This is a genomic window from Ideonella livida (genome assembly GCF_010499455.1).
Lineage (GTDB): Bacteria > Pseudomonadota > Gammaproteobacteria > Burkholderiales > Burkholderiaceae_C > Ideonella > Ideonella livida.
Genome location: NZ_JAAGOH010000020.1, coordinates 1 through 89,904, shown reverse-complemented (window position 1 = coordinate 89,904; position 89,904 = coordinate 1). Strand labels below are relative to the sequence as shown.

General features: G+C 71.0%; 85 protein-coding genes, 1 pseudogene and 1 riboswitch. Of the genes and pseudogenes, 41 read left to right on the top strand and 45 right to left on the bottom strand.

Annotation, left to right across the window (positions count from 1 at the left end; genetic code table 11):
• Nucleotides 1–346 precede the first annotated feature (346 nt).
• The 4 genes from G3A44_RS15975 to G3A44_RS15960 all read left to right on the top strand — a co-directional run bounded on the left by G3A44_RS15975 (nucleotide 347) and on the right by G3A44_RS15960 (nucleotide 2,399).
• Nucleotides 347–514, top strand: coding sequence for a hypothetical protein (locus G3A44_RS15975; protein WP_163458737.1), 168 nt, complete (start codon nucleotides 347–349; stop codon nucleotides 512–514).
• A 60-nt stretch (nucleotides 515–574) separates the two neighbouring features.
• Nucleotides 575–829, top strand: a complete 255-nt coding sequence (locus tag G3A44_RS15970; protein ID WP_239061916.1) for a hypothetical protein — start codon at nucleotides 575–577, stop codon at nucleotides 827–829.
• Between the two features lie 85 nt (nucleotides 830–914).
• Nucleotides 915–1,841, top strand: a complete 927-nt coding sequence (locus G3A44_RS15965; RefSeq protein ID WP_163458736.1) for an HDOD domain-containing protein — start codon at nucleotides 915–917, stop codon at nucleotides 1,839–1,841.
• 102 nt (nucleotides 1,842–1,943) lie between these two features.
• On the top strand, nucleotides 1,944–2,399 hold the full coding sequence (locus tag G3A44_RS15960; RefSeq protein WP_163458735.1) for a hypothetical protein: 456 nt from the start codon (nucleotides 1,944–1,946) through the stop codon (nucleotides 2,397–2,399).
• Here G3A44_RS15960 and G3A44_RS15955 read toward each other — a convergent pair.
• The 8 genes from G3A44_RS15955 to G3A44_RS15920 all read right to left on the bottom strand — a co-directional run bounded on the left by G3A44_RS15955 (nucleotide 2,357) and on the right by G3A44_RS15920 (nucleotide 11,613).
• The gene (locus G3A44_RS15955) at nucleotides 2,357–3,370 is read right to left on the bottom strand and encodes a sulfotransferase family protein (RefSeq protein ID WP_163458734.1); all 1,014 of its coding nucleotides are present in this window, start codon (nucleotides 3,368–3,370) and stop codon (nucleotides 2,357–2,359) included. The two genes, G3A44_RS15960 and G3A44_RS15955, sit on opposite strands and share 43 nt — an antisense overlap.
• Before the next feature lie 64 nt (nucleotides 3,371–3,434).
• Nucleotides 3,435–4,568, bottom strand: a complete 1,134-nt coding sequence (locus G3A44_RS15950; protein WP_163458733.1) for an acyl-CoA dehydrogenase family protein — start codon at nucleotides 4,566–4,568, stop codon at nucleotides 3,435–3,437.
• 36 nt (nucleotides 4,569–4,604) lie between these two features.
• On the bottom strand, nucleotides 4,605–5,318 hold the full coding sequence (locus G3A44_RS15945; protein WP_163458732.1) for an SDR family oxidoreductase: 714 nt from the start codon (nucleotides 5,316–5,318) through the stop codon (nucleotides 4,605–4,607).
• Between the two features lie 19 nt (nucleotides 5,319–5,337).
• Nucleotides 5,338–6,516 carry an acetyl-CoA C-acyltransferase gene (locus tag G3A44_RS15940; RefSeq protein WP_163458731.1) on the bottom strand — a complete coding sequence of 393 codons (1,179 nt, stop codon included), beginning with the start codon at nucleotides 6,514–6,516 and terminating at the stop codon, nucleotides 5,338–5,340.
• An 11-nt stretch (nucleotides 6,517–6,527) separates the two neighbouring features.
• Nucleotides 6,528–8,345, bottom strand: a complete 1,818-nt coding sequence (gene aceK / locus G3A44_RS15935; protein ID WP_163458730.1) for a bifunctional isocitrate dehydrogenase kinase/phosphatase — start codon at nucleotides 8,343–8,345, stop codon at nucleotides 6,528–6,530.
• 130 nt (nucleotides 8,346–8,475) lie between these two features.
• Nucleotides 8,476–9,195 (bottom strand): carbonate dehydratase, encoded by a 720-nt coding sequence (gene can / locus G3A44_RS15930; RefSeq protein WP_163458729.1) that lies wholly within the window; start codon nucleotides 9,193–9,195, stop codon nucleotides 8,476–8,478.
• Between the two features lie 148 nt (nucleotides 9,196–9,343).
• Complete coding sequence (locus G3A44_RS15925) at nucleotides 9,344–10,939, bottom strand: FAD-dependent oxidoreductase (RefSeq protein WP_163458728.1); 1,596 nt, start codon at nucleotides 10,937–10,939, stop codon at nucleotides 9,344–9,346.
• A gap of 65 nt (nucleotides 10,940–11,004) precedes the next feature.
• Nucleotides 11,005–11,613, bottom strand: coding sequence for a hypothetical protein (locus tag G3A44_RS15920; protein ID WP_163458727.1), 609 nt, complete (start codon nucleotides 11,611–11,613; stop codon nucleotides 11,005–11,007).
• Nucleotides 11,614–11,898: 285 nt separating this feature from the next.
• On the opposite strand from G3A44_RS15920, the gene G3A44_RS15915 reads away from it, so the two are divergent.
• Entirely contained in the window at nucleotides 11,899–13,851 is a 1,953-nt protein-coding gene (locus tag G3A44_RS15915) for a sigma-54-dependent Fis family transcriptional regulator (RefSeq protein ID WP_163458726.1), read from the top strand.
• A 41-nt stretch (nucleotides 13,852–13,892) separates the two neighbouring features.
• Here the strand turns inward: G3A44_RS15915 and G3A44_RS15910 are convergent, their stop codons facing one another.
• The 5 genes from G3A44_RS15910 to G3A44_RS15890 form a co-directional block, all read right to left on the bottom strand.
• Nucleotides 13,893–15,383, bottom strand: coding sequence for an aldehyde dehydrogenase family protein (locus G3A44_RS15910; protein WP_163458725.1), 1,491 nt, complete (start codon nucleotides 15,381–15,383; stop codon nucleotides 13,893–13,895).
• Nucleotides 15,384–15,629: 246 nt separating this feature from the next.
• On the bottom strand, nucleotides 15,630–16,079 hold the full coding sequence (locus G3A44_RS15905; protein ID WP_163458724.1) for a MerR family transcriptional regulator: 450 nt from the start codon (nucleotides 16,077–16,079) through the stop codon (nucleotides 15,630–15,632).
• Nucleotides 16,080–16,146: 67 nt separating this feature from the next.
• Complete coding sequence (locus tag G3A44_RS15900; RefSeq protein WP_163458723.1) at nucleotides 16,147–16,674, bottom strand: c-type cytochrome; 528 nt, start codon at nucleotides 16,672–16,674, stop codon at nucleotides 16,147–16,149.
• 1 nt (nucleotide 16,675) lies between these two features.
• The gene (locus G3A44_RS15895; protein WP_310734395.1) at nucleotides 16,676–17,341 is read right to left on the bottom strand and encodes a pentapeptide repeat-containing protein; all 666 of its coding nucleotides are present in this window, start codon (nucleotides 17,339–17,341) and stop codon (nucleotides 16,676–16,678) included.
• Nucleotides 17,338–19,224, bottom strand: a complete 1,887-nt coding sequence (locus G3A44_RS15890; protein WP_163458722.1) for a methanol/ethanol family PQQ-dependent dehydrogenase — start codon at nucleotides 19,222–19,224, stop codon at nucleotides 17,338–17,340. Before G3A44_RS15890 ends, G3A44_RS15895 begins: the two co-directional genes overlap by 4 nt.
• A 247-nt stretch (nucleotides 19,225–19,471) precedes the next feature.
• Here G3A44_RS15890 and G3A44_RS15885 point away from each other — a divergent pair, with 247 nt between their 5' ends.
• The 10 genes from G3A44_RS15885 (at nucleotide 19,472) to G3A44_RS15840 (ending at nucleotide 31,433) form a co-directional block, all read left to right on the top strand.
• Complete coding sequence (locus G3A44_RS15885) at nucleotides 19,472–20,101, top strand: response regulator (protein WP_163458721.1); 630 nt, start codon at nucleotides 19,472–19,474, stop codon at nucleotides 20,099–20,101.
• On the top strand, nucleotides 20,098–21,522 hold the full coding sequence (locus tag G3A44_RS24120; protein WP_163458720.1) for an ATP-binding protein: 1,425 nt from the start codon (nucleotides 20,098–20,100) through the stop codon (nucleotides 21,520–21,522). The genes G3A44_RS15885 and G3A44_RS24120 overlap by 4 nt, the downstream gene beginning before the upstream one ends.
• A gap of 158 nt (nucleotides 21,523–21,680) precedes the next feature.
• The gene (locus G3A44_RS15875; protein WP_163458719.1) at nucleotides 21,681–22,793 is read left to right on the top strand and encodes an MBL fold metallo-hydrolase; all 1,113 of its coding nucleotides are present in this window, start codon (nucleotides 21,681–21,683) and stop codon (nucleotides 22,791–22,793) included.
• A 230-nt stretch (nucleotides 22,794–23,023) separates the two neighbouring features.
• Complete coding sequence (locus tag G3A44_RS15870; RefSeq protein WP_310734394.1) at nucleotides 23,024–24,757, top strand: long-chain-fatty-acid--CoA ligase; 1,734 nt, start codon at nucleotides 23,024–23,026, stop codon at nucleotides 24,755–24,757.
• A gap of 6 nt (nucleotides 24,758–24,763) precedes the next feature.
• Complete coding sequence (locus G3A44_RS15865) at nucleotides 24,764–25,723, top strand: MBL fold metallo-hydrolase (protein WP_163458718.1); 960 nt, start codon at nucleotides 24,764–24,766, stop codon at nucleotides 25,721–25,723.
• Between the two features lie 65 nt (nucleotides 25,724–25,788).
• The gene (locus tag G3A44_RS15860) at nucleotides 25,789–26,997 is read left to right on the top strand and encodes a hypothetical protein (protein ID WP_163458717.1); all 1,209 of its coding nucleotides are present in this window, start codon (nucleotides 25,789–25,791) and stop codon (nucleotides 26,995–26,997) included.
• A complete protein-coding gene (locus G3A44_RS15855) occupies nucleotides 26,994–28,442 on the top strand; it encodes a cytochrome P450 (protein WP_163458716.1) in 1,449 nt (482 codons plus the stop codon). The genes G3A44_RS15860 and G3A44_RS15855 overlap by 4 nt, the downstream gene beginning before the upstream one ends.
• A gap of 48 nt (nucleotides 28,443–28,490) precedes the next feature.
• Nucleotides 28,491–28,838, top strand: coding sequence for a hypothetical protein (locus G3A44_RS15850; RefSeq protein ID WP_163458715.1), 348 nt, complete (start codon nucleotides 28,491–28,493; stop codon nucleotides 28,836–28,838).
• A gap of 4 nt (nucleotides 28,839–28,842) precedes the next feature.
• On the top strand, nucleotides 28,843–30,117 hold the full coding sequence (locus G3A44_RS15845) for a hypothetical protein (RefSeq protein WP_163458714.1): 1,275 nt from the start codon (nucleotides 28,843–28,845) through the stop codon (nucleotides 30,115–30,117).
• A 5-nt stretch (nucleotides 30,118–30,122) separates the two neighbouring features.
• On the top strand, nucleotides 30,123–31,433 hold the full coding sequence (locus tag G3A44_RS15840) for a nucleotide disphospho-sugar-binding domain-containing protein (RefSeq protein WP_163458713.1): 1,311 nt from the start codon (nucleotides 30,123–30,125) through the stop codon (nucleotides 31,431–31,433).
• Between the two features lie 20 nt (nucleotides 31,434–31,453).
• Here G3A44_RS15840 and ptsP read toward each other — a convergent pair whose 3' ends face one another.
• A complete protein-coding gene (gene ptsP, locus G3A44_RS15835) occupies nucleotides 31,454–33,196 on the bottom strand; it encodes a phosphoenolpyruvate--protein phosphotransferase (protein WP_163458712.1) in 1,743 nt (580 codons plus the stop codon).
• Between the two features lie 139 nt (nucleotides 33,197–33,335).
• On the opposite strand from ptsP, the gene G3A44_RS15830 reads away from it, so the two are divergent.
• Nucleotides 33,336–34,181 carry a GNAT family N-acetyltransferase gene (locus G3A44_RS15830; RefSeq protein ID WP_239061915.1) on the top strand — a complete coding sequence of 282 codons (846 nt, stop codon included), beginning with the start codon at nucleotides 33,336–33,338 and terminating at the stop codon, nucleotides 34,179–34,181.
• Nucleotides 34,182–34,202: 21 nt separating this feature from the next.
• On the opposite strand, the gene G3A44_RS15825 is transcribed toward G3A44_RS15830, so the two are convergent.
• Nucleotides 34,203–34,472 (bottom strand): HPr family phosphocarrier protein, encoded by a 270-nt coding sequence (locus tag G3A44_RS15825; protein WP_163458710.1) that lies wholly within the window; start codon nucleotides 34,470–34,472, stop codon nucleotides 34,203–34,205.
• The gene (locus G3A44_RS15820) at nucleotides 34,441–34,881 is read right to left on the bottom strand and encodes a PTS sugar transporter subunit IIA (protein ID WP_163458709.1); all 441 of its coding nucleotides are present in this window, start codon (nucleotides 34,879–34,881) and stop codon (nucleotides 34,441–34,443) included. Before G3A44_RS15820 ends, G3A44_RS15825 begins: the two co-directional genes overlap by 32 nt.
• 207 nt (nucleotides 34,882–35,088) lie before the next feature.
• Here G3A44_RS15820 and G3A44_RS15815 point away from each other — a divergent pair, with 207 nt between their 5' ends.
• The gene (locus tag G3A44_RS15815; protein ID WP_163458708.1) at nucleotides 35,089–35,586 is read left to right on the top strand and encodes a peroxiredoxin family protein; all 498 of its coding nucleotides are present in this window, start codon (nucleotides 35,089–35,091) and stop codon (nucleotides 35,584–35,586) included.
• A gap of 40 nt (nucleotides 35,587–35,626) precedes the next feature.
• Here G3A44_RS15815 and lipA read toward each other — a convergent pair whose 3' ends face one another.
• The 8 genes from lipA to G3A44_RS15775 form a co-directional block, all read right to left on the bottom strand.
• Complete coding sequence (gene lipA, locus G3A44_RS15810; protein WP_163458707.1) at nucleotides 35,627–36,610, bottom strand: lipoyl synthase; 984 nt, start codon at nucleotides 36,608–36,610, stop codon at nucleotides 35,627–35,629.
• A 76-nt stretch (nucleotides 36,611–36,686) separates the two neighbouring features.
• A complete protein-coding gene (gene lipB / locus G3A44_RS15805) occupies nucleotides 36,687–37,421 on the bottom strand; it encodes a lipoyl(octanoyl) transferase LipB (protein ID WP_163458706.1) in 735 nt (244 codons plus the stop codon).
• Nucleotides 37,422–37,429: 8 nt separating this feature from the next.
• Nucleotides 37,430–37,705, bottom strand: a complete 276-nt coding sequence (locus G3A44_RS15800; RefSeq protein WP_163458705.1) for a DUF493 family protein — start codon at nucleotides 37,703–37,705, stop codon at nucleotides 37,430–37,432.
• A 239-nt stretch (nucleotides 37,706–37,944) separates the two neighbouring features.
• Nucleotides 37,945–39,102 carry a D-alanyl-D-alanine carboxypeptidase family protein gene (locus G3A44_RS15795; protein WP_163458704.1) on the bottom strand — a complete coding sequence of 386 codons (1,158 nt, stop codon included), beginning with the start codon at nucleotides 39,100–39,102 and terminating at the stop codon, nucleotides 37,945–37,947.
• A gap of 107 nt (nucleotides 39,103–39,209) precedes the next feature.
• A complete protein-coding gene (locus tag G3A44_RS15790; protein ID WP_163458703.1) occupies nucleotides 39,210–39,839 on the bottom strand; it encodes an alpha/beta hydrolase in 630 nt (209 codons plus the stop codon).
• Nucleotides 39,836–40,162 (bottom strand): (2Fe-2S) ferredoxin domain-containing protein, encoded by a 327-nt coding sequence (locus G3A44_RS15785; RefSeq protein WP_163458702.1) that lies wholly within the window; start codon nucleotides 40,160–40,162, stop codon nucleotides 39,836–39,838. Before G3A44_RS15785 ends, G3A44_RS15790 begins: the two co-directional genes overlap by 4 nt.
• Nucleotides 40,163–40,236: 74 nt before the next feature.
• Nucleotides 40,237–41,484 (bottom strand): VanZ family protein, encoded by a 1,248-nt coding sequence (locus G3A44_RS15780; RefSeq protein ID WP_163458701.1) that lies wholly within the window; start codon nucleotides 41,482–41,484, stop codon nucleotides 40,237–40,239.
• Between the two features lie 22 nt (nucleotides 41,485–41,506).
• Nucleotides 41,507–41,947, bottom strand: a complete 441-nt coding sequence (locus G3A44_RS15775) for a CopD family protein (RefSeq protein ID WP_163458700.1) — start codon at nucleotides 41,945–41,947, stop codon at nucleotides 41,507–41,509.
• A 257-nt stretch (nucleotides 41,948–42,204) separates the two neighbouring features.
• Between G3A44_RS15775 and hemB the strand changes: the two genes are divergently transcribed.
• Both hemB and G3A44_RS15765 read left to right on the top strand, forming a co-directional pair.
• A complete protein-coding gene (gene hemB, locus G3A44_RS15770) occupies nucleotides 42,205–43,215 on the top strand; it encodes a porphobilinogen synthase (RefSeq protein ID WP_310734393.1) in 1,011 nt (336 codons plus the stop codon).
• A 22-nt stretch (nucleotides 43,216–43,237) separates the two neighbouring features.
• The gene (locus tag G3A44_RS15765) at nucleotides 43,238–44,341 is read left to right on the top strand and encodes a magnesium transporter CorA family protein (RefSeq protein ID WP_163458699.1); all 1,104 of its coding nucleotides are present in this window, start codon (nucleotides 43,238–43,240) and stop codon (nucleotides 44,339–44,341) included.
• Between the two features lie 17 nt (nucleotides 44,342–44,358).
• Here the strand turns inward: G3A44_RS15765 and G3A44_RS15760 are convergent, their stop codons facing one another.
• The 3 genes from G3A44_RS15760 to G3A44_RS15750 form a co-directional block, all read right to left on the bottom strand.
• Entirely contained in the window at nucleotides 44,359–45,366 is a 1,008-nt protein-coding gene (locus G3A44_RS15760) for an SLAC1 family transporter (RefSeq protein WP_163458698.1), read from the bottom strand.
• Nucleotides 45,367–45,462: 96 nt separating this feature from the next.
• Nucleotides 45,463–46,827 (bottom strand): DUF3422 family protein, encoded by a 1,365-nt coding sequence (locus G3A44_RS15755; RefSeq protein WP_163458697.1) that lies wholly within the window; start codon nucleotides 46,825–46,827, stop codon nucleotides 45,463–45,465.
• Nucleotides 46,828–46,947: 120 nt separating this feature from the next.
• On the bottom strand, nucleotides 46,948–47,364 hold the full coding sequence (locus G3A44_RS15750) for a cupin domain-containing protein (RefSeq protein WP_310734392.1): 417 nt from the start codon (nucleotides 47,362–47,364) through the stop codon (nucleotides 46,948–46,950).
• Between the two features lie 154 nt (nucleotides 47,365–47,518).
• Here G3A44_RS15750 and G3A44_RS15745 point away from each other — a divergent pair, with 154 nt between their 5' ends.
• Nucleotides 47,519–48,502 carry a tripartite tricarboxylate transporter substrate-binding protein gene (locus G3A44_RS15745; RefSeq protein ID WP_163458696.1) on the top strand — a complete coding sequence of 328 codons (984 nt, stop codon included), beginning with the start codon at nucleotides 47,519–47,521 and terminating at the stop codon, nucleotides 48,500–48,502.
• A gap of 100 nt (nucleotides 48,503–48,602) precedes the next feature.
• On the opposite strand, the gene dtd is transcribed toward G3A44_RS15745, so the two are convergent.
• Nucleotides 48,603–49,061, bottom strand: a complete 459-nt coding sequence (gene dtd / locus G3A44_RS15740; protein ID WP_163458695.1) for a D-aminoacyl-tRNA deacylase — start codon at nucleotides 49,059–49,061, stop codon at nucleotides 48,603–48,605.
• Nucleotides 49,058–49,957 carry a cation diffusion facilitator family transporter gene (locus G3A44_RS15735; RefSeq protein WP_163458694.1) on the bottom strand — a complete coding sequence of 300 codons (900 nt, stop codon included), beginning with the start codon at nucleotides 49,955–49,957 and terminating at the stop codon, nucleotides 49,058–49,060. Before G3A44_RS15735 ends, dtd begins: the two co-directional genes overlap by 4 nt.
• 135 nt (nucleotides 49,958–50,092) lie before the next feature.
• Here G3A44_RS15735 and G3A44_RS15730 point away from each other — a divergent pair, with 135 nt between their 5' ends.
• Together G3A44_RS15730 and G3A44_RS15725 are read left to right on the top strand one after the other, a co-directional pair.
• Entirely contained in the window at nucleotides 50,093–50,488 is a 396-nt protein-coding gene (locus G3A44_RS15730) for a PA2779 family protein (protein ID WP_163458693.1), read from the top strand.
• 14 nt (nucleotides 50,489–50,502) lie between these two features.
• Nucleotides 50,503–51,582 (top strand): PA2778 family cysteine peptidase, encoded by a 1,080-nt coding sequence (locus G3A44_RS15725; protein ID WP_163458692.1) that lies wholly within the window; start codon nucleotides 50,503–50,505, stop codon nucleotides 51,580–51,582.
• A gap of 10 nt (nucleotides 51,583–51,592) precedes the next feature.
• Here the strand turns inward: G3A44_RS15725 and G3A44_RS15720 are convergent, their stop codons facing one another.
• Together G3A44_RS15720 and tyrS are read right to left on the bottom strand one after the other, a co-directional pair.
• On the bottom strand, nucleotides 51,593–52,009 hold the full coding sequence (locus G3A44_RS15720) for an FKBP-type peptidyl-prolyl cis-trans isomerase (RefSeq protein ID WP_375138667.1): 417 nt from the start codon (nucleotides 52,007–52,009) through the stop codon (nucleotides 51,593–51,595).
• Between the two features lie 106 nt (nucleotides 52,010–52,115).
• Entirely contained in the window at nucleotides 52,116–53,372 is a 1,257-nt protein-coding gene (tyrS, locus tag G3A44_RS15715; RefSeq protein ID WP_163458691.1) for a tyrosine--tRNA ligase, read from the bottom strand.
• A 262-nt stretch (nucleotides 53,373–53,634) separates the two neighbouring features.
• Between tyrS and G3A44_RS15710 the strand changes: the two genes are divergently transcribed.
• Nucleotides 53,635–55,020 carry a M23 family metallopeptidase gene (locus G3A44_RS15710; protein ID WP_163458690.1) on the top strand — a complete coding sequence of 462 codons (1,386 nt, stop codon included), beginning with the start codon at nucleotides 53,635–53,637 and terminating at the stop codon, nucleotides 55,018–55,020.
• Nucleotides 55,017–56,165 carry an anhydro-N-acetylmuramic acid kinase gene (locus G3A44_RS15705; RefSeq protein ID WP_310734391.1) on the top strand — a complete coding sequence of 383 codons (1,149 nt, stop codon included), beginning with the start codon at nucleotides 55,017–55,019 and terminating at the stop codon, nucleotides 56,163–56,165. Before G3A44_RS15710 ends, G3A44_RS15705 begins: the two co-directional genes overlap by 4 nt.
• Before the next feature lie 115 nt (nucleotides 56,166–56,280).
• On the opposite strand, the gene erpA is transcribed toward G3A44_RS15705, so the two are convergent.
• The 5 genes from erpA to rplM all read right to left on the bottom strand — a co-directional run bounded on the left by erpA (nucleotide 56,281) and on the right by rplM (nucleotide 58,905).
• Nucleotides 56,281–56,661 carry an iron-sulfur cluster insertion protein ErpA gene (gene erpA, locus G3A44_RS15700; protein ID WP_163458689.1) on the bottom strand — a complete coding sequence of 127 codons (381 nt, stop codon included), beginning with the start codon at nucleotides 56,659–56,661 and terminating at the stop codon, nucleotides 56,281–56,283.
• A gap of 37 nt (nucleotides 56,662–56,698) precedes the next feature.
• Nucleotides 56,699–57,127 carry a bactofilin family protein gene (locus G3A44_RS15695; RefSeq protein ID WP_163458688.1) on the bottom strand — a complete coding sequence of 143 codons (429 nt, stop codon included), beginning with the start codon at nucleotides 57,125–57,127 and terminating at the stop codon, nucleotides 56,699–56,701.
• 95 nt (nucleotides 57,128–57,222) lie between these two features.
• Nucleotides 57,223–57,930 (bottom strand): DUF6776 family protein, encoded by a 708-nt coding sequence (locus G3A44_RS15690; protein WP_163458687.1) that lies wholly within the window; start codon nucleotides 57,928–57,930, stop codon nucleotides 57,223–57,225.
• 143 nt (nucleotides 57,931–58,073) lie between these two features.
• Complete coding sequence (gene rpsI, locus G3A44_RS15685) at nucleotides 58,074–58,466, bottom strand: 30S ribosomal protein S9 (RefSeq protein WP_163458686.1); 393 nt, start codon at nucleotides 58,464–58,466, stop codon at nucleotides 58,074–58,076.
• 10 nt (nucleotides 58,467–58,476) lie between these two features.
• Nucleotides 58,477–58,905: a 50S ribosomal protein L13 gene (rplM, locus tag G3A44_RS15680; protein ID WP_163458685.1), complete on the bottom strand. Its 429-nt coding sequence runs from the start codon at nucleotides 58,903–58,905 to the stop codon at nucleotides 58,477–58,479.
• A 337-nt stretch (nucleotides 58,906–59,242) separates the two neighbouring features.
• Here rplM and G3A44_RS15675 point away from each other — a divergent pair, with 337 nt between their 5' ends.
• A complete protein-coding gene (locus G3A44_RS15675; RefSeq protein ID WP_163458683.1) occupies nucleotides 59,243–59,914 on the top strand; it encodes a GNAT family N-acetyltransferase in 672 nt (223 codons plus the stop codon).
• 52 nt (nucleotides 59,915–59,966) lie between these two features.
• Entirely contained in the window at nucleotides 59,967–61,052 is a 1,086-nt protein-coding gene (locus G3A44_RS15670) for a serine/threonine protein kinase (protein WP_163458681.1), read from the top strand.
• 43 nt (nucleotides 61,053–61,095) lie between these two features.
• Here G3A44_RS15670 and G3A44_RS15665 read toward each other — a convergent pair whose 3' ends face one another.
• The 3 genes from G3A44_RS15665 to G3A44_RS15655 form a co-directional block, all read right to left on the bottom strand.
• Complete coding sequence (locus G3A44_RS15665) at nucleotides 61,096–62,550, bottom strand: cell envelope integrity TolA family protein (RefSeq protein WP_163458679.1); 1,455 nt, start codon at nucleotides 62,548–62,550, stop codon at nucleotides 61,096–61,098.
• A gap of 284 nt (nucleotides 62,551–62,834) precedes the next feature.
• Entirely contained in the window at nucleotides 62,835–64,715 is a 1,881-nt protein-coding gene (gene htpG, locus G3A44_RS15660; RefSeq protein WP_163458677.1) for a molecular chaperone HtpG, read from the bottom strand.
• 143 nt (nucleotides 64,716–64,858) lie between these two features.
• A complete protein-coding gene (locus G3A44_RS15655; RefSeq protein WP_203561437.1) occupies nucleotides 64,859–66,556 on the bottom strand; it encodes an MBL fold metallo-hydrolase in 1,698 nt (565 codons plus the stop codon).
• 85 nt (nucleotides 66,557–66,641) lie between these two features.
• Between G3A44_RS15655 and G3A44_RS15650 the strand changes: the two genes are divergently transcribed.
• Both G3A44_RS15650 and G3A44_RS15645 read left to right on the top strand, forming a co-directional pair.
• Complete coding sequence (locus tag G3A44_RS15650; protein ID WP_163458675.1) at nucleotides 66,642–66,986, top strand: 2Fe-2S iron-sulfur cluster-binding protein; 345 nt, start codon at nucleotides 66,642–66,644, stop codon at nucleotides 66,984–66,986.
• On the top strand, nucleotides 66,983–67,864 hold the full coding sequence (locus tag G3A44_RS15645; protein WP_163458673.1) for a beta-1,6-N-acetylglucosaminyltransferase: 882 nt from the start codon (nucleotides 66,983–66,985) through the stop codon (nucleotides 67,862–67,864). The genes G3A44_RS15650 and G3A44_RS15645 overlap by 4 nt, the downstream gene beginning before the upstream one ends.
• Nucleotides 67,865–67,909: 45 nt before the next feature.
• Here G3A44_RS15645 and G3A44_RS15640 read toward each other — a convergent pair whose 3' ends face one another.
• A complete protein-coding gene (locus G3A44_RS15640; protein ID WP_163458671.1) occupies nucleotides 67,910–68,539 on the bottom strand; it encodes a UPF0149 family protein in 630 nt (209 codons plus the stop codon).
• Nucleotides 68,540–68,694: 155 nt separating this feature from the next.
• Entirely contained in the window at nucleotides 68,695–68,928 is a 234-nt protein-coding gene (locus G3A44_RS15635) for a cold-shock protein (protein ID WP_163458669.1), read from the bottom strand.
• A gap of 200 nt (nucleotides 68,929–69,128) precedes the next feature.
• Between G3A44_RS15635 and clpS the strand changes: the two genes are divergently transcribed.
• Together clpS and clpA are read left to right on the top strand one after the other, a co-directional pair.
• Complete coding sequence (gene clpS / locus G3A44_RS15630) at nucleotides 69,129–69,485, top strand: ATP-dependent Clp protease adapter ClpS (protein ID WP_163458667.1); 357 nt, start codon at nucleotides 69,129–69,131, stop codon at nucleotides 69,483–69,485.
• Nucleotides 69,482–71,791, top strand: coding sequence for an ATP-dependent Clp protease ATP-binding subunit ClpA (clpA, locus tag G3A44_RS15625; protein ID WP_163458665.1), 2,310 nt, complete (start codon nucleotides 69,482–69,484; stop codon nucleotides 71,789–71,791). The genes clpS and clpA overlap by 4 nt, the downstream gene beginning before the upstream one ends.
• 91 nt (nucleotides 71,792–71,882) lie before the next feature.
• Here clpA and purT read toward each other — a convergent pair whose 3' ends face one another.
• Nucleotides 71,883–73,088 carry a formate-dependent phosphoribosylglycinamide formyltransferase gene (gene purT / locus G3A44_RS15620; RefSeq protein ID WP_163458663.1) on the bottom strand — a complete coding sequence of 402 codons (1,206 nt, stop codon included), beginning with the start codon at nucleotides 73,086–73,088 and terminating at the stop codon, nucleotides 71,883–71,885.
• An 85-nt stretch (nucleotides 73,089–73,173) separates the two neighbouring features.
• The gene (locus G3A44_RS15615) at nucleotides 73,174–75,165 is read right to left on the bottom strand and encodes a putative bifunctional diguanylate cyclase/phosphodiesterase (protein ID WP_163458662.1); all 1,992 of its coding nucleotides are present in this window, start codon (nucleotides 75,163–75,165) and stop codon (nucleotides 73,174–73,176) included.
• Nucleotides 75,166–75,704: 539 nt separating this feature from the next.
• Between G3A44_RS15615 and ppk2 the strand changes: the two genes are divergently transcribed.
• The 5 genes from ppk2 to metF all read left to right on the top strand — a co-directional run bounded on the left by ppk2 (nucleotide 75,705) and on the right by metF (nucleotide 81,649).
• Nucleotides 75,705–76,730, top strand: a complete 1,026-nt coding sequence (gene ppk2, locus G3A44_RS15610; protein ID WP_445666924.1) for a polyphosphate kinase 2 — start codon at nucleotides 75,705–75,707, stop codon at nucleotides 76,728–76,730.
• 148 nt (nucleotides 76,731–76,878) lie between these two features.
• The gene (locus G3A44_RS15605; RefSeq protein WP_163458658.1) at nucleotides 76,879–77,991 is read left to right on the top strand and encodes a choice-of-anchor A family protein; all 1,113 of its coding nucleotides are present in this window, start codon (nucleotides 76,879–76,881) and stop codon (nucleotides 77,989–77,991) included.
• Between the two features lie 32 nt (nucleotides 77,992–78,023).
• Nucleotides 78,024–78,137, top strand: a riboswitch (S-adenosyl-L-homocysteine riboswitch).
• A 109-nt stretch (nucleotides 78,138–78,246) separates the two neighbouring features.
• Entirely contained in the window at nucleotides 78,247–79,692 is a 1,446-nt protein-coding gene (gene ahcY / locus G3A44_RS15600) for an adenosylhomocysteinase (protein WP_163458656.1), read from the top strand.
• A 110-nt stretch (nucleotides 79,693–79,802) separates the two neighbouring features.
• Nucleotides 79,803–80,801: a TlyA family RNA methyltransferase gene (locus tag G3A44_RS15595; RefSeq protein ID WP_163458654.1), complete on the top strand. Its 999-nt coding sequence runs from the start codon at nucleotides 79,803–79,805 to the stop codon at nucleotides 80,799–80,801.
• Nucleotides 80,798–81,649, top strand: coding sequence for a methylenetetrahydrofolate reductase [NAD(P)H] (gene metF, locus G3A44_RS15590; RefSeq protein ID WP_163458652.1), 852 nt, complete (start codon nucleotides 80,798–80,800; stop codon nucleotides 81,647–81,649). The genes G3A44_RS15595 and metF overlap by 4 nt, the downstream gene beginning before the upstream one ends.
• Nucleotides 81,650–81,921: 272 nt before the next feature.
• Here the strand turns inward: metF and G3A44_RS15585 are convergent, their stop codons facing one another.
• Entirely contained in the window at nucleotides 81,922–82,518 is a 597-nt protein-coding gene (locus tag G3A44_RS15585; RefSeq protein WP_163458650.1) for a 5-formyltetrahydrofolate cyclo-ligase, read from the bottom strand.
• 161 nt (nucleotides 82,519–82,679) lie between these two features.
• On the opposite strand from G3A44_RS15585, the gene G3A44_RS15580 reads away from it, so the two are divergent.
• Nucleotides 82,680–83,093, top strand: coding sequence for a TfoX/Sxy family protein (locus tag G3A44_RS15580; protein ID WP_163458648.1), 414 nt, complete (start codon nucleotides 82,680–82,682; stop codon nucleotides 83,091–83,093).
• 65 nt (nucleotides 83,094–83,158) lie between these two features.
• Here G3A44_RS15580 and G3A44_RS24255 read toward each other — a convergent pair.
• Nucleotides 83,159–83,353, bottom strand: a pseudogene (locus G3A44_RS24255) (DUF2917 domain-containing protein); the annotation flags it as partial.
• Between the two features lie 166 nt (nucleotides 83,354–83,519).
• Here G3A44_RS24255 and G3A44_RS15570 point away from each other — a divergent pair.
• From G3A44_RS15570 to G3A44_RS15550, 5 genes are all read left to right on the top strand, one after another.
• On the top strand, nucleotides 83,520–84,524 hold the full coding sequence (locus G3A44_RS15570; RefSeq protein ID WP_163458645.1) for a LysR family transcriptional regulator: 1,005 nt from the start codon (nucleotides 83,520–83,522) through the stop codon (nucleotides 84,522–84,524).
• Nucleotides 84,525–84,671: 147 nt separating this feature from the next.
• Nucleotides 84,672–85,358, top strand: a complete 687-nt coding sequence (locus G3A44_RS15565) for a glutathione S-transferase family protein (RefSeq protein WP_163458643.1) — start codon at nucleotides 84,672–84,674, stop codon at nucleotides 85,356–85,358.
• Between the two features lie 79 nt (nucleotides 85,359–85,437).
• The gene (locus G3A44_RS15560) at nucleotides 85,438–87,543 is read left to right on the top strand and encodes a lytic transglycosylase domain-containing protein (RefSeq protein ID WP_163458641.1); all 2,106 of its coding nucleotides are present in this window, start codon (nucleotides 85,438–85,440) and stop codon (nucleotides 87,541–87,543) included.
• A 110-nt stretch (nucleotides 87,544–87,653) separates the two neighbouring features.
• On the top strand, nucleotides 87,654–88,625 hold the full coding sequence (locus tag G3A44_RS15555; RefSeq protein ID WP_163458640.1) for a complex I NDUFA9 subunit family protein: 972 nt from the start codon (nucleotides 87,654–87,656) through the stop codon (nucleotides 88,623–88,625).
• A gap of 91 nt (nucleotides 88,626–88,716) precedes the next feature.
• Nucleotides 88,717–89,904: multifunctional CCA addition/repair protein (locus G3A44_RS15550; RefSeq protein ID WP_163458638.1), on the top strand; the 1,188-nt coding region annotated here is incomplete at its 3' end.

Genomic DNA, 89,904 nt, shown 5'->3' with positions numbered 1-89,904 from the left:
GCCGCCCGCGGCCCCCGAGGTCGACGCCTGGGCCAGCCTGCAGCGCCACACCACGCCGCTCAAGCCCCGCCGCTGACGGCGACTGGGGCGTCGCCCCCGGGGCCCGCCACGGCCGTCCCCGCCGCCCGCGGCGCCACCGGACAGACCCGTCCGGCGGCGCCGCCGTGCCGGCCCCGCAAATCTTGATCATTTTGTAAATGACACTTGCGCAAGATAATCGAATGTTTATCATTGCGCCCGTCTGACGTCACGGCCTGCCCCGCCGGCCACACCGCCGCAGACGCTCCCCCGCCCCTCCTCCCCGCCTTCGGGTCCGGCCGCCGGCCGCCCGGGAAACGGAGTCTCCATGCCCTGCACCCTGCCCCCCTCCCGGCCGCGCAATCCGCTGGCCTTGCCGGCGCGCCAGCGCGCCGCCGGCCCGCACCGCACCGCCAGCCGACGCCGTCAGCAGCAGGCGCAGCGTGAGCTGCACAGCCAGCTGCGCGAGCGGCGGCACCCCCCCGATACCGCCTGACTGCCCCGTCGCCCCGACGCCCTGCCGGACCGCAGGCCCGGGCGACCCCTGGAGACCGACATGCCTGAACTCCTGCCCGCCGGCCTGGCCGCCCCCTGGCCCGCCCCCCGCCCCTGGCGCCACCGCACCGCCCGCGCCCTGCGTGCCCTGGCCCGTCACCTGCTGCGCATCGCCCACCGCCTGGGCGCTGCACCGGCCCGCACCGCGCCCCTGGCGCCGCCGCAAGTGGAATTCCACGCCGAAGCCGGCGCACCGGAAGGCGCGCTCTACGTGGACGGCCGCCTGGTCGGGTATCTGGACACGCGACGCCTGTAAGCCCCCCCCCACGGGCCGGACCCGAGACCCCCTCAAGTCCGGCCCGCCACGGGCCGATAAGGCGAGGACACCGCCCGCCGCCACCATGCCCGACACCCCCAAGCCCTTCCGCGTTCCCGCGCCCCTGGCCGCGGGGCTGGGCTGGTGGGTGCGGCGCCTGGCCCCGGCCGACCTGCCCATCATGGCCAGCACCGCCAGCGCGCTGGAAGGCCTGCGCGCCATCGAGGACGAAGTCGACGCCCGCATGCTCACCGAGGTGATCGGCGTGGACCCGCTGATGACGCTCAAGCTGCTCATCCACACCACCCAGTTGCAACGCGGACGCCGTCTGGGCGAGGCCGAGACGGTGCGCGAGGCGCTGGTGATGACCGGCATCACGCCCTTCTTCCGCGACTTCGGGCCGCAGCCCACGGTAGAGCAGCACCTGGCCGACCTGCCCGAGGCCCTGGACGGCCTGCAGCGGGTGCTGCACCGCGCCTGCCGCGCCAGCCGCTTTGCACTGGGCTTCGCGGTGCACCGCATGGACCAGGACGCCCCCGTCATCCATGAGGCGGCGTTGCTGCACGACTTTGCCGAGATGCTGCTGTGGCTGCACGCCCCGGTCCTGGCACTGCAGATGCAGCAGCGCCAGCAGGCCGACCCCACGCTGCGCAGCGCCGCCATCCAGCGCGAGCTGCTGGGCTGCACCCTGCCCGAGGTGCAGCATGCCCTGATGGTGCAATGGCGCCTGCCACCGCTGCTGGTGCAGATCAGCGACGACCGGCACGCCGAGGCCAGCCAGGTGCGCAACGTGCTGCTGGCGGTGCGTCTGGCCCGGCATTCCGCCGCCAGCTGGGACAACCCGGCACTGCCCGACGATGTGCGTGACATCGCCCGCCTGCTCAACCTGGGCGAGAACCCGACCCTGGCCCTGCTGCAGGACCTGGACGAGGACATGGCGCCAGACCTGCCCCCCGCGCCCTCGCCCGCGGCACTTGGCGGGCCCCCCTCCGCGGGCGCGGCCGCCGGCTGAGCCATGCGGCGTCGTGCGCCGGCCTCTCCCCCATCCGGGCGATGCCCGCGAGGTGGTGACTGGGCACAGTGCGCATCTGCCCCCGCCCCCCCGGAGCCCGCCATGCCCGCCCAACAACTCACCCTGCGCTGCAACCGCCTGCTCTGGCTGGCGTTCATGCTGGCCGTGGCCGCCGGCCTGGCCGTGATGCCTGCCGTGGACCCGCTGGGCCGCGGCCTGCGGGCGCTGGGCCTGCCAGCGGGTGCCGCGTGGGCACTGCAGTCGGCCGGCGCGCTGGCGGGCATGCTGCTGAGCCTGCGCGCCCAGCGCTGGGCGCCCGGCCTGGCCCGCGGCATGCTGGTCGCCGGCGTGCTGGTGGTGGCCGCCGCCGCCCTCTGGCATGCGCTGCACCTGCAGCAGGGCGGCGCCGGTGATGCCCGGCCCCTGCTGCTGTGGTGGAGCGCCCCGCTGTGGTGGCTGGTCTGCGGCGGGCAGGGCGCGGGCCTGCGACCCGAGGGGGCGGCGAGCCCGGTGGTTCAGCCCGCGGTGGGCGAGGCGGAGGCGGCTCCCGCCGCCTGAGGCGCTGCCTCATCGGTGTCCCCGGCCTCCACGGCCGGTGGGGCGGGCACCTCGTAGCCCAGCAGGTCCCAGGCGGCCAGCTTGAGCCGCAAGTTCATGGGCGGAAACTGCTCCAGGTACTTGCCGTTGGAGTTGCGCACCTCGCGGAAGCGGGCGGGCACCTGGTTGTGCTTGCGGCGCAGCGTCAGGCCCAGGAAGTCGCCCAGCCGGGCCAGGGCCAGCGGCGGGTCTTCGCAGAAGGCCTCGTAGGACATGAGCATGCAGTCCGGGCCCAGGTCGGCCAGTGCCAGGCTGTAGGCGGTGTGCCAGTGCATCATCAGCTGTTCCAGCGTGGTGCCTGACCATTTCTGCGTGGCCAGCGACACCGCCCGCGGATCGCGGGTCCAGATCACGAACCGGGCCTGTGGAAACAGGCTGCGCAGGTAGGCGATCTTGGTGATGTTGGGCGGGCTCTTCTCGATGAGCACCGGGGCGGGCTCGGTGGCAAAGCCGTTCCAGCATTCCAGCAGGCGCTCGCGCTGGCGCTGGGCCAGGGCCTCGTCGGCCACCGGGGCCGGCCGCATGCCGGCAGAGAAGGCAAACAGACCGGGCCCGCCGTAGGGGAACTCCACCGGGTAGACGTCCTGGAGGAACTGCCCCTCGTTCTCCGGCACGCCGGGCGCCCGCAGGGCGGCGGCCTCGAACTTGGCGGTGAGGTAGCGCTCGATCATCGAGGTGCCGCTGCGGTGCAGGCCGCAGATGAACACCATGCGCGGCGCCGCCGCCTGCAGCGGAAGGGGCTGAAGCAGGCAGCGGTGGTCGCGCTGCTCCTGCAGGCCCAGCTGGGCCATGCGGGCGGTGAACTCGGCGTGCCGGCCCTCGCGCAGCAGCAGGCGCAGATCGCGCCGAACCTGGCCCATGCCGCCTTTGCGCGCGGCGCGGCGCTCCTGCCTGTCGGCCGCCGTGGGGGCCGGTGCTTGCTGTTTGCTCATGGCGGGCCAGTATAGGGAGCGGTGGGGACGGCACCCGGCCGGCGGGCCGGTGCTGCGGCGCCGCTCAACCCGCCAGGGCGCGCCCGATGAGGATCTTCTGCACCTCCGAGGTGCCCTCGTAGATCTGGCACACGCGCACATCGCGGTAGATGCGCTCCACCGGGAAGTCGCTCAGGTAGCCGTAGCCGCCGTGCACCTGGATGGCGGCCGAGCAGACCTTCTCGGCCATCTCGCTGGCAAAGAGCTTGGCCATGGCGGCCTCTTTCAGGCAGGGCTGGCCGGCGTCCTTCAGGGCGGCGGCATGCCAGACCAGCTGCCGCGCGGCTTCGATCTGGGTGGCCATGTCGGCCAGCTTGTGCTGCACGGCCTGGTGCTCAAAGATCGGCTGGCCAAAGGCCACACGGTCCTTGCTGTACTGCAGCGCCGCCTCAAAGGCCGCACGGGCCATGCCGATGCTCTGGCTGGCAATGCCAATGCGCCCGCCCTCCAGGCCGGAGAGCGCGATCTTCAGGCCCATGCCTTCATCACCGATGCGGTGGGCGGCGGGCACGCGGCAGTTCTCAAAGACGATCTGCGCGGTGTCGGAGCTGTGCTGGCCCATCTTGTCCTCCACGCGCGCCACCACGTAGCCGGGCGTGGCGGTGGGCACCAGAAAGGCGCTGATGCCCTTCTTGCCGGCGGCAGGGTCGGTCACGGCCATGACGATGGCGACGTCACCGTGCTTGCCGCTGGTGATGAACTGCTTGACGCCGTTGAGCACGTAGTCGTCGCCCTCGCGCACGGCGCGGGTCTTCAGCCCGCCGGCCTCGGAGCCCACATGCGGCTCGGTCAGGCAGAAGGCGCCGAGCAGGTCGCCCCGGGCCAGGGGCTTCAAGAAGCGCTGCTTCTGGTCCTCGTTGCCGAAGGCCATGAGGATGGAGCAGACGGGGCAGTTGTTGACGCTGACCGGGGTGGAGGTGCCACCATCGCCGGCGGCGATCTCTTCTAGGATCAGGCTCAGGGCCAGGTAGTCCAGGCCGGCGCCGTCGTACTCGGTGGGCACGGCCACGCCGTAGCAGCCCAGGGCGGCCAGGCCCTTGAGCTGCTCGGCCGGGAAGTGGTGCTCCTTGTCCCAGCGGGCGGCGTGCGGGGCGATCTGCTCCTGCACATAGGCGCGCACGGCGTCCTGCACAGCGCGGTGGTCTTCAGACAGCAGCATCGGGGTCTCCAGCGAATGGGAATGGGGCAGCGGGGCTCACCAAGGCAGGCGCGCGCCGCTGTGGTCAAAAAAGCCGCCATGCGCGTCGGGCACCAGGCCGGCCAGCAGGGCGCGCAGGTCGGCGGCGCTGTGGTCCACCTCCAGATCGGCCTCGGGGCCACCCATGTCGGTGCGCACCCAGCCCGGGTGCACGGCCACGCACAGCGCGCGGCCTTGCCAGGCCAGGGCCAGATCGGCCAGCACCGAATTGAGCGCCGCCTTGGAGGCGCGGTAGAGCCAGCCGCCACTGTGCGTGCGCGCGCCGATGCTGCCCATGCGCGAAGACAGCAGCGCCACCCGGGCGCCGGGGGCCAGCGCGTCCACCAGTTGCGGCATCACCAGCATGGCGCCCAGCACATTGGTGCGCATGACGGCGTCGAAATCGGCCGCGGTGGGGGCCTGCAGGCCACGGGTGTTGGGGCCATACACGCCGGCAGCGAACCACACGGCGTCAAAGGCCTCGCCATCGAGCTGCCAGGCCAGGCCGGCGGCGCTGGTGGTCTGGGTCACGTCCAGCTTCAGGGCCCGCGCGCCCAGGGCCTGCAGGCGGGCCAGCCCGGCCTCATCCCGCGCGGTGGCGGTGACGGCCAGGCCGGCCTCCCGGTACTGGCGCACCAGTGCCAAGCCAATGCCGCGCGAGGCGCCCAGCACCAGCGCGCTGCGCGGGGCCCAGGGGGCGGTGGCCGTGGCCGGGTTCAGGTGTTCATCCATGGTGGCAGCGCCCAGCGGGTCAATACAGCTCCACGGCCAGGGCCGTGGCTTCGCCGCCGCCAATGCACAGCGAGGCCATGCCGCGCTTCTTGCCCTGGTGCCGCAGGGCCCCCAGCAGGGTGACCAGGATGCGCGCGCCTGAGGCGCCGATGGGGTGGCCCAGGGCGCAGGCGCCACCGTGGACGTTGACGATCTCGTGCGGCAGCTGGAACTCGGCCATGGCGGCCATGGTGACGGCGGCGAAGGCCTCGTTGACCTCCCACAGGTCCACCTGGCCGGCGGTCCAGCCGGCCTTGGCCAAGGCTTTGGTGATGGCGCCGGCCGGGGCGGTGGAGAACCAGGCCGGCTCTTGCGCGTGCACGGCGTGGCTGACGATGCGCGCCAGCGGCGTGACGTTCAGGGCCCGGGCGGTGGATTCGCGCATCAGCACCAGGGCGGCGGCGCCGTCAGAAATGCTGCTGGCGTTGGCGGCGGTGATGGTGCCGTCCTTCTTGAAGGCGGGCTTGAGCCCGGCGATCTTGTCGAGCTTGGCCTTGAAGGGCTGCTCGTCAAACTTCACCAGCGTCTCGCCGCCCTTGCCCGGCAGGGTCACGGGGGCCATCTCCCAGTCGAAGCGGCCGTCCTCGTTGGCGGCCTTGGCGCGGGTGGTGGAGGTGATGGCGTAGGCGTCCTGCGCCTCACGGCTGAAGCCGTACTTGTCCACGCAGGCCTCGGCGAACACGCCCATGGCCTTGCCCTTTTCGTAGGCGTCTTCCAGGCCGTCCATGGCCATGTGGTCAAACATCTGCGCCGCGCCGTACTTGACGCCCTTGCGGGCGAACATCAGGTGCGGGGCGTTGGTCATGCTCTCCATGCCACCGGCCACCATGACCTCGGCCGTGCCGGCACGCAGCATGTCGTGCGCCAGCATGGCCGCGCGCATGCCGGAGCCGCACATCTTGCTCAGGGTGACGGCGCCGGCGGTCAGCGGCAAGCCGGCCTTGAGCGCGGCCTGGCGCGCCGGGGCCTGACCCTGGCCGGCCATCAGGCAGTTGCCCATCAGCACCTCGGCCACGGCGTCACCCGGCACACCGGCACGTTCCACGGCGGCCCGGATGGCCACCGCGCCCAGGTCCGAGGCGCTGAGGCTGGCGAAGTCGCCCAGCAGGCCGCCGATGGGCGTGCGGGCGGCGGAGGCGATGACGACGGGATCGGACATGGCGGGTCTCCTCAGGGGGTTCGAAGGGAAGGCTCAGGGGGCGGCGGGGGCGGCAGGGCCTCGTCAGCCCGCGGCGGGCCGAAGCGGCGCGCCGGGTCGTAGGGAAAGATGTCGTGCACATGGCCAGCGCGGATGCGCGCCTGGTGGGCCTGCCAGAAGGCCGGGTCCAGCAGGTCAGCGTGGTGGGCCATGAAGGCCTCGCGCACGCCGGGGTGGCCCAGCAAGAAGGGCTCAAAAGTCTCCGGGAACACGTCGCCCGGTCGCACGGCGTACCAGACCTCGCCCGACATCTCTTCCTCCTCGTTGCGCGGTGCGGGCACGTGGCGGAAGGTGCAGTCGGTCAGGTACTCGATCTCGTCGTAGTCGTAGAACACCACCTTGCCGTGGCGGGCCACGCCAAAGTTCTTCCACAGCATGTCGCCGGGAAAGATGTTGGCCGCCACCAGGTCCTTGATGGCGTTGCCGTACTCGATCACGGCGGCCTCCAGCTGCACGGGCGTGGCCTCCTGCAGGTAGAGGTTGAGCGGAACCAGCCGCCGCTCGATGTAGACGTGGCGCAGCAGCACCAGGGGCTGGCCGTCGCGCTCGGTCAAGACCACCTGGCTGGGCGCCTCGCGCTGCAGCTCGGCCAGCAGCTCGGGCGAGAAGCGCCCGCGCGGCAGCACCACGTTGGAGAACTCCAGCGTGTCGGCCATACGGCCCACGCGGTCGTGCTGCTTGACCAGCTGGTACTTGGCCTTGACGCCTTCACGGGTGGTGGGCTTCTGCGGCGGGAAGCGGTCCTTGATCAGCTTGAAGACGAAGGGGTAGCTGGGCAGGTCGAACACCAGCATGACCAGGCCCTTGATGCCCGGGGCGATGCGGAAGGCGTCGCTGCTGTGGCGCAGGTGGTGCTGGAAGTCGCGGAAGAACAGCGTCTTGCCCTGCTTGTGCAGGCCCAGGGCGCTATAGAGCTCGCTGCGCGGCTTGCGTGGCATGAGGGCGCGCAGGAACTGCACCACCGCCGCCGGCACCGCCATGGCCACCTGGAAATAGGCGCGGGCAAAGCTGAACAGGCGCTGCAGCTCGTCCTCGCCAAAGAGCGCGGCATCCAGCCGGATGCGGTGGTGCCGGCCGTACACAATGGCCAGCGCAAACGGCGTCTCCACATGGCCGTTGACCAGCTTGCCCACCACATAGGCGCCCTTGTTGCGGAAGAACAGCGCCGACAGGGCCTGGATCTGGCAGTTGGCGCGCCAGGGGCCCGCGCCCAGCTGCTCGGCCACCACACGCTGCAGGCGCTCTAGGTCGCGGGGCAGGTCTTCCCAATCGCAGCGCAGCTGGTAGTGGGCCAACAGCTCGTCCAGGGTGTGGCGCAGCCCCTCGGGCGTGGGGTAGTAAGCCCGGTAGGTCGGACGGGCCTCGGGCTCGTCGTTCTCGATGTACTCGGTGGAGACGGCCGGCCGCATGAACAGCACGTCCTTGTGGAAGCGGCGGTGGTCCAGCACCTGGGTGGTGACGGAGTTGAAGAAGGTCTCGGCCAGCTCCGGCTGCAGGTGATGCGTCAGCAGGCCCATGAAGTGCAGCTTGACCTGCGCCCACAGGGCCAGGTCCTGATCGCCCACCCCGAACTCCCCCTGCAGCCGTGCGGCCGCCTCGTCCACCCGCAGGTCATAGAACTCGATGCGCTCACGCTGCGCCGCCTGCTGCCCCGCCCAGTCCTCCGCCTCAAACCGCCCCTGCGCCGCCGCACTGGTGGCCAGGAACAGGCGGTAGTGCCGGTCAAAGCCGGCCAGCAGCACCTGGGCGATCTCGGCGGCACGGCGGTCGGTCAGCGGAGCGGTGAACATGGCGCCGCGCATGGTAGCGCAGGACTGGCAAAGTTGACGTTAACGTAAACGTCAACCACACATGGCGGAGCCGCCGCCAGGTGACCGCCGGCCGGGCCCCGACCTGCCGGACCGGCACCCGGCTTCCGGCTCAGGGCTGGGCGGACGCGGCCGGGGGGACGGCCTGTGGATCGGCCGCCGCGCCGGCCAGCTGCTCATGGCGGGCGCGCAGCGCGGACAGGGCCGCCGCATAGGCCTCGGGCACATCGCCGGGGCGGGCGCAGGTCAGGCGCAGGTCTTCCAGCAGGCCGTTGTGCAGGCCGTAGACCCAGCCGTGCACCACCACGTCCTGCCCGCGGGCCCAGGCGTCCAGCACCACGGTGGTCTCACAGACGTTGCGGGCCTGCTCCAGCACGTTCAGCTCCACCAAGGCGTTCAGGCGCAGGGGCTCGGGCAGGGTGTCCAGCCAGTCGCGGTGCTGGTTGCGCACATCCTTGACGTGGCGGATCCAGTTGTCCACCAGGCCCAAGCGCAGGTCCTGCAGGGCGGCCTTGACGCCGCCGCAGTTGCTGTGGCCCACCACGATGACGTGGCGCACCCGCAGCGCGTCCACCGCGTACTGGATGACCGACAGGGCGTTCAGGTCAGAGTGGGCCACCACATTGGCCACGTTGCGGTGCACAAACAGGTCCCCGGGCAGCAGGTCCACCAGCTCGTTGGCGGGTACCCGACTGTCGGCACAACCGATCCAGAGGTACTGTGGGGTCTGCTGCTTGAGCAGGCGGCTGAAGAAGCCCGGCTCGCGGGCTTCGGTGTCGTCGGCCCAGCGACGGTTGTTCTCGAACAGCTCGTGGAGGTCGTGGTTGGGCATGGGGCGTTTCCATCAAGGCGGAGGCCCCGTCGGGGCCGATGGGGGCGCAGTGTAGGCAAGCCGCCTTGAAGGCACCTGTCATCCGGCCGCCGCCCCGGGGTCTGTCCCGGGTCCGCCCCGCCGGCCACCCACGGCTGGGCAGGACGGCTCAGCCCTTCAATCCGGCCACGATGCGGTCGCTGATGTAGCTGGCCAGGGCGTACACCGTCTCCGACGGGTTGTAGCCGATGCTGGTGGGCAGCAGGCTGGCGTCGGCCACGTAGAGCTGCTTGACGTCGTGGGTCTCGCCGTAGGGGTTGACCACGGTGGTCTGCGGGTCGCGGCCCATGCGGCAGGTGCCTTGCGGGTGGAACGAGGTGTACTTGTAGCGGGCCGGCTCGTTCTTCAGCGCCGCCACCGCGGCCTCCACCTGGCCCACGCTCTCCACCACGGCGGTGTGGGAGGTGGGCAGGTAGAGCTTTTTGGCGCCGCTGGCAAACAGCACCTTGGCCGTCACCACCAGGCCTTTCTTCATGGCCTCGAAGTCTTCGTCGTCCACCCGGTAGTCGATGCGCTTGGCACCGTTCTCCCACGAGACGCGGCCCACGTTCTTGTCGTGGATGAGGCTGATGAGGCGGATGGTGTTCTCGTAGCCCTGCATGTAGGCCATGTAGGGCGCGCCGGTGCCGGGCTCGGCCTGAAAGCTGGCCTCCACCGGGTCCTGGATGGCGTTGAGCAGCAGAAAGCCCCCTTGCTCGGGCAGGGTGTGGCGGTCCATGTAGAGCGAGTGGGTGGCGCCATGAAAGTCGCGCACCGCCTGGTCGAACACCGCCGTGACCGACAGCGTGGGGTGGCAGGCAAAGTGGCGGCCCACCTGCCCGCTGCCGTTGGCCAGGCCGCTGGCCAGCAGCAGCAGCGGCGTCTGCACCGGGCCGGCGGCCAGCACCACGCGCGGCGCCTTCACGCTCACCGTGGCCTTGCGCTGGCCGGTGGCGGGGTCGATCACCTCGGCCTGCACGCCGGTGGCACGGCCGCCCTCGGCCAGCACGCGGGTCACGCGGGTGTCGGCATGGATGCGGGCACCATAGGCGCTGGCCCAGGGCAGGTAGGTGACCAGCATGGAGCGCTTGCGGTCGGTGGTGCAGCCGCTGAAGCAGGCGCCGGTCAGCGCACAGTCCTTCACGTTGCGGCGGGCCTTGCCCTCGGGGTAGCCCAGTTTGCGCAAGCCCCCCTTGATCAGCTCGGCGCCAGCGCTGCTCTCGTGCGGCTGCACCTGGCGGATGTGGAGGTTCTTCTCCACCTTCTCAAAGTAGGGGCGCATCACCGCGGGCGTCAGGTTGGTCAGGCCGAACTGCCGGCCCCAGAGCTTCAGGTAGTAGTCGGGCGTGCGAAAGCACAGGGCGGCGTTGACCACCGTGGAGCCGCCCACGCAGGCGCCTTGCAGGATGCTGATGTCACCGTCGGCATTGGTCTGGCCGCCGTGGTCGGCGTACATCGTGCCCATGGAGACGGCCAGCATTTCGGTGAACTTCTCTGAGGGCACATAGGGGCCGGCCTCCAGCACCAGCACCTTCTGGCCGGCGCGGGCCAGTTCATACGCGGCGATGGCGCCGCCGGCGCCCGAGCCCACCACCACCACGTCGGCCTCCAGATCCAGGTGGTTGGCGGTGATGTCGGCCGCCTGCACCACGTTCAGGCCGTGGGGGCGGTGGGCTTGGGCGGCGCGGGCGTCGGCCTGGCGCAGGGCAATGGTCTTGTTGGACATGGCGTGTCTCCGGTCTTGTGATGGTGCGGATCAGGGCGGGTTCAAACCTGGGTTCGAACGTGGGTTCAAGCGCGCGGCAGCGGCGCGTTGCCCAGGCGGGTGAGCTGGACCCGTGGCGTCATCGGCCCGTCGTAGCCCAGCGGCGCCCAGCTGGCCGGGTTCGCCCAGTACGACAGCTGCACCAGCTTTTTCAGGCCCATGGCCAGCCCCCGCTGCGGCGGCTCCGCGCTGGCGCCCCAGGCGTCCAGGAACAGGCGGGCGGGGCCGTCCTCCAACGCGGTGAAGGGCTTGCCAAAGCGGCCTCGCGGGCCGTCGTTGAAGTACGCCACGCCACCCTTGAGACCAGCCAGGAGGTGCGGGGCCATGCCGGCCAGCAGCGCCGCGTCCAGCGTGGTGAGGATCTCCTCGGGTGCCCAGGGGCGCAGCCGGGTGCCGACCACCGGCAGCGTGACCTCGGCCACGCGGGCGAAGACGGCGGCCTCGGCCTCGGTCAGGTGCTTGACGCCCGGCGGCAGCGCGGCCCGGGCCGCCGTGGTGCCGAGCGCCCCCACCCCGGCGCCGGCCAGCAATGCACCGGCCGAGCGCAGCAGGCCGCGGCGGCTGAGGGTGTTCAGGTGGTGGATCACCTCGTCCAGCGAGGCGGCGGCGGGCGTGGCGTTGGGGATGGCGGCCATGGTCGGTGTCTCCTGTCTCATCGGGCCGCGCGGGGCGGCTGTGGCTGGAGAAGCTGCAAAGCCCATGCCAAGGCTGCACCACAGTGCATCAAACCTGCAGGCCAGCCCTATCACCACGGGGTTTCACCGTATTTGAGGCGCATCAAAGGCACTAAATTGCATAACTTGCTTGTGCGCCAAGCCTCTGGGCACTGCGCCGCCGCCGCCGCCGTCTCAAGGCCCGCGTCCCAGACTGAGACGCCCGGCCGCAGGCAGCCCGCCACGACCCCGCCATCCGCCAGGCCCATGCCCACCTTGCCCCCACCCACCCGCTACCGGCCCGAACAGATCTGGCAGGCCCGCCACGCCTTTTTTGACGACGGTCATGCCCCCGACGGCCTGGTGGACGCGCCGGTGCTCAGCAGCTGGCAGCGCCTGCGCGAGCTGGGCCGGGCGGCCCATGAATCCGTGGTGTTCGACCCGGTGGAGGCGCCGGCGCTGCGGCGCCTGCTGGCCCAGCAGCAGGCCCTGCTGCGGGTGGCCCAGCCGGAGCTGGCGCGCCTGGCCGCATCGGTGGCAGAGGCCGGCTACGCCGTGCTGTTGACCGACGCGCTGGGCCGTGCCGTGGCGGTGGACGGCGCCATCCAGCGGGCCAGCGCCCCGTTGCGCCAAGCCTTCCGGCCGGGTGTGGACCTGTCCGAGCGGATGATCGGCACCAACGCCATGTCGGCCGCGCTGCTGGAGCGCCGGCCGGTGTGGGTGCAGGGCGGCGAGCACTTCTTTGCCGACAACCAGATCTTCCACTGCTGCGCCGCGCCGGTGTTCGACCCGCAGGGCCGGGTGGTGGGTGCGGTGGACCTCTCCCGCGACACGCCGGGTCTGGCCGCCGGCGCGCTGGGCCTGGTGCAGCGCTGCGCCCGGCGCATCGAGCAGCGCCTGTTCGACGACCAGCCCGCCTGGCTGCAGGTGCAACTCGAAGGGCCGGACGCCGGCCCCGAGGCTTGGCTGGCCTTTGACGCCGACGCCCAGCTGCTGGGCGCCACCTCGGCCGCGCTGCCCTTGCTGGGCCTGCCGCAGTGGCTGCCACAGCTGGCCTGGGCGGACCTGTTCGAGGACCGCTTCGACGCCCTGCACACCGCCGCCCGCCAGGGCCGGCCGCTGCCGCTGCGCCTGCGCGGCGGCGTGCGCCTTCAGGCCCGGGGCCGGCTGGGTGGCACGGCCGCAGCGCATCGTCCCCAGGGCGGCCGCATCGCCGGGCACCCAGCGGCCACCCGTCCGGCGACCGAGGCCCTGGCGTGCGCAGCGCCCCTGGGCCATGCCCGGAGCCAGCAGCGCCTGGCCCAGGCCCTGCGGGCATTGGAGGCCGGCCTGCCCCTGCTCATCACCGGCGAGACCGGCGTGGGCAAGGAGGTGGCCGCCCGCGCCCTGCACACCGCCAGCCGGCGTGCCGGCGCGCCGTTTCTGGCGGTCAACTGCGGCGCCATCACGCCCACGCTGATGGCGGCGGAGCTGTTTGGCCATGTGGAGGGCGCCTTCACCGGCGCACGGCGCGGCGGCCAGGCCGGCCGCATCGAGGCGGCCCACGGCGGCACCTTGCTGCTCGACGAGATCGGCGACATGCCGCTGGAGTTGCAGGTGGGCCTGCTGCGCGTGCTGGACCGTCAGGAGGTGGTGCGCGTGGGCGCCACCCAGGCGGTGACGGTGGACGTGCGTTTTGTCTGCGCCACCCACCGCCACCTGCCCACGCTGGTGGCCCAGGGCCGCTTCCGTGAAGACCTGTACCACCGGCTGGCCGCCTTCACCCTGCACCTGCCGCCACTCCGCGAGCGCGAGGACTTCGATGCCGTACTCGACGGCCTGCTGGCCCCGCTGGGCTGCGCCGCCGAGCGCCTGAACCCTGCCCTGCGCGCCTGGCTGCGCCGCCAGCCCTGGCCCGGCAATGTGCGCCAGCTGGCCCTGGCGCTGCGCACCGCCCTGGCCCTGAGCGAGCCCGACGAGCCGCTGCAGCCGCAGCACTTTGGGCAGGACGACGAGGCGACGGGCGGGCTGCCCCCCAGGGCTTCCAGCGCACAGCCCGCTGTGGCGCCTTCCGACGCGCCGGCCACCGCCCCCACCGACGCCGCCCTGCACCTGCCCAGCGCCCGCGAGCAGGCCATCCAGGCCGCACTGGCGCGCACCGGTGGCAACGTCACCGCCGCCGCCGCCTTGCTGGGCCTGGGCCGGGCCACGCTGTACCGGCACCTGGCGCGGGGGCGGTGAAGGGCACGGCATCCGCCTGCGCCCAGACGACGCCAAGCCCCTCAGAACGGGTACTGGATGCCCTGCTCCATCACGCTGATCCACTGGGTCTGGGTGAACTCCTCCACATTGGCCGGGCCGCCAAAACGCCCGCCGTTGCCGCTGGCGCCCATGCCGCCAAAGGGCACGTGGAACTCGTTGTTCACCGTCTGGTCGTTGAGGTGGACCATGCCGGTGTGCAGGCGCTGCGCAAGAGCCACGCCGCGCGGCGTGTGGCGGGTGTGGATGGCGGCGGCCAGGCCGTAGGGCGACTGGTGGACCAGGGCCACCAGCTCGTCTTCGGTGTCGAACACGGTGATGGGCGCCACCGGGCCGAAGATCTCTTCGGTGAAGGCAGCCATGTCCGGGGTGACGCCGGTGAGCACGGTGGCGGGGAAAAACAGGCCCTCGCGCGGGCCGCCGGCCAAGACGCGGGCGCCGGCGGCCACGGCGGCGTCCACGATCTGGGCCACCTTCTGCGCCTGGCGCTCGTTGACCAGCGGGCCCAGGTGCACCGGGCCGGCGGCCGGGTCGCCCACCACCAGGCGGGCGGCGCGTTCGGCCAGGCGCTGGGCATAGGCGTCGGCCACGCTGCGGTGCACCAGGTGGCGGCCGGCCTGCATGCAGATCTGGCCCTGGTGCAGGAAGGCGCCCCAGGCGCCGCTGGAGGCGGCGGCGTCCAGGTCGGCGTCGTCCAGCACGATCAGGGCGTTGTTGCCGCCCAGCTCCAGCACGCACTTCTTGAGCAGGCCGCCGCAGGTAGCGCCAATGCTGCGGCCCACGGCGGTGGAGCCGGTGAAGCTGATCATGGCCACCTGCGGGTGGCGCACCAGCGCATCGCCGGTGGCCGGGCCGCCGGGCAGCACCTGCAGCACACCGGCGGGCAGGCCGGCGTCCTCGAACAGCTCAGCAATGAGTTGGCCGCCCACCACCGGGGTCTGCAGGTCGGGCTTGAGGATCACCGCATTGCCCAGGGCCAGGGCCGGCGCCACCGAGCGCATGGCCAGCAACAGCGGAAAGTTCCACGGCGCGATCACGCCGACCACGCCCAGCGGCACGCGGCGCCATTCATTGCGCCGGCCGAGCATGGCCGAGGGAAAGACCTGACCCACCGGCAGCATGGGCAGGGCGGCGGCCATGCTGAGCTGCTCGCGCGTGGCCTGCCATTCCCAGGCGGCCTTGGGCGGGATGGAGCCGGCCTCACGCACATTCCAGTGGGCAAAGCGCTCGGCGCGTTCGGCCAGCAGGGCCTCGGCGCGGCGCAGCACGGCGGCGCGCTGGTCAAAGGGCGTGGCGGCCCAGGCGGTTTGCGCGGCGGCGGCACTGCGGGCAGCCAGGTCCACATCCTCCGCGTTGGCCAGGGCCACCTCGGCCAGGGCGCGGCCGGTGGCTTTCTCGGTCACGGCGGCGGTGCCGCCCTGGGCGGGCTGCCAGCCGGCGGCGCCGTAGAGGCGGCCGGACCAGCGGCGGGTGTCGTCAGCGGCCAGCGGGCCGGCGGTGGCGGGGGTGTGCATGGGCGGTGTCTCCGAAAGGTCGTGGTGCATCGACGACGCCGTCGACGTCGATGTCGGGAGACGCGACTGGGTCCCCCGTGACCGCTCCGGGGCAAGGGCCATGCCGGCGGGGCGTGGGCCCTGGGATGCCCGGGCGGCACACCCGGCCATGCCACGGGCGTGGCCCATGCGTCCCCGCGGCGGGCGTCTCAGACCGGGACGCCCATGTCGCAGCGCGAGATGCCGGCGGCGCGACCGTCCAGCGGCTCAGTCCGGTGTGCTGCGGCCCAGCAACTCGCGGCAGCGTGCCTCGTGCTGGGCGATCTCGGCCAGGGTGACGCGGATGTCCTCCAGCTGCTGCTCCAGCTGCTGGCGGTGGTTGGCCAGGATGACCTGGAAGGCCTCGAGCTGGGGCCGCGCATCGGTGCCCGAGTCGTACATGTCCACCAGCTGCTTGATCTCCTGCAGGCTCAGGCCCAGGCGCTTGCCGCGCAGGGTGAGCTTGAGGCGGGTGCGGTCACGCTGGGCATAGACCCGGTTGCGGCCGACACGGCTGGGGGTGAGCAGGCCCACGTCCTCATAGAAGCGGATGGCGCGTGGGGTGATGTCGAACTCCTGGGCGAGTTCGGTGATGGTGAAGGTGCGGCTGTCCTTGCGCGCCGGGGCGGATTCGGCCGGGCGGGCCGTGCGGGCCGAGGCGGTGCGGGTGGCGGACATGGGGCGGGCGATCGGTTGACGTGCACGGAAGTCTAAGCGAGCCCGCCCCCGCCCGGCGCCGGCACGCTCAGGGCCCGGCCGTCGCCCGCTCCACCGTGGTGGTGGTGCGCGGCGGTGGCGGCCGCTGCCCCTCCAGCCAGGTGCGGATGGACCAGACGGTGGCAGCGTCGAGCTGGCCGCGCCAGGGCGGCATGTAGACCACGCCGGCGCGGACCTTGCCCTCCAGCACCGAGTGCAGGAAGTGCCGGTCCACATCCCCCAGGCAGCGCTGGCGCAGGTCGGCGTCGTCCAGGCGCCGACAAAAGCCGTTGAGGCGGCGCAGGTCGGGGGCCTCGGCGGTGGCCTCGGCCTGCACCCCGTGGCAGCGCGCGCAGTGTTGGTGATAGGCCTCGCGGCCCGCGGCCAGCACCGCCGTCTGCCCCCGGTAGGGGTTGGGGGCGGCCCAGGCCGGCGCCGATGCCGCCCCCCCGGGCGGCAGGGCGGCGTCGGCCCAGGCCGCCCCCGGGATGGCCGCGGCCCACAGGGCGGCCAGCAGCCCCCCCCACCGGCACACGGCGGAGGCACGGCGGCGGTGGACCTCGCGCGAGGGCCGCATCTCACCAGCCCTCCGGGCAGCCCAGGCACTGCACCAGGTGCGCCTCGGGAAAGATGGCAAAGCGCAGCAGGCTGCCACGCAGGTCTGCGCCCTTGAGGTTGGAGCCGACAAACTTGGCCTCCTGCAAATTGGCCTGGGTGAGCCTGGCGCCCACGAAGAACACCAGGTTGAGCTTGGCGGCCTCCAGGCTGGCGCCGTCCAGGTCGGCCCCGCTGAAATCCGCACGGAACAGGCGGGCCTGCTCCAGGTGGGCGCCGACCAGACGCGCCCCCAGGAAGCTGGCGCCGGGCGCATTCAGGGCGTAGGCCTGCACGCCGGTCAGGTCGGCGCCGTCCAGGCGCGCACCGGCCAGGTTGGCCGAGCGCAGCTGGGCACGGGCCAGCAGGGCGCCGGTGAAGTCGGCGCCGCGCAGGTCCAGACCCGTCAGGTCGGCATGGCGCAGGTCGACGCCCGGGCACTGGGCATAGGGCCAGAGGGCGCAGCCGTTGACGATGCGCACCGCCGGCACCGCCGGGACAGCAGCCTCGGGCGCGGCCTGCGCCGGCCCGACCCCGACGGCAAGGGCAGCGGCCAGACCGGCCAGCGTCAGCCGCCACCGGGTCGGGCCGGTCCGGGCCGGATCCGGTGGCGCCGACCGCCCCGATGGACGCGGGGCGGCGGGGCTCACTTGGCGGCCACCTTCTGCGCGGCCTTGGGCAGCTTGAACACCCAGTAGCTGCCGCCCTGGGTGACCTGCTTGGTCAAGTCGGCCATGTCACCGCCCCACAGCGGCACGGCACCGCCGTAGCCGCTGGACAGGCCCAGGTACTGCTCGCCATCCACCTCCCAGGTGATGGGCACGCTCACCACACCCGAGCCGGTCTGGAACTTCCAGAGCTCCTTGCCCGTCTTGGCGTTGAAGATCTTGATGAAGCCGTCGGAGGTGCCGGTCACCAGCAGGCCACCGGCGGTGGTCAGGGTGCCCGCCCACAGGGGGAACTTCTCCTTCTGCTCCCAGGCCACCTTGCCGGTCTTGGGGTCGATGGCGCGCAGGATGCCCACGTGGTCGTCGTACAGGCGCTTGATGCGGAAGCCCTGGCCCAGGTAGGCCGAGCCGGCCTTGTAGGTCAGGTTCTCGGTCCAGTAGTCCATGGCCCAGTGGTTGCCGGGGATGTAGAACAGGCCGGTGTCCGGGCTGTAGGACATGGGCATCCAGTTGGTGCCGCCCAGGAAGGGCGGGGAGACGAACACGGCCTTGCCGCGGTCGGCGCCGGCGGCCGGCAGCGGCGGGCGGTTGCCGGTCTCCACCGGCTTGCCGGTCTGGGTGTCGATGCGGCTGGCCCAGGTAATGCCGTCGACAAAGGGCCAGGCGTTGATCAGCGCGGTGGGCTTGTTGGGATAGCCCGCGCCGGTGGCCAGCTTCTCGCGGTCGGTCACGTAGAAGAAGCCGTTGCGGTCGGCATGCGCGCTGGCCTTGACCTGCTTGCCGGTCTTGGGGTCCCGATACTCGAACAGCACCACCGAGTTGTTGCCCGAGAAGTCCCAGGCGTCGTTGGGCGTGTGCTGGTAGAAGCCCTTGAGCTCACCGGTGCTGGCGTCCACATAGGCCTGACCCGAGGTGAACAGGCTGTCCCAGTTACGGGGGTCGTCGCCCTCGGCGGTGCGCTTCCAGGTGTTCCAGGGCGCGGGGTTGCCGGCGCCGATGACGATGGTGTTGGTGTCGGGGTCGAAGCTGGCGGTCTGCCAGGGGGCGCCACCGCCGTGGCGCCAGGCCTCCACCAGCTGGCCGTCCTTGTCGCGCGGCCAGCTCGGGGCCCGGGCGTCGCCGGTGGGGCCGGCATCGCGGCCATTCAGGCGGCCCACATGGCCCTCCACCAGCGGCCGGGCCCAGACCTCCTCGCCGGTATCCGGGTCGCGGGCGAACAGCCAGCCGACCACACCGAACTCATCGCCCGAGGAGCCATGCACCAGCAGCACCCGGCCGCCCTTTTCCTTGACGATGAAGGGCGCGCCGGTCATGGTGTAGCCCACCTTGTGGTCGCCGAACTTCTCGCTCCAGACCACCTTGCCGGTGTGCTTGTCCAGGGCCAGGACGCGGGCATCCAGCGTGCCGAAGAAGACCTTGTCGCCGTAGATGGCCGGGCCGCGGTTGACCACATCACAGCAGGGGCGGATGTCGTCGGGCAGGCGGTGCTCATAGGCCCAAAGCTGCTTGCCGGTCTTGGCGTCCAGCGCATAGAAGCGGCTGTAGGAGGCGGTGACGTAGATCACCCCGTCGTGCACCAGGGCCTGGGCCTCCTGGCCCCGCTGCTTCTCCCCCCCGAAGGAGAAGCTCCAGGCCGGCACCAGCTGGTCGACGTTGCCGGCGTGGATCTGCTTGAGCGGGCTGTGGCGCTGGGCCTTGAGGCCCAGGCCGTAACTCAGCACGTCCTGGCCGGTGCGGTCATCGCGGGCGATGTCGTCCCAGGTGACCGGGCGGGCGGCCAGGCTGGCGCCACTGGCCGCGGTCATGGCGGCGGCCAGCGCCAGCAGGCGAAGCCGGGAAGGACGGGTGTCGGGGGTGGTGGGCATGGTGTCTCCTGTGGAATCGGTGGGGCCGGTGCCGGGCGGCGGCCCGGCGGATGGCGCAGCGGCAGTCTAGGAAGCCCCCCCGAACCGACCTTGGGAATCCCGCCCGGAAAACCAGGGAAACATTCCCGCCAAACCCGACGTGTTCAGGAATGCGAATTGCGGCAAAACCCCTGTGACAGCGTTTGCGCCAAGTTGTCACAAACCCCCGAGATAACCCTTTGTCCTTGGCGAGACAACCCGCTTTCCCATGCTCCAAATCCTGCTGCTGGACGACCACGCCGTGGTGCGCGCCGGCTACCGACAGTTCATCGACAGCCAGGGCGACATGCGCGTGGCCGCCGAGGCCGGCACCTCCGCCCAGGCCTGCGAGCTGCTGCGCACCACCGCCGTGGACATTGCCGTGGTCGACCTGGACCTCAAGGGCGACAGCGGCCTGGAAGCCTTGCGCCGGCTGCGCGAGCGCCGCGCCGGGCTGCGGCAACTGGTGTTCACCATGCACGACCACCCCGGCTATGCGCTGCAAGCCCTGCGCGCCGGCGCCCAGGGCTACCTCACCAAGGACAGCGACCCGCAGGACATGGTGGATGCGCTGCGGGCCCTGGGCCAGGGGCGCACGGTGTTTCCGGCCGGGCTGGCCGCCACCCTGGCCGGTGCGCCCGAGGGCGAAGGCCAGCGCCTGGCGCAGCTCAGCCCGCGGGAATTCGACATATTCCGCCTGGCCACCGCCGGCCAGGATATTGGCGAGATTGCCAAAGCCCTGCACCTGAGCGAGAAGACCGTCTTCAACTACATGTCACTGGTGCGCCAGAAACTCGAGGTGCGCAGCGACTTCAAGCTCATGCGCCTGGCCGCCGAGCAGGGCCTGGTGCGCTGGTGAACCCGCCGCGCCCACTGCAACTGCCCCGGCTGGTGATGCGCCGGGCCACCGTGGTGGCCCTGGCCACCTGCGCCGCCGCCGCCCTGAGCGGCTTGTGGGCCACGCAGGAGGACATCGAGCAGGAGGTGGAGGGCGCACTGGCCCTGGCCAGCCAGATCGCCAGCGTGCAGGCCCTGGCCGGGCTGGACGACGCGGCAGCCCTGCAGCAGCTGGCCGCCCTGCAGGCCGGACATGGCCTGCGCCACCTGCGCCTGCAGCTGCATGACGCCGGGGGCCGGGCCCTGCTGCCCCCGCCGCCGGCCGAACCCGCCCCCTGGCCGCTGGCGCCCCTGGACGCGGCCTACCGCCGCTGGCTGTCACCCGCCGATGAGCGCCATGTGGCCTGGCCCCTGCCCCGGCCCGACGGCCAGGCCTGGACGCTGCAGCTGACCGCCTCGCACGAGGCCGAGCGCCGCGAGGCCCTGGGCAACCTGGCCGGCATGCTGGGCGCCCTGGGCGCCACCGTGGCCGGGTTGCTGGCGGTGATGCACCTGCAGTTGCGGCGCGCCTTCCGGCCCTTGCAGCAGCTGCTGCAGGCCGTGGCCCAGCTGGCCGAACGCGACCAGCGAGCCCAGGTCGCGCGCTTGCCAGCCATGCCGGTGCAGGAGCTGGACGACCTGGCCCAGGCCCTGCGCGCGGTGGCCCAGGAGCTTGACGGGGCCGAGGAGCAGCGCCGCCGCCTGTCGCAGAAGCTGCTGACGCTGCAGGAGGATGAGCGCGCCCACCTGGCGCGCGACCTGCACGACGAGTTCGGCCAGCGCCTGACCGCCCTGCGGGTGGGCCTGACCTGGCTGGCCCGGCAGCTGCCCACCGAGGGCCCGCTGCGCACCCGCGCCGACGCCCTGCGCGAGGAATGCGCGCTGGGCCAGCAGGAGGTCCGCCGCCTGCTGGGGCGGCTGCGGCCGGACAACCCCGCGCTGGACCCCGCCGCCGGTCAGCCCACCCTGGGCAGCCTGCATGACATGCTGCGCGACCTGCTGCAGCGCTGGACCCTGGTGGCCCCCGACCCCCAGGGGCCGCAGCTGCGTCTGGATGTCACCTGGCCCGCGGCCGCGCTGGCCCGGCCGGTGACGCAGGACCTGGCCCTGGCGGTGTACCGCATGAGCCAGGAGGCCCTGACCAATGCCTGCCGGCACGCCGGCGCCAAGCAGGTGTGCCTGCGCCTGTCGCTGACCGGCCCCACGCAGACGCCACACCTGCGCTGGGAGGTGGCCGACGACGGCCGCGGCCTGCCCGACATGCACCAAGCCCTGCGCCAGGGCCGCGGCCTGGCCGGTCTGCAGGAGCGGGCCTGGGCGCACCGCGGCCGGCTGCAGCTGGAGGCCGGCCCCGGCGGACGGGGTCTGGTGCTGCGCGCCGAACTGCCGCTGCCGGCAGCCTGAGGCGCTGCACCGCTGCGCCGCTGCCCATCGCCCCTGCAGGGCTGCACAGGGGCTGCGCCCGCCACCGTCACCGGCGTGACAGACTGTGGCGCGCCACGCCCGCCACCATCGGGCGTCCCACCCGCCACCGGCCTGCCGGGGCCCACCGCTCCCCCACGATGACCCCCACCACGCCTCCCCCGCTGCACCACCCCCTGGACGAGCAGCGCCCCGAACCCGGCCAGGTGCTGGCCGTGGCCCCCGGCGTGGGCTGGGTGCGCATGCGCCTGCCTTTTGCACTGGACCACATCAACCTCTGGCTGCTGGCCGACGTGGCCGAGGACGGCACGCCCGGCTGGGCCGTGGTGGACACCGGCATCGCCAACGACGAGACCCGGGCGGCCTGGGAGCAGGTCTTCGCCACCGGGCTGCAGGGCCGGCCGGTGCTGCGGGTGATCAACACCCACATGCACCCCGACCACCTGGGCCTGGCCGACTGGCTGTGCGAACGCTGGCACCGGCCACAGGCCGAATGCCGGCTGTGGATCAGCGCCACCGACTGGTACGTGGCGCGCAACGCCCGGGTGCAGCCCGGGGGCTTCGGGGGGGAGCGCACCGCGGCCTTCTTCGCCCGCCACGGCGTGGCCGACCCCGCGGTGCTGGAGAGCATCCGCCACAAGCCCAACGACTACGCGGCGATGGTGCCTGCCGTGCCCGGACGCTACCGCCGGCTGCAGGACGACCTGCGGGTGCGCATGGGCGCGCACGACTGGTTCTGCATCGCCGGCTATGGCCATGCCCCCGAGCACATGAGCCTGCACTGCCCGGCGCTGGGTGTGCTCATCAGCGGCGACATGGTGCTGCCACGCATCTCCACCAACGTCAGCGTCATCGACCTAGAGCCCGAGGCCGACCCCCTGGGCCAGTACCTGGACTCGCTGGACGAGATCACCCGTCGCGTGGGCCCCGACGCCGGGGACCGGGCCACCCTGGTGCTGCCCTCGCACGGTCTGCCCTTCACCGGCCTGCAGGCCCGCGTGGACGCCCTGCACGCCCACCATGCCGAGCGCCTGGCCGAGGTGCAGGCCGCCTGCGCCCGTGAGCCCCACAGCGCCGCCGACCTGATGCCCCTGCTGTTCCGCCGCCCGCTGGACCTGCACCAGACCCGCTTTGCCCTGGGCGAGGCCATCGCCCATGCCCACCGCCTGTGGCACCAGGGGCTGCTGACCCCGCTGGAAGGCGCAGACGGCGTGCTGCGCTGGGGCCCGGGCCCGGCGGCCCCCGGCGCCTGAGGCGGACGCGGGCGCCCCGGCCCGGGTGCTGCCCGGCGTCCCTGTCCGCCCGGGGACAGCCCGGCCCCCGGGGAAGCCCGAAGCCCACCGCCAAATGTCACCCGATTGACAGGACAAGCCCGGGGGCGCCGGCAGGCTGCGAGGCCTCACCATCCGGGTCTGCCCCGCCACGCCGGCCACCGCCGGCGCCGCGGGCCACAGCCCGCCGACCGACCCCGCCGGACCCCGCCGTGAACGCCCCTGTCGAACGCCCTGCCCTCCCTGCTGACCAACCCTGGCTGGCGCACTACCCCGCGCATGTGCCCGCCACCATCGACCCCGACGCCAGCCCCCACCTGGTGGCGCTGCTGGAGGACGCCTGGCGCCGCCACGGCAGCCGCCCGGCCGGCGAGTGCATGGGGGCGCGGCTGAGCTTTCGCGACGTCGACGAACAGAGCCTGGCCCTGGCCGCCTGGCTGCAGGCCAAGGGCCTGGGCAAGGGCGACCGCGTGGCGGTGATGATGCCCAACCTGCCGCAGTACCTGGTGGCCATCCCGGCCGTGCTGCGCGCCGGCTGCGTGGTGGTCAACGTCAACCCGCTCTACACCCCGCGTGAACTGGAGCACCAGCTCAAGGACTCCGGCGCCAGCGCCATCATCGTGCTGGAGAACTTTGCCGCCACGCTGGAGGAGGTCATCGACCGGGTGCCCGCCCTGCGCCATGTGGTGCTGGCGGCCATGGGCGACCAGCTCGGCTTCTGGAAGGGCTCCTTCATCAACTTCGCGGTGCGCCACCTCAAGAAGATGGTGCCCGAGTTCCGCCTGCCGCTGGACCAGGGCCGCACCGTCACCCGCTTCAACCAGGCCGTGGCCGAAGGCGGCAGCCTACGGCTGAAGGCCCCGGCGCTCACCGGCGAGGACCTGGCCTTCCTGCAGTACACCGGCGGCACCACCGGTGTGAGCAAGGGTGCCATGCTCACCCACCGCAACGTGGTGGCCAACATCCTGCAGACCGAGGCCTGGTTCAAGCCCGTGCTGGAGAAGGTGGGCAACAAGCAGCTCACCGTGGTCTGCGCCCTGCCGCTCTATCACATCTTCGCGCTGACCATCTGCTACATGATGGGCGCGCGCCTGGGCATGCTGAACCTGCTCATCCCCAACCCGCGCGACATCCCGGGCCTGGTCAAGACCCTGGGCCGCCACAAGATCAACATGTTCCCGGCGGTCAACACCCTGTTCAACGCCCTGGCCCACGACGCCGACTTCGCCCGCCTGGACTTCTCCGAGCTGGTGGTCTCCAACGGCGGCGGCATGGCGGTGCAGCAGGCCACGGCCGAGAAATGGCTCCAGGTCACCGGCTGCCCGGTGGTGGAAGGCTACGGCCTGTCCGAAACGTCACCCGTGGCCACCAGCAACCGGCTGGACCACATGGGCTTCACCGGCACCATCGGCCTGCCCATCCCGTCGACGTCCATCAGCATCCGCGACGACGACGGCGCCGAGGTGCCGCTGGGCCAGCCCGGCGAAATCTGCATCCGCGGCCCGCAGGTGATGAAGGGCTACTGGCAGCGCCCCGACGAGACCGCCCGGGTCACCACCGCCGACGGCTACTTCAAGAGCGGCGACGTGGGCATCATGGACGAGAAGGGCCAGGTGCGCATCGTCGACCGCAAGAAGGACATGATCCTGGTCTCGGGCTTCAACGTGTACCCCACCGAGATCGAGCAGGTCATCAACCTGCTGCCCGGCGTGTTGGAGAGTGCGGCCATCGGCGTGCCCGACGCCCGCTCCGGCGAGGCGGTCAAGCTCTACATCGTGCGCCAGGACCCCAGCCTGGACGAAGAGCAGGTCAAGGCCTACTGCCACGACAACTTCACCGCCTACAAGCGGCCCAAGTACATCGAGTTCCGCGACGAGCTGCCCAAGTCCAACGTGGGCAAGATCCTGCGGCGCGAGCTGCGCCAGGGTCCGGCGGCCAAGGGCTGAGCATCCATGTCGGCAAGCGCCGTCCTGGCCGACCTGGGCCTGCAGGTCCTGGAGCGCGACTGGCTCTCGGCCAACCACATCGTGGCGCCCGCCTGCGGGCCGGCGCCTGCCACCGTGGTGGACACCGGCCACGTGCGCCATGCCGACATGAGCCTGGCCCTCATCCGCCACGCCCTGGGCGGCGGGCTGCCCGCACGCCTGGTCAACACCCACCTGCATTCCGACCACTGCGGGGGCAATGCCGTCCTGCAGCAGGCGGCCCAGGCCGAGGGCCAGCCCGCGCCGCAGACCTGGGTGCCCGCCGGCCACCATGCCGCGGCCACGACCTGGGATGAGGCCCGGCTGAGCTACCGGGCCACCGGCCAGGCCTGCGCCCGCTTTACGGTGCAGGGCGCGCTGGCCGCGGGCGACGTGCTGCCCCTGGGCACAGCACGCTGGCAGGTGTGGGCGGCGCCGGGCCACGACCCCGACGCGCTCATGCTCTTCGAGCCCCAGACCCGCACGCTGATCGCCGGCGACGCACTGTGGCAGGACCGGTTGGCCATCATCTTTCCCGAGCTGGAGGACCGACCGGGCTTCGCCGCCACCCGGGCCACCCTGGACCTCATCGCCACCCTCTCGCCCCGCCTGGTCATCCCGGGTCACGGCCCGGTCTTTGAAGACGCGGGCGCTGCCCTGGCCGCCAGCCGGGCCCGGCTGGACGCCTTCAGCCGCGACCCCGCCCGCCACACCCAGCACGCGGCCCGGGCCCTGGCCATGTACCACCTGATGGAGGTACGGGCCGAACCCCGTGCCGAACTGCTGGCCTACCTGGACCGCACCCCGCTGTTCATCGCCATGGCCGCCCAGCTGGGCCATGCCGGCTCCGCCGCCCGCCAGGCCTGGGCCCGGGGCCTGGTGCAGGCGCTGGGGGACCAGGGACTGCTGCGGACTGACGGCGGGGACTGGGTGCGGCTGCCCGATTGAAGGCCGCACCGGCGACGCCACGACCTCCCCAAGTCGGCGGTGCGGCCCCGGCCACAATGCGTGCCATGTCCGCTGCGTTCCGGCACGTCTACTTCATCGGCGGTTTCGATCCCAAGAGCGCCGCCCACTACCACCGCCTCTACCGCCAGGCGGTGCAGGGCCGCACGGCCAGCCCGGCCGGGGAGACGGTGACCGTCGGCACCCAGCGCCAGCAAATCGGCCACCTGCACCGCTGGGAGGTGGCCTGGCAGGCCCCGGGCCAGGCCTCTTGCCGCACCCGTTACGGCGTCTTCAGCTGGCACGACGTGGTGCAGGCCCACTGGCCGGGCCCGCTGGGCCGCGCCCTGCGCGACTACCTGCAGGTCTACGGCCGCGCCGGCACCGACGGCACCTTCGCCCGGGTGCGGCGCGCTGCCCCGGCCGCCTTCTGGCTGGCGGTCTTTCCCTTTGGCGTGGCCTGCGCCGCGTTGGGCGCCGGTGCCGGCCTGGGGGCCTGGGCGGCCACGGCCAGCGGGGCGGCCTCGGCCAGCCTGGGTGCCCTGGCCGGCCTGGCCACGGCCCTGCTGCCGTGGCGCGGCCTGGTGCGCCTGCTGGACGCCGAATGGCTGCTGCGCCTGTATGGCTTCACCTTCGCCCAGGCCCGCGGCCGGCTACCCGACCTGGAAGCCCGCCTGGACGCCTTCGCCCGTGAGCTGGTGGCCGATGCCGAACAGGCCCGCGAGGCCGGTGTGCGCGAGCTGCTGGTGGTGGCCCACAGCACCGGCGCCATACTGGCCACCGACATGCTGGACCGCGCTCTGCGCCTGGCCCCCTGGCTGGGCCGCGAAGGCCCGCAGTTGGGCCTGCTGACCCTGGCCCACTGCACCCCCATCCTGGCCTACCAGCCGGCCGCCGGCGCCTACCGCGCCGCCCTGGACCGGCTGGCCGCCCACCCCGGCCTGCACTGGCTGGACGTGAGCGCCCCTTCAGACTGGGCCGCCTTTGCCCGGGTCACGCCCTGGGGTGGACCCGCCACCCCGCGCCTGCAGCAACGCTCGCCGCGCTTTCACCAGGCCATGGACGCGGCCCAGTACCAGCGCCTGCTGCGCCGCCGCCATGAGCTGCACATGCAATACCTCAAATCCACACCTCGGGTGGGTTTCTACGATGCCGTGGCCCTGACCGCCGGCCCCGACACGCTGGCCACCCAGATGGCACGGCCCTGGACGGCCACCGCCTCCGGCGACGCCCGGCCCAGCCCCCACCCCGCCCCGGATTCGTCCGCCCCCGCATGACCGCCAAGCAGCCCCCGGCCCAGCACTTCTGCCCCCACTACCCCCAGCCCGCGGCCAAACGGCCCAGCCTGCTGGCCATGTTCCTGCGCAAGCGCCGCTCTTGGCTGGACAGCCTCTACGAGCGCAGCTACCGCATGAAGATGGGTGAAGTCCACCTGCCCGGGGTGGACGTCTACATGGTCAACGAGCCGCCCCTGGTGCGCCAGGTGATGGAGCAGGCCGACGCCTTTCCCAAGCACGCCATGCTGGGCGAGGCCCTGCGCCCGCTGCTGGGCGACAGCATCTTCACCACCAACGGCGAGACCTGGCGGCGCCAGCGCGAGCTGATGAACCCCTCCTTCGAGGCGGCGCGGGTCAAGTTGGTGTTCGGCCGCATGCGCGACGCGGCCGACGCCATGGTCGCCCGCCTGAAGGCCGTGCCCGAGGGCGGGGTGCACGACATGGAGGTCGAGATGACCCATGTGGCGGCCGACATCATCCTGCGCACCATCCTCTCGCGCCCGCTGGAAAGCGCCGAGGCCCTGCAGGTCTTCCGCGCCTTCGAGCGCTACCAGGAGACCGCCCCGCGGGTGATGATGCCGGCGTTCTTCGGCCTGCGCTGGCTGCGGCCCTGGGGCCAGATCCGCCGCAGCCGGCAGGCCGCCGCCGAGATCCGGGCCCTCATCGAAGGCCTGATCCGCCCGCGCCACGACGCCTACCAGGCCGCGCTCCACCAGGCCACCGCCGCGGGCACACCGGCGCCCACGGAGGAAGGCGGGGACATCCTGGCCACCCTCCTGATGGTGCGCGACGCGAAGACCGGCCAAGGCTTCAGCTTCGAGGAGCTGGTGGACCAGGTGGCCATGCTCTTCCTGGCCGGCCACGAAACCTCGGCCAGCGCCATGTCCTGGGCCCTGCACCTCATCGCCAACGCCCCGGACGTGCAAGAGCGTCTGCACGCCGAGGCCGCGCGGCACCTGCCCGGCCTGGGTGACGACCCCGGCCAGCTCAAGGAGCTGGCGCTCTCGCGCAACGTCTTCCGGGAGACCCTGCGCCTGTTCCCGCCCGTGGGCTTTCTGGCGCGCGAGTCCGCCAGCACCTGCCCCATGCGCGACAAGACGGTCAAGGCCGGCGCCTCGGTGGTCATTTCGCCCTGGCTGATCCAGCGTCACCGCGAGCTGTGGGCCCGTCCCGACGCCTTCGACCCCGACCGCTACGCCCACGAGGAAGACCAGCAGCCCCTGAGCACCAAGGAGTCGCTGCGCAAGGCCTACCTGCCCTTTGGCATGGGGCCTCGGGTGTGCATCGGCGCGGCCTTCGCCCTGCAGGAGGCGGCGCTGGTGCTGTCCACCGTCGCGCTGCATGTGCGCCTGGCCCCGGTGCCCGGCCATGTGCCCGAGCCCGTGGGCCGGCTGACCATCCGCGCGGAAAATGGCATTGCCCTGAAGGTGCACCAACGGGCCTGAGGCCACGCCGCCGCACGCGGCACCTGCGCAGTGAGTTTGAGGACAAGGATGAAGGAACGGCTGGCCGGTTTCGTGTTGATGACGGCGATCGTGCCCCTGGCGGTGGCGGGCTACCTGCTGCTGGTGGCGGTGGGGTTCTTCGGCCGCACCGAGCGCGGGCGCGCCGGCGTGCGGGCCCTGGACCACTTCGTCAACGCCACGCTGTTCAACGGCTACGCCTGGGAGTCGGTGTCCTCCCACGCCTGGCGTGAGCGCGAGCGCCGCTGGTGGGCCCGCTGGGTGATCCGCCTGACCGACCTGTTCCAGAAGGACCACTGCCGCCGCGCCAACAAGCGCGAGCAACCCCTGGTAGACCTGGTGCTGGCCAAAGGCCTGCACAAGCAGACCATCTTCTGACCCCATGGCCGAACCCTCCCGCCCGCCCGCCGCCGCGCCCGAATCAGGCCCGGTGCGCCGCCGCCAGGTCCTCTACGTCAGCGGCTTCGACCCGCAAGGGCCCAACCACTACCACCAGCTCTACCAGGCCGAGGGCCGGTCCCAGGCTGCGCTGGAGGGCTGGACACTGGAGGTCGGACCGCGGCGTAAGCGCGGCCCGCAGGCCATGGGCTGGACGGTGCGCTGGCAGGCCGGCCCCGACGCCCCCGCCACCGACACCCAGTTCGACCTGCTGCGTTGGGACGACGTGGTGCGCGCCCACTGGCCGCGTGGCCGCTGGGGCCTGATGGGCCGCATCGCCTACGCCAGCTGGGCCTTGTGGCGCGGCGGCGTGCTCTGGAAGCTGGCGCGCAGCTCCTGGCCGCAGTTCATGTTCATGGCCTTTCCCGGCCTGGCCCTGCTGCTGCTGGCGCTGGGCAGTGCGGGCGTGCTGGCCGGCGCCGCCCACCTGGCCTGGCAGGGCGCGCTGGGCTGGGGCCTGGCGCTGGCCGCGCTGGGCCTGCCTGCCCTGGCCGGTGCGGCCGAGTGGGCCGAACGGCGCAGCTTCAGCGGCTGGATGATGCGCAGCACCGCCTGCATGGTGGACCACATGCGCGGGCGCATGCCCGACCTCGACGAGCGCCTGGACCGTCTGGCCGGCGTGCTGCTGGACCACTGGCAGGCCCAGGCCGACCCCCATCGCGCGGTCGACGAACTGCTGGTGGTGGGCCACAGCTCCGGCGCCATGATGGCCGTCATCGTGGTGGCCCGCGCCCTGGCCCGCTGGCCCGCCGGGCAGCCCCGCCCGCCGCTGTCCTTCCTGACCCTGGGCCACTGCACGCCCATCATGAGTTACCAGCCCGAGGCGGCCGCCTTTCGCGCCGACCTGGACCGCCTGGCCGCCCTGGGTCCGGCCGACGGCCTGCACTGGGTGGACCTGAGCTCACCGGTGGACGGCTGCTGCATGCCACTGCAAGGCCCGCCCCGCCACCCCTGGGCACGGCCACCGCACACCTCACCCCGGGTGCTCAACGCCCGCTTTGCCCAGCGCTTCAGCCCGGCGGCCTACGCCCGGATCAAGGCCGACAAGTACCGCTGCCACTTCCAGTACCTCATGGCGGCCGACCTGCCCGGCGGGCCGGACAGCCTGGACTACTTCCGGCTCACCGCCGGCCCGCAGACCCTGGCGCAGCGCTGCGGCCACCGGCCTGCCGTCACCGACTTCCGCCAGTTCCAGCACTTCGGTCCCGTGCCGTGGTGAGCCCTGTGAAGCCACCGGCAACCGGCCGCCGGCCCACCCATGTGGTGGCCACCCTGGGCAGTGCCGGCGACCTGCACCCCTTTCTGGCCGTGGCCCGCGCCCTGGCCGAGCAGGGGCACGCGGTGCTTTTCCTGGGCGGAGAACTGCACCGCGAGGAGGTGCAGGCGCAGGGTGTGCCCTTTGAGGCGGTGGTCGACGCCGCCACCATGACACGCTGCGCTCAACACCCCGGCCTGTGGCACCCGCTGGGGGGCTTTGGGGTGCTGTGGCGCCACCTGGCGGTACCGGCGATCGGCCCCACCGTGGCCGCCCTGCAGCGCCTGGCGCCGCCGGCCGGCGAACCGCCGCTGCAGGTGCTGGCCTCGCCCCTGGTGGCCGGCGCCCGGCTGGTGCTGGAGTCGCTCAACCTGCGGCTGACCACCGCCCACACCGCCCCGGCGGGCCTGCGCTCGGCCCGGCACCCGTTCTTCCTGCAAGGCCATGCCGTACCGGCCTGGGCGCCCGATGCACTGCGCCGCCTGGCCTGGCGCTGGCTGGACCACCACAAGCTGGAGCCCATGGCCGGCGCCCGCCTCGACGGCTGGCGCCGGCAGCTCGGCCTGCCGCCACTGCCCCGGCCGCTGTTCGCCACGGGCTTGATGTCGCCCCGGCAGGTGCTGGGCCTGTTTCCCGCGGACTTCGCCCCGCCCGGGCAGTCCCTGCCCGACGACTGGCCGATGCCGGTGGCGTGCCTGGGCTTTCCGCTCTACGAGGCCGGTGGGGCGCCCGACCCGGCGCTGCAGGCATGGTGGGAGGCACCCGGCGGCCCGCGCCTGGTGTGCTACCCGGGCTCGGCGGCCACCGCCGCGCCGGCGGTCTATGCGGCGGCAGCGCACCGGCTGGCCCAGGGCGAGGGGGGCGTGACCTGGCGGGTGCTGCACTTGGGTCCGGGCCCGTCCCGGCCCTTGGCCCCCACCGAACGGCAGACTGCCTCGGCCCCGCTGGCCTGGCTGCTGCCCCAGGCCCAGGCCTTCCTGCACCATGGAGGGATCGGCGCCTGCGCACAGGGCCTGGCCGCCGGCGTGCCGCAGTGGGCCTGGCCCCAGGCCTATGACCAGTTCGACAACGCCTGGCGGCTGCAAGGCCTGCAGGCTCCCCTGGGGCTGCCGCGGTGGCCACGGCGCCCCACGGTGACGCAGGTGGTGGCCAGTTGCCTGCGGGCCGCGGCGGCACCGCGCGCCCCGGTGCGCGGGGGCTGGAGCCTGCCGGGCCGACCCAATGCGGCGGTTCAGGCGGTGCTGCACCGCCTGCACGCCGGCCGGGCACTGCCCGGCTGAAAGCCCGGCCGCCGCCGGCCTCAGCCGCCGGCCCAGGTGTCCTGCGGACGGTCGCTGGCCAGGGTGGCGGCCAGCCGGGCCCGCAGGGTGCGGGTGTCGGTGCGCAGCACGCGCTGCTTGATCAGGCTGATCTGCGACGGGTGCATGGAGAAGCTGCGCAGGCCCATGGCCAGCAGCAGCTCGGTGAAGTCGGGGTCTCCCGCCATCTCACCGCACACACACACCGGCTTGCCGGCCTGCTGGGCCTGGGTGATGACCTGATGCACCAGTTGCAGCACCACCGGGTGCCAGGCGTCGTACAGGTGCGAGACGGTCTCGTCGGCCCGGTCGATGGCCAGGGTGTACTGGATCAGGTCGTTGGTGCCGATGGAGACGAAGTCGAAGTGGCGCAGGAAGACCGGCATCATCAGCGCGGCCGCCGGCACCTCGATCATGGCGCCCAGCTCCACGCGGCCATGGGCCAAGCCCTGGCGGGCCAGGCTCTCCTGCGCCTCGGCGATGGCCGCCTTGACCCGCAGGATCTCCTCGACATGCGCCAGCATCGGAATGAGCAGGCGGACCTTGCCCAGGGCCGCGGCACGCAGCACCGCGCGCAGCTGCCGGGCAAACATCTCCGGCTCCGACAGGCTCCAGCGGATGGCCCGCAGGCCCAGCGCCGGATTGAGCAGGTGCTCATGGCGCAGCTCGTGGACGTTCATCCGGTCCAGCGGCTTGTCCGCACCGATGTCCACTGTGCGGATGGTCACCGGCAGGCCCTTGAGGCCCGCCACCGCCTGCCGGTAGCCCTCGAACTGCTCCTCCTCATCGGGCAGGCGGCCCTCGCGGTTCATGAACATGAACTCGGTGCGGAACAGGCCCACCCCCACCGCCCCGGAGGCCAGCGCCGTGGGGGCATCGGCGGGCAGCTCGATGTTGGCCAGCAGCTCCACCGCCTGGCCGTCCAGGGTGACGCAGGGGGTGTGGCGCAGGCGGTCCAGGCGGGCACGCTCCAGCTCGCACTGGCGCTGGCGGAAGCGGTACTCCTCCAGCACGATGGGCGAAGGGTTGACGATGAGCACACCGGCATCGCCGTCGATCACCAGCCAGTCGTCCTGCCGCACCAGGCGGCTGGCCTCACGGGCGCCCACCACCGCCGGGATGTCCATGGACCGGGCCACGATGGCCGTGTGCGAAGTGCGCCCGCCGACGTCGGTGACAAAACCGGTGAACACGCTGCGCTTGAACTGCAGCATGTCCGCCGGCGAGATGTCGTTGGCCACCAGCACCAGCGGGTCCTCACCGGCGAAGTCGCGCGGCTTGAGGGCTTCAGGCTGCAGGGCGGCGGCGCGGCCCAGGGCCAGCAGCAGGCGCTCGGCCACCTGCTCGACGTCGGCCTTGCGCTCGCGCAGGTACTCGTCCTCCATCTCGTCGAACTGCCGCGCCACCACCTCCAGCTGCGCGGCAATGGCCCACTCAGCGTTGTAGTGGCGCTCGCGCACCCATTGCTTGGTGGCCTCGGCCAGGGAGTCGTCGTGCAACAGCATGAGGTGCACGTCCAGCAGCGCCACCAACTCGGCGTGCGCATCCTCGGGCACCTCCTCCTTGAGCAGCATGAGCTCCTGGGCCACGGCGTCGCGGGCATGCCGCAGCCGCTCGACCTCGTGCTCGACGGCCTGCGCCTCCACGTAGTAGTGGGCCACGTCCACCCGGCTGGACGCCACCAGCACCGCGCGGCCGATGGCCACACCACGAGAGACCGGAAGACCGAAAACCTGGATGCTCATGCGCTGGGAATGTAGCAGCGCCCCCACCCGGTGCGCCTTGACGAAATCCCGGGCGCCGGCGCCAGCGGCCCTGCAGCTGTCACGGCCCCGTCAGGCCCGGTTCATGGGGCTGACACGGCCGCTGACCAACATCGCCGCCATGAACCGCACCCCGCCCACCGACGACGTCCTCACGCCCGAGAGCCGGACGGCCTCGCCTGCGCCGGCTTGGCCGCACCCCGTCAACGGGGGCGCCACGGCCCGGGCCGGCGCCGGTCCGCAGCCCTACCAGTTCAGCTGGGCCCGGCACCAGGACGAGGTGCGCGAGGCCCAGCGCCTGCGCCATGCCGTGTTCGCCGGGGAGATGGGCGCTGAGATCGACGACCGGGCACTGCCCGGCCATGACGTGGACGCCTTTGACGCCCACTGCGAGCACCTGCTGGTGCGCCACCTGCCGGCCGACGGCAGCCCGGCGGCGGTGGTGGGCACCTACCGCCTGCTCACCCCGCAGGCGGCGCAGCGGGCCGGCGGCTTCTATTCCGCCCAGGAATTCGACCTGTCCGCCCTGGCCACACGCCTGCCGCGCCTGGTGGAACTGGGCCGATCCTGCGTGCATCCGGCGCACCGGGACGGCGGCGTGATCCTGCTGCTGTGGTCCGCGCTGGCGCGCTTCATGCACGACAACGGCCTGGACACCATGATCGGCTGCGCCAGCGTGAGCCTGCGCGACGGCGGACGCCAGGCAGCGGGCCTGTGGCGGCAGCTCAGCGCCACCCACCTGGCCGATCCGGTCTGGCGGGTCACGCCGCACCTGCCGCTGCCGGTGGACGCCCTGGCCCCGGACCATGCGGTGGAGGCCCCGCCGTTGATCAAAGGTTACCTGCGCTGTGGCGCCCGGCTGCTGGGCGCCCCGGCCTGGGACCCGCAGTTCAACACCGCGGACCTGCCCATCATGATGGACATGGCTGACCTGCCGGCGCGCTATCGCCGGCACTTCCTGGGTTGACCGCGGAGCGCCGGCGGCGCCTCACTGCCCTTCGCCGAACTTGTCGTTGACCAGCGCCACCAGCGCCTCGGTGGCCGGAGCCTCGTCGGGGCCCTCGACTTCCATCTCGACCTCGCTGCCCAGGCCGGCGGCCAGCATCATCACGCCCATGATGCTCTTGGCATTGACGCGGCGGGCGTTGCGGGTGAGGAAAACCTCGGACTTGAAGCTGCCCGCGAGCTTGGTGAGTTTGGCCGAAGCCCGGGCGTGCAGCCCGAGCTTATTGCTGATGACGAGCGTGGTCTTGATCATGGCGGGCTGAGTGTATCGGCTGGTTCTGGGGCCGCTGGGATGCCGCCTGCAGAACCCCCTGGGTGCCGCCGGCCACCGCACGGCCCACCAGCGCATCCAGCGGCTCGCCCGCGTAGCAGAGCACCCGCCAGAGCATGGGCACGTTGAGGCCCGCCACCAGGCGGACGGACGGCCCCTCGCACAGGCGCTGGGCGCCATTGCAGGGCGTGGCGCCAAAGACGTCGGTCAGGATGAGTGTGTCGCCCAGGCTCAGCAGCCCGCGCGCGCGCAGCTCCACCTCGTCGGGAGACCAGTGGGGCTCCACGTCCAAGGCCTGCACCTGCCCGGCCGCATCCGGAAAGGCGTGCATCGCCGTGGCCTTCATGGCCGTGGCCAGCGGCGCGTGCGCGACGATCAAGAAACCAGGCATTCCAAACTACCTACCTGCACCAAGACAGCGCGGATGATGCCGCAAATCGGCGGGCCGCAGCATGGACCGCGGGATCAGCCCGTGGGGTCGGCTCGGCACCAACCCGCGTTGACCCGTGTTGACCCGGGCGGAACGCCGATGACGGACAATTCCGTGCTGTTGTTTGCAGTTGTTCGCGGCCTCGGCCGCCACCGAAGGAATTCCGCCATGCTCAACCGTCGTCAACACCTGGGCTGGACGGCCGGACTGGCCGCCGCCTGCGCGGGGCTGGGAGCCTGCTCCGGCGCCGACACCGCGCCGGACGTGCGCTTCACCCGCCTGGATGGCGGCGTCACCGGGCTGTCCGCGCTGCAGGGCAAGGTGGTGCTGGTCAACTTCTGGGCCACCAGCTGCACCACCTGTGTGGGCGAGATGCCGCACCTGGTGAGCACTTTCCAGAAGTTCCAGGCCCAGGGCTACGAGACCGTGGCGGTGGCCATGAGCTACGACCCGCCGGACTTCGTGGCCAACTTCGTCAAGTCGCGCCAGTTGCCCTTCACGGTGGCCCTGGACCACGACGGCGGCGTGGCCAAGGCCTTTGGTGACATCCGCCTGACCCCGACCTCGCTGCTGATCGACAAGCGCGGCCGCATCGTCAAGCGCTATGTGGGCGCTCCGGACTTTGCTGCGCTGCATCAGCTCATCGGCGAGCTGCTGGCGGCCTGAGTCGCCTGCCCCGCCGCGCGACGGGGCAGGGTGTCGCCGGTCAGACCACGCCGGCGCCGGCGGCCTGCTGGTCGGCGTGGTAGCTTGAACGCACCATGGCCCCCACCGCGGCGTGGGTGAAGCCCATGGCCTTGGCCTGCTCCTCGAACATCTTGAAGGTGTCGGGGTGCACATAACGGCGCACCGGCAGGTGGTGGCCGCTGGGCGCCAGGTACTGGCCGATGGTCAGCATGTCGATGTCGTGGGCGCGCATGTCGCGCATGACCTCGAGGATTTCCTCATCGGTCTCCCCCAGGCCCACCATCAGACCGCTCTTGGTGGGCACACCGGGCACTTCCTGCTTGAAGCGTTGCAGCAGGGTCAGGCTGAATTGGTAGTCAGCCCCCGGACGCGCTTCCTTGTACAGGCGCGGCACGGTCTCCAGGTTATGGTTCATCACGTCCGGCGGCGCCGCCTTGAGGATGTCCAGCGCCTTGTCCAGGCGGCCCCGGAAGTCGGGCACCAGCACCTCGATGCGCGTGGCCGGCGACTGCTCGCGCACCTGGCGGATGCATTCGGCATAGTGGCCGGCACCGCCATCGCGCAGGTCGTCGCGGTCCACGCTGGTGATGACCACGTACTTGAGCTTGAGCGCGGCGATGGTCTTGGCCAGGTTGCCGGGCTCGTCCACGTCCAGCGGGTCGGGGCGGCCATGACCCACGTCACAGAAGGGGCAGCGGCGGGTGCACTTGTCCCCCATGATCATGAAGGTGGCGGTGCCGTGGCCGAAACATTCGCCGATGTTGGGGCAGCTGGCTTCCTCGCAGACGGTGTGCAGCTTGTGCTCACGCAGGATCTGCTTGATCTCGTAGAAACGGGTGGTCGGGCTGCCGGCCTTGACCCGGATCCAGTCCGGCTTCTTGAGCGTCTCCGCGGGCACGATCTTGATGGGGATGCGGGCGGTCTTGGCCTGCGCCTTCTGCTTGGCGGTGGCGTCGTACTCCGCGGCGGACTTGGCTTCGTGGGTGACGTTGGAAGTGGCCATGACGGTGCCAGATGGGGAGAGGGATGCAGGAGGGGCGGCCGGCCTGGGCCTGACCGCCCGGCAGACGCGCGGCGGATCAGCGCGAGAGGTGGTGCGCCAGGCGCTCGGCCAGGCGCTCGGCCACGGCCTCGGGGTCCGACGGGGCGCCCAGTGTAGCGAGGTCCACCGTGGCCAGCCCGGCGTAGCCGCAGGGGTTGATGCGCAGAAAGGGTTTCAGGTCCATGGCGACGTTGAGCGAGACGCCGTGGTACGTGCAGTGCCCGGAGACCTTGATGCCCAGCTGTGCCACCTTGCCCAGACCGGCGAAGGGATCCTGGCGTGGCCCGGCGGGCAAGCCCGCCTGGAAGGGGTCGGCCAGGTTCACGTAGATGCCCGGCGCGCTCTCCACCCGAAAGCCCACCACGCCCACGGCCTCCAGCGTCTGGATCACGGCAGCTTCCAGCCGGAAGACGTATTCCTTGACGTAGATGCCCAGGCGCCGCAGGTCGACCAGGGGGTAGACCACCACCTGCCCGGGCCCGTGGTAGGTGACCTGCCCGCCCCGGTTGCTGGGCACCACCGGGATATCTCCGGGGGCCAGCAGGTGCTCGGGCCGTCCCGCCACGCCCTGGGTGAAGACCGGCGGGTGGGTGACGAGCCAGAGCTCGTCAGGCGTCTGCGGGCTGCGGGCGGCGGTGAAGGCCTGCATCGCAGCGAAGGTGCGGGCGTACTCCACCACACCCCAGCGGCGCAGGATGAAGCCCGCCGGGCCGGCCTCGGCCGGTGGCAGGCCTGCCGGGTCCGCCTCAGCCGCGGACGGTGAAACGTTCATGGCAGGACTCACAGCACGATCTTGACCATCGGGTGGGAGGTCAGCGTGCGGTAGAGCTCGTCTAGCTGCTCGCGGCTGGTGGCGGTGATGTTCAGCGTCACCCCCAGGTACTTGCCGGTGCTGCTGGGCCGCGTCTCGACGGTGGCAGGGTCGAACTGGGGGTCAAAGTGCCGGGCCACGGTCACCAGGGCCTCAACGAAACCCTCGACCTGCGCCCCCATGACCTTGATGGGGAAGACGCTGGGGTATTCGATGAGGCTTTGCTCGGGAGGAATGTCACGCATGGCAAGCAGATGGGGGCGGAAGGGGGAAAGGAAAGGCGGGCGTAAACCGGGCCGGGCTGGCCGCGCAGGGCGCCATGGCCCAGCGGCTCGCCCTCCACCCGGGTGACGGCCAGCACCTCCTTGCCCGCCGAGCTGAGCAGCAACTTGTCGGCGGTGCGCAAGTCCGACGCTGCCAGCCTTCGCGGTCGGGCAGGGTCGGGTCGGTCGTCATCGGGGTGCTCCGGTTCAGGGCCTGGGCGTCACTTGATCCACAGACGCAGGGCGTCCCAGGCACGGCCCAGGAAGCCGGCCTGCGGCACCTCCTCCTGCACCACCAGGGGCACGGTGGCCACGGCGGTGCCAGAGGCGGTGCTGACCTTGAGGGTGCCCACGCGCTGGCCCTTGGCCAGCGGGGCCACCAGCGGGTCGGTGCGCTCGATCTTGGTCTGCAGGCGCTCGCCTTCGCCGCGCGGCACGGCCACGAAGAGCGCGCCCTCGGCCCCCAGGCGGGCCTCAGGGGCGCTGCCCTTCCAGACGGGCACGGTGGCCACGGGCTTGCCGGCCTCGAACAGACGAACCGCGTCATAGGCGGTGTAGCCCCAGTTCAGCAGCTTCTGGCTCTCGTTGGCGCGGGCCTGCATGGAGTCGGCCCCCATCACCACCGAGAGCAGGCGGCGCTTGCCGTTGGGAAAGTCACGCTGAGCGGAGGAGATGAGGCAGTAGCCGGCGGCCTCGGTGTAGCCGGTCTTCATGCCGTCGACGGTGGGGTCGCGGCGCAGCAGCAGGTTGCGGTTGTCCTGGCGGATGCGGTTGAAGGTCCATTCCGGCATCGCGTAGTAGGCGTAGCGCTCTGGAAAGTCCCGGATGATGCGCTGGGCGATGAAGGCCAGCTCGCGGGCCGTGCTGCGGTGGCCCGCCTCGGTCAGTCCGGTCGGGTTGCGGAAGCTGGTGGCCTTGAGCCCCCAGGCCTGGGCCTGGCGGTTCATCAGCGCCACGAAGTTCTCGACGGTGCCGCCCACGCCCTCGGCCAGGGCCACCGAGGCATCGTTGCCGCTCTGCACGATCATGCCCTTGAGCAGTTCGTCCACGGTGGGGGTCATCTTGGGGTCGATGAACATCAGCGAGCCGCCATACTTGCGCTCGGCCCAGGCACGCTCGGAGACCGGCAGGGTCTGCTCCAGCGTGAGTTTGCGGTCCTTGATCGCCTGGAACACCAAGTAGGCGGTCATGAGCTTGGTCAGCGACGCGGGCTCAGCCGGCGTGTCGGCGTTGCGCTCTGCCAGCACTTGGTTGGCGGTCATGTCCACCAGCAGATAACCGCGCGCGGCGATCTCGGGAGGCTGGGGGGCCTGGGCCCGGGCCAGCGGGGCGGCCAGGGCCAGGCTGACGCCCAGCAGCAGGGAAGCGAAACGGATCATTCAGGTCTCAGGTGCCTGCCCACGGGCAGGGGTTGCGGGAGAGGTCGGGGCCGGGCCGCGCGACGCCAGCCTTCGACCCTTCAGGCCCCCCGGGGGTTCCGCCTGCCTCAGGCAGGGTGCCAGGCCCGGGTGACGATGGACTTGAGCAGCGACAGCTGGCCGTGGAAGAAGTGGCCGACACCGGGCACCACCACCACCGGCAGATGCTGGGGCCGGGCCCAATCGAGGGTGGCCTGCAGCGGCACGACCTCGTCGGCCTCGCCATGCACCACCACGGTGTCGGCCGGCACCGCCGCCACCTCGAAATTGACGGTGGCCGGCCCGATGAGCACCAGGCGTTCGGCGGCGGCCTCGGGCGGCAGCCGGGCACCGGCCTGGCTGGCCACGTAGGCCCCAAAGGAGAAGCCGGCCAGCGCCAGCGGCAAGCCCGGCAGGCGCTGCGCGGCGATCACCGCCAAGGCATCGTCCACTTCGCCACGGCCACCATCCCACTGGCCCTGGGAGTCCCCGACGCCACGGAAGTTGAAGCGCACCGCGCGGTAGCCCAGGGCCAGGAAGGCTCGCGCCAGCGTCTGGGCCACCTTGTTGTCCATGGTGCCGCCGTGCAGGGGGTGGGGATGGCAGATCACGGCCACGCCGCGCAGGCCGGCTGCGGGCGCCGGATGGGGCTCATCCACGGCCACGGACAGGGCGCCGACCGGGCCGTCCAGCACCAGGCGTTGGGTATTGGCGTTCAACGGCCCACCTCCGGCGCCAGCTTCAGGCGCTCCACCGGACGACCGCCCCGCAGGTGGGACTCGACGATCTCGTCGATGTCGGCGGTGTCGACGAAGGTGTACCAGGTGCCTTCGGGATAGACCACCGCCACCGGCGCGCCGGCGCAGCGGTCCAGGCAGCCGGCCTTGTTGACACGTACTCCGCCCGGCCCCGCCAGACCGGCCGCCTTGACCTGGGCCTTGCAATGGTCGAATGCCGCCTGGGCCCCCTGCTGCGCGCAGCAGGCCTGGCCGTTGTCGCGCTGGTTGAGGCAGAAGAAGATGTGGTGGCGGTAATAGCTCATGCCCGAATTGTAGGCAGCGGGCCACCCGCCCGGGTGCCCCGGGGGCGGGCAGCCAGCGGCACCGACCCGGGGCGTCAGCCGCGGGCGCGCCGGCCCGCGGGCACGGTGCCGGCGGACGCGCCATCCACTGCCTGCTGCGGCAGGGCCACCCGCCAACCCAGCCAGCACAGGGCGGCCAAAGGCCAACCCCAGCCCAGCCACTGGGCCAAGCCGTGGAAGCGCGCCCAGCGCGACATCTCCCAGCCTTGCAGGCTGGCCGCCAGATAGGGATCGGCGGGGGCCTGCAGCACCAACTGCAGCAACAAGGCCACGCCCACCATGCCCAGCGCGGCGTTGAGCCGCTGCGGCGCCAGCGCACAGGCCAGACCGGCCAGGGCGGCCAAGCCGCCGGCCGCCAGCAGCAGGGGCGTCACCCAAGCCAGGGCATGCACCGCGCCAAAGTTCAAGCCCGCCGACGCCGTGGCCGCCAACCCGCCCACCCCCATCACCACCGGCACCGCAACCGCACGGTGGCCAGGCCCGCGCAGCACGGCGTGGGCGATGCAGCAGGGCGCCAGCAGGCCGAGGACCGCGGCCGACAGCTCGCTGCCCGCGCCCAAGGGCGCCTCGCCCAGGGACCAGGCCAGCACCCACTCCAGACCCGACTGCGCCCACGGCACGTCCAGCAGCAGATCCACCAGCGCATCCTGCAGGCGCACCCCTTCCACCCCCAGACCAAACGGCAGGGCCGTGGGAAAGAGCAAGGCCAGCGGCCACAAGGCCAGCAGCACCAGAGCGCCGGCACTGCGCTCGACCAGCCAGGCCTGGCGCCAGCGCTGCCAGCGGGCCAGCCAGCGGCTGCCGCGCAGCAGGCAGCCCAGCATCCCACCGACGGCCGCCCCACCCAGGTTGAGCAGCCAATCCAGCCGCGAAGGGAACCGGCCCGGCAGCAGGTGCTGCAGGCATTCCATCAGGTACGACCAGGCCCCCGGTGCCAAGATGGCCAGCCCCCAGGCCAGAGGCCAGGACAAGCCCTGCCGCAGACCGGCCAGGCACACCAGCAGGCCCAGCGGCACGTAGCCCAGGCCATTGGCCACCATGTCGAAGGGCACACGCCAGGGCGGCAACGGCAGGACGAGCAGCGCCTCGGGGGACAGTCCCGCCGGCCAGCGCCAGCCGACGAAGGGATAGAGGCTGGCATACGCCACCAGGGCCGCCAGCGCCCAGGCCAGCGGCAGGGCGGAACTGCGATGCCCGCGCGGCGGCTGCCCCTCCGCCCCGGTGACCGATCCCGGGGCCGCGTCCGGCGGAGCCTTGGCGGAGGAGCGCCGGGTCCTGCTCATGACGGGCGAAGGGGACGGGCCCTCAGAAGGGCTTGACGACCACCAGCACCACGATGGCGGCGAACATCAGCACCGTCACCTCGTTGAAGACCCGGTACCAGGTGTGGGTATGCGGCACCTGCCCCTGGGCGAAACGGCGCAGGTGACGGCCGCACACCACCTGGTAGGCGATGGTGAGCACCACCAGCGTGAGCTTGGCATGCATCCATCCGTTCCCCGGACCACGGCCCACACCGTACCCCAGCCAAAGCACGCCGCCCAGCAGCAGGGCCACGCCCATGAGGATGTGCGAGAAGCGGTGGAGCTTGCGCCCCATCAGCAGCAGGCGGTCGCGCTCGGCATCACTGCCGGCCGGCACCATGGCCAGGTTCACCAGGATGCGCGGCAGGTAGAACAGCCCCGCGAACCAGGCCGCAACGAAGACGATGTGGAAGGCCTTGACCCAAAGGTACGCATTGCTCATGCGCCGGATTATGGGGGCCTGAAAAGAAAGAGCCCCAGCCAATGGGCTGGGGCTGAAAAGCCTTGACGCTGTCATCACGTAAAGGCGCCTGCTCAGGGAGGAAAAGCAGGGGGGTCAACCCTCGCGGGTATCGCCCGGCACGGACTGTAACACCGTCTTTCGGCTCTGTACCATAGGGACACCCAGTAAAGAAGTCGCGCCCGGACCGTCTCCAAACGGTCTGCGGCGCTCCCGCCCGATCTGCCGGAACCCTGCCCGTGACCGCTGCCGCCTTCCCTGCCGCCCGTCCCCGTCGCCTGCGTCGTGACGCCTTCACCCGTGCCCTGGTGCGCGAGCACCACCTGCGGCCCGAGGACCTGATCTACCCGGTCTTCGTGCTCGACGGTGAGAACCGGCGTGAGGAGGTGGCCTCCATGCCCGGCGTGCAGCGCCTGAGCCCGGACCTGCTGCTGGCCCAGGCGGAACAGTGCGTGGCCCTGGGCGTGCCGGTGATGGCCCTGTTCCCGGTGATCGATGCCAGTCTCAAGACCCCCGACGGCCGCGAGGCCACCAACCCTGAGGGCCTGGTGCCGCGCACCGTGCGTCTGCTGAAGTCGCGCTTCCCCGAGCTGGGCGTGCTGACCGATGTGGCGCTGGACCCTTTCACCAGCCACGGCCAGGACGGCGTGCTCGATGACAGCGGTTACATCCTGAACGACCAGACCGTGGCCATCCTGCGTGAGCAGGCCCGGGTGCAGGCCGACGCCGGTGTGGACATCGTGGCCCCGTCCGACATGATGGACGGCCGCGTGGGCGCCATCCGCCAGACCCTGGAAGCCGCGGGCCACATCCACACCCGCATCATGGCCTACAGCGCCAAATACGCCAGCGCCTTCTACGGCCCCTTCCGCGACGCCGTGGGCTCGGCCGGCAACCTGGGCAAGAGCGACAAAAAGACTTACCAGATGGACCCGGCCAACTCCGACGAAGCCCTGCGCGAAGTGGCGCTGGACATCGCAGAGGGCGCCGACATGGTGATGGTCAAGCCCGGCATGCCCTACCTGGACATCGTGCGCCGGGTGAAGGACGAGTTCCGCGTGCCCACCTTCGCCTACCAGGTGTCGGGTGAGTACGCCATGCTCAAGGCCGCCGCGCAGAACGGCTGGCTGGACCACGACAAGGTGATGATGGAGTCGCTGCTGGCGTTCAAGCGGGCCGGCGCCGACGGTGTCCTGACCTACTTCGCGCTCGACGCCGCCCGCCTGCTGCGGCAGGGCTGGCAAGGCTGAGGCCCGGACGGCGACACGCGCGGTGCGCATCTTCCACGTCACACCGGAGCAATTCAGCGAGCTCGACGGTCTGCCCGACGCCTTGCCGGCGCAGGGCTTCCTCTGGATCGGCATCGCGCGACGCCCCTTCGAGGTGCAACGCGGCACCGTCCAGGACGCCCTGTTGCGCTGGGGCACCGGCGGCTTGGTGGACCTGCACGTCTCCGACCTGCTCAACCACCAGCTGCCCTCGCATTACGAGGACACCAGCTGGTACGACATGCTGATCTTCCGCCGCCTGCTTGTCGGGGCCGGGGGACGCGAGCTGTTCCTGGACGAGCAGCACGGCAGCCTGGGCACCGCCCGCGCCGCCCTGGAGGCCATCGACACCAGCCCGGTGGGCTTTGTGGTCTTTGACCGGGTGTTGCTGACCGTGCACCCCGCTGACTGCCAGGTGCGCGAGCACTTTGCCCAGCGGCTGGGGCAACAGGCCCGGGAGGGCGACCTGCGGGGCAGCGCCCGCCTGCCCAGCGGGCCGGCGGACCTGATGCTGCGCATGGTCAACCACATGGTGGACAGCTACCTGGAGCTGCGCCGCCTGCTCACCCGCCACCTGGGCACGCTGCAGGCCGAGCTGCTGAATCCGCGCAGCCGCTTCGACGACTGGCAGATGCTGCTGGCCGCCCGCGACAAGCTGCATCTGCTGGAGGACAGCGGCGAAGACCAGCGCAGCGCCGTGCAGGAGTGGATCGACGCCCTGGAAGAATGGCCCGCGGAAACCGAGGCCGGCGCCAGGCGCGAACGCGAGCTGCTGCGGGTGCGCTCACGCGACGTGCTGGAGCACATCGAGCGCGTGCTCAGCCATGTGCGCCGGCTGGAGCAGAGCGTCGAAGCGGCGGTGCAAATGCACTTCAGCCTGCTGGGGCACCGCACCAACGACATCATGCGCACGCTCACGGTGCTCACCGCCATCTTCCTGCCGCTCAACCTCATCACCGGCATCTTCGGCATGAACTTCGATGGCCTGCCGCTGATCCACTCGCGCACGGGCTTCTGGTTCGCCCTGGGCGCCATGGTGCTGGTGGCCAGCATCCTGGGCTGGTTCTTCAGGCGCAAGCGCTACCTGGGCGGCCGCCTGCGCAAGTAGCGGCCCGCGTACAGCCATCACCCCGGCGCGGACACCGGCACGATGGCCGCCACCGGCTCCGGCGCCAGCAGGCTGCCGTCGCGCAGGCCACGCACCGTACCCGCACACAGCGTGACGATCACCAGGGAAGCCAGCGCCAGCAGCAGCGGGGCCACCACCGCCAGCAGGCCTTGACCCGGGGTGGCCAGACGCAGCGTCAACGCCGCCAGCGCCGCCAGCGGGAAGCTCATGCCCCAGTGCGGCAGCGAGAACGGCAGCGTGCGGATACGCCCGGCCTGGGCCCCCGCCCACAACAGGCTGAACAGCGCCATGCCCCACAGCCCCCAGCCCACCAGAAGCGGTGCGCCCAACTGCAGGGCCGACAGGCCCACCACCGCCGGCGGCGCGATGACGATGAAGGCGGTGGGCGCCAAACGGTCCGGCCAGCTGCCCTGCACCGCCAGGCGTACCACCAGCAGCACCAGCACCACCGGCCAGAACATCAGGCCCAGGCCGAACTGCGCCGCCGCCCACTCGGCATGCCCCAGGGGCACGCCGGCCAGCGGGGCCAGCACATTGCCCACAATGGGGATGAACAGCGCCGGCGTGACCGAAGCCCACACCAGCCCGCCGGCCTTGTGGCCCAGCCACCAGCGCCGCAGCACCCACCAGGTCACGCCGAACTGGCCCAGCGAGCCGGCCCACCACAGCGCGCGCTGCACCGGCCCCGGCCCCAGCAGCGCCGTGCCTACCGTGGCCACCAGCAGCAGCGCAATCGGGATGGCCGCCACAAAAGTGTGGCGCACCGGGTGCTTCAGGTCCTCGGCCCAGGCCTCGGGATGACGCCGCCAGCGCAGCAGTGCCGCCACGGCCAGCACCACCAGCACCGCCGCCGCCAGCGCCCCGATCACCAGCGCGAAGCCTGTGGCCATCTCGCCCATCAGCGGCGCCGCGCGGTGCCAAGCCAGCGACAGTCCGCTCAGGCCCATCACCACGGCAAACCAGCCGGGAAATAGGTACTTCAACTTGGCATCCACCGTCGCCATCACAGACCTCCTCTCCACTGTCGTACAGATTCTTGGGGCACGCCACGGTGCCGTCACCACGCGCACGGCTTCCACCGTGCGCGGGCACCCGCGACCTCAGTGGGCGTCGCCCCGGGCATGGAGTTTGGCGTGGATGCGCTGGGTGGTCTTCCATACCCCCCAGAGTACAAAGGGAATCATCGCGCCTGCGGTCATCTCCGGGTTGAGCGGAAGGCCCAGGCCCTTGGCCGCCTTGGCGCCATAGAGCAGCAGGCTGACCATGTAGTAGGAGATGGCCGCAATGGACAGGCCCTCCACCGTGCTCTGCAGCTGCAGCTGCAAGGCCTGGCCCTGGGTGAGCTTGGCCAACAGCTGTTGGTTCTGGGTTTCGGTGGCAATGTCCACGCGGGTACGCAACAAGGCACTGGCGCGCTCGATGCGCTGCGACAGGCTGGCCAGGCGGCGCTCCGTGGCCGCCACAGTGGCAATGGCGGGACTGAGCCGGCGCTGCATGAACTCGCCGATGGTTTGGGTGCCGGGAATCGCCTTCTCACGCAGCTCGGCAGTGCGCTGGCGCACCAACTCGGCATAGGCCTGGGTGGCCGAGAAGCGGTACTGGTGCTGGGCGTTGGCGCGCTCAACGCCGGCAGCGACATGGATGAGCCGGTCGAGCAGGTCCTGCTCCGACGCATGGCGGCGTTCCAGCTGGGCGATGGTGTCGGCCAGGTCCGCCTCGGCCGCGGCCAGCTCAGGCGCCAGGGTCTTGGCCGCCGGCAGACCGCGCAGGGCCATCAGGCGGTAGGTTTCCAGCTCCAGCAGCCGGGCGGATATACGGCCGGCGCGGGTCTCGCTGGTGCCAGGGGCGGCCATGACCAGCATGCGTTCAAAGCCGTTGGGCTGCAGGCGGAAGTTGGTCACGGCGATGGAGTGCCCGTTGTGCCCCAGGTGGGAGGCCACCACGGTGCGCCCGCCCAGCCAGCGCTGGCCCAGCGCCAGCGCGGCCTGCGGATCCGTGAGGTCCTGCTCCACCAACACCAGCTTGACCGCGGCCACGGTGCGGCCGGGTAGCGTGGCGAACCAGTCGGCGGGCAAGACCAACCCGGGCAACAGCGGTGGCTGCTCGGCGCCCAAGCCGGCACCGGCCGGCAGAGGCTGGACCAGGGAGTAGCGCGAGAACTCGGTGTGGCGCTCCCACTTGAGGGTGTAGCCCTCACCGCGCAGGCGCAGGAAGCTGCCAGCCAGGTCTTCGGGCTGCAGGCCGGCCTGGCCGGGCAGGCGCTGCAGGTGGGCACATTCCTGATCGCGGCTGATGCCTTCGTTGAGCACCGCCACATAGACCACCAGCGCCGGCAATCGGATGCGGGCCGGCGGTCGGGCATGGACCTCGTTGTGCAGGCGCTCGCGCTGGGGATCGTCGGGCGGCAGGGCGCGGAGGGCGTCGGGTGCCGCAGGTGTGACGGCAGGCGTATCAGGCTGGAGCATCGTGGGCGGGGCGTGGGGCAGGCAAGGGACGCAGGGCCCTCCTCACGGCGCAGCCCGTGCGGTCTGAAGCCGGGGTCGGGGCGAAGACGCAAGTATGGGGCCAGGCGCCCCGCCACCCGCTCAGCGTCTGACGACCACAAAGTGCTTGCGCACCCGCTCCAGCACCTCGAAGGAGCCCTCGAATCCCGCGGGGATCACCAGTGCCTGGCCCGGACCGGCCTCGGTCACGCCGCCCTGGGCGTCGTGCAGGCGGACACGCCCTTCCAGCACCATGAAGTACTCATGCTCATGCGGGCCGAAGACGATGCGCCAGCGGCCCGGCTCACAGGTCCAGATGCCGGCGCACAGGCCCTCGCCTGCCGGCTCGTAGAGGGTCCAGGTCTGCCGCACGGGGGCCCCCACCTCGCGCCGCTCCAGGCGGGGCTGGTCGCGCTCGGGCAGGGTGTCAGGCGGGTCGAATCGGAGGATGCGGCTCATGGCGCGGCGTCGACCGGCAGGCGCCGGTGCGGCTTGTGGTTCGTCGAGGATGTCGCGCATCTTAGGGTCAGCCGCCACGCCTTACGTAGTTCCCGCGATGACCGCGGCGCCCCGCCGCCCCTAGCATCCACAGCACCCTGACCACAGGCCGTCCGCAGGGTCACCATACCGAGATCCACAACCCCTGCGGCCCATCCCGGAAGGAAACCACCTGATGAATCGCCGTTTCACCCTCAGCGCCGCGGCCGCCGCCGTCCTGCTGGCCTCAGCCCTGCCCGCCCTGGCCGAGTACCCGGAAAAGCCGGTCACCATCATCGTGCCCTTCACCGCCGGCGGCCCCACCGACAAGGTGGCACGCGACCTGGCCGAGGCCCTGCGCAAGCCGCTGGGCGGCACCATCGTCATCGAGAACGTGGGGGGCGCCGGTGGCACCCTGGGCGCCACCAAGGTGGCCAAGGCCGCGCCCGATGGCTACACCCTGTTGCTGCACCACATCGGCATGGCCACTTCGCCGGCCCTGTACCGCTCGCTGCAATACAAGACGCTGGACGACTTCGAGTACCTGGGCCTGATCAACGAGGTGCCCATGACCCTGATCGGCCGCACCACGCTGCCGGCGGCCAACTACGCCGAACTCTCCAAGTGGCTGTCGGCCAACCAGGGCAAGATCAACCTGGCCAACGCCGGTCTGGGTTCGGCCTCGCACCTGTGCGGCCTGCTGTTCCAGCAGAGCCTGAAGATCGACATGACCACCGTGCCCTACAAGGGCACCGCCCCCGCCATGACCGACCTGCTGGGCGGCCAGGTGGACATCATGTGCGACCAGACCACCAACACCACCAGCCAGATCGAGTCGGGCAAGGTCAAGGCCTTCGCGGTGACCACCACCAAGAAGCTGAGCACCCCGGCGCTGGCCAAGCTGCCGACGCTGGATGAATCCGGCCTCAAGGGCTTCAACGTCAGCATCTGGCACGGCCTGTACGCCCCCAAGGGCACGCCCAAGGCGGTGCTGGACAAGGTCAACGCCGCCCTGCGCACCGCCCTCAAGGACACCGACTTCCAAAAGCGCCAGGAAGCCCTGGGCGCAGTCATCGTGACCGACGGCCGCGTGGGCGGCGCCGAACACAAGAAGTTCGTCGAGGCCGAGATCAACAAGTGGGGCCCGGCCATCAAGGCTGCCGGCCAGTACGCCGACTGATCCGGCGCAGACCCTGCGCACCGGCGGTGGGCTCAACCCGCCGCCCCCAGACCAGGCGCCCTACAGGGGCGCCTTTTTCATGGCCGCCCGCTTGACAGACTCAGCCCGTGACGCGCATCGGCAGGGTGACCGGCCCGTCATTGACCAGATGCACCTGCATGTCGGCCCCGAAGACGCCGGCGGCCACCTGCGGATGGCGGGACCGGGCCTGTGCCAGCACCTCCTCGTAGAGCGCGCGACCAATTGCGGACGGCGCCGCCCCGGTGAAACTGGGGCGGTTGCCGCCCGAGGTGTCGGCCGCCAGCGTGAACTGCGAGACCAGCAGCAGCCCACCCGCGGTGCCAGCGCCGTCCAGATCGGTCACGCTGCGGTTCATCTTGCCGGCCCCGTCGGCGAAGACCCGCAGCTTCAGCAGCTTGTCCACCAACCGGCGCGCGGCCAGGGGCGTGTCCGCCGGCTCGGCGCACACCAGCACCAGCAGGCCGCGGTCGATGGCGCCCACCACCTCGCCGGCCACTTCGACGCGGGCCCGGGCCACCCGCTGGATCAACGCGATCATGTGTATTCCTCCGGGCGGCGCGTCTGGGGATCGTGCGCCTCCACATCCATTGGTAACAGCTGCAGCGTGGCGCGCAGGCCCGGCACGGCCTCCATCAGCGCCAGCTCCACCGCGCCGCGCGCCGCCGCGGCCTGCCGCAGCGTCCAGTCGGCCGGCACATGCATGTGCAGGTCCACATGGCGGCGCGCCCCGGCCCGCCGGGACACCCGATGGTCAAAACGGATCATCGGGTCCTCAAAGTTCTCCAGCACCCGGTCGATGGCCTGCTGGTGCTCCGGCTCCAGGGCCTGGTCCATCAGCCCGTCCGCGGAACGCCGCACCAGGGAGACGCCCTCGCGCAGGATGTTGAGCGCCACCAGGATGGCCGCCACTGGATCCAGCCATAGCCAGTCGGTGATCTGCACCGCCAGGAGGCCCAGCAGCACCCCGGCCGACGTCCACACGTCGGTGATCAGGTGGCGGGCGTCGGCCTCCAAGGCCATCGAGTGATGCTGGCGCGCCTTGCGCAGCATCGCCAGCGCCAGCGCACCGTTCAGGCCGGAGCTGAACAGCGACAGCGCCATGCCCCAGCCCAGCTGCTCCAGCGGCTGGGGATGCCACCAGCGGTCCACAGCCGCCGCGATGATGCCCAGCGCCGCCGCGAGGATCAGCACCCCCTCGAAGCCGCTGGAGAAGTACTCCGCCTTGTGGTGGCCGTAGGGATGGTCCTCGTCCGGCGGCTGGGCCGCCAGGGTCACCATGGCCAGCGCGAACATCGCCCCGGCCAGGTTGACCAGCGACTCCAGCGCATCGGACAGCAGGCTGACCGAATCGGTGAGCCACCAGGCGCCGGTCTTCAGGCCGATGGTGGCCACGGCGACCGCCACCGACACCTTGAGGTAACTTGCCACTTCCATGCGCCGATTGTCCGCCCGCTGACGGGTGCCCCCCAGCTTGCAGGTGGGTACCGGCCCCGCACTTGCTTCTACCATCGGGCCTGACACGACCGGCCGCCACGGCGGCCCAGCCCATCCCACACAAGGAGATCTCCCATGCGCCGTTCCCCCCGACTGCTGGCCTGGAGCCTCTCAGCCTGCCTGAGTTTTGCCGGCCTGATGCAGCCTGCCCAGGCCGCCCTGATCGGCACCGCCCCCGCCCTGGCGGCTGAAACCGCTGCCGACAGCGCGCCGGCGCGTCTGCAGGCCACCCTGATGCGTGCGGAGGTGGCCCAGGCGCTGCAGGCCCGTGGCGTGGACCTGGACGAAGCCCAGGCCCGGGTGGCCGCCCTGAGCGAGGCCGAGGCCCAGCAGGTGCTGGCACGCATTGACCAGGACCCGGCCGGCGCCGGCGACCTCATCGGCACGGCCGTGTTCGTCTTCCTCGTCCTGCTGACCACCGATATCCTGGGCTTCACCAAGGTCTTCCCCTTCACCCGCTCCATCCGCTGACGGCAGCCCGCCGCATGCCCACGCCCCGGCAGCCGCTGACGCGCCGCGCCTGCCTGGGTCGGCTGCGCCGCTGGGGCGGGCTGGGCGCCTTGCCCCTGATAGGCGGGCTTGGCGGCGGGCTGGCGGGCTGCGCCCCGCTCTCGCGCACGCTCACGCCCCCGCTGACCCAGGCCCTGCAGCGAGACCCCGAGGCCGCGCGGCCAACCCGCGCCGAGGTGCGCGACGTGCCCTTTGTGGCCCAGGGCGACCTGCTTTGCGGGCCCGCCAGCCTGGCGATGCTGCTGGGCCACGCGGGCCAGCCGGCCCCCTTGTCCCGACTGACCGCCCGGACCTACCTGCCCGGCCGCCAGGGCAGTCTGCAAGCCGAGATGCTGGCCACGCTGCGCCGTGAAGGCCTGCTGGCCGGGCGCCTGCGACCGGCACCCCATGCCCTGTCGGACGCCTTGGACGAGCTGGCCCATGGCCAGCCGGTGGCCGTGCTGCTCAATCTCTCGCTGTCTTGGTGGACCCGCTGGCACTACGCCGTGCTCACCGGTTATGACCTGCAGGCCCAGACCGTGCGACTGCACAGCGGCGATACCCCGGACGCCCACTGGCCCTTGTCGACGCTGGAGCACACCTGGGCCCGCAGCGGCCACTGGGCCCTGCGGGCGTGCCGCCCTGGCACGCTGCCGCGGCACACCGAGCCGGAACGCCTGCTGGCGGATGTGCTGGGGCTGGAACAGGCCCTGGGCAGTGAGGCGCCCGCGGTGCTACAGGCCTGGGCAGCCGCCCAGGAACGCCATCCCGACGTGGCAAGTTTTTGGCTGGGCTGGGGCAACGCGCTGGCCGCGCGCCAGGACTGGCCGGCCGCCGCACAGGCCTTCAAAGGGCTGGTGGCGCGTCAGGATTCGGCCGTGGCCTGGAACAACCTGGCCTGGTGCCATCTGCAAGCCGGTGAACTCGAGGCGGCGGAACAGGCGCTGTCCCGGGCGCAGCAGCGGCTGGCCGGCGAGCCACACTGGGCTGCCGCCGTGGCCGACACCCAGCGGGCGCTGGAGTTGGCGCGGCCGACCCCGGCGGGAGCGGCGCGGGGCCCGGCCGTGGCGCGCTGAAACCCGGGCCTCAGAAGATCAGGCCCAGCAGCTCCACCTCGAACTGCAGCACCGCGCCCGGCGGAATCAATCCGCCCGCACCGCGCTCGCCATAGGCGGTGGCTGCCGGGCAGGTCAGGCGGGCCTTGGCGCCCGCCGACAGCTCCTGCAGGCCCTGGGTCCAGCAGGCAATGACCTTGTCGAGCGGAAACTCGGCCGGCTGGCCACGCCGGTAGGAACTGTCGAACTCGGTGCCATCGGCCATCACCCCCCGGTAGTGCACCTTGACGGTGTCGGTGGCGCGGGGCTTGCGGCCTTGTCCGGCCTGCAGCACCTCCACCACCACCCCGCTGGGCAACACCTGGGCACCGGGGGCCTGGCGGGCCTGGGCCAGCAGGTCCACCACCGGGCCGGAAGCCGCCGGCGCCGGCGCCCCCGCCTTGGGCATCTGGCGGATGGACCAGCCGCCAAAGGCGATCATGCCCACCGCCACGCACAGCGTCAGGACAAACAGGGGCTTGGTCATGCGCATGGCCATGTGCCGGCTCCTTGCCTCAAGCCAGGGTGACGCGGGCGAACTTGCGCTTGCCCACCTGCAGCACAAAGGTGCCGGCGTTGATCTTGAGGCCCTTGTCCGACAGCACCGTGCCATCCAGGCGCACACCGCCCTGCTCCACCATGCGCAGGCCTTCGCTGGTGCTGGGCACCAGGTTGGCGGCCTTCAGCAGGGCACCAATCGCCAGGGGCGCACCCGACAGGCTCACCTCGGGGATGTCCTCCGGGATGCCGCCCTTGGCGCGGTTGTTGAAATCCTGCTCGGCGGTGTCGGCCGCGGCGGCATCGTGGAAGCGGGCCGTGATCTCCTTGGCCAGCAGCACCTTGGCGTCCTTGGGGTTGCGGCCCGCCACCACCTCGGCCTTGAGGGCCTCGATCTCGCGTTCGCTGCGGAAGGACAGCAGTGTGAACCACTTCCACATCTGCTCGTCGCTGATGGACAGGATCTTGGCGAACATGCTGTTGGGCGCCTCGGTGATGCCCACGTAATTGTTCTTGGACTTGGACATCTTCTCGATGCCATCCAGCCCCTCCAGCAGCGGCATGGTCAGCACGCACTGGGCCTCCTGGCCGTACTCAGCTTGCAGGGCGCGGCCCACCAGCAGGTTGAACTTCTGGTCGGTGCCGCCCAGTTCCAGGTCGCTCTTCAAGGCCACCGAGTCGTAGCCCTGCATCAGCGGGTACAGCAGCTCGTGCATCGAGATGGGCGCGTTGGCCTGGAAGCGCTTGGTGAAGTCGTCGCGCTCCAGCAGGCGGGCCAGGGTGTACTTGGCCGCCAGCTGGATCATGCCGCGCGCGCCCAGCGGATCACACCACTCGGAGTTGTAGCGGATCTCGGTCTTGCCCGGATCGAGCACCAGGCTGGCCTGCTTGTAGTAGGTCTGCGCGTTGACCTCGATCTGCTCCTTGGTGAGCGGCGGGCGGGTGCTGTTGCGGCCCGATGGGTCGCCGATCAAGGAGGTGAAGTCACCAATCAAGAAGATCACGCGGTGGCCCAGGTCCTGGAGCTGGCGCATCTTGTTGAGCACCACCGTGTGGCCCAGGTGGATGTCGGGCGCGGTCGGATCCAGGCCCAGCTTGATGCGCAGCGGCTGGCCGGTGGCTTCGCTGCGCTGCAGCTTCTTCACCCAGTCCGACTGGGGCAGCAGTTCGGCACAGCCCCGCAGGCTGACAGCCAGCGCCTCCTGCACACGGTCACTGAGGGCGGCAGCCGGGGTGGCAGCTGAAGAGGCGGTGGCGGCAGGGGTGTCAGACATGGCGGGCAAGGCGCTGCAAGGCGCGCGACGGACAGGGCAGACCCGGTCGGCGGAGCCGGATCAGGTGGCTATACTCAGCCAGCGCGCGCCCGGGAGGGCCTGGTGCCCTGCAAGGGGCTCGCGCCGGTCGTTGCATACCGGTCACAAGAACCGGCGGCGGCCGATTCTACGGGCCACCCCTGGCGCACCCGGACCCACGGTGACGGCAGCAAGGCCCCTTTCGATCCATTCCCGCCCGGGCGCCTGCGCGACCCGGGTGACCATGACATCGTTGGGACCTGTGCAAGACATCTCCACTCCCGGACATTCCCTCGCCCGGCTGCAAGACTGGCTGAGCCGTCACCGCCGCCAGGTCAGCGCCGCCGGCTTGGCCTTGCTGGCCGGCTACGGCATCACTGCCTTCGGCATCGCCCCGCTGGCCCCTGACGCCGCCGAGCTGCCTCAGCGGCTGGTGGTGGAAGCCGTGGCCCCTGAGGCGGCCGAACCCCAGCTTGAGGCCCTGGCCAGCAGCAGCCTGCGGCTGTTTCGCACCGAGGTCACCCGCAGCCAGGACAGCCTGGACGGCCTGCTGCGCCGCCTGGGGGTGACCGACCCGCAGGCCATCGCCACGCTGCGCCGCGACGAGGACCTCCGGCGCCTGGCCGAAGGCCGCGCCGGCCGCCTGGTGCAGGCTGAGGTGGATCGGCACGGCCAGCCACACAGCCTGGTGGTGCGCGCGCCGCTGACCGACACGCCAGACCGCTTCGAACGCCTGCAGCTCCATCGGGAGACCGACGGCAGTTGGCACCGCGAGTTGTCCACTGGCACCCTGCAGGCCAGCGTGCGGCTGGGCAGCGGCACCATCCAGAGCTCGCTCTTTGCCGCCACCGACGCTTCGGGACTGCCCGACAAGGTGGCCTCGCAACTGGCCGAGCTGTTCGCCGCGGACATCGACTTCCATCGGGAGCTGCGCAAGGGCGACCGTTTCAGCGTGGTCTACGAGAGCCTGAGCGCCGATGGTGAACCGGCGCCCTGGGCCCAGGGCGCCGGCCGCGTGCTGGCTGCCGAGTTCGTCAACAAGGGCCGCCAAGTGCAGGCCGTCTGGTTTGGCGAGGGCAACCGCGGCGCCTACTACGACCTGCAGGGCGAAAGCAAACGGCGCACCTTCCTGGCCAGCCCCATGGAGTTCACCCGGGTCACCTCGGGCTTTGCCATGCGCTTCCACCCCATCCTGCAGACCTGGCGGGCCCATCTGGGCACCGACTACGGCGCTCCCACCGGCACGCCGGTACGCAGCGTGGGCCAGGGCGTCGTGAGCTTTTCCGGACAGCAAGGCGGCTACGGCAACGTGGTCATGGTGGACCACGGCAACCAACGCACCACCCTCTATGCCCACCTGAGCCGAATCGACGTGAAGAAGGGGCAACGCGTGGACCAGGGCCAACGGGTGGGCGCGGTCGGCGCCACCGGTTGGGCCACGGGCCCCCATCTGCACTTCGAGGTGCGGGTGAACGGCAAGCATCAGGACCCGCTGAAATTTGCCCGGCAGTCCGAGACGCTGAAACTCGAGGCCTCCCAGAAGAACCGGTTCCAGGATCTGGCACGCCAGCGCCAGGCCGAACTGGCCCTGGCCGCACAGGTGGACGGCGGCGCCACCCGCTTCGAGTGACTACGCCAGACCCGCGCGAGCTGTTCATCGGCCTGATGTCGGGCACCTCGCTGGACGGGGTGGACGGCGTCCTGGCCCGCCTTCCCGCGACCGGCGGCTTGCAGGTGCTCACCCATGCCCACCGACCCATGCCGGAGGCCCTGCGCGCCACGCTGCTGGCGCTCAACAGCCCGGGCGCCGATGAGCTGCACCATGCTGCCCTGGCCGCCAACGCCCTGACCCGGCTGCAGGCGCAGGTGGTGGACGAACTGCTGGCGCGGGCTGGTCTGCCCGCCCGGGAGATCCGGGCCATCGGCAGCCATGGCCAGACGGTGCGCCATCGCCCTGGGGAGTTCGATGGGCTGGGCTACACACTGCAACTCAACCAACCGGCCCTGCTGGCGGAGCTGACCGGCATCGACGTGGCCCACGACTTCCGCCCTCGGGACTTGGCCGCCGGCGGACAAGGCGCACCGCTGGTGCCCGCTTTCCATGCCCTGGTCTTTGGCCGGGCGACGGAACACCGTGCGGTGCTCAACCTGGGTGGCATCGCCAACCTGACCCTGCTGCCGCCGGCGGCGGCCCACAGCACCGCGCCAGACGGCCCGGTCACAGGGTTTGACTGCGGCCCGGCCAACGCCCTGCTCGACGGCTGGTGCCAACGCCACCTGGGCACTGCCTATGACGCCGCGGGCCGTTGGTCGGCCGGCGGGCAGGTCCATGCCACGCTGCTGGCGCGCTGTCTGGCTGAGCCCTTCTTCGCACGGCGGCCGCCCAAGAGCACCGGCCGTGACCTGTTCCACGAGGGCTGGCTGGCGGCCCGTCTGGACGGCCTGACACTGGTCCCGCAGGATGTGCAGGCCACCCTGGCCGAGCTGAGCGCGCAGGCCGCGGCCCAGGCCCTGCGGCGCGAGGCGCCTCACTGCGCGCAGTTGCTGGTGTGCGGCGGCGGCGCCCTCAACGATGACCTGATGGCGCGGCTGCGCCGGGCCCTGCCCGGCCTGCCGGTGCGCAGCACCGACAGCCAAGGCCTGCCGCCACTGCAGGTGGAGGCCGCCGCCTTCGCCTGGCTGGCCAGTGCCCTGTGCCGGCGCGTGCCGGCCAGCTTGCCGGAAGTCACCGGGGCGCGTGGCCCCCGCCTGCTGGGCAGCCTCACGCCGGCCTGAGCCCGGCGTCGGACCGGCGACAAGAGCGCCATGCAAAAGGCCGCCCTCAGGCGGCCTCTTGTTCGGCGTAAGCAGACGGGAACCGGCCCGCGCCTGCCTCAAACCGCAGTGCGCATCAGGCGGAGAAGCTCGAGCCGCAACCACAGGTGGTGGTGGCGTTCGGGTTCTTGATGACGAACTGCGAGCCGTTCAGGTCTTCCTTGTAGTCGATCTCCGCCCCCACCAGGTACTGCAGGCTCATGGCATCGATCAGCAGCGTGACGCCGTTCTTGGACATTTGGGTGTCGTCCTCGTTGGCGATCTCATCGAAGGTGAAACCGTACTGGAAGCCCGAGCAACCGCCGCCCTGCACGAACACGCGCAGCTTCAGGTCAGGGTTACCTTCCTCGGCCACCAGATCAGCCACCTTGGCGGCGGCGGCATCGGTGAAGATCAGCGGAGCGGGCATCCCCTCGGTGCCGGTTTCGGGAGCCAGGGTTTCGGCCACTGCGTTCATGTCGTTCCTTCCAAGTTTGTTCAAACCGGCCCGGTGTTCAGGCCTCGTTGGACGCCGCCAGTTTGAGGACCGGCTTGGCGCCGTTCTCCAGCAGGGCCGGCGTCTCCTGCCCGGCAGACCGGGGGCACAAGGCCCCCTGGATCGTGGCGCCCTGGTGCATTTCAAGCGCACCGTAGTGCACATCCCCCACCACCCGGGCCTTGGGTTGGAGCTCCAGGAGCTCCAGCGCCTCCACCGGTCCGGACACTTCACCGTTGATGATCACATGGCCGGCACTGACCTTGCCACGGATGCGGGCATTCTCGCTGATCACCAGCAGGCTGGCCGCGCCAGTAGCGACGATGTCGCCCTCGATCTCGCCATCAACCCGCAGGCCGTCCTCAAACTGCACCTCACCGCGCACCACGGTGCCTTCGCCGATCAGGCTTCGGATGGGCGGTTGCTTCCTGCGCTTACCAAACCACATGGCCGCTCTCCTGTGTCTTGCCTTGCCCCGGTCATGCGCCGCGGGCCCCAACGTCATTCGCCCGTCGCCGCACGGTGCCGGGCGTGGCCCGTGCGTCAAAGCCGCACCGATTCGGTGGCCACCACTGCACCGGCGCCGTCGCGCACGGCGATCTGCACCAGTTTAACCACCGTCTGCGCAGGTAGGCTGACGTGGCCCTCCAGGCGTGCGTAAGACTTCACCTGCAGGGTCCTGGCCGCCTCGGCCGGGGTCAGGCTCCAGGGGCGCCCCTGCTGCGTTCCACTGAGCTGCAGTTCCAGCCTTCCGGCAAATGGAGCCGCCTTGGCCGCCTGCGTCACCAGGACCTGGTAGCGCAGCCCGGCGCCATCCGCCTGAACCTGCACCCCGCGCAGTTGCAGTCCCCCGGGTTTGCCCGCCGCCGGCAGCAGGCGTTCAAAAAAGCCCAGATCGGCTTTCAGGGCAAGGTTGTCGGCCTCCACCTGACGCAGTTGCTCGGCCAGCTTTTCCTGTGAGGCACGCTCCGTCTTGAGCAGGCTCTCTGCCGTGTTGGCAATGGACTGCGCCCGGTCCCGGTCATCGCGAAGACGCGAGAGCTCCTCGTGCAAGCGCACCACTTCCTCCCGGCTGCCACGGTCCACGCCCGCGATGTCCTTGCCGAACTCAAAAGCCCAGAGCGCGAGCGCGCCGGAAAAGCCCAGCATGACCGCCAGCGCCGCCCAGCGCAACGGCCAGGGCAGATGGCTGCGCACGATCATGCGTGGTGCGGAGATCGACAGCCGACGGCGAAACAGCTTCCAGCGCATCGGCCGGGCCTTTCTGAAAGAAGAGGGGCAAGGGTGGACCGTCGATTCTGACCCAACCCCTGAGGCGGCGTCCCCATGACAAAGGGCCGCAGAAGCGGCCCTTTGCAAGGTGTCGCCAGGGCCTTGAGCCCTGGCAGCAGCGATCAGCGCTTGCTGAACTGCTTACGGCGACGAGCACCGTGCAGACCGACCTTCTTACGCTCGACCTCACGGGCATCGCGGGTCACGTAGCCTGCCTGGCTCAGGGCCGGCTTCAGGGCTGCGTCGTAGTCGATCAGGGCACGGGTGATGCCGTGACGGACGGCGCCGGCTTGGCCGGACTCACCGCCACCGTGCACATTGACCTGCACGTCGAAAGCTTCGACGTTCTCGGTCAGCACCAGCGGCTGCTTGACCACCATGATGGAGGTCTGGCGGCCGAAGTACTTGTCCACCGGCTTGCCGTTGACGACGATCTGGCCAGTGCCCTTCTTCAGGAAGACGCGGGCGACAGACGACTTGCGACGGCCGGTGCCATAGTTCCAGTTACCGATCATTCAGCGCTCCTCAGATTTCCAGCGCCTTGGGCTGCTGGGCGGTGTGCGGATGCTCGGCACCGGCGTACACCTTCAGCTTCTTGACCATGGCATAACCCAGCGGGCCCTTGGGCAGCATGCCCTTGACGGCCTTCTCCAGCGCGCGGCCGGGGTGCTTGGCTTGCATGTCCTTGAACTTCGTGGCGTAGATGCCGCCCGGGAAGCCAGAGTGACGGTAGTAGATCTTGTCGTTGGCCTTGTTGCCAGTGACACGGATCTTGTCGGCATTGACCACGACGATGTAGTCGCCGGTATCCACGTGCGGGGTGTAAATGGCCTTGTGCTTGCCGCGCAGACGGAGTGCCACTTCGCTGGCGACACGTCCGAGCACCTTATCGGTGGCGTCAATCACAAACCACTCGTGCGTCACCTCGGCCGGCTTGGCGCTGAAGGTCTTCATGAGCAGAACTCTTGCAATGAGAATGTCGGCTGTCTGCAGCGCGAAGTGCCCCTTTGGAACCGCTTGTCCCCCGGATGGAATCCGGGCATGCGGCCTCGCCGGGTGCACCCTCTTAAGCCAGCCTGAGCCAGCATGCACCACTCCCCGCCAACAACGGGAAACGTCGGAGTATACACGGCCCGCTCTGCAGGAGAACAGGCCCCATCCCGGCCCATCCCCCCACATTCACGCCCTGCGGCTTCGATCAGCCTTCCTTACAATGCTGTAAGGGTTAACCCTCAATCCTCATCCCGCGGCACGGACTGTGCCGTCCTTCCTCCGCCCTGGAGGCACCGCCATGACCGAAGCCGCCGCCCCCGAGACCAAGACGCCGCCGACCTTCCGGTGGATTCCCATCCGCAGTCTGGTCGAGCGCCACCGCGGCCGCATCCTGTCGCACCTGATGGCGCTGGCGCCCCATGACCGCTACCTGCGATTCGGCTACAGCGCCTCTGACGCGCAGGTCGCCCGCTACGTGGACATGATCAGCTTTGACCGGGACGAGGTATTCGGCATCTTCAACCGGAAGCTGGAAATCATTGCCATGGCCCACCTGGCCTACCTGCAGCCGCTGCCGGAGGAGGCGCCGGCCGCGGAGTTCGGTGTGTCCGTGGTGCCGGCCGCACGCGGCCGGGGCTATGGGGCGCGGCTGTTCGGCCATGCCATGCTGCATGCCCGCAACCGGCAGGTCGACACCCTGGTGATCCACGCACTGAGCGAGAACGCGGCCATGCTGCGCATCGCCCGCAACGCGGGCGCCCAGGTCGTGCGCGAAGGCTCGGAAGCCGAAGCCAAGCTTCGGCTGCCGCCGATGACGCTGGGTTCGCACCTGGAGGCGCTGGTTGAGGACCAGGCCGCCGAGCTGGACTACCAGGTGAAGCTGGGGGCCAAGCGGGTGGATGCGCTGCTGGGCCTGTTCACCGACGTGCGCCAGCAGGTGGAGAAGGTGCGACGCGACCGTCTCGAGTGAAGCGAGCGCACGCCGGGCGCGTGCACGACGGGCAGCTCGCTACCATGCCGCCATGCCCGACACCCCTTTTCCCCGTTCCGCACAGGACGCCCACCCGACGTCTGTGGCGCCCTTTGCCGCCCTGGACCCCCAGGTGGTGCTGGACACGCTGTGGCATGCCGGCTTCCACCCGGATGGCCGGCTGCTGCAGCTCAACTCCTATGAAAACCGTGTCTGGCAGGTTCACCTGGACGAGGGCGAAGTCGTCGTCGTCAAGTTCTACCGGCCGGAACGCTGGAGCGATGCGCAGCTGCGGGAGGAGCATCGCTTCGCCCTGGCGCTGGCCGCCGAGGAGGTGCCCGTGGTGCCACCGCTCGTGCTGCCCGCGGAGGATGCCGCCGCAGGCGTGTGCCGCGATGGCCAACAGGGCACGCTGGGCCATGTCCAACTGCCCGAGGGCCCCAGCTGGCGCTTCGCGGTGAGCCGGCGGCGTGCCGGCCGCCCCCCTGACCTGGAAGACGAGCGCACCCTGGCCTGGACCGGCCGGCTGCTGGCGCGCCTGCATCGGGTCGGGGCCCGCGAGCCCTTCCAGCACCGCCCCCGGCTGACGGTGCAGACGCTCGGCACCGCTGCCCGCCAAGCCTTGCTGGACCAGGGCCTGGTGCGCCCGGAGCTGGATGCCGGCTGGCTGCGTGCGAGCCAGGCCGCACTCGAAGCGGCGCAGGCGGTGTTTGACGAGGTGTCCTCGGCCTCCGGCGGCTTGCGCCAGCTGCGCCTGCACGGCGACTGCCACCCCGGCAATGTGCTGTGGCGCGAGGAGGGCGAGCAGGCGGGCCCGCACTTCGTGGACCTGGACGACTGCCTGACGGGTCCGGCCATCCAGGACCTCTGGATGCTGCTGCCGGGCGACCGGGACAGCGCGGGCACGGCCTTGGACCGGCTGGTGGAGGCTTACCAGAGCGTGCGCGACCTGGACCTGACCGAACTCCGCCTGATCGAGCCCCTGCGCACGCTGCGGATGCTGCACCACAGCGCCTGGATCGCCCGTCGCTGGCACGATCCGGCCTTCCCGCGGGCCTTTCCCTGGTTCGGCTCGCCCGGCTACTGGGCGCAACAGGCCACGGAGCTGTGGGAGCAGGTGGAGCGCATGGCCCCCTGACCCCCCCCCGGGTTGCCCTGGGCGTCGAGAGGTCGCCGAAGCCTCAGGCGCCGCCGGCGTCGTCACCCGCCGGCGAGGTCTGCCGCTGGGCCTTGCGCTCGGCCTTGCGGACATCCCGCAAAGCCTGGCGACCTGCGCGGGAGGCTTCACGTTGCGCCCGAAGGGCCTGCTTGTGCTCGCGCTCGGCCTGCCGCGCCGCGCGCTCCTCGGCCGGGGTCCGGGGCGGCTTGGCGAAGTCGGCGCGCAACTGCTGCAGCAGCTCACTCACGCGCTCGCCCGGCGCTGCCGGGGGCTCGGGGGTGGCGGGAACGCCCGCCGCCTCGACGGCTTTCCGGCGACCGCCACGGCGCACCGGCGTTTGCAGCGCCGCCTGCCGGGCCTTGCGGGCCTGGCGGCGTTGGAGCCGGTCCAACTCCTGCTGCTGCAGATGTGCCTGCAGGGCATCGCGGGTCGTCAGTGCCTGGGGACAGTGGAGGTTGCGCAGCCGCGCCAGGCACCAGGCCAGATCCTCGACGCTCATGTCAGTGGCCAGCGGTTCACCCAGCTGGCCGGCCAGCCACGGCACGCAGGAGCGCGCCAAGGCCACCAGATCCTCCTCATCGCGCAGGTCGCCTTCGCCAGCCACCCCGGGCAGCAAAAGCTCCTGGCCAACGCGCGCAGCGATCCAGGCCAGGTCATCCGCCTGCGGCGTTGCCGTCTCCAGCACGGTCTGCGGGGCAAGCCGCAGCTTGCGCCCGGGCAGATGAGAGATGGCGCGCACCAGCTTGCGCTCACCGGCCAGGCTGTCCTGCCCCTTGGGCAGCGGCGGAAGCCACTTGCGCACCAAGTAGAGCAGCGCAGCGGCCTCGGCCGACATGCTCTCGTTGCTGCGGACAATGGTCCCCAGGTCCAAGCGGAAGTCCAGACGGGCGGCCAGGTCTCGGACCACGCAGCGCTCGGGGAAGGCATCGGGCCGGAAGGGCCAGAGGCTGACCCGGTCCGGGCCGAAGACCGTCTCGAACTTCTGGAACCGATCACGGTAGTCGGGATAGAGGACCCGCATGCGACGCCCGAGGTCCAGGCTACCCCCTTTGAGGCGCTGTTGCAGGGCGCTCTCCATGTAGCCCTTGACGTCGCGCACATAGGCCACGACCCGCACCTCGTCCACGCAACTGCGCAGCAGGTCGGCCATGGCCCGCACCTCGGTTTCCGACATCTTGGAGATCTCCTCGCCGGAGATCAGGAAGCGCTCGAACGGCTTGGACAATTCCTTGACCAGCGTGTCGCGCATCCGCTGGCGCAGCACCTCCAACTCCGACAGCGGTGTACCCAGGCGGCCGTAGTAGGGCAGGCCCTCCAGACGCTCCGCAAAGGCCAGCAGCATGGGGTAGCTGGCGTTGGGCGTATCCAAGTCGACGTAGTGCAGCCCCTGTAGGCTGGCGTTGCGGAACAGCGTCTGCTGGATCGACGAGGTTCCGGTCTTGTGCATGCCGACATGCACGATGCAGGTCTTGGCCATGGGGCGCTGGGCGGTTCCACCTGCCGCGCCCGCCGCGGACGGGCCGCCGGCTGGCGGGGCGTTGGAGGCCTGGGAACGCCGGCCGCGGGCCCCGGAAGCGCCGGCGCCACGCCTGGCACCACCAGGAACGGGACGGGCAGCAGCGTCTCAAGCACCGCCGCCCGTGCAGCGATTGTGCAGCAGGCCCGGCGCGGCACGCACCGGCGCGCGGGCCATCGATCAGCGAGGCACAGCCGCCGGGAATCCGCTCCGCCGCCGGTTCGCCGGCCAGGCTGGCAGAGCGCTCAGGCGCAGAGCAGACGCGTGACGCGCTGGACGTGCTCGGCCGGGTTCTCCAGCTGCCCGCCATCGGCCAGCACCGCCTGGTCGAAGAGGATCTGGGCCAGGTCCTCAAAGCGCGGGTCAGACTCCAGGCGCTTGACCAACGCATGCTCGGGGTTGACCTCGAGGATGGGCTGGGCGGCCGGGGCCGCCTGACCGGCCTGCTTGAGCAGGCGCGCCAGATGGGCGCTCATCGCCCCATCCTCCACCACCAGGCAAGCGGGCGAATCCACCAGCCGGGAGGTCACGCGCACGTCCTTGGCGCGGGCCTGCAAGACAGTCTTCAGCCGCTCCAGCACCGGCTTGAAGGCCTCGGCGGCGGCTTCGGCCTTCTGCTTCTCCTCCTCGTCCTGGAGCTTGCCCAGGTCCACCGAGCCCTTGGCCACGCTCTGCAGACTGTGGCCGTCAAACTCGTAGAGGTGGCTGAGCATCCACTCGTCCACCCGGTCGCTCAGCAGCAGCACCTCGATGCCCTTCTTGCGGAAGACCTCCAGCTGCGGGCTGCTCTTGGCCGCGGCCAGGGTGTCGGCGGTGATGTAGTAGATGGCCTCCTGGCCCTCCTTCATGCGGCCCACGTAATCGGCCAGGCCCACACCCTCGTCGGCATGGGTGGAGGCAAAGCGCAGCAGCTTGGCCAGCCGCTCCTGGTTGGCATGGTCCTCGCCCAGGCCCTCCTTGAGCACGGCCCCGAACTCGCGCCAGAACGCAAGGTACTTGTCCTTGTCGGCGGCATCGTCGCTGTGGGCCAGGCCCTCCAGCATGCTGAGCACCCGCTTGGTCGAGCCCTCGCGGATCGCCTTCACGTCCCGGCTCTCCTGCAGCAGCTCACGGCTGACGTTGAGCGGCAGGTCGGCCGAGTCGATGACGCCCTTGACGAAGCGCAGGTAGGTCGGCATCAGCGCCTCGGCGTCATCCATGATGAAGACACGCTTGACGTAGAGCTTGACGCCACCGCGCTTGTCGCGGTTCCACAGGTCGTAGGGGGCCTTCTTCGGGATGTAGAGCAGCTGGGTGTATTCGCTGCGTCCCTCCACCCGGTTGTGGGTGTAGGCCAGCGGGGCTTCCTGGTCGTAGCTGATCTGCTTGTAAAAGTCTTGGTACTCGGCGTCGGTGATGTCGCTCTTGCTGCGTGCCCAGATGGCCGCGGCCTTGTTGACCGTCTCCCACTCCTCGGTGAGCACTTGTTCACTCTTTTCGGCGTCCCAGGTCTCCCGGCGCATCAGCACCGGCAGGGAGAGATGGTCGCTGTACTTGCTGATGATGGACTTGAGCTTCCAGGTGGACAGGAACTCGGCCTCCTCCTCGCGCAGGTGCAGGATCACATCGGTGCCGCGGCCGGCCTTGGTCAGGGGCTCGAGCTCGTACTCGCCGGTGCCTTCGCTGCTCCAACGCACGCCGGCCTCGGCGGGCAGGCCCGCGCGGCGGGTCTCCACCGTCATGCGGTCCGCCACGATGAAGCCCGAGTAGAAGCCGACACCGAACTGGCCGATCAGGTTGGCATCCTTGCGCTGCTCCCCCTCGAGCTTGGCCATGAACTCGCGGGTGCCGCTGCGGGCGATGGTGCCCAGGTGCGAGGCGGCCTCCTCGGCGCTCATGCCGATGCCGTTGTCACGGATGGTCAGCGTGCGCGCCTCCTTGTCGAAGAGCACACGGATCTCCAGCTGCGGCGCGTCCTCGTAGAGGCCCGCGTTGTCCAGGGCCTCAAAGCGAAGCTTGTCGCAGGCGTCAGAGGCATTCGACACCAGCTCGCGCAGGAAGATCTCCTTGTTGGAGTACAGCGAGTGGGTGACCAGGTGCAGGATCTGCTTGACCTCGGCCTGGAAGGAATGGGTCTGCTTGCTCATGGGATCTGTTCGTCAAGGGTGGGAGAACCGGCACCATCGCCGGCACGGGGCAACGGCTGCGCGCCACCCCGCAAGACCGCTCAACTGGGGCTGCGGCGGCGGATTTCAAGCCCCCCCCGGCCGTTCTCCTCGCGGCAGTCCGCTCAGGCCGCCCGCCAGGCCTCACCGTCGCGGCGCGCGCGCCCCTCCGCTTCCAGCTTGAGCAGGTGAGCCAGCAGGGAGCGCGCCGCCAGGCCATGCCGGCTGGCGGGCACATCGCCATACACCGCCGCCACCAAGGCCTGCGGCGTAGCGCCCTCGCCGCGTGGCAGCGCCGCCAGCACCCGCGCCTCCCGGACCTGGCGGTGCGCCAGCAGGCGGCCCACCTCGACCGGCGGGGAGGCCATGAGAAAGCCGTGCCCGGGCGCCAGCCAGCGCAGCGGCAGGTCCAGCAGCCGCCGCAGCGAGCGGCAATAGGCCGCCATGTCGCCATCAGGCGGGTTGATGACCACGGTGGAGCCCTGCATGACGTGGTCGCCGGTGAACAGCAGCCCCTCCTGCGGCAACCACCAGCACAGGTGGTTGCTGGCGTGGCCGGGTGTGGCCACGGCCTGCAGGGTGCAGTCGGGCCCCAGCGTCAGCGCCTGGCCGTCGGCCGGGGTCCAGTCGGGACGGAAATCGGTGTCCTGCCAGGTGGGATCCTGGGCCACCGCCCCCACCAGGGCCGCGCCGGTCAGCGCCTGCAGCCGACGCGCCGCGGGCGAGTGGTCCCGGTGGGTGTGGGTGACCAGGATGTGGGTGATGCGGCCCGCCGCCCCCCCCGGCACGGCGGGTTGCGCCGCCGCCGCCAGCACGGCCTGGAGATGGGCCTCGGTGTGCGCGTCCAACGGGCCAGGATCGAGCACCGCCACCTGCTCGCCGGCCGGGTCCCGGATCAAGTAGGTGTTGGTTCCCGGCCCGGTCATGACCGAGCCATTGCCGCAGGTCAGCCGCTCCACCCGGGGAGACAGGCGCACCCGCCGCAGCGGCACCAGGTCCAGGAACTGGTCACCACGACCCAAGGGGTCCAGCCGCCCGATCTCGGCCCAAGCCGGCTCATGCGGCAGCACAAAACGGGCGCCTCCCTCGTAACGGGCCTGGCGCGGCATCTGCCGCACAAACTGCTGGCGGGCGGCCGCCTCATCCAGAGCCTCCTGGACGCTGGCGTGGCGGGCCAGGTCACGGAGCGTCTCCCGGGTGACCGGGAGCAGCTTCAGGCCGGCCGACGGCGCCAGGGCATCGGCCGGACGCAGCCAGTCCAGGGCCAGCGCCTCCGCCGCATCCACCTGCGGCAGCTGGTCCGAGGGCGCCCGGGCGATGAAGAACCGGGTGTCAAAGCGCTTGGCAATGCCCGGTGGCGTGAGCCAGTGGGCAAACGGCAGCAAGGCCGAGGTGTGCAACGTCAGGTCCAGCGACGACAACAGCTGCGCGAAGTCCTCCCCGCGGCGCACCTGGGCGCGACGGGCCAGTGCCAGGGGCACGCGCTCAGGCGGGCCGGCCAGCAGCAGGCCCACCTCCTCGTAGGTCTCCCGCAGCGCGGCCACCGCATGGTCCAGGGCACCACCGGCCATCTGGAAGCGCCGACTCCAGCTGGCGTCGTCCGGTCCGTCTGTGCGGTCGGCCAGCGTAGCGTCGACCGCATCAAGCACCCCACCCGGAAACACCCAGACACCGCCGCGCAAGTCTCCGGGACGCTCGGCCCGGCGCAGCATCAGCACCTCCGGGCCCTGCGCGCCGTCCCGCAGCAGGATCAGCGAGGCGGCCCGACGGGCCCCTTGGGCATCCCGTTCCAGCTCCTCGTCACTTGGTGGCTCGATCATCATGGTCGGTGTCTCCTCGGCGGCGCAGTGTAGGAGCGCGCCGGCGCGCCACCTGACGCCCTGGCGCCATGCATGGCATGCTGACGGCATGCGCGAGTCCTCCCCAGGTGCACAGACGGCACCGGCCACCCTGACCCTGCTGCCCTCGGGCTGGCAGGCACCGGTGGCGCCCGGCCAAAGCCTGCTGGAAGCGGCCCAGGCCGCGGGCATCCACTTGCCACGCTCCTGCCGCAACGGCACCTGCCGCGCCTGCCTGTGCCAGCTGGAGGCCGGCGAGGTGCACTGGCGTGTGGACTGGCCCGGCGTGCTGGCCGAGGAACGGGCACAAGGGTGGATCCTGCCCTGCGTGGCCGAAACCTGGGGGGATGTCCGCCTGATCCAGCCCCGTGCGCGCCGGCTGCTGCCCCCCTCGGGGGACACTCGCACGCCATGAGCATTGCCTTTCTCATCCTCGCCCACCAGCATCCACAGGCGCTGCGGCGGCTGTGCCAGCAGCTCACCCGCGAGGGAGACGGCTGCTGGATCCACCTGGACGCCAGCGCCGACGCCACCACCTTCCAGGCGGCCCTGGCCGATCTGCCAGGCATCCGCTGGTTGGACACCCGCCAGCGCGTGTGGTGGGCAGGCAGCGGCTTCGTGGACGCCGCGACCCACCTCATCGAAGCCGCGCTGCAAGACCCCGCGGTGGAGCACCTGGCCCTGCTGAGCGCCAGTTGCTACCCCTGCCGCCCCCTGAGCGCGCTGCGCCAATATCTAGCCACCAGCGCGCATGAGCACATAGGCTACCGCGCCATCGATGAGCAGCACCGGTTCTGGAACCGCTACCACCGCTTCCATTTCATGGACCACGAATGGCTGAATCCGCGTGGCGCGGCGGTCCAAGCCGACGGTCAGCAGAGCCTGCGGCAATACCTCGGGGACTTCGTGCGGGACCAGAAACTGACCCAACCCCCGGTGCGACTGCCGCTGCACGTCGGCTCCACCTGGTGGGTGTTGAGCCGGGCCGCGGCGACCTGGGTGTCGACCAAATACGCCCGCGAACCCTACTGGCGCAAACGCTTCCGCTTCACCCGCAACGCCGACGAAGCCGTCTACACCACCCTGCTGGCGCACAGCCCTTTCGCCACGCGCTGCAAGGGCAACCTGCACCACATCGACTGGACGGTGCAACCCGGGCCCAAGACCCTGACCCTGGAGGATTGGCCCACCATTGCTGCCAGCGGCAAATTCTTCGTGCGCAAGACCGACCCGGTGCTGTCGGCAGCGCTGCTGGATCGGCTGGACCAGGCGCTGGACGCGGCCGGCGGCTGAGGCAAGGCCCGGGCGCACGCCTCAAGGCGCCCCGGCCTGCCAGCCTCAGGCCTCGGCCTCGCCCCCGGCCTCGTCGGCCGACAACCCGGCCAGCGCGTCAACCAGGGCCGGGACCGCGCGGCTGAGCGCGTCCACGGCCTCGGGTTCTTCCGGCGACGCCAGCTCGCCGTCCCCGGCCAGCTGGCGTACGGGCGCCCACAGCTCGGCCCCGATGGCCTGCTCCGCGCACCAGGCCTGCCAGGCCGCGGGATCCAGATCCACCGCCGAGAGGAAGCCCGCACACCAGTCGCGCGCATCCACCCACTCGCGCCCGTCGCCATCCTCGGCCATGCTGAACACCGGCTCCCAGTGCAACGCGCCGCCCGCCAGGTCCGCATCGACCTGCCGCATGTAGCGCAGCACCTGGGTGATCAGGCGCTTGCGACGCTTCTGGCTGGCAAAGGCCCGCGCCTCCTGGTCGGCCCCGCCCCATACCGCCGGCATCCAATCGCGACCCGGCAGGCTGCAGCCGAGCCGGGGGCCGGTCAACAGGCCGGTGACGTAGCCGTCCAGCGCATCCAGGCTGGGCATGCCACCGGTGGCCTCCAGCCCCTGCAGCAGGGTGTCGAGCTCGTCCAGCGCCACCTCATCCAGGGCGGAGGTGGCGAGATCGGGTTGATAGTCAGGGCATTCCATGGGCAATCCTTGCGGTGATGCGCCAGCGGCGCCTCAAAAAATGGAAAGCGGGCGCACGCAAGCGCTCCGCCTGTCCGCGCGGCGACGCGGGCGGTTGTCAAGGATTGTCAGCGATGAGACGGCAGGCAAATGGCCCGCCGCCAGCCCTGCGGGACTCAGCCCACGCTCTGGGGCTCCGTGGCCGGCTCCGGCCGGATCTCCGCAGCCGCCAGGCCCTTGGGCCCGTCGACCAGATCGAAGGTCACCCGGCTGCCCTGGCGCAGGGTGCGGAAACCGTCCATCTGGATGGCAGAGAAGTGAGCAAACACATCACCACCACCGTTGTCCAACTCAATGAAGCCAAAGCCCTTGGCGTCGTTGAACCACTTGACCTTTCCTGAGGCCTGCATCTTCTTGCTCCCTGTTGTGTACGTGAAGATTGGCACAATTCTTGAAAGGCCTTGGCTTCTCGTCAATACTCAACTTTGACGATGCCCGCCCGATGAAGCATCGGTCTGCGGCGCGCACGCCACACAGGGGCTTGCGGCGGCAAAACACAGTCCATCTCCTACGCCCGCCCCAAGAAAAGCAACTCGCTATACTGGTTCTCATGGCTTCCAGTCGCCCCAAGCCTCCCACGCCTCCCCGGCCGGTACTCCCCCCCGACCAGGGGCAGGGCGCTGTCGTCGAGGAAAGCCTGGCCGCGCGTACCAAACCCCCCCGTATGTTCCAAGTGGTGATGATCAATGACGATTACACCCCGATGGAATTTGTCGTCATGGTCCTGCAGGAGTATTTCCGCATGGACATTGAAAAGGCCACTCAGGTGATGCTGCAGATTCACCATGAGGGTCGAGCGGTGTGCGGTGTTTTTTCACGTGACATTGCCGCCACCAAAGTGGAATTGGTGCTTGCAGCTGCTCGCCGTTCCGGTCACCCGCTTCAATGCATTATGGAGGCAGCATGATTGCCCAGGAACTTGAAGTCAGCCTGCACATGGCCTTCGTCGAGGCCCGTCAGCAGCGTCATGAGTTCATCACCGTCGAGCACCTGCTGCTCGCGCTGCTGGACAACCCCTCCGCCTCCGAAGTGTTGCGCGCCTGCGCCGCCAATATTGAGGAATTGCGCAAGAGCCTGACGGTTTTCATCCGCGAAAACACCCCCACGGTGGGCGGAACCGAAGAGGTCGATACCCAGCCGACCCTGGGTTTCCAGCGCGTGATTCAGCGGGCGATCATGCACGTCCAGTCCACTGGCGGCGCCAAGAAGGAAGTCACCGGCGCCAACGTGCTCGTGGCCATCTTTGGTGAAAAGGACTCCCACGCCGTCTATTACCTGCACCAGCAGGGCGTGACCCGGCTGGACGTGGTCAATTTCATTGCCCACGGCATCAAGAAAGCCGATTCCCAGGAACCGGCCAAGAACAGCGGTGAAACCCCGTCCAACGAACAGGACAAGGAAGAGTCTGGTGACGCCAAGGGTTCGCCGCTGGACCAGTTCACCACCAACCTCAACCAGCAGGCCCGCGACGGCAAGATCGACCCCCTGATCGGCCGCGAGCATGAGGTCGAACGGGTCATCCAGGTGTTGTGCCGGCGCCGCAAGAACAACCCGCTGCTGGTGGGCGAGGCAGGCGTGGGCAAGACCGCCATCGCCGAGGGCCTGGCTTGGCGCATCACCGAGGGCACGGTGCCCGACGTGCTGGCCGATGCCACCGTCTACGCGCTGGACATGGGTGCCCTGCTGGCCGGCACCAAGTACCGGGGCGACTTCGAGCAGCGCCTGAAAGGCGTGCTCAAGCAACTCAAGGAACAGCCGCGCTCGGTGCTGTTCATCGACGAGATCCACACCCTGATCGGGGCGGGTGCCGCGTCGGGCGGCACGCTGGACGCGAGCAACCTGCTCAAGCCGGCGCTGTCCAACGGCTCACTCAAGTGCATCGGTGCCACCACCTTCACCGAGTACCGCGGCATCTTCGAGAAGGACGCGGCCCTGTCGCGGCGCTTCCAGAAGGTGGACGTGGTCGAACCGACGGTGGAGCAGACGGTGGAGATCCTCAAGGGACTGAAGTCCCGCTTTGAGGAGCACCACAGCGTGAAGTACGCCTTGGGGGCCCTGCAGGCGGCGGCCGAGCTCTCGGCCAAGTACATCGGTGACCGTCACCTGCCGGACAAGGCCATCGACGTGATCGACGAGGCCGGCGCGGCACAGCGCGTGCTGCCCAAGAGCCGTCAAAAGAAGACCATCACCCGCAACGAGGTCGAGGAGATCGTGGCCAAGATCGCCCGCATCCCGCCGGCCAGCGTCTCCAGCGACGACCGCAGCAAGCTGAAGAACCTGGACCGTGACCTGAAGAGCGTGGTGTACGGTCAAGACCCTGCCGTCGATGCCCTGTCGGCCGCCATCAAGATGGCGCGCTCGGGCCTGGGCAAGCCCGACAAGCCGATCGGCTCCTTCCTCTTCAGCGGCCCCACTGGAGTAGGCAAGACAGAAGTGGCCAAGCAGCTGGCCTACATCCTGGGCATCGAGCTGATCCGCTTCGACATGTCGGAGTACATGGAACGGCATGCGGTGAGCCGCCTGATCGGCGCGCCGCCGGGCTATGTGGGCTTTGACCAGGGCGGCCTGCTGACCGAGGCCATCAACAAGAAGCCGCACGCCGTGCTGCTGCTCGACGAGATCGAGAAGGCGCACCCGGACGTCTTCAACGTGCTGCTGCAGGTGATGGACCACGGCACGCTGACCGACAACAACGGTCGCAAGTCCGACTTCCGCAACGTCATCATCATCATGACGACCAATGCGGGCGCGGAGATCATGACCAAGTCCACCATCGGCTTCACCACGGCGCGCGAAAAGGGCGACGAGATGGCCGACATCAAGCGCCTGTTCACGCCGGAGTTCCGCAACCGGTTGGACGCCATCGTGAACTTCCGGGCGCTGGACCAGGAGATCATCCTGCGCGTGGTGGACAAGTTCCTGCTGCAGCTGGAGCAGCAGCTGGGCGACAAGAAGGTGGACGTCACCTTCACCGACGCCCTGAGACAGCACCTGGCCAAGAAGGGCTTCGACCCGCTGATGGGCGCCCGCCCGATGCAGCGCCTGATCCAAGACACCATCCGCCGCGCGCTGGCCGACGAGCTGCTGTTCGGCCGCCTGACCGACGGTGGCCGCCTGAAGGTGGATGTGGACGCCGAGGGGCAGGTGCAGCTGGACATCCAGCCCGCCGGCAAGAGCGGCGACAAGCCCAAGGCCGAGGCCGCCGCCGCCTGACCATTGGGCTCACGCCCCGCCAAGAGGCCCGCACCTGCGGGCCTTTTTCATGCCGGACCGCCACGGCGTGGCAGCCACCGGGAATGTCGCCTCAGGCCTGGCGCGGCTTGACGCGCGAGGCGGCCAGCTTGGCCTGGGCGCGGGCGTGCTCGACGTCGGCGTCGTGCACCAGGGCCACGCCCATGCGGCGCTTGGTGAAGCTCTCGGGCTTGCCGAACAGGCGCAGCTCGCTGTGGGGCACCGCCAGCGCCTCGGCCACGCCATCGAAGACGATGCCGGTGGCGTCGACGCCACCGTAGATCACCGCACTGGCGCCGGGGCTCTTGAGGGAGGTGTCCACCGGCAGGCCCAGGATGGCGCGGGCGTGCAGCTCGAACTCGTTCTGCCACTGGGTGGCCATGGTCACCATGCCGGTGTCGTGCGGGCGGGGCGAGACCTCGCTGAACCAGACCTGGTCGCCCTTGACGAAGAGCTCGACCCCGAACAGGCCCTGGCCGCCCAGGTCGGCGGTGATGGCGCGGGCGATCTCGCGCGACTTCTCGAGCGCGACCGGGCTCATCGGGTGCGGCTGCCAGCTCTCGACATAGTCGCCGCTGACCTGCACATGGCCGATCGGGTCGCAGAAGTGGGTCTGGACCTGGCCGTCGGCGCCCAGCGCGCGCACGGTCAGCTGGGTGATCTCGTAGTCGAAGTCGATGAAGCCCTCGACGATGATGCGGCCCGGGCCGACGCGGCCGCCGGCCATGGCGTAATCCCAGGCCTTGCGCACGTCGGCCGGGCCGTCGATCTTGCTCTGGCCCTTGCCCGAGCTGCTCATCACCGGCTTGACCACGCAGGGGTAGCCGATGCCGCCGTCGATCGCGGCCTGCAGCGCCTCGAAGGAGTCGCAGAACCGGTACGGGCTGGTCGGCAGGCCCAGGGTCTCGGCCGCCAGGCGGCGGATGCCCTCGCGGTCCATGGTCAGGCGCGCGGCGCGGGCGGTGGGGATGCAGCGGACCAGGCCCTCGGACTCCAGGGCCTCGAGCACCGGGGTGGCAATCGCCTCGATCTCGGGCACCACCAGGTCGGGCCGCTCGGCCTCGATCAGGGCGCGCAGCTGGGCCGGGTCGCTCATGGTGATGGTGCGGGCGTGGTGGGCCACCTGCTGGCCGGGGGCGTTCTCGTAGCGGTCGACCGCGATCGTCTCGACGCCCAGGCGCTGCAAGGCAATGAGGACTTCCTTGCCCAATTCCCCGGAGCCCAGGAGCATCACACGGGTGGCGGCGGGAGACAGGGGCGTGCCCAGGGGCTTGGTCATGGCAGGCGGATGGCAATGGCAAAGGAGGTCGCCATTGTCGCCGCCCCCCTGACGCCCAAGTCCCCGGCACCCGGGACCGGGTCGCTCAGGCGCCGGCCGGCTCCACCACCGTCTTGACCACGCGGCGCGCGCGGTGGGTCAGGGCCTCCACCGGCGCGGGTCTTCCCAACAGAAAGCCCTGCAGTTCGTCGCACCCCAGCCCCTGCAATGCGGCACGCTGTCCGTCGGTCTCCACCCCTTCCGCATTGACGCGGATGTCCAGCGAGTGGGCCAGGGAGATGATGGAGCGCACGATCACCCGGACCTTGGGATCGTTCTCCAGGTGCTGGGTGAAGGCCCGGTCGATCTTGAGCTTGTGGAAGGGGAAGCGCCAGAGGTAGGCCAGGCTGGAGTAGCCCGTGCCAAAGTCGTCCATGGCGATGCGCACCCCGAGCCCGGTCAGGGCCTTGAGCGTGTCGGCCACCGCCTCGGGGCTGCCGATCAGCAGCGACTCGGTGACCTCCAACTCCAGCCGCTCAGGGGGCAGGCCGGTCTCCTGCAGGCACTGGCGCACCTCGCCCACCAGATCGCCGCGGCGGAACTGCGCGGCCGAAAGGTTGACCGCCACGGTCAGCGGGGCCGGCCACTGGGCGGCTTCCGTGCAGGCCTGCCGCAGCACCCAGCCGCCCAGGGCCTCGATCAGGCCCGACTCCTCGGCCAGGCTGATGAAGACCGCCGGCGAGATGAAGCCCCGCTGCGGGTGCGGCCACCGCGCCAGGGCCTCGTAGCCGGTCAGGGCCCCGTCCTCGGCGCAAAACAGGGGCTGGAAATGCAGCGCCAGCTGCTGCTGGGCTATGGCCTGACCCAGGTCGCGGGTCAGGTCTCGGCGATCCTGCAGCTGCTGGTCCAACCGGGCGTCATAGAAGCTGAAGGTGCCACGCCCGTCGCACTTGGCCCGGTAAAGCGCCATGTCGGCCTTGTGCATCAGTCCGTCCACGTCACGGGCGTCCACCCCCCACAGGGCAGCCCCTACGCTGCAGCCCAGCGGCACCTCACCCTTGTCCAGGCTCAAGGGCTCGCCAAGGCTCTCGATGATGCGCTGCGCCAGCACCCCGACATCCTCTTCCCCCTTGACATCCGACTGCAGGATGGCGAATTCATCCCCGCCCAGGCGCGCCACCTGGTCGCCATGGCGCACCAGACCCCGCAGGCGCTCCCCCACCTCATGCAGCACGGCGTCGCCGGCGGCCAGGCCGAACTGGTCGTTCACCCGCTTGAAGTGGTCCAGGTTCACACAAAGGACCGCAAAGCCCGGTCCCCCTTGGGCCGAGAGCGACACCTGGGCCGTCAGCGCCTCGTTGAAACTGCTGCGGTTGAGGGTCCCACTCAGCGGATCGAACCGTGCCAGGTAGCGGGCCTGCTCCTCGTCCTGGCGGGCGCGCGCCATGCGCTGCCGCCACAGCCAGCGCCCCAGTGCGCCCAGCACCACCATCACCAGACCTACCGTCACCGACAACCAGGCAAAAGCGCGCTGAATGTGGCCAGTCCGGGTGGTCTGGTCCACATACACCTCCACCACACCCAGCACCTGCCCCTGGTGTTCCACCGGCACATAGGCCTCGGTGTACAAGGCAGGCCGGTCCGGACCGCCGCGTTCCATCTGCGCGATGGGGCGCCGCGTGCGCGCCACCTCGGCTGCGATGTCGCTGGGCGGCTCCATCGACTGGCGGGCCATCTGCGTGGCCAGCCGCAACGCCAACCCGGCTGCGGCTGGCGAGGACTGTCCCTCCACAGGTACAGGCCCCAGTGCCTCCAGGTTGTCGGAGCTGAGCAGCAGCTCGCCCGACGGCTTGAAGAATTTGAAGCGAAAGACGTCGTGGAGGTCGCGCAGCACCAGCAGGTGCTCCACGGTGTCCTCACCAAAACCGCGCCCGGAGAAGAGCCGCTCCAACCCAGGGACCACCAGCACCAGGGTCTGGGCCCAGTCGTAGGCGGCGTCTTCGCCCTCGGCCGCCATCAAGCGGTCGGCCACGGCCCGCGGCCCCAGGCCCAGGACCGCGACCACAGCGGCCAGCACCAACAGGACGGGCAATTGCACGCGAAGAAGTGGGCGGGTCAGCATGGCGGAGGGCGGCGTGGGCAGTGGGCAGGTCAGGGCACATGCCCCGTAGGTCTGAGTGGATATCGACCGGACTAGGCCCAGCTTGAGCGCCGGCCGCAGGCCGTGGGCCTCATCCGCGCCGCCCGCCGTCAGGGGCACTGGGAAATTGGCCGCAGGCAAAGGCCTGGCTTGACCCCCATCAAGACCCGCCCCCGGCGAAGTTTCAAGATCACCGTCATCGTTTTGTCATCACTGCCATGGCCACCTCCGCCGCCTCCTCTCGCCGCCGCACCGCATCCGCCCCCACCGCCGTCGCCTCCGCACCTGTCGCAGGGACAGGCGCCCCTGAACTGACGGAAAAAACTGCCCCAGCCACAGCGCCAGCACCTGCTCCGGCACCTGCTCCGACACCCGCTCCGACACCTGCTCCGGCACCCGCCCCCGCGCGGCCGCCACGTGCTGCCCGCCGCCCACGCGCCACCCAGGCCGGAGACGTCGCCCCGGCCCATGACGCCACCGCCCTGGGGGCCGACAAGGTGCGTCATGCCACCGCCTCGGCACGGGGTCTGCAGCAGGAGGTCGCCCGCGAACTGCTGCAAGCCAGGGCACCGGCGAGCAGCCGCCTGGACCGGCTGCAGGTGCTGTTGAAGGGCGCGTCCCCCGATGACGTGCGGGCCCTGCGCCAGGCTTTGCGCCATGCCGACCCCGAGCCGCGCCCTGGCACCGATCCCGACATGGAACTCTCCGCCCATTGGCGCGAAGGGGCCTACCCCTACAAGAACCTGCTCTCACGTCGACGCTACGAAAAGCAGAAGTACCGCCTGCAGGTGGAACTGCTCAAGCTGCAAGCCTGGGTCAAGGAGACCGGCGCCCGGGTGGTGATCCTCTTTGAGGGGCGCGACGCAGCGGGCAAGGGCGGCACCATCAAACGATTCATGGAGCACCTCAACCCCCGGGGCGCCCGCGTGGTGGCCCTGGAGAAGCCCAGCGAGGTCGAGCGCGGGCAGTGGTACTTCCAGCGCTACATCGCCCACCTGCCCACCCGCGGCGAGATCGTGCTGTTCGACCGCAGCTGGTACAACCGCGCCGGCGTCGAACGGGTCATGGGCTTCTGCTCGCCCCAGGAGTACGACGAATTCCTGCGGCAGGCGCCAGAATTCGAGCGCCAGCTGGTGCGCTCAGGCGTGCATCTCTTCAAATTCTGGTTCTCGGTGAGCCGGGCGGAGCAGCGCCGGCGCTTCAAGGAGCGCGAGTTGCACCCGCTCAAGCAGTGGAAGCTCAGCCCCATCGACAAGGCCAGCCTGGACAAGTGGGACGACTACACCCGGGCCAAGGAGGCGATGTTCCTGCACTGCGACACCTCGGATGCGCCCTGGACGGTGATCAAGAGCGACTGCAAGAAGCGCGCGCGGCTCAACGCCATGCGTTATGTGCTGCACCGCCTGCCCTACACCAACAAGGACCTGGCCGCCATGGGGCCGGTGGACCCGCTGATCGTCGGCCGCCCAGCCCTGGTGTCCACCCTGGGCGACGACGCACTGGCCGCCAACGGCGCCGGCTGACCCCCTGCCGGGATGGATGGACGGGCCGCGGCGCGGGATGGCCAGAGCCGCCGACCCGCCGCGGGGCCAGCACGAAAGTGCCGGACAACTTACAGTTGGCAACAAAAGGCCTGCACCGTCGTACGGGCCGCCGTTGGAGTCCATGCCCATGTCCGCCCCCACCCTGCGCACCGCCCCCGCCCACGCCGCCCCCCTGCTGCTGGCGGGATGGCTCGGCTTGGCGGCAGGATCGGGCTGGGCGGCCGCGCCGGCCCCGCTGGGCGCCCAGCAGGTGCTGCGGGAATTCAACCTCGTCACGCTGGGCCAGGCCCAGATGGCCTCGCATGTGGACGGCCGCAGCTATATCGGCGGCACCCTGACCGGGCAGGGCGCGGTGTTCGCCATGCACCCCCAGGACATGCCCGCCAGCAGCACCGGCTATGCCGGCCTGACCGTGGCCGGCAACGCCAGCGGGCTCCACGTCACGGCCGATGGGGCCACCGTGCTGGGCCACCTGAGCAACGCCAACATCAACAACGGGCCGGTCGTGGTGGGGGGCAACGCCAGCAACAGCAATTTCAACGGCAGTGGCGGCTCCTATGTGTACGGCAGCCGCAGCGGGGTGAACGCCAACAGCGGCAACCTGAGCCTGGGCAGCGCGCAGGCCGCCACCGCCGTGGCGCAATCCACCGACTTCGCCAGCGTGCTGCACGGCCTCTCCGACAACCTGGCCAGCCTGGCCAGCACGGGCAGCCACTGGAACGTGAACGGCGGCAAGGTCACCTTCCATGCGGTGGCCGACGCCCAAGGCCTGGCGGTCTTCGACCTCACCGCAGTGGATGACTCGCTGCTGGCCCTCTCGGAGTTCGAGTTCGACCTGGGCAGCGCCACCACCGTCATCTTCAACACCGACGTCAGTGCCGCCCAGATCAACGCCAATTTCCTGGGCGGCAGTGCACAGGCCATCGGCAGCCGCACCATCTGGAACTTCTACAACGCCACCAGCCTGAACCTGGGCACCCAGTTCGGGGGTGCGGTGCTGGCCACCGAGGCCACGCTGACCCATTCGAACAATATCGAGGGCGGTGTCTTCGTCCAGTCCCTGGTGCAGTACGGCGAAATCCACCTGCAGGCCTTCAGCGGTACCGTGCCCACCGTCAGCGCCGTGCCCGAGCCTGGCACCTGGGCCCTGCTGCTGGCCGGGCTCGCGCCGGTCCTGCGGCGTGCGCGGCGCGCAGCATTGCACGGTGCGGGCCGTGGCTTTGGCCCTGCCCGTTCCTGAGCCTCTCCGACCTCCCCTAGAATCCAGCCTCTCTTTCCGAGGAGCGTTGCGAGGTTGCCGGCATGCCGGCAGGCCCCAGGCTCGGAAAGCCGGATGCGACCAGCGCCCGCTGGCCGCCTCTCCGGTGGCAACGGCGCTCACCCGCACCGCGGTATCGCGGGGGTGAGCACACCTGGGCCCTGGCCCGGTGTTGACCCGTCTCCGCCCCCTCCTCGCGCTGCGGCTGTTTCACCTTCACCGGTCAGAACCACCGCCATGAACGCTCCCGTCTCCCCCGCCTACCTGAGCGTCGACGCCGCCTACGCCGTCGCCGACCTGTCCCTGGCCGCCTGGGGCCGTAAGGAAATCAAGATCGCCGAGACCGAGATGCCCGGTCTGATGGCCATCCGCGAAGAGTTCGCGGCCAGCCAGCCCCTGAAGGGCGCCCGCATCACCGGCAGCCTGCACATGACCATCCAGACCGCCGTGCTGGTGGAGACGCTGCAGGCCCTGGGTGCCCAGGTGCGCTGGGCCTCGTGCAACATCTTCTCCACCCAGGACCACGCCGCCGCCGCGCTGGTCGAGCGCGGCACCCCGGTGTTCGCCTACAAGGGCGAGACCCTGGTGGACTACTGGGACTACACCCACCGCATCTTTGACTTCGGCGCCGCCGGCACCGAAGGCGAAGGCCCCAACATGATCCTGGACGACGGCGGCGACGCGACGCTGCTGATGCACCTGGGCAAGAAGGCCGAGCAGGACCTCTCGGTGCTGGCCAACCCCGGCAGCGAGGAAGAGCGCATCCTGTTTGCCGCCATCCGCGCCAAGCTGGCCCAGGACGCCACCTGGTACAGCCGCAAGAGCGCCCAGATCCTGGGCGTGACCGAGGAGACCACCACCGGCGTGCACCGCCTCAAGGAAATGTCGGCCCGCGGTGAGCTGATGTTCCGCGCCATCAACGTCAACGACTCGGTCACCAAGAGCAAGTTCGACAACCTCTATGGCTGCCGCGAGTCGCTGGTGGACGGCATCAAGCGCGCCACCGACGTGATGATTGCCGGCAAGGTGGCCGTGGTCTGCGGCTACGGCGACGTGGGCAAGGGCTCGGCCCAGGCGCTGCGGGCCCTCTCCGCCCAGGTCTGGGTGACCGAGATCGACCCCATCAACGCCCTCCAGGCGGCGATGGAAGGCTACCGCGTCGTGACCATGGAATGGGCCGCCGACAAGGCCGACATCTTCGTGACCACCACCGGCAACCGCGACGTGATCACGTTCGAGCACATGGCCGCGATGAAGGACAACGCCATCGTCTGCAACATCGGCCACTTCGACAACGAGATCCAGGTCGCCCAGCTCGAAGAGAAGTGCCAGTGGGAAGAGGTCAAGCCCCAGGTCGACCACGTGATCTTCCCGGACGGCAAGCGCATCATCCTGCTGGCCAAGGGCCGGCTGGTGAACCTGGGCTGCGCCACCGGCCACCCCAGCTTCGTGATGTCGTCGAGCTTTGCCAACCAGACCATTGCCCAGATCGAGCTGTTCACCCGCCCGGACGCCTATGCGGTGGGCCAGGTCTACGTGCTGCCCAAGATCCTGGACGAGAAGGTGGCACGCCTGCACCTCAAGAAGGTAGGCGCCATGCTGACCGAGCTGAGCGACGCCCAGGCCGCCTACATCGGCGTGGCCAAGACCGGCCCCTACAAGCCCGACACCTACCGCTACTGACCCCGACCGCGGTCGCGGCCCGGCGTTTCCCCCTCCTGCCACCGCCCGCCGGTGGCGGTGGTGGACCGTTGCCGGTCGCCGCCCGCGGTCCTCTGGAAGGACACCGCGCCATGCGCGCTGACACGTTTCTGGTGGAGCATGGCCATGCCTCCACCCGCTCCCAGGCCCAGCGCCTGATCGCCTCGGGCGTCGAATGGCGCGTGGGCGCCCCGGCCCCCTGGAAGAAGGTCATCAAGAACGGCGACGAGATCCCCTCGGGCGCCGAAGTCCGCCTGCTGGACCAGGCCGAGGCGCGTTTCGTCTCCCGCGGCGGGCTCAAGCTCGAAGGCGCCCTGCGGCAACTGGGCCTGTCCGTGCAGGGCCTGCGCTGCCTGGACGTGGGGCAGTCCACCGGCGGCTTCACCGACTGCCTGCTCAGCCAGGGCGCGCAGCAGGTGGTCGGCGTGGACGTGGGCCACGGCCAGCTCCATTCCCAACTGCGGGCCGACGCCCGCGTGGTGTGCATCGAAGGGCTCAACGCCCGTGCCCTCACCCCGGCCCTGCTGGCCGAGGCCTGGGAGGAGGCACTCAGCGAGCTGGTGGAAGAGGAAGAGGACAACGACACCTTGCCCGAGGCCCCTTACGCCTGGATGCGCAACGGCGGTGTGGTCGACGACGACTACGACGACAGCGACGACGCCAAGGAGCATGAGATCGAGGACTTCAAGGCCCAGCGCGCCGCCCGCGCCAAGGCCGAGGCCACCGGCACCCTGCCCCGGGAGCGCCGGCGCAAGCCCGAGTTCGCCGACGCCCGCATCGACACCGTCTTTGACCTGGTGACCGGCGACCTGTCCTTCATCTCCCTGACCCTGGTGCTGCCGGCCCTGGTGCCCCTGGTGGCCCCGGGCGGCCAGCTGGTGCTGCTGGTCAAGCCGCAGTTTGAGCTGCAACCCGGCCAGGTGGGCAAGGGCGGACTGGTCAAGGACGAGTCGCTCTATGCCGTGGTCCAGGAGCGACTGCGCAGCGCCTGCGCCGAAGCTGGCCTGCAGGTGCAGGCCTGGATCGACAGCCCGATCGCCGGCGGCGATGGCAACCGCGAATTCTTCATCCACGCCCGGAGGGCCGCATGAACACCGCCACCCACCCCGGCGCCGGCCTGCCGGTGAGCCTGGAATTCTTCCCGCCCAAGACGCCAGAAGGCACGGCCAAGCTGGCGGCCGTGCGCCAGGACCTCTACGCCCTGCGGCCCACCTTCTGCTCGGTGACCTACGGGGCCGGCGGCTCCACCCAGGACGGCACGCTGCAGACCGTGCAGGCCATCCTGGCCGAAGGCTGCGAAGGCGCCTCGCACTTCACCTGCGTGGGCGCCACCCGCGACTCGGTGCGCACACGCCTGGCCGAATTCCAGGCCATGGGCCTCAAGCGTCTGGTGGCGCTGCGCGGCGACCTGCCCAGCGGCTATGGCGCCATGGGTGAATTCCGTTACGCGGCTGACCTGATCGCCTTCATCCGCGCCGAGACTGGGCAGCACTTCCACCTGGAGGTGGCGGCCTATCCGGAAATGCATCCCCAGGCCCGCTCCCCCCAGGCCGACGTGCAGGCCTTCGCCGCCAAGGTCAAGGCCGGGGCAGATTCGGCCATCACCCAGTTCTTCTTCAACAGCGACGCCTACTTCCGCTTCGTGGATGAGGCCCATGCCTTGGGCGCGGACGTGCCGGTGGTGCCGGGCATCATGCCCATCACCAACGCCAGCGGCATCCTGCGCTTTGCCGACGGCTGCGGCGCCGAGGTGCCACGCTGGATCCGCCTGCGGCTGCAAAGCTTCGGCGACGACACCGCCAGCATCAAGGCCTTCGGCCTGGACGTGGTGACCGACCTGTGCGACCAGCTGCGCTGCGCGGGGGTGCCGGGCCTGCACTTCTACACCATGAACCAAAGCGTCCCGGTGCTGGAGATCTGCCGCCGCTTGGGGCTGTGAGCCCGCCGCCCGGCGCCCGACCTTGACCAGGCGCAAGGCCGGCCCGCGGCGGACCGTGTGCAATGCAGGCATGGACAGACGGCGTCTCCAGGCGCCGGCGGTCCAAGTTCAGCGGTCGCCCACCGGTGGCCCACATTCACCTGCACCACCCGGACTGGGGTCGGTGGACACATCCGGGGATGTGTCTTCTCAAGGGTGGCCCGCAACGGCCACCCTTCTTTCTTTTCAGGGCACGGCAGGCCGCCCCCCGCAGCGGCGCCGCGCACAGCGGCTCAGGACTCGCGCTGCCAGAACACGCCTTCCTCGGTCAACACCGCATCGAGCGGCATGTCGTGGGGCTCAGCGGTCAGCCAGGGCACATAGCCATGGGCGTAGCCCACGCCAGCGGTGCGGGGTGCCGGCGACAAGGCGGCCAGGGTGCGGTCGTAGAAGCCGCCCCCATAGCCCAAGCGTGTGCCGCCGGGCCCGAAGCCCACGCAGGGCACCAGCAGCAGCTCAGGATGGAAGGCCTCGGTGTCCTTCGGCTTGGGAATGCCGTAGGCATCCTCCTCCATCGGGCAGCCGGGATACCAGACGTGGAAGGTCAGCTGCTTGGTCTCCCGGTTGATCACCGGCAGGCCGATGCGCCGTCCCTGGCCCGCCTCGCTCCAGCGGTAGAGCGCGGGCAGAGCGTCAAACTCGCCCTTGATGGGCCAGTAAGCACCAATGGTCGTCTCCGGGCGGCTGATCAGCCACACCATCAGCACCTCCTGCAGGTGCGCGGCGCGCTGGTGGCGATCCAGCAGGCCCATCCGCTCGGCCTGCAGTTGCTTGCGCAGCGTGGCCTTGTCTCGCGGCGGTTCCAGGTTCAGCTTGAACGGCAGGGTCATGGCGGTCCGGGGCCCCGGGCTGACGGGGCGTGGCAGGAATCGGGACATTGTGCGTGCCCCGCCCGTCCCGGCCAAACAGTCGGGATCGCCAACGGCGCGGCCTCGCCACAGGCGGGCGCTCCGCCCTTGACGACGGGCGCCCGCCGGCTCAGTCTCGACGCATGCCACGATCTACCGCCAGCCCCCCACCCTCCGAATTTCTGGCCTGGTGCCAAGAACTGCTCAGCGTGGCCGGTACGGTGCGCAGCCGGCGGATGTTTGGCGGCCACGGCCTGTACGTTGACGGTCTGTTCGTGGCCATCCTCATGCGGGACCAGCTCTACCTCAAGGCCGATGCCCTGAGCCAGGGCCGCTATGAAGATGCAGGCTGCCCCCGCTTCACCTACGCCAGCGCCCGCGGCACCGGCCAGCTGGGCTTCTACCAAGCCCCGGCCGAAGCGCTGGACGATCCTCAGGCCATGCGGCCCTGGGCCCGGCTGGCGCTGGACTCGGCCTTGCGCGCCAGGGCCAGCAGCCCACCCGCGGCGCGGCGCAGGAGGCGCGCAGACCCGCCCAGCACGCCCGACGCCCGCTGAAGCGCCGGCGCCTGCCGCGGCTGCCAGGCCAGGCGGGCGGCCACCCCGGGCGTCCAGCCCCCCACCCACACCACCTGCCCCGGACGCACCGCCATGCGCTGCCCCGGCGCCAGGACATGGTCCTGCGGCTGCCCCTGCACCGTGACCCAGAGGCGGCCGCCGGGCATCACGCACAGCTCGCCCGGCTGGGTCACCACGGCGCAGCGGACACTGGCCAGCTCCTGGCCAGCCCAGAAAGAGAGGGAATGCAGACGTGACATGTGAGGCTCCCGGTGAGGGCCCCAAGGCGGGACCCGATGGTGCTTATCCTGCCGGGGTGGGGGCGCATGGTCCAATGACGTTGCCGCCTGCCATGCATGCCGTGGCGGCATCCATGCCCCGCCAACGCCCCAAACGCCCGCCGCCGCAACCGCCCATGAGCTGCCGATGAGCCGCCCCCTGCACCGCCCCCTGTCCCTGGACTTCCTGCGCAGCTTCGCCGCCGTGGCCCGGCACCTCAGCTTCAGCCTGGCCGCCGAGGAGCTGCACCTGACCCAGCCGGCCGTCAGCCGCCAGATCCGCAGCCTGGAAGAAGACCTGGGCACCCCGCTGTTCGTGCGCGGCACCCGCCGCATTGACCTGACCAGCGCCGGCCACACCCTGCTGCACACCGTGCAGCCTCTGCTGGCGCGGCTGGACAGCAGCGTGCGCCACATCCGCATGAGCCAGGGCCGGCAGCAGGTGCACCTGACCACCTTCGCCTCGTTCAGCTCGCTTTGGCTCATGCCGCGCCTGACCGCCTTCGAGGCGCAGCACCCGCGGGTGGACTTGCGCCTGTCGGCCACCGACGAATTGCTGGACGACCGGGACCCCGAGATCGACCTGGCCCTGCGCCACTGCACCGCGGCGCGCGCCCAGCCCGGGGCCATCCGCCTCTTCGGCGAGGTGCTCTCACCGCTGATCGGTGCCCGACTGGCCGGGGCCATCGCCGCCGGCGACGCCCCGCCGTTGCGCAGCCCCGCCGACCTGGCCCACCACACCCTCATCGAGATGGACGACCGCATGGCCCACAGCGTGGACCTGGGTTGGCCCCACTGGCTGCAGTCGCACAACCTGCTCGACCTGGTGCCCCGGCGCTGGCTGAGCATGAACTACACCCACCAGCAGATCCAGGCGGCACAGGCCGGTCAGGGCGTGGCGCTGGCCCGACTGCCCCTGGTGCATGACGCCCTGCGCCGTGGCGAACTGGTGGAACCCTTCGGGCCGGCCGGCCGCCTGCATGCCCCCACCGCCTACTGGCTGGTGCCCCTGCAGCACGGCGGCGCCACCGGCCAGGCCGCACCACGCGCCGAGGTGGGCGCCTTCTGCGACTGGGTGCTGGCCCAGGCCGCCGAGACCCGCTGCGCCCTGGGCGAGGGCCCGGACACCGACGAGCTGGCCCACTGCGACTGAGGGGCCGGCACCTGCACACGCATGCACGCCGTGCATGCCTGCCATGCAGGAAACTCAAGCGACGCGGCCCCGTGGCCGCCCTAGCATCCAGGCTTGTTTCCGGCGGCCGGGTCAGCCCGTCCCGCCGCCTTCTGGGAGAACTCCGGCATGAAGCTCTACATCGGCAACAAGAACTATTCCTCCTGGTCCATGCGCCCCTGGGTGCTGCTCACCCAGGCCGGCCTGCCTTTTGAGGAGGTCCTGGTGCGCTTTGACAGCTTCGAGCCTGGCTCGCAGTTCAAGACCCGCATCGGCGCGGTCAGCCCCACCGGCAAGGTGCCCGCGCTGGTGCTGGACGACGGCACGGTGGTCTGGGACAGCCTGGCCATTGCCGAGACCTTGGCCGAGCGCTTCCCCCAGGCCGGACTGTGGCCCGCGGACCCGGCTGCCCGTGCCCACGCCCGGGCGGTCAGCGCCGAGATGCACAGCGGCTTTGGTGCCCTGCGCAGCCACTGCCCCATGAACATCGAGGCCTTCCTGCCGGAGGTGGGCGAGCGGGTGCTGGCCGAGCATCCCGGTGTCAACGCCGACCTGCAGCGCCTGGCCCGCCTCTGGGGCGAGTTGCTGCAGCGCCACGGCGGCCCCTTCCTCTTTGGCCACTTCACCATCGCCGACGCCATGTTCGCCCCGGTCGTGGCCCGGCTGCGCACCTACGGCCTGCCCATGCCGGCCGAGGTGCAGCCCTACCTGGCCGCGGTCTGGGACAGCGCCGGCGTGCAAGGCTGGGTGCGCGGCGCCCTGGCCGAGCAGGACTTCCTGGACTTTGAGGAACCCTACCGCCAAGGCCGGGGCTGAGCCCCCCCCTCCGGCGCCGGGACGGCGTCCCGCCCCTGCCCGCCACAGGGCGGGGGACCCCTGGGGTACAGTGAACCGCATGTTCCCAGCCGCTCGCATCCTGCGTCTTCCTGCCCTCATCTGCGCCGTCCGCACCGGGTCCGCCCTGCGGCCCGGCGCGCTGCTTGCCCTGCTGCTGGCCGCCCCGCTGCTGGCCCTGACCGCGCCGCCGGCCACCGCCCAGCCGGCGCCGCCGGCCGCCGACCGCGACGAACTGGTGCCGCAGGCGCGCGAAGCCTGGGGCCGGCGTGACAAGTCCCGCCTGGCCGCCCTGCGCCAGCAGGCCCTGGCCCAACGCCATCCCCTGGCCCCCTGGGTGGATTACTGGGACCTCAACCTGCGCCTGGGCGAAGCCCGCGCCGACGAGGTCGAGGCCTTCTTCGCCCGCTGGCCAGGCAGTTACCAGGAGGACCGGCTGCGCAACGACTGGCTGCTGGAGCTGGGGCGGCGGCGCGACTGGGCCACCTTCGCCCAGGTCCACCCGCGCTTTCGCATGAACGACGACCGCGAGGTCGCCTGCTACGCCCTGCTGGCCCAGCCCACCACCGGACAGACCGCCGCCGGCCTGCGCGAAGCCGCCCTCAAGGCCTGGATGCCCCAGCGCGAGCCGGACGACGGCTGCCAGCGCCTGGCCCAGACCCTGCACGAGGCCAAGGTCCTGCGCGACGCCGACCTCTGGCGCAAGGTGCGCCATGCGGTGGAGCACAACCGCCAGCGACTGGCCCGCAACACCGCGGAGATCCTGAGCCCCACCCTGGCCAAAACCCTGGCCGAGGTGCTGGAAAACCCGGCCCGCCACCTCAACCGCAAGGCCAACGCCTTCGGCCAGGGCCAGGCCGAGCTGACGGCGCTGGCCCTGGCCCGCCTGGCCGCCACCGACACCGACGAGGCGGCGCAGCGGCTCCTCAAGCGCTGGGACCATGTGATCGGCCCCGAACGCACCGCCTGGGTCTGGTCGCAGATCGCCAAGCAAGCCGGCCTGGCCCTGAACGCCGACGCCCTGACCTGGGCCGACCACGCCTGGGCCGCTGCCCGCCACACCCCCGACCCGGCCCGCCCCGACTGGAGCGACGAGACCCTGGGCTGGCTGGCCCGCGTGTCGCTGCGCCTGGGCACTGGAGAGGCGCGCTGGCAGGGCGTGCTGCGCGCGGTGGACGCCATGGGCCCCGCCGAGCGTGCCGACCCCACCTGGCAATACTGGCGCGCGCGCGCGGTGGCCGCCCTGGCCCGCCCGGGCGAAGCCGGCCGCGCCCAGCGCGAGGAGGCCCAGCGCGCCCTGGCCGCCGTGGCCCAGCCGCTGACCTTCTACGGTCAGCTGGCCCTGGAGGACCTGGGCCAGCCCCTGACCCCGCCGCCAACCCCGGCCGCCGTCCAGCCGACCGAGCGCGAGGCCGCCCGCGCCCACCCGGGCCTGCAGCGGGCCCTGGCCATGATCGCCGCCGGCCTGCGGCCCGAAGGCGTGCGGGAATGGAACTTCTCCCTGCTGGGCCTGAACGACCGCGAACTGCTGGCGGCCGCCCAGTGGGCCTGCGAGCGTGAGGTCTGGGACCGCTGCATCAACAGCAGCGAACGCAGCCGCACCGAAATCGACCTGGGCCAGCGCTACCCCACGCCGCTGCGCCAGGACGTGCTGGCCCGCAGCCGCGAGATCGGGCTGGACCCGGCCTACGTGTACGGCCTCATCCGCCAGGAATCGCGCTTCATCATGGACGCCCGCTCCCATGTGGGCGCCTCGGGCCTGATGCAGGTCATGCCCGCCACCGCCAAATGGACCGCCAAGAAAATCGGCATGACCGACTTCCGGCCGGAACAGATCACCGAGCGCGACGTGAACCTGCGCATCGGCACCGCCTACCTCAAGCTGGTGCTGGACGACCAGGGCGGGGCGCAGGCCCTGGCCGCCGCCGCCTACAACGCCGGCCCCAGCCGGCCGCGGCGCTGGCGCAACGGGCCGGAGCTGGAGACCGCCATCTGGGTGGAGAACATCCCCTTCAACGAAACCCGCGACTACGTGAAGAAGGTCACGGCCAACGCCACGGTCTACGCCGGCCTGTTCAGCGGACGCCCGGCCTCGCTCAAGGCCCGGCTCGGCGCCACGGTCGGCCCACGCAGCGCCCCCCCGCCCACCGACCCCGACCTGCCCTGAACACCCCCCTGATCGCGCCGCCCTGACGCCAGCACGGGCAAGCCGCTCCGGGCCATCATGCGATCGGGCGCACCGCGCCAGCCCCCTGCCCCGAGAAGGGAGAACACGACATGACCCAGCTGCTTTTGCTCGGAGGCACCGGCTTCGTCGGCCGGGCCCTCTGCGACACCCTGGCCCGCCAGGCCCAGGCCGCCGGCGAGCCTCTGCGCCTGCGGGTGGCCACCCGGCGCCGCGCGCACGGCACTGCCCTGCAGGCCCTGCCCGGCGTGACCCTGGCCGAAGCCGACGTGCACGACGACCGCCAACTGACCGGGCTGCTGCAGGGCTGCGATGCCGTGGTCAACCTCGTGGCCATCCTGCATGGCAGCGAGGCGGCCTTCGAGGCCGCGCACGTCGGCCTGCCCCGGCGGCTGGCCGCCGCCGCCCAGGCCGCCGGCGTGCGCCGTGTGGTGCATGTGAGCGCCCTGGGCGTGGGCCTGGAGGCCCCGTCACGCTACCTGCGCAGCAAGGCCCGGGGCGAGGCAGTGCTGCAGGCCGCCGCCGCGGCCTCGCCGGGGCTGGACTTGACCCTGCTGCGGCCCTCGGTGATCTTCGGTGCCGAAGACCGCTTCCTCAACCTCTTTGCCCGGCTGCAGGCGCTGGCGCCGGTGGTGCCGCTGGGCGGCGCCGGTGCCCGCTTCCAGCCGGTCTGGGTGGGTGACGTGGCCCAGGCCATCGCCGCCTGCCTGCGCCAACCCGCCACCCGGGGCCACACCTACGAGTGCGCCGGGCCCGAGGTCTTCACCCTGGCCGAGCTGGTGGGCCTGGCCGGCCGCGAAGCCGGCCACCCCCGCCCTGTGCTGCCCCTGCCCGGTCCCCTGGCCTGGCTGCAGGCCACGGCGCTGGAGTTTGCGCCCGGCGGACCGTTGATGAGCCGGGACAACCTGGCCTCGATGCAGGTGCCCAACATCGCCAGCGGGCAGCTGCCCGGCCTGGCGGCGCTGGGCCTGAACCCCACGCCCCTGGCCGCGGTGACCCCCACCTACCTGCGGCCCGGCCAGCGATGCGCACGACTGGACCGCTGGCGGGCCCTTCATCACTGAATCGCCGTCCTCCAGCCCAGCCCCCCGCCGGCCGACACCCCAGGTAAGGGCGTCGAGCCCCTTGTCCGCCACGTCCTGACCTGCCTGCGCCATGCTCACCGCCACCCGCGTTTCCCTGCCCCCCGGCGCCCGCTGCTACCAAGTGGGCGGTGCCGTGCGCGATGCCCTGCTGGGTCGCCCGGTGCAGGACCGGGACTGGGTGGTGGTCGGTGCCACGCCCGAGGCCATGGCCGCCGCCGGCTACCAGCCGGTGGGCAAGGACTTCCCGGTCTTCCTGCACCCGGCCACGCACGAGGAATACGCCCTGGCCCGCACCGAGCGCAAGACCGCGCCGGGCTACCACGGCTTCGTCTTCCACGCCGACGCCAGCGTCACGCTGGAAGACGACCTGGTGCGCCGCGACCTCACCATCAACGCCATGGCCCGGGCCGAAGACGGCACCCTGGTCGACCCGCACGGCGGCCAGGCGGACCTGGCCGCGCGGGTGCTGCGCCACGTCAGCCCGGCCTTTGCCGAAGACCCGGTGCGCATCCTGCGCCTGGCGCGTTTTGCCGCCCGCTTCGAGGGCTTTGACGTGGCGCCCGAGACCCTGGCCCTGATGCGGCAGATGGTGGACGCCGGCGAGGTGGACGCCCTGGTGGCCGAGCGCGTGTGGCAGGAATTGGCCAAGGGCCTGATGGAGGCAAGGCCCGAGCGCATGTTCGAGGTGCTGCGGCAAGCCGGCGCCCTGGCCCGGCTGTGGCCCGAGCTGAACCGGCTGTGGGGCGTGCCCCAGCGCGCCGACTACCACCCGGAGGTGGACACCGGCATCCACACCATGATGGTGCTGCAGCAGGCCGCGCGCCTGCAGGCCCCGCTGGCGGTGCGCTACGCCTGCCTGGGCCATGACCTGGGCAAAGGCAACACGCCGGCGGACATCCTGCCGCGGCACCTGGGCCATGAGGCGCGCAGCGAGGCGCTGGTGCGCACCGTCAACGCCCGGCTGAAGGTGCCGGGCGACTGCGCCGAGCTGGCCCTGCTGGTGGCCCGGGAACACACCCACATCCACCGCAGCCCCGAGGGCGGCGCCTCGGCCCTGCTGCGGCTGATGGAACGCTGCGACGCCTTTCGCCGGCCCGAGCGCTTTGAGCAGGCCCTGTTGGCCTGCGAGGCCGACGCCCGCGGCCGCCTGGGCCTGGAGGCGCAGCCCTACGCCGCCCGTCCGCTGCTGCAGGCCGCCTTCGCCGCCGCGCGGGGCGTGGACACCGCGCCGGTGGCCGCGGCGGCCGTGGCCCGCGGC

Excerpts from the sequence above, each read along its gene's own strand:
- G3A44_RS15975 (WP_163458737.1), top strand. The coding sequence starts at position 347 with ATGCCCTGCACCCTGCCCCCCTCCCGGCCGCGCAATCCGCTGGCCTTG.
- G3A44_RS15970 (WP_239061916.1), top strand. The coding sequence starts at position 575 with ATGCCTGAACTCCTGCCCGCCGGCCTGGCCGCCCCCTGGCCCGCCCCC.
- G3A44_RS15965 (WP_163458736.1), top strand. The coding sequence starts at position 915 with ATGCCCGACACCCCCAAGCCCTTCCGCGTTCCCGCGCCCCTGGCCGCG.
- G3A44_RS15960 (WP_163458735.1), top strand. The coding sequence starts at position 1,944 with ATGCCCGCCCAACAACTCACCCTGCGCTGCAACCGCCTGCTCTGGCTG.
- G3A44_RS15955 (WP_163458734.1), bottom strand. The coding sequence starts at position 3,370 with ATGAGCAAACAGCAAGCACCGGCCCCCACGGCGGCCGACAGGCAGGAG.
- G3A44_RS15950 (WP_163458733.1), bottom strand. The coding sequence starts at position 4,568 with ATGCTGCTGTCTGAAGACCACCGCGCTGTGCAGGACGCCGTGCGCGCC.
- G3A44_RS15945 (WP_163458732.1), bottom strand. The coding sequence starts at position 5,318 with ATGGATGAACACCTGAACCCGGCCACGGCCACCGCCCCCTGGGCCCCG.
- G3A44_RS15940 (WP_163458731.1), bottom strand. The coding sequence starts at position 6,516 with ATGTCCGATCCCGTCGTCATCGCCTCCGCCGCCCGCACGCCCATCGGC.
- aceK (WP_163458730.1), bottom strand. The coding sequence starts at position 8,345 with ATGTTCACCGCTCCGCTGACCGACCGCCGTGCCGCCGAGATCGCCCAG.
- can (WP_163458729.1), bottom strand. The coding sequence starts at position 9,195 with ATGCCCAACCACGACCTCCACGAGCTGTTCGAGAACAACCGTCGCTGG.
- G3A44_RS15925 (WP_163458728.1), bottom strand. The coding sequence starts at position 10,939 with ATGTCCAACAAGACCATTGCCCTGCGCCAGGCCGACGCCCGCGCCGCC.
- G3A44_RS15920 (WP_163458727.1), bottom strand. The coding sequence starts at position 11,613 with ATGGCCGCCATCCCCAACGCCACGCCCGCCGCCGCCTCGCTGGACGAG.
- G3A44_RS15915 (WP_163458726.1), top strand. The coding sequence starts at position 11,899 with ATGCCCACCTTGCCCCCACCCACCCGCTACCGGCCCGAACAGATCTGG.
- G3A44_RS15910 (WP_163458725.1), bottom strand. The coding sequence starts at position 15,383 with ATGCACACCCCCGCCACCGCCGGCCCGCTGGCCGCTGACGACACCCGC.
- G3A44_RS15905 (WP_163458724.1), bottom strand. The coding sequence starts at position 16,079 with ATGTCCGCCACCCGCACCGCCTCGGCCCGCACGGCCCGCCCGGCCGAA.
- G3A44_RS15900 (WP_163458723.1), bottom strand. The coding sequence starts at position 16,674 with ATGCGGCCCTCGCGCGAGGTCCACCGCCGCCGTGCCTCCGCCGTGTGC.
- G3A44_RS15890 (WP_163458722.1), bottom strand. The coding sequence starts at position 19,224 with ATGCCCACCACCCCCGACACCCGTCCTTCCCGGCTTCGCCTGCTGGCG.
- G3A44_RS15885 (WP_163458721.1), top strand. The coding sequence starts at position 19,472 with ATGCTCCAAATCCTGCTGCTGGACGACCACGCCGTGGTGCGCGCCGGC.
- G3A44_RS15875 (WP_163458719.1), top strand. The coding sequence starts at position 21,681 with ATGACCCCCACCACGCCTCCCCCGCTGCACCACCCCCTGGACGAGCAG.
- G3A44_RS15865 (WP_163458718.1), top strand. The coding sequence starts at position 24,764 with ATGTCGGCAAGCGCCGTCCTGGCCGACCTGGGCCTGCAGGTCCTGGAG.
- G3A44_RS15860 (WP_163458717.1), top strand. The coding sequence starts at position 25,789 with ATGTCCGCTGCGTTCCGGCACGTCTACTTCATCGGCGGTTTCGATCCC.
- G3A44_RS15855 (WP_163458716.1), top strand. The coding sequence starts at position 26,994 with ATGACCGCCAAGCAGCCCCCGGCCCAGCACTTCTGCCCCCACTACCCC.
- G3A44_RS15850 (WP_163458715.1), top strand. The coding sequence starts at position 28,491 with ATGAAGGAACGGCTGGCCGGTTTCGTGTTGATGACGGCGATCGTGCCC.
- G3A44_RS15845 (WP_163458714.1), top strand. The coding sequence starts at position 28,843 with ATGGCCGAACCCTCCCGCCCGCCCGCCGCCGCGCCCGAATCAGGCCCG.
- ptsP (WP_163458712.1), bottom strand. The coding sequence starts at position 33,196 with ATGAGCATCCAGGTTTTCGGTCTTCCGGTCTCTCGTGGTGTGGCCATC.
- G3A44_RS15830 (WP_239061915.1), top strand. The coding sequence starts at position 33,336 with ATGAACCGCACCCCGCCCACCGACGACGTCCTCACGCCCGAGAGCCGG.
- G3A44_RS15825 (WP_163458710.1), bottom strand. The coding sequence starts at position 34,472 with ATGATCAAGACCACGCTCGTCATCAGCAATAAGCTCGGGCTGCACGCC.
- G3A44_RS15820 (WP_163458709.1), bottom strand. The coding sequence starts at position 34,881 with ATGCCTGGTTTCTTGATCGTCGCGCACGCGCCGCTGGCCACGGCCATG.
- G3A44_RS15815 (WP_163458708.1), top strand. The coding sequence starts at position 35,089 with ATGCTCAACCGTCGTCAACACCTGGGCTGGACGGCCGGACTGGCCGCC.
- lipA (WP_163458707.1), bottom strand. The coding sequence starts at position 36,610 with ATGGCCACTTCCAACGTCACCCACGAAGCCAAGTCCGCCGCGGAGTAC.
- lipB (WP_163458706.1), bottom strand. The coding sequence starts at position 37,421 with ATGAACGTTTCACCGTCCGCGGCTGAGGCGGACCCGGCAGGCCTGCCA.
- G3A44_RS15800 (WP_163458705.1), bottom strand. The coding sequence starts at position 37,705 with ATGCGTGACATTCCTCCCGAGCAAAGCCTCATCGAATACCCCAGCGTC.
- G3A44_RS15795 (WP_163458704.1), bottom strand. The coding sequence starts at position 39,102 with ATGATCCGTTTCGCTTCCCTGCTGCTGGGCGTCAGCCTGGCCCTGGCC.
- G3A44_RS15785 (WP_163458702.1), bottom strand. The coding sequence starts at position 40,162 with ATGAGCTATTACCGCCACCACATCTTCTTCTGCCTCAACCAGCGCGAC.
- G3A44_RS15780 (WP_163458701.1), bottom strand. The coding sequence starts at position 41,484 with ATGAGCAGGACCCGGCGCTCCTCCGCCAAGGCTCCGCCGGACGCGGCC.
- G3A44_RS15775 (WP_163458700.1), bottom strand. The coding sequence starts at position 41,947 with ATGAGCAATGCGTACCTTTGGGTCAAGGCCTTCCACATCGTCTTCGTT.
- G3A44_RS15760 (WP_163458698.1), bottom strand. The coding sequence starts at position 45,366 with ATGGCGACGGTGGATGCCAAGTTGAAGTACCTATTTCCCGGCTGGTTT.
- G3A44_RS15755 (WP_163458697.1), bottom strand. The coding sequence starts at position 46,827 with ATGCTCCAGCCTGATACGCCTGCCGTCACACCTGCGGCACCCGACGCC.
- G3A44_RS15750 (WP_310734392.1), bottom strand. The coding sequence starts at position 47,364 with ATGCGCGACATCCTCGACGAACCACAAGCCGCACCGGCGCCTGCCGGT.
- G3A44_RS15745 (WP_163458696.1), top strand. The coding sequence starts at position 47,519 with ATGAATCGCCGTTTCACCCTCAGCGCCGCGGCCGCCGCCGTCCTGCTG.
- dtd (WP_163458695.1), bottom strand. The coding sequence starts at position 49,061 with ATGATCGCGTTGATCCAGCGGGTGGCCCGGGCCCGCGTCGAAGTGGCC.
- G3A44_RS15735 (WP_163458694.1), bottom strand. The coding sequence starts at position 49,957 with ATGGAAGTGGCAAGTTACCTCAAGGTGTCGGTGGCGGTCGCCGTGGCC.
- G3A44_RS15730 (WP_163458693.1), top strand. The coding sequence starts at position 50,093 with ATGCGCCGTTCCCCCCGACTGCTGGCCTGGAGCCTCTCAGCCTGCCTG.
- G3A44_RS15725 (WP_163458692.1), top strand. The coding sequence starts at position 50,503 with ATGCCCACGCCCCGGCAGCCGCTGACGCGCCGCGCCTGCCTGGGTCGG.
- G3A44_RS15720 (WP_375138667.1), bottom strand. The coding sequence starts at position 52,009 with ATGCCCAAGGCGGGGGCGCCGGCGCCGGCGGCTTCCGGCCCGGTGGTG.
- tyrS (WP_163458691.1), bottom strand. The coding sequence starts at position 53,372 with ATGTCTGACACCCCTGCCGCCACCGCCTCTTCAGCTGCCACCCCGGCT.
- G3A44_RS15710 (WP_163458690.1), top strand. The coding sequence starts at position 53,635 with ATGACATCGTTGGGACCTGTGCAAGACATCTCCACTCCCGGACATTCC.
- erpA (WP_163458689.1), bottom strand. The coding sequence starts at position 56,661 with ATGAACGCAGTGGCCGAAACCCTGGCTCCCGAAACCGGCACCGAGGGG.
- G3A44_RS15695 (WP_163458688.1), bottom strand. The coding sequence starts at position 57,127 with ATGTGGTTTGGTAAGCGCAGGAAGCAACCGCCCATCCGAAGCCTGATC.
- G3A44_RS15690 (WP_163458687.1), bottom strand. The coding sequence starts at position 57,930 with ATGCGCTGGAAGCTGTTTCGCCGTCGGCTGTCGATCTCCGCACCACGC.
- rpsI (WP_163458686.1), bottom strand. The coding sequence starts at position 58,466 with ATGATCGGTAACTGGAACTATGGCACCGGCCGTCGCAAGTCGTCTGTC.
- rplM (WP_163458685.1), bottom strand. The coding sequence starts at position 58,905 with ATGAAGACCTTCAGCGCCAAGCCGGCCGAGGTGACGCACGAGTGGTTT.
- G3A44_RS15675 (WP_163458683.1), top strand. The coding sequence starts at position 59,243 with ATGACCGAAGCCGCCGCCCCCGAGACCAAGACGCCGCCGACCTTCCGG.
- G3A44_RS15670 (WP_163458681.1), top strand. The coding sequence starts at position 59,967 with ATGCCCGACACCCCTTTTCCCCGTTCCGCACAGGACGCCCACCCGACG.
- G3A44_RS15665 (WP_163458679.1), bottom strand. The coding sequence starts at position 62,550 with ATGGCCAAGACCTGCATCGTGCATGTCGGCATGCACAAGACCGGAACC.
- htpG (WP_163458677.1), bottom strand. The coding sequence starts at position 64,715 with ATGAGCAAGCAGACCCATTCCTTCCAGGCCGAGGTCAAGCAGATCCTG.
- G3A44_RS15655 (WP_203561437.1), bottom strand. The coding sequence starts at position 66,556 with ATGATGATCGAGCCACCAAGTGACGAGGAGCTGGAACGGGATGCCCAA.
- G3A44_RS15650 (WP_163458675.1), top strand. The coding sequence starts at position 66,642 with ATGCGCGAGTCCTCCCCAGGTGCACAGACGGCACCGGCCACCCTGACC.
- G3A44_RS15645 (WP_163458673.1), top strand. The coding sequence starts at position 66,983 with ATGAGCATTGCCTTTCTCATCCTCGCCCACCAGCATCCACAGGCGCTG.
- G3A44_RS15640 (WP_163458671.1), bottom strand. The coding sequence starts at position 68,539 with ATGGAATGCCCTGACTATCAACCCGATCTCGCCACCTCCGCCCTGGAT.
- G3A44_RS15635 (WP_163458669.1), bottom strand. The coding sequence starts at position 68,928 with ATGCAGGCCTCAGGAAAGGTCAAGTGGTTCAACGACGCCAAGGGCTTT.
- clpS (WP_163458667.1), top strand. The coding sequence starts at position 69,129 with ATGGCTTCCAGTCGCCCCAAGCCTCCCACGCCTCCCCGGCCGGTACTC.
- clpA (WP_163458665.1), top strand. The coding sequence starts at position 69,482 with ATGATTGCCCAGGAACTTGAAGTCAGCCTGCACATGGCCTTCGTCGAG.
- purT (WP_163458663.1), bottom strand. The coding sequence starts at position 73,088 with ATGACCAAGCCCCTGGGCACGCCCCTGTCTCCCGCCGCCACCCGTGTG.
- G3A44_RS15605 (WP_163458658.1), top strand. The coding sequence starts at position 76,879 with ATGTCCGCCCCCACCCTGCGCACCGCCCCCGCCCACGCCGCCCCCCTG.
- ahcY (WP_163458656.1), top strand. The coding sequence starts at position 78,247 with ATGAACGCTCCCGTCTCCCCCGCCTACCTGAGCGTCGACGCCGCCTAC.
- G3A44_RS15595 (WP_163458654.1), top strand. The coding sequence starts at position 79,803 with ATGCGCGCTGACACGTTTCTGGTGGAGCATGGCCATGCCTCCACCCGC.
- metF (WP_163458652.1), top strand. The coding sequence starts at position 80,798 with ATGAACACCGCCACCCACCCCGGCGCCGGCCTGCCGGTGAGCCTGGAA.
- G3A44_RS15585 (WP_163458650.1), bottom strand. The coding sequence starts at position 82,518 with ATGACCCTGCCGTTCAAGCTGAACCTGGAACCGCCGCGAGACAAGGCC.
- G3A44_RS15580 (WP_163458648.1), top strand. The coding sequence starts at position 82,680 with ATGCCACGATCTACCGCCAGCCCCCCACCCTCCGAATTTCTGGCCTGG.
- G3A44_RS15570 (WP_163458645.1), top strand. The coding sequence starts at position 83,520 with ATGAGCCGCCCCCTGCACCGCCCCCTGTCCCTGGACTTCCTGCGCAGC.
- G3A44_RS15565 (WP_163458643.1), top strand. The coding sequence starts at position 84,672 with ATGAAGCTCTACATCGGCAACAAGAACTATTCCTCCTGGTCCATGCGC.
- G3A44_RS15560 (WP_163458641.1), top strand. The coding sequence starts at position 85,438 with ATGTTCCCAGCCGCTCGCATCCTGCGTCTTCCTGCCCTCATCTGCGCC.
- G3A44_RS15555 (WP_163458640.1), top strand. The coding sequence starts at position 87,654 with ATGACCCAGCTGCTTTTGCTCGGAGGCACCGGCTTCGTCGGCCGGGCC.